The organism is Mammaliicoccus sp. C-M13 (assembly GCF_022386845.1).
GTDB lineage: Bacteria > Bacillota > Bacilli > Staphylococcales > Staphylococcaceae > Mammaliicoccus > Mammaliicoccus lentus.
In genome coordinates this window covers 57,672-173,014 of sequence record NZ_JAJNHQ010000005.1, presented here as the reverse complement: position 1 = coordinate 173,014, position 115,343 = coordinate 57,672, and the positions used below count along the sequence as shown (strand labels likewise).

Sequence of the window (115,343 nt, the reverse complement as noted above, 5' to 3'; positions counted from 1 at the left end):
TAACTATGAGTGACCGTTATATCTCAGACCGTTTCTTACCAGACAAAGCAATTGATTTAATTGATGAAGCAAGTTCAAAAGTAAGACTTAGAAATTATACAACACCACCAAGTCTAAAAGAACTTGAAGCGGAATTAGAAACAGTTAAAAAAGAAAAAGATGCAGCTGTACACTCTCAAGAATTTGAAAATGCAGCTAATTTAAGAGATAAACAAACAAAACTTGAAAAACAATTAGAAGAGACTAAAAATGAATGGAAAAAAGTCCAAGGCGAGAAAAACACTTGCGTAACAGCTGAAGATATTGCAGTTGTAGTAGCAAATTGGACAGGTGTTCCAATTACGAAATTAAATGAAACTGAATCAGAAAGATTACTAAACCTAGAATCTATTCTTCATAATCGTGTAATTGGTCAAAATGATGCAGTACAATCTATCTCTAAAGCAGTTAGACGTGCGAGAGCTGGATTGAAAGATCCGAAAAGACCAATTGGTAGCTTTATCTTCTTAGGACCTACTGGTGTAGGTAAAACGGAACTTGCACGTACATTAGCGGATGCAATGTTTGGTGAAGAAGACGCAATGATTAGAGTAGATATGAGTGAGTTTATGGAAAAACACTCTGTCAGTCGTTTAGTTGGTTCTCCTCCAGGCTATGTTGGCCATGATGATGGTGGACAATTAACTGAAAATGTAAGACGTAAACCATATTCAGTTATATTATTCGATGAAATTGAAAAAGCTCACCCAGATGTATTTAATATCTTGTTACAAGTATTAGATGATGGTCACTTAACAGATTCTAAAGGACGTAAAGTGGATTTCAGAAATACAGTTATCATAATGACATCAAACGTAGGTGCACAAGAACTTCAAAATGCTAAATTCGTTGGCTTTGGCGCTGCTAAAGATAGTGGTCCAGACTATGAAACGATTAGAAAAACAATGATGGACGAATTAAAACAACAATTTAGACCAGAGTTCTTAAACCGTGTAGATGACATCATTGTATTCCACAAACTAGAAAAACCACATCTTAAAGAAATTGTTTCTAAGATGGCTAGCGATTTAACTAAACGTTTATCAGAACAAGGTATTCATATTAGCTTAACTGACTCAGCTCAAGAGAAAATAGCAGACGAAGGATTTGACCCTGAATATGGTGCTAGACCATTAACACGTTCAATCCAAAAAAATGTTGAAGATAATCTAAGTGAATTAATCTTGTCTGGTCAAGATTTAGTTGGTAAAGACGTTGTAGTAGATTATCGCGATGACGAATTTAAATTTGATTTATCAGATCATAAAGAAGATGAATCAGAAGAAGAAACTTCAAAAGTATAAAATAGAAAATTTTAACTTAAATAATATAATGAGTCCGCAAACCATATATAATAAAGGTTTGCGGACTTTTATTGTTAGAAAAAAGTATATAAATTTGTTTTTCAAGTCTGCCAAGTTTAAAATATAACTATTCAATTAACACGGAGGTATCATGAATGGCGAAAAAGAAAGTAATATTTGAATGTTTAGCCTGTGGGTACCAATCGCCAAAATGGATGGGCAAATGTCCTAATTGTGGCGCATGGAATCAAATGGAAGAAACAATAGAACATAAAGAAACAAAAGGGCCTAAAAATACATTTAAATCAGATGTACCAGCACAAAAAATAGAAAAATTAAAAGACATTAAAGATGAAGACACACCTAGAATTTTAACGAAAATTAATGAATTTAACCGCGTATTAGGCGGCGGAGTAGTAGAAGGATCGCTTGTATTAATAGGTGGAGATCCGGGTATCGGTAAATCGACACTATTATTACAAATTTGTGCCGCTCTATCACAACAGAAAAACGTACTTTACGTCTCTGGTGAGGAATCGGTAAGACAAACTAAATTAAGAGCAGAAAGACTCGTTGAAGATTCAGGCGAACTAAATGTATACGCTGAAACAAACTTAGAAATTATTCATAGTATGGTTCAAAAAGAAAAGCCAGATGTATTAGTTATAGATTCAATACAAACTATATACCATCCAGAAGTTACGTCGGCTCCTGGTTCAGTATCTCAAGTGAGAGAATGTACACAGAATTTAATGCATATTGCTAAGCAAATGAATATAGCAACATTCATCGTTGGACATGTTACGAAAGATGGACAAATTGCAGGTCCTAGATTGCTAGAACACATGGTGGATACCGTATTATATTTTGAAGGGGACACACATCATGCTTATCGAATATTAAGAGCAGTTAAAAACCGTTTTGGTTCAACAAATGAAATGGGTATATTTGAAATGAAACAAACTGGCTTAAACGAAGTGAAAAATCCTTCAGAAATGTTCCTAGAAGAAAGAACAAAACATGTGGCTGGCTCGACTATTGTTGCGACTATGGAAGGAACGAGACCGATATTAGTTGAAGTACAGGCATTAGTAACACCAACAACTTTCCATAATCCAAGAAGGATGGCTACAGGTATAGACCATAATAGATTGAGTTTGTTGATGGCAGTACTTGAAAAGAAAGAAAATTTCTTACTACAGCAACAAGATGCATACATTAAAATCGCTGGTGGTGTTAAATTAAGTGAGCCAGCAGTTGACTTAAGTATTATAATAGCAATAGCATCTAGTTTTCAGGATAAACCAACAAAAGGAGACGATTGTTTTGTTGGTGAAGTCGGCTTAACTGGAGAAGTAAGAAGGGTTGCTAGAATTGACCAACGTGTTCAGGAAGCGGCTAAACTAGGTTTTAAACGCATCATCGTACCGAAAAATAATTTAAAAGGTTTAGAGTTCCCAGAAGGCACACAAGTTATTGGTGTTTCTACAACGAGAGAAGCATTGAAAATTGCCTTTAATGCATAGAAACCATTAGGAGGTTGACGTATGAAAATTTTAAAAGCCCTCATCATTCTATGTTATTTAGTTATAGGATCCTCGGTCGGTATTCTAGTTATTCCTGAGTTGATTAACGCTTTTAGTATACAACCTAAAGAGGTACTTACTAACCCATATATTGATGGTCTAATCGGGGCAGTCGTTATATTTCTGCTGTTTGGTTTTTTAATCGATAAAATTGTGTATATGGCTGATCAAGGTGAAAAATATTTGTTAAAGAGAAGTATTTTAGAAATATTTTTCGCAACTATTGGTGTTATGCTTGGTCTAATGATTGCTGTAATGGTTTCGTTTATATTGGAAATGATTGGCGCTCCCGTATTGAAACATATATTACCTATTATTATTGCTGCTTTTTTATGTTATTTAGGCTTTCAAATCGGGTTACAAAAGCGTGAAGAAATTCTTAGGTTATTCCCAGAGAATATTTCGAACTCATTGACAAGACAAACTACTGCGAGAAACGCTAAATTGTTAGACACTAGTGCCATTATTGATGGACGTATACTTGATGTCGTAAAATGCCAATTTTTAGACGGTGAAATATTAGTCCCTCAAGGCGTAATTGAAGAACTACAAGTTATTGCTGATGCAAAAGATAGTTTGAAAAGAGATAAAGGACAACGTGGTTTAGATATGTTAAATTCATTGAAGGATACTGATTTTCCTATTTCTATCATTGAACCTAATTCTACCCATAAAGATGTAGATGCATTATTGATTGTTTTAGCTAAAAAATATAACGCAAGTATTATTACGACAGATTATAATTTAAATAAAGTGTGTTCTGTACAAGGTATTAAAGTTTTAAATGTTAATGATTTGTCTGAAGCAATTAAACCAATTGTGCATCAAGGCGATCAGTTCGAATTACTTATTACTAAAATAGGAAAAGAAGATGGCCAAGGTGTTGGATATTTAGATGACGGTACAATGGTTGTTATTGAAAAAGGTAGAGAATATATCGGCAAAACAATAGTTGTAGAAGTAATGAGTCTATTACAAACGTCATCTGGAAGAATTATTTTTGCGAAGAAGGTGTCTTAGCGTGGGTTTTACAGTTATAATACCAGCTGCTGGTCAAGGGAAGAGAATGGGTAAGAATATTAACAAATTATTTTTAACAATCAAAGGTGAAACGATTATAAGAAGAACAGTTTCAGTTTTTGAAAATATGAAGTCATGTGAACAAATCTTTATTGCTGCCCACCCTGAAGAGGTCTATATAATGGAAAAACATTTAAAAGACTTTCAAAAAGTGGCTGGTATTATACCAGGAGGTAAAGAACGACAGCATAGTATTTATGAAGTGTTAAAAGTATTAGTAAATACTGAAGTTGTTATTGTACATGATGGAGCTAGACCTTTTGTAACAGAAGAAAAAGTAGAACAACTATACGAAGATACTTTAGAGCATGATGCTGTTATTTTAGCGGTTCAAGCTAAAGATACAATCAAAAAAGTGATAAATGGTATTGTAGAAGAAACTTATCAACGCGAAACGGTATGGCAAGTCCAAACACCTCAATCTTTTAAAAGAGAAATCATCTTAAAAGCATATCAATTAGCGGATTCGGAATCTTTTGTAGGTACAGATGACGCATCTTTAGTTGAAAGAGCTGGTTTTAAAGTCCACGTCCTCAGTGGAGATTACGATAATATTAAAATAACAACAACTGAAGACTTAGTGATAGCAGAATCAATAATAGAAAGACGAGGTATTCATGATGTTTAGAATAGGTTATGGATATGATGTACATGAATTCGATGAAAATAGACCGCTTATTATCGGTGGAATTGAAATAGAACATACTAAAGGACTCAAAGGGCATAGCGATGCAGATGTATTGTTACACGCTATTACAGATGCTATTTTAGGTGCTGCAAGTTTAGGTGACATTGGTAAGTTGTTTCCAGATACCGATCAAACATTTAAAGATGCAGACTCGAAAATATTATTAAAAGAGGCTTATCAACAAGTTTTAAAAAAGGGATACCAACTAGGAAATGTGGATGCTACAATAATTGCTGAGAAACCTAAATTTAGACCACATATTGATAACATGAGAGATAAGATTGCTACAATTTTCGAAGTATCAATAGAAGATGTTAATGTGAAAGCGACAACAAATGAAAAATTAGGATTTCTAGGAAGAGAAGAGGGCATACAAGCACAAGCTGTGGTATTATTAACAAATAAAGATTAAAAACAGGAGTGAGACGATGAGTAACAAAGTAAGAGTAAGATATGCGCCAAGTCCAACTGGTTACTTACACATCGGTAACGCAAGAACCGCATTATTTAATTATTTATTCGCTAAACATTATGATGGGGACTTTGTTATACGTATTGAAGATACAGATATAGCCAGAAACTTAGAGGACGGAGAGTCTTCACAATTTTCAAACCTTGAATGGTTAGGTTTAAATTGGGACGAATCTGTCAATAAAGACGGAGGATACGGCCCTTATCGTCAATCAGAACGTGGCCATATCTATAAACCGCTTATTGATAAATTACTAGCTGAAGATAAAGCTTATAAATGTTACATGACACAGGAAGAATTAGAAGCAGAACGTGAAGAACAAATTGCTAGAGGTGAAATGCCACGTTATGGTGGTAAACACGCACACTTAACTCTAGAAGAACAGAAAGCTTTCGAAGCGGAAGGTAGACAACCTAGTATTCGTTTTAGAGTACCTCAAAATAAAACATATACATTTAATGATATCGTTAAAGGTGAAGTATCATTTGATTCAAACGGTATAGGTGACTGGGTTATCGTTAAGAAAGACGGTATTCCAACATATAACTTTGCTGTTGCTATTGATGATCATTATATGGAAATTTCTCACGTAATCCGCGGGGACGACCACATTTCAAACACACCTAAACAACTTATGATTTTTGAGGCATTTGGATTTGAAACGCCAAAATTTGCTCATATGACATTGATTGTTAACGAAGAACGTAAAAAATTAAGTAAACGTGATGGACAAATTTTACAATTTATCGAACAATATAAAGATTTAGGTTACTTACCTGAAGCCTTATTCAATTTCATTGGATTGTTAGGTTGGTCTCCAGAAGGCGAAGAAGAAATTTTCTCTAAAGAAGAATTCATTAAAATCTTCGATGAAAAACGACTATCTAAATCTCCAGCATTCTTTGATAAGAAAAAATTAGAGTGGATCAATAACCAATACATGAAGGAAAAAGATTCTGAAACTGTATTTGAAATGACAATCCCTCACATGGTAAAAGCAGGATTATTACCAGAAAGTCCATCAGAAGCAGAATTGTCTTGGGCTAGAGACTTGGTTGCTTTATATCAAGAGCAAATGAGCTACGCAGGTGAAATTGTACCGCTATCTGAGTTGTTCTTCAGAGAACATTTAGATTTCTCTGATGAAGCTAAAGAAGTCTTAAACGGTGAACAAGTTCCTACTGTCATGACTGAGCTTATTAAACAATTTGAAAGTTTAGAGCCTTTTGATGAACCAGCTGAAATTAAGAAATCAATTAAAGCAGTTCAAAAAGAAACAGGTGTTAAAGGTAAACAGTTATTCATGCCTATTCGTGTAGCGGTAACTGGACAAACACATGGACCTGAATTACCTAATACAATAGCATTATTAGGTAGAGATAAAGTGTTAAGTAGATTAAAACGTATTATTTGATTTTTTGTAAATAAAAAACTATGATATTAAATACTTAAAGGCCAAGTAATTTAATAAATGTGAAATAAGAGAGCACATGGTTGGTGGAAATGTGCCACATTTATAAATGAATGCACCTTTATTGAATGAAATTTTATATATTTAAATGAGTGAGCATAGATATATGCTAAACAAGAGTGGAACCGTGCAAAAGGCACCTCTAGCAAAAATTGTTAGAGGTGCCTTTTTGATATCTGAGGGGGGAAAGAGATGTTTAAAAGAGTCAAAGATGATATTCAAATGGTGTTTGATCAGGACCCTGCTGCAAGATCTTCATTTGAAGTTGTTATGACTTACTCAGGGCTACATGCAATATGGAGTTATTTGATTGCTAATTGGTTTTTTAAGAAAAAAATGTATTTTATAGCTCGATCAATTTCACAAATTTCACGATTTTTTACTGGAGTGGAAATTCATCCTGGTGCTACGATAGGAAAGAGATTATTTATAGACCATGGAATGGGTATTGTGATTGGTGAAACATGTCGAATTGGTAACAATGTGACAATTTACCAAGGCGTTACCCTCGGAGGTACAGGTAAAGAGCGCGGAAAAAGACACCCAGATATAGGCGATAATGTATTGATTGCTGCTGGTGCTAAAGTACTGGGCAATATAGAAGTTGGCAGCAACGTAAACATTGGTGCCAATTCAGTTGTGTTAAAAGATGTTCCTGATTACTCAACAGTAGTAGGTATCCCAGGCAGGATTGTTAAGCAAGATGGTATGAAAGTTGGTAAAAACTTCAATCATACTAACTTACCAGATCCGATTTATGAACAATTAAAAGAATTAGAACGTCAACTTGAAAAGACGAAGAATGGAGAGATTGTTGATGATTACGTTATATAATACGCTAACAAGACAAAAGGAAGAATTTATACCAATTGAAGAGGGCAAAGTTAAGATGTATGTATGTGGCCCTACTGTTTACAATTATATTCATATTGGAAATGCAAGGTCGACAGTAGCCTTTGACGTTGTTAGACGCTATTTAGAATATAAAGGTTATGAAGTAGATTATGTATCTAACTTTACTGATGTTGATGATAAATTAATTAGAACAGCTAATGAATTGGGTCAAACAGTTCCAGAAATAGCAGATCGTTTTATTCAAGCATTTTACGAAGATACTGGGGCATTAAATTGTAAGAGAGGTACTTCAAATCCAAGAGTTATGGACCATATGGATGACATTATCGAATTTATAAAAGTATTAGTCGATAAAGGTTATGCATATGAAAGTGGTGGAGATGTTTATTATCGTACACGTCGTTTTGAAGGGTATGGCAAGTTGAGTCACCAATCTATTGATGACTTGAAAGTTGGAGCTAGAATTGAAACAGGTGAACAAAAAGAAGATGAATTAGATTTCACACTTTGGAAAAAAGCTAAACCTGGTGAAATTAAGTGGGACAGCCCTTGGGGACCAGGACGCCCTGGTTGGCATATAGAATGTTCTGTCATGGCTCATGTACATTTAGGTGATACAATTGATATACACGCAGGAGGAACAGACCTTCAGTTCCCTCACCATGAAAACGAAATTGCACAATCTGAAGCACATAGTGATACAACATTTGCTAACTACTGGATGCATAACGGATTTGTAAATATTAATAATGAAAAAATGAGTAAGTCTCTTGGTAACTTTATTTTAGTGCATGATATTATTAAGGAAATTGATCCAGATGTTTTACGATTCTTTATGGTTGGTGCACATTATAGAAGTCCAGTTAACTATGATTTGGATTTAGTACAGGCAGCTAAAAAAGGTTTAGAAAGAATTAGAAACAGTTACAAATCTTTAGTGGATAGAGAAGAACATGCTTTGCTTAAAGAAGACGAAACGAATCAATATATCGAAGGTATCGACCAAGCGTTGAAAGATTTTGAAATGTATATGGACGATGACTTTAATACAGCTAACGCGATGACGGCTTGGTATGATTTAAATAAACTTGCAAACAAGTATTTATTAGAGAATGCGACATCAGTTAGAACGATTGAATACTTTAAAGAAGTTTACCAAATATTTAGTGATGTTTTAGGTGTACCTTTATATGGTAAAGAACATGCTGAATTATTAGATGAAGAAATCGAACAACTAATTGAAGAACGAAACGAAGCTAGAAAATCTAAAAACTTCCAACGTGCTGATGAAATTCGAGATATGCTAAAAGAACAAAATATTATCCTTGAAGATACGCCTCAAGGTGTGAGGTTTAAACGTGGATAAGCAATCAATAAAAATGTTAAACCCCTTGTCATTAGCATATATGGGAGATTCTATACTAGATACTTATGTAAGAAAGTATATTATCCTGAAAATTAAAGGGAAGCCTAACCGTCTACATCAACTATCTAAACAATATGTATCCGCAAAAGGGCAAGCGTATGTTTTAAACGTTTTGCTAGAAGAAGATTTTTTCGATGAGGAAGAGCTAGCTATTATTAAACGTGGGCGTAATGCAAAAAGTTATACAAAAGCAAAGAATACGGATATACAAACATATCGTAAAAGTTCTGCGATAGAAGCGGTTATCGGTTATTTATATTTAAATGATGAGACAGAGCGTTTAGAATTGTTAATTAATAAAATGATAGAAATTACAGAAGAAAGGGTGAATACAAATGGATGATTCAATAATTGTCGGGAGACATGCTGTGAAAGAAGCGATTACTTCTGGCCATACAATTAACAAAGTGTTAATCCAAGAAGGTATCAATAAAAAACAAATTAACGATATTTTAAAGATTGCAAAATCAGAGAAAATCGTTGTTCAAACAGTACCGAAATCAAAAATAGACTACCTTACAGACGTCCCACACCAAGGTATAGCTGCACAAATAGCGCCTTATCCTTATAAAGAATTAGAAGATTTTATATCTGAAACAAAAGACATTGAACATCAACCCTGTCTGTTAATGTTGGATGGATTAGAAGATCCTCATAATTTAGGTTCAATTATGAGAACTGCTGATGCAATAGGTATCGATGGAATTATTATTCCTAAAAGAAGGTCCGTTCAATTAAATGCTACTGTAGCTAAGGCTTCAACAGGTGCTATTGAGCATGTACCTGTTATTCGTGTTACGAATCTACCGAGTACAATGGAGCGTTTACAAGAAGTTGGTTATTGGATAGCTGGTACTGATGCTAATCATGCAACGGATTATCGACAAATGGATGTTAATATGCCATTAGTTATTGTGATAGGTAGTGAGGGAGAAGGTATGAGTAGGTTAGTTAAAGATAAGTGTGACTTCTATATTAAATTGCCTATGGTTGGGCATGTTAATAGCCTTAATGCGTCCGTTGCAGCCAGTCTTCTTATGTATGAAGTATATAGAAAAAGGCACCCGATAGGACAAGAATAATGAAAGATATCTATTTGATTATTGATGGTTATAATTTGATAGGACAATCAAAAGAATTATCCGAGACTGCGAAAGTCTCATTAGAAGAAGCAAGGGACAAATTGTTAATCACACTTATTAACTATAATACACAACATGACGGAGAGATGATTGTTGTCTTTGATGCTTATGGTGTTGAAGGAACAGAAACAATAGAAATAAAACACGGTGTCAAAATAGTATATACAAAAGGGAAAGAAACGGCAGATAGTTATATTGAAAGATTAACTTATGATTTGTATAGAAAGCATATTACACATATTACAGTTGTAACGAGTGATATGAGTGAGCAACACGCTATTTTTGGGACAGGCGCTTATCGGATATCATCGAGAGAAATGTGGTCAACAATAGCGAGGCAAGAATCTGTGGTAACGAAACATTTATCAGATATAGAAACAAAGACACCTAGAAATAGATTACATTTACCTGATGAAGTACTACAACAATTCGAAAAATGGCGTAGAAACAATAAGTAATATTAAAAAATGCAGTTTGATTTAATAATAATTGAATCTGTAAAATGTGTTCAATACTTATGAACAAGGAATGAACAACATGCATGATACAATTAAAGAGAATCAAACTTTAAACTGGATTCAAACAATTCAAAGAGGCCAAGTCGATTGCTTTAATCAATTATTGGAAGTTTATGATCAAGATATAATGAAACGAATTAAAATGCTTAATATATCTAAAGAAGATTGTGAAGATATCGCACAGATAGTGAGATATAAATTGTATAAACAAGTGCTAACTTATGATATAGAACAACCACAACCTTTTTCTCATTGTGTTAACGTCATTATTAAAAATGCTAAAATAGATTTTATACGTAAAGCCACAAGTGAAAAGGAACAGTTTTATACAAAAATGCTCACAATTGATAGCTCAAATAAATACGAAGTAGATTATTTAATTGATAAAGTTGTAGATAATAAACATCACTCATTTGAAGATATGATAGTATTTAATCATTTTTGTTCGTCATTTATAAAAGAAATAGGGTTAAATGCTTTTGAATCTCGGATTGTAAACTGTACAATGCAAGGGAAAAGTAAAAAAGAAATATCGAAAGAGCTTAATGTACCTATCAAACACATATACAATGCACAATACCGGCTAAAAAAGAGGTTAAATAAGCAAGAAATCGTTTCTGTGTTGTTTGACAACTAGGTGTTTTGTTTTGTATATTAATCTAGGATTAGAATGAATAAGGTGAGAATATGAGAAAAGTCCCTTTAAATTGCGAAAAATGCGGAGCGAGAAATTATACAGTCCCTAAAAAAGAAACAGATAAACGATTAGAGCTAAAAAAGTTTTGTAAAACTTGTAATACGCATACATTGCATAAAGAATCCATATAAAGGAGGAAAATCAATGGCTAAAAAAGAAAACTTCTTTCAAGGCGTAAAATCAGAAATGCAAAAAACAAGTTGGCCGACTGGCAAAGAACTTGTTAAATATACAACAGTAGTAGTATGTACTGTAATCTTCTTCTTAATCTTTTTCTACGCATTAGATTTAGGAATTACAGAGTTAATTAATTTGATTAAATAGTAAGGAGTGGCAAAATGTCAGAAGATATAGGCGCTAAACGTTGGTACGCAGTGCACACTTATTCAGGTTACGAAAATAAAGTGAAAACAAACCTTGAGAAACGTGTCGAAACAATGAACATGGAAGAACAGATCTTTAGAGTTGTAATCCCTGAAGAAGAAGAAACATCAATTAAAGATGGTAAAGCTAAGACACAACTTAAGAAAACATTCCCTGGTTATGTATTAGTAGAATTAATTATGACCGACGAATCTTGGTATATTGTCAGAAATACGCCAGGTGTAACTGGCTTTGTTGGGTCAGCTGGCGCAGGTTCTAAGCCAAATCCTTTATTACCAGATGAAGCTAAATTCATTTTGAAACAGATGGGTATGTCTGAAAAAACCGTCGATGTAGAAGTAGAATTAGGAGAACAAGTTCGCGTTACAAGTGGACCATTTACGAACCAAATTGGTGAAATAAAAGAGATAGATGTTGAAAAGTATAAATTAACAGTACTTGTTGACATGTTCGGCAGAGAAACCCCTGTTGAAGTAGAATTTGACCAAATTGAAAAGTTGTAAAAAAACACTTGAAAATTAATTATTTCAATGTTATTATTTAAAGGTCGCGCTCGGACTATGCGCAACCATTTCATTAGGAAATGAAGAGTGGGAGGGTAAAATATCATTACCCCATGACCACATCACGATATCAAGGAGGTGCACATCGTGGCTAAAAAAGTAATCAAAGTAGTTAAATTGCAAATACCTGCAGGTAAAGCAAACCCAGCACCACCAGTTGGTCCTGCATTAGGTCAAGCCGGTGTGAATATTATGGGATTCTGTAAAGAATTCAACGCTCGTACACAAGAGCAAGCAGGTTTAATCATTCCAGTTGAAATTACAGTATTTGAAGATCGTTCATTTACTTTCATCACTAAGACACCACCTGCAGCAGTATTACTTAAAAAAGCAGCTAAAGTAGAAAAAGGTTCTGGTGAACCTAACAAATCTAAAGTTGCTACAGTAACTCAAGACCAAGTACGTGAAATTGCTAACACTAAAATGCCTGACTTAAACGCAGCATCTGAAGAAGCAGCAATCCGTATCGTTGAAGGTACTGCACGCAGCATGGGAATTGTCGTAGAATAATTGAGATTTTAAAGTTTAAGCAGGCGGCTAATTCGCTGTCTGCTATTGCATTGTCTAATAGACGATGCACGTGGGAGGTAACATTCCGCTAAAACCACTAAAGGAGGAAAACAAAATGGCTAAAAAAGGTAAAAAGTATCAAGAAGCAATTGCTAAAGTTGATCGTTCTTCATTATACTCAGTAGAAGAAGCTATGAAATTAGCAAAAGAAACAAGCACTGTAAACTTTGATGCTTCTGTAGAAGTTGCATTTCGTTTAGGCATTGATACTCGTAAAAACGACCAACAAATCCGTGGAGCAGTAGTATTACCACACGGAACTGGTAAAACACAACGAGTATTAGTATTCGCTAAAGGCGATAAAATCAAAGAAGCAGAAGAAGCTGGAGCAGACTATGTAGGTGAAGAATACATCAGCAAAATCAACGATGGTTGGTTTGAATTTGATGTTATTGTTGCAACACCTGACATGATGGGTGAAGTTGGTAAACTTGGTCGCGTATTAGGACCTAAAGGTTTAATGCCAAACCCTAAAACTGGTACAGTTACAATGGATATCAAAAAAGCAGTCGAAGAAATTAAAGCAGGTAAAGTAGAATACCGTGCTGAAAAATCTGGTATTGTTCATGCTTCTATTGGTAAAGTATCATTCGATGAGCAGAAGTTAGTTGATAACTTCAAAACTATCCAAGATACATTAACAAAAGCTAAACCATCATCTTCTAAAGGTACTTATTTCAAGTCTGTTGCTGTAACAACAACAATGGGCCCTGGTATCAAAGTAGATACTTCAAACTTTAAATTATAATAATAAAAATATATTGACTTCACATCAGAAACGCGTTATAGTTTTGAATGTGTAATATTTAACCTAAGACAGTAGGAGTTCGTTTTTGGAACTTAAAAGGCTATCCTACCGAGGCTTAAATTGACTTGAACGTATAAATTTCAAGCACTTTTTGCCGTGGGTAAAAAGTGCTTTTTTGTTGAGATACCTCATCATAAAAGCACGATATAAATACTATGGAGGTGTAGAGATGTCTAATTCAAAAATCGTTGAAATCAAACAACAAAAAGTTGATGCTATTGCTGAACAATTAAAAAACTCAGTTTCAACAATTATTGTAGATTACCGTGGTTTATCAGTTGCGCAAGTTACAGAATTACGTCAACAATTACGTGAAGCTGGTCTTGAATATAAAGTATACAAAAATACTTTAGTTCGTCGTGCTGCTGAAGCTGCTGGAATCGAAGGTTTAGAAGAATTCTTAACTGGTCCTAACGCAATTGCTTTCTCAAATGAAGAAGTTGTTGCACCAGCAAAAATTCTTGCTGACTTCGCTAAACAAAACGAAGCATTAGAAATCAAAGCAGGTGTTATTGAAGGAAGCGTAGTAAGTGCAGAACAAGTTAACACTATCGGTTCATTGCCATCAAAAGACGGTCTTGTATCTATGTTACTATCTGTATTACAAGCTCCAGTTCGTAACTTTGCTTACGCAGTTAAAGCTGTTGGAGAACAAAAAGAAGAAAGTGCTGAATAATATCAGTACAAAATAAAAATTAATTATTGGAGGAAATATATCATGTCTAATGAAAAAATTATCGAATCAATTAAAGAAATGTCAGTATTAGAATTAAACGACTTAGTTAAAGCTATTGAAGAAGAATTTGGTGTAACAGCAGCAGCTCCTGTAGCAGCAGCTGGCGCAGCTGGTGGAGAAGCAGAAGCTGAACAAACTGAATTCAACGTTGAATTAACTGCAGCTGGAGATTCAAAAATTAAAGTTGTTAAAGCAGTTAAAGAAGTAACTGGTTTAGGCTTAAAAGAAGCTAAAGAAATCGTAGATAACGCTCCTAAAGTTGTTAAAGAAGGATTATCTAAAGAAGACGCTGAAGCTCTAAAAGAAAAATTAGAAGAACTTGGCGCATCTGTAGAATTAAAATAATTTCTGTATTAAATCAAAAACCCGTTATTATCATGATAACGGGTTTTTCTTTACTCATTAAATGTATTAAAGAGGTGGCATAATGAGTCATTATTATGATAATGATCCAAATGTGAAATCGGAAAGAAAACCTTTCGATTATCGCTATCGTGACATCAAACTCTCTCTTCAGACAGATCATGGCGTTTTTTCAAAAGGAAAAATTGATTTTGGATCTGATTTATTGATTACTACATTTTTAAATTTAAATCCCCCAGGACCTAAAAAGAAAATATTAGACGTAGGCTGTGGATACGGACCTATTGGATTAACTTGTGCTAAAGTGCTACCACATAGTGAAGTAACGATGGTGGATGTAAATGAAAGAGCATTAGAATTGGCGAAAGATAATCGAAACTCAAATCAAATTAATAATGCCGAAATACAACAAAGCGATTGTATAGATGGTGTTTTAGATTTACAATTTGATTTCGTACTAACTAATCCGCCGATTAGAGCTGGTAAAAATGTTGTACATCGAATATTTGAACAAAGTGATCAAGTTTTAACGCACGGAGGAGAACTTTGGGTAGTCATTCAAAAGAAACAAGGTATGCCTTCTGCAAAAGAAAAAATGCAAAATATTTTTGGCAATGCAGAAATTATAGAAAAAAGCAAGGGTTATTACATTTTAAAAAGTGTAAAAGCTTGATTTTGCTATTTTGTTCTGATATAGTAATAGAATGTTAAAAATTATATTCAATAAGTGTGTACTTTTGCGTCGCCCTTAATTGAATGTTAGAAATAAGTCGTACGAAATAGAAAATGGAATCATTGACTTTCCGTTTTCTTTTTGTCTTATTATCTTTGTTTTGTAAGACGCAAAGTTATATTCACAATATTTGAGGGGTGAATCTGTTGACAGGTCAACTTATCCAGTATGGAAGACATCGTGTTCGTAGAAGTTATGCGAGAATTTCCGAATCTTTAGAATTACCTAATTTAATCGAGATTCAAACGAAATCATATGAATGGTTTCTTAAAGAAGGTTTACTTGAAATGTTTCGCGACATTTCGCCAATCGACGATTTTACAGGTAACTTATCTTTAGAATTCGTAGATTATCGTTTAGGTGAATCAAAGTATGATTTAGAAGAATCTAAAAACCGTGATGCGACTTATTCCGCGCCATTACGCGTTAAAGTTCGTTTAATTAATAAAGAAACAGGCGAAGTGAAAGATCAAGAAGTATTTATGGGTGATTTCCCATTAATGACTGACACTGGTACTTTCGTTATTAATGGTGCAGAACGTGTAATTGTATCACAACTTGTACGTTCACCATCCGTATACTTCAACGAAAAAGTTGATAAAAACGGTAAAATTAGTTATGGAACAACTGTGATTCCTAACCGTGGTGCATGGTTAGAATATGAAACAGACGCTAAAGACGTTCCTTACGTAAGAATTGATAGAACGCGTAAGTTGCCAATTACAGTATTAGTCCGCGCTTTAGGATTCTCAACGGACCAAGAAATTTTAGATTTACTTGGAGACAATGAATATCTTAGAAACGCTTTAGATAAGGATAATACTGAAACTACTGATCAAGCATTGCTTGAGATTTATGAGCGTTTGCGTCCGGGAGAACCACCAACAGTAGAAAACGCGAAGAGTTTAATTTACTCACGCTTCTTCGACCCAAAACGTTATGATCTAGCGAGTGTCGGTCGTTATAAAATGAACAAAAAGTTACATCTTAAACATCGTTTGTTCAATCAAACATTAGCTGAACCTATTGTTGATGTTGAAACAGGTGAAATTGCAGCAGAAGAAGGAACGGTTTTAGACCGTCGTAATTTAGATAAAATTATCGATGTATTAGAATCTAATGCTAACATTCAAGTTTATGAATTAAATAGTAGCGTATTAGATGAACCAGTTGAAATTCAATCTGTTAAGATTTATATCCCTGGTGATGAAGAAAACCGTACGACAACAGTGATTGGTAATGCATTTCCTGATGAAGCAGTTAAATGTATTACGCCAGCAGATATCGTTTCATCATTATCATATTTCTTCAACTTATTACATGGTGTAGGTTATACAGATGACATTGACCATTTAGGTAACCGTCGTCTACGTTCAGTAGGTGAATTGCTACAAAACCAATTTAGAATTGGTTTATCACGTATGGAACGTGTTGTACGTGAACGTATGTCAATTCAAGATACTGATTCAATCACACCACAACAACTTATAAATATACGTCCAGTTATTGCTTCAATTAAAGAATTCTTTGGTAGTTCACAATTGTCTCAATTCATGGACCAAGCTAACCCATTAGCTGAGTTAACGCATAAACGTCGTCTATCAGCGCTTGGACCCGGCGGTTTAACTCGTGAACGTGCTGGTATGGAAGTACGTGACGTTCACTATTCTCACTATGGTCGTATGTGTCCGATTGAGACACCAGAGGGACCAAACATTGGTTTAATCAACTCACTTTCAAGTTATGCTAGAGTTAACGAGTTTGGCTTTATTGAAACACCATATCGTAAAGTTAATATCGAAACTAACCAAGTAACAGACAGAATTGATTATCTAACTGCTGATGAAGAAGATAGTTATGTTGTTGCACAAGCAAACTCAGTATTAGATGAAACTGGTAGATTCGTCGACGATGAAGTTCTTTGTCGTTTCCGTGGTGACAACACTACTAAACCTAAAGAACGTATGGATTACATGGATGTATCTCCTAAACAAGTTGTTTCTGCAGCAACAGCATGTATTCCTTTCCTTGAAAACGATGACTCTAACCGTGCACTTATGGGTGCGAACATGCAACGTCAAGCAGTACCTTTAATGAACCCTGAAGCACCATTTGTTGGAACGGGTATGGAACATGTTACAGCACGTGACTCAGGAGCAGCTATTGTTGCTAAATATAAAGGTAGAGTTGAACATGTTGAATCGAAAGAAATTCTTGTTAGAAGAATTGTAGAAGAAAATGGTAAAGAAATCGAAACGGAATTAGACCGTTATCCTTTATCTAAATTTAAACGTAGTAACTCTGGAACATGTTATAACCAACGTCCAATCGTTGCATATGGTGACATTGTTTCTAAAGGTGAAATTTTAGCTGATGGACCTTCAATGGAACTTGGTGAAATGGCACTAGGTAGAAACTTAGTAGTTGGATTTATGACTTGGGATGGTTATAACTACGAGGATGCTGTTATCATGAGTGAACGTCTTGTTAAAGATGACGTATATACTTCTATTCATGTTGAAGAATATGAATCAGAGGCTCGTGACACTAAATTAGGACCTGAAGAAATCACACGTGATATTCCAAACGTTTCTGATAATGCACTTAAAAACTTAGACGATCGCGGTATTGTTTATGTTGGTGCTGAAGTTAAAGATGGTGACATTTTAGTAGGTAAAGTAACGCCTAAAGGTGTGACTGAACTAACAGCTGAAGAAAGATTATTACATGCGATATTTGGTGAGAAAGCACGTGAAGTACGTGATACATCATTACGCGTACCTCATGGTGCGGGAGGTATCGTATTAGACGTTAAAGTCTTTAATAGAGAAGAAGGCGATGATTCATTATCTCCAGGTGTTAACCAATTAGTTCGTGTTTATATCGTTCAAAAACGTAAAATACATGAAGGGGATAAAATGTGTGGTCGTCATGGTAACAAAGGTGTAATTTCACGTATTTTACCTGAAGAAGATATGCCTTACTTACCAGATGGAACACCAATTGACCTTATGTTAAACCCATTAGGTGTACCTTCTCGTATGAATATCGGACAAGTTTTAGAACTTCATCTAGGTATGGCAGCTAAGAATCTAGGTATTCATGTTGCTTCACCAGTATTTGATGGTGCTAACGATGATGATGTTTGGTCAACTATTGAAGAAGCAGGTATGGCTCGTGACGGTAAAACTGTCTTATACGATGGTCGTACTGGTGAACCATTTGATAACCGTGTATCTGTAGGTGTTATGTACATGCTTAAACTTGCACACATGGTCGATGATAAATTACACGCACGTTCTACTGGTCCATACTCACTTGTAACGCAACAACCATTGGGTGGTAAAGCTCAATTCGGTGGACAACGTTTCGGTGAAATGGAGGTATGGGCACTTGAAGCATATGGTGCTGCGTACACATTACAAGAGATTTTAACTTATAAATCTGATGATACTGTAGGTCGTGTAAAAACTTATGAAGCTATCGTAAAAGGCGACAATATCCCTAAACCGGGTGTCCCTGAATCATTCCGCGTATTAATGAAAGAATTACAGAGTTTAGGACTTGATGTTAAAGTCATGGACGAACATGATAATGAAATCGAAATGCGCGATTTAGAGGATGAAGATATGATGGATAAAAAAGTTGATTTAGGTGTTTCACAAGATGCAGCAGTAGAAGGACAACAAGTAACTGAGTAAAAGTTAATCAAGCGCATTTGGTAATGCATTTGCGCTTTCATTTGTTACACATTATCAATCAACCGGCACAACTAATTTAATTTGAAGGAGGTAGGCTCCTTGATTGATGTAAATAATTTCCATTACATGAAAATAGGACTTGCTTCACCTGAAAAGATTCGTTCTTGGTCATTTGGTGAAGTTAAAAAACCAGAAACAATTAACTACCGTACGCTAAAACCTGAAAGAGATGGTTTATTCTGTGAGAAAATTTTCGGTCCAACTAAGGACTGGGAATGTAGTTGTGGTAAATACAAACGAGTACGCTATAAAGGTATGGTCTGTGATAGATGTGGCGTTGAAGTCACTAAATCTAAAGTGCGTCGTGAAAGAATGGGGCACATTGAATTAGCAGCACCAGTATCACATATTTGGTACTTTAAAGGTATACCTAGTCGCATGGGACTATTATTAGATATGTCTCCACGTGCGCTAGAAGAAGTAATTTATTTTGCTTCTTACACAGTCATTGATCCAGGTCCAACTGGATTAGAAAAGAAACAATTATTAACTGAAGGTGAATACCGAGAATATTATGATAAATTCCCAGGTAAATTCAGTGCGAAAATGGGCGCGGAAGCAATCCGTGATCTATTAAGTGATATAGATTTAGAAAAAGAATTAAAACAACTTCGTGAAGAATTAGAATCAGCTACTGGCCAAAGATTGACAAGAGCAATTAAACGTCTAGAAGTAGTTGAATCATTCCGTCACTCTGGTAATGAACCTTCATGGATGATTTTAGATGTATTACCAATTATTCCACCTGAAATCCGTCCAATGGTTCAATTAGATGGTGGTCGCTTCGCAACAAGTGACTTAAATGATTTATACCGTCGTGTTATCAACCGTAATAATCGTTTGAAACGTTTATTAGACTTGGGTGCTCCTGGCATTATCGTTCAAAACGAAAAACGTATGCTACAAGAAGCTGTAGATGCGTTAATCGATAACGGTCGTCGTGGTCGTCCAGTAACTGGTCCAGGTAACCGTCCGTTAAAATCACTTTCACACATGTTAAAAGGTAAACAAGGTCGTTTCCGTCAAAACTTACTTGGTAAGCGTGTTGACTACTCAGGACGTTCAGTTATCGTTGTTGGTCCTAGTCTGAAAATGTACCAATGTGGTTTACCGAAAGAAATGGCTTTAGAATTATTTAAACCATTCATTATGAAAGAATTAGTAGAACGTGAAATTGCTACAAACATCAAAAATGCAAAAGGCAAAATTGAAAGAATGGAAGAAGAAGTATGGGATGTACTTGAAGATGTTATTAAAGAACACCCAGTACTATTAAACCGTGCACCTACATTACACAGACTAGGTATTCAAGCGTTTGAACCTACTCTAGTTGAAGGTCGTGCGATTAGACTTCACCCACTTGTTACAACAGCTTATAACGCTGACTTTGATGGTGACCAAATGGCGGTTCACGTACCATTATCTAAAGAAGCACAAGCAGAAGCACGTATGTTAATGCTTGCAGCTCAAAACATCTTGAACCCTAAAGATGGTAAACCAGTTGTTACGCCTTCACAAGATATGGTATTAGGTAACTATTACCTTACATTAGAAAGAAAAGGTGCAATCGGTGCTGGTGACATCTTCAATGAAACTGACGAAGTTATTAAAGCTTATGCAAATGGTCATGTACACTTACATTCACGTATAGCTTTACATGCAAGATCACTTAAGAACCCAACGTTTACAGCAGAACAAAATAAAAAATTATTAATTACTTCTGTTGGTAAAGTTATCTTTAATGAAATTATGCCTAATTCATTCCCATATATTAATGAACCGACTAATTTCAATTTAGAAAAATCAACTCCTGATAAATACTTTGTTTCACCTACAGATTTACCAGAAGGTGGACTAGTAGAATATCTTGAAGACGTTGAGCTTGTTAAACCATTTAACAAAGTATTCTTAGGTAAAATCATTGCTGAAATATTCAACAAATTCCATATAACTGATACTTCAATGATGCTAGATAAGATGAAAGATTTAGGATTTAAATATTCATCTCGTGCTGGTATCACTGTTGGTGTATCTGATATCGTGGTTCTTTCAGAGAAACAAGAAATCATCGATGAAGCAGAAGTTAAAGTTGAAAAAGTTCAAAAACAATTTAGCCGTGGTTTAATCACTGAAGGCGAACGTTATGCAGCAGTTATCGAAATTTGGACAAAAGCTAAAGATGATATTCAAGCTAAATTAATGATGTCATTAGATAATCTTAACCCAATATTCATGATGAGTGATTCAGGTGCTCGTGGTAACGCATCTAACTTTACTCAATTAGCTGGTATGCGTGGTCTGATGGCTAACCCATCTGGTAAAATCATTGAGTTACCGATTAAATCTTCATTCCGTGAAGGTTTAACAGTACTTGAATACTTCATATCAACTCACGGTGCTCGTAAAGGTCTAGCCGATACAGCGCTGAAAACTGCCGATTCAGGTTACTTAACTCGTCGTCTTGTTGACGTAGCACAAGATGTTATTGTCAGAGAAGAAGACTGTGGAACTGATAGAGGTTTATTAGTATCTGATATTAGAGAAGGATCAGAATTAATTGAGCCATTTATTGAGCGTATAGAAGGTCGTTATTCTAAAGAAACATTACGTCATCCAAAAACTGATGAAGTAATTATCAAAGTTAACGAACTAATAACGCCAGAAATTGCTAAACAAATACTAGATGCTGGTATTACTGAAATGCACATCCGTTCTGCATTTACATGTAACACTCGTCATGGTGTATGTGAAAAATGTTACGGTAAGAACTTAGCAACTGGTGAACAAGTTGAAGTTGGTGAAGCAGTTGGTACAATTGCTGCCCAATCAATCGGTGAACCAGGTACACAGCTTACAATGCGTACCTTCCATACTGGTGGTGTAGCCGGAGCAGATATCACACAAGGTTTACCACGTATTCAAGAGTTATTTGAAGCGCGTAACCCTAAAGGTCAAGCAGTTATTTCAGAAATTAACGGTGAAGTAACAGAGATTACTATCGTTAAAGATCGTCAACAAGAAATTAAAGTTAAAGGCGAAAATGAAATTAGAACTTACCTTGCTTCAGGTACTGCAAGACTTAAAGTTGAAGAAGGACAATACGTTGAACGTGGCGAAGTAATGACTGAAGGTTCAATTGAGCCTAAAGGATTACTAGCTGTAGCTGGATTAAATGCTACTCAAAAATACTTGCTTAAAGAAGTTCAAAAAGTTTACCGTATGCAAGGTGTTGAAATTTCAGATAAACACGTTGAAGTTATGGTTAGACAAATGCTACGTAAAGTAAGAATTATTGAAGCAGGAGATACGAAACTATTACCAGGTGCTTTAGTAGATATTCATACATTTACTGATGCAAACAGAGAAGTATTTGCTACGCGTAAGCGCCCAGCAACTGCTAAACCTGTATTACTTGGTATTACAAAAGCTTCTCTTGAAACTGAAAGCTTCTTATCAGCGGCGTCATTCCAAGAAACAACTAGAGTTCTTACAGATGCTGCAATCAAAGGTAAACGTGATAACTTACTTGGACTTAAAGAAAATGTTATCATCGGTAAATTAATCCCTGCTGGTACAGGTATGAGAAGATATACTGGTGTAGATTTCGAAAAAGTTGAAAAAGAAGTATCACCTGAAGAAACAGTAGTAACTGATTAACAGATATGAGCTGTTCTAGGGGTCTAGAACAGCTTATATTTTATTATAAAAACACTCCAAAAATTATTGACTTTATCAAAGTAGGATGTTATTATTGTTAAGGTTGATGCAAGCAGACGCTTTGGAGGATATCAAATGTCTAATGAAAAAGCCTTAAGCTTAAATCAAGACAATTATGTCATTGGTTTAAAACAAACCACTAAAGCATTGAAGAAGCATGATGTACGTAAAGTAATCATTGCTCAAGATGTAAATATTCATATTTTGTCTAAAGTGTTGAATTTAGCATTTGAGACAGGCGTTCCGATAGATTATAGTCCAACAAGACAAAAGTTAGGATCGCACTATGGAATAGAAGTAAATGCGACAGTAGTTGCATTGCTTAAATAAATGTGTAAGCTGTGCTTACTATTTTTATTTGCCTTAAAATGAACCACCTGGATGTGTGGAATTAAGAAAACTAGAGAGGAGGACATTAAAGATGCCTACTATTAACCAATTAGTACGTAAACCACGTACAAGTAAATCATCACACTCTACAGCACCTGCATTAAATAAAGGATACAATAGCATGAAGAAAAAAGTGACTACTGTATATTCTCCACAAAAACGCGGTGTTTGTACACGTGTAGGAACAATGACACCTAAAAAACCTAACTCAGCGTTACGTAAATATGCTCGTGTTCGTTTATCAAACAACATCGAAGTAAACGCGTATATCCCTGGTATAGGCCACAACTTACAAGAACACAGTGTTGTACTTATTCGTGGTGGACGTGTTAAAGACTTACCTGGTGTACGTTATCACGTAGTACGTGGTGCTTTAGACACTTCTGGTGTTGAAGGACGTATGCAAAGTCGTTCACTTTATGGTGCTAAAAAACCTAAAGCTGCTAAGAAATAATCTAATATTAAATTTCTGTGTTTAACAGATTTTTATGTGACGATAAACTAAATAAATTTTATAATTAAGGAAGGAGGATTTCGATTATGCCTCGTAAAGGTCCAGTTCCAAAAAGAGATGTATTACCAGATCCAATTCACAACTCAAAATTAGTAACAAAATTAATCAATAAAATCATGCTTGATGGTAAGCGTGGTACTGCTCAAAGAATTCTTTACTCAGCATTCGAACTTGTTCAAGAACGTTCAGGTAAAGATGCAATTGAAGTATTCGATGAAGCTATCAACAACATCATGCCTGTACTTGAAGTTAAAGCTCGCCGTGTAGGTGGTTCAAACTATCAAGTACCTGTAGAAGTACGTCCAGATCGTCGTACAACTTTAGGTTTACGTTGGTTAGTTAACTATGCTCGTCTTCGTGGTGAAAAAACTATGGAAGAGCGTTTAGCTAACGAAATCTTAGATGCTGCTAACAATACTGGTGGCGCAGTTAAGAAACGTGAAGACGTTCATAAAATGGCAGAAGCTAACAAAGCGTTTGCTCATTATCGTTGGTAAAATAGAACCTAGGACCCTAAGCGTTAAAATGATAAAGATTCCTTTTAATGGGTTATCTCTAGTTTTTTAAACACTTAGGGTATCTGCGTATCTATTGTAATAAAAAAACCAAATATCCAATATTTTGGAAGGAGTAAGAATACTATGGCAAGAGATTTCTCTTTGAAAAACACTCGTAATATCGGTATCATGGCTCACATCGATGCTGGTAAAACAACGACTACTGAACGTATTCTTTATTACACAGGCCGTATTCATAAAATTGGTGAAACACATGAAGGTGCTTCACAAATGGACTGGATGTCACAAGAGCAAGAACGTGGTATCACAATCACTTCTGCTGCTACAACTGCAGAATGGGAAGGCCACCGTGTAAATATCATCGATACACCTGGACACGTAGACTTCACAGTTGAAGTTGAACGTTCTTTACGTGTACTTGATGGTGCCGTTACAGTACTTGATGCTCAATCAGGGGTTGAACCTCAAACTGAAACAGTTTGGCGTCAAGCAACAACATACGGTGTTCCACGTATTGTATTCATTAATAAAATGGATAAAATGGGTGCGAACTTTGAATATTCAGTTGGTACATTACATGAGCGCTTACAAGCTAATGCTCACCCAATTCAATTACCAATCGGTGCGGAAGATGATTTCAGCGCTATTATTGATTTAGTAGAAATGAAATGTTTCCAATACAATAACGATTTAGGTACTGAAATTGAAGAAATTGAAATTCCTGAGTCTCACAAGCAAAAAGCTGAAGAAACTCGTGAATCTTTAATTGAAGCTGTTGCAGAATCAAATGACGAATTAATGGAAAAATACTTAGGTGGAGAAGAAATCACAATTGATGAGCTTAAAAAAGCTATTCGTCAAGCTACTTGTGATGTTGAATTCTACCCAGTATTATGTGGTACAGCATTCAAAAACAAAGGTGTTCAATTAATGTTGAACGCAGTTATTGACTACTTACCATCACCATTAGATGTTAAACCTATTGTCGGACATAGATTCGAAAGTGAAGAAGAAGTAATTGCTAAACCTGATGATTCAGCACCTTTCGCTGCATTAGCGTTTAAAGTAATGACTGACCCTTATGTAGGTAAATTAACATTCTTCCGTGTTTATTCTGGTACTATGGAATCAGGATCATACATTAAAAACTCAACTAAAGGGAAACGTGAACGTGTAGGTCGTATCCTACAAATGCACGCTAACTCTCGTCAAGAGATTTCTACTGTATATTCTGGTGACATTGCTGGTGCGGTAGGTCTTAAAGATACTGGTACAGGTGATACTCTATGTGACGAAAAAGATGACATCATCTTAGAAGCAATGGAATTCCCAGAGCCAGTTATTCACTTATCAGTTGAGCCTAAATCAAAAGCTGACCAAGATAAAATGACTAACGCATTAGTTAAATTACAAGAAGAAGACCCAACATTCCATGCACATACTGACCATGAAACTGGACAAGTTATCATCGGTGGTATGGGTGAATTACACCTTGATATTTTAGTAGACCGTATGAAACGTGAATTCAAAGTTGAGTGTGCTGTTGGTGCGCCAATGGTATCTTACCGTGAAACGTTCAAAACGCCTGCACAAGTACAAGGTAAATTTGCTCGTCAATCAGGTGGACGTGGACAATTTGGTGATGTTCACATTGAATTTACACCTAACGAACAAGGCGCAGGTTTCGAATTCGAAAACGCTATTGTTGGTGGGGTAGTTCCTCGTGAATATATTCCTTCAGTTGAAGCTGGTCTTAAAGACGCTATGGAAAACGGTGTATTAGCTGGTTATCCATTAGTTGATGTTAAAGCTAAATTATATGATGGTTCATACCATGATGTCGATTCATCTGAAATGGCCTTCAAAATTGCAGCTTCATTAGCACTTAAAGAAGCAGCTAAAAAATGTGATCCAGTAATCTTAGAGCCAATGATGAAAGTTGAAATCGTTATGCCTGAAGAGTACATGGGTGACATTATGGGTGACGTAACAAGTCGTCGTGGACGTGTTGAAGGTATGGAAGCACGCGGTAACGCTCAAGTTGTTCGTGCATTCGTTCCACTTTCAGAAATGTTCGGTTACGCTACAAACTTACGTTCTAACACTCAAGGTCGTGGTACTTATACTATGGTATTTGATCACTACGAAGAAGTACCAAAATCAATTTCTGAAGAAATTATCAAGAAAAATACAGGCGCTTAATCAAAACGCTTTAATAAATTGATTTTTTTCTCAAAATGATTTATAAATTAACTATAGGTTATCCTCATGATGGTGAGTAACCATCATGAGGCTTAATAAAAAAATATAATTTTTAATATGAATAGGAGAGATTTCATAATGGCTAAAGAAAAATTTGATCGCTCAAAAACACATGCCAATATTGGTACTATCGGTCACGTTGACCATGGTAAAACTACTTTAACAGCTGCTATTGCAACTGTATTAGCAAAACGTTCTGGTGACGGAGAAGCTCGTTCATACGCTCAAATCGACAACGCTCCAGAAGAAAAAGAACGTGGTATTACAATTAATACTTCACACATCGAATATGAAACAGCTACTCGTCACTATGCGCACGTTGACTGCCCAGGACACGCTGACTATGTTAAAAACATGATCACTGGTGCTGCTCAAATGGACGGCGGTATCTTAGTAGTATCTGCTGCTGACGGCCCAATGCCTCAAACTCGTGAGCACATTCTTTTATCACGTAACGTAGGTGTTCCTGCATTAGTAGTATTCTTAAACAAAGTTGACATGGTTGACGACGAAGAATTATTAGAATTAGTTGAAATGGAAGTTCGTGACTTATTAACAGAATATGACTTCCCTGGCGATGACACTCCAGTAATTGCTGGTTCAGCATTAAAAGCTTTAGAAGGCGACGAAGCTTACGAAGAAAAAATTGTTGAATTAATGGAAGCTGTAGATACTTTCATTCCAACTCCAGAACGTGATTCTGACAAACCATTCATGATGCCAGTTGAGGACGTATTCTCAATCACTGGTCGTGGTACTGTTGCTACAGGCCGTGTTGAACGTGGTCAAATCAAAGTTGGTGAAGAAATCGAAATTATCGGTTTAACTGAAGAATCATCTAAAACAACTGTAACTGGTGTTGAGATGTTCCGTAAATTATTAGACTTCGCTGAAGCTGGAGATAACATCGGTGCATTATTACGTGGTGTTGCTCGTGAAGACGTTAACCGTGGTCAAGTATTAGCTAAACCAGGTTCAATCACACCTCACACTAAATTCAAAGCTGAAGTTTATGTATTATCAAAAGATGAAGGTGGACGTCATACTCCATTCTTCACTAACTACCGCCCACAATTCTATTTCCGTACTACTGACGTAACTGGTGTTGTAAACTTACCAGAAGGTACTGAAATGGTTATGCCTGGCGACAACGTTGAAATGGACGTTGAATTAATTTCACCTATCGCTATTGAAGACGGTACTCGTTTCTCAATCCGTGAAGGTGGACGTACAGTTGGATCAGGTGTTGTTACTGTAATCGAAGCTTAATTCGATTTCGTACACACTTAACCAAACGTATAATATCTAGCATATTTTACTAGATTTAAATAGAGCAGGGGAAATTCTTATTAACTTAAGAATTTCCCCTGTTTTTTTATGTTCATTAATATATAGAATTTATTTTTCTAATTCTTCACTATGTTCAATAATAGATAGGAAGAGTTTAACGCTATTTTGTAATGATTGTTCATCTAAATCGAATTTAGGGTGATGATGAGGGTAAGTTGCTTTTAATGCTTCATTGCCTACACCTGTAAAGAAATAAGTTCCTGGTACATGCTGTAAGAAGTAACCAACATCTTCTCCACCGAGTGAAGGCGGAAAATCAAAAGCTTCTTCGATAGTATCAATATTACTTGCTAGATTTTTAGCCCATTTTGTTTCCTTTTCATGGTTTACTACTGGTGGATATCCGTCTGTATAGTCTAAGTGACATTTCACACCATAACTTGACTCTATACCGTTTAAAATCCCATTTAAACGATCTTTGATTTGTTCTTTAACGCTAGGTAAATAACTTCTTATTGTTCCTGTTAATTTTACTTTGTCCGCTATAACATTAAAGGCGTTACCACCTTTAAATGTTCCAAATGTGACAACTGCTGATTCAAGTGGGTCAATAGTTCTTGATACAATACTTTGCGCCTGAACAATTAATGATGAAGCTGCGACAATTGGGTCTTTTGCGAATTGAGGCATTGCGCCATGCCCACCAAGCCCTTGGATTTCAATTTCAAATGAATCTGCAGCTGCATAAGCAGGTCCAGCACAAAATCCGACTTTATTTGCGTCTATATGGCTCGCTGTATGGGTACCGAATACATAATCAACACCATCTAATGCACCAGCTTCTATCATAGCTCTAGCGCCACCTGGAAGGACTTCTTCAGCATGTTGATGAATAAGTACGACATTACCATGGATAGCATCTGAATGTTCTTTTAATATTTTAGCTGTTATTAATAAGCTTGCTGTATGAGCGTCATGTCCACAAGCATGCATAACGCCCTCTACTGTAGACTTATAAGGCACTTCCTTTTCATCGTTGATAGGCAAAGCATCAAAGTCTGCTCTTAAAGCAATAGTAGGACCTTCTTTCCCGCCTTTAATATAGCCTAAAAGTCCGTTACCTCCGACATCTTTTTTTACTTCAATACCTAAATTTTCAAGATAATCTGCGATATACTTTTTAGTATTTTCTTCTTGAAAAGATAATTCAGGATGTTGATGTAAATGCCTTCTAATTTCGATTAATTCATCCATATGCTTTTCAACTTCATGCGTTAAGGTCATTTTTATAATCTCCTTCCATAAACTTAAATGTTGTTAATAAAAAGATGCGTACAGCATTGATTAACCCTTTTTCATCGATATCGAATTTTGGATGATGATGGGGAAAATCTGCTTTAAAATGCTCATTTCTAGTTCCAGTATAGAAGAAAGCACCGGGCACTCTTTGTTGGTAATAAGAGAAGTCTTCACCACTTAAACTTGCTTCTAATTCTACCAGTTCATAAACGCTATCAACTTCTTGAGTGGCTTCAAGAATGAGGTCAGTCTCACGTTCTGTATTAATGACAGGAGGATAGCCTTTACTATATTTTAAATCGTAAGTAACATCTGTTGAAGTTGTTAAGCCTTCAAGTACTTTTTTGAAACCTTCTACAACGCTTGCTTGAGTCTCTGAATCAAATGTTCTTATCGTCCCGCCAATTTTACATGTATCTGGTATAACGTTATTTGTTTCACCAGCATTAAACATTGTGATAGAAAGAACGGCAGGTGATAAAGCACTTGTTTTACGTGAAACAATATATTGTAAGTCATTACATAGTTGAATTCCGGCTGCTAATGGATCTATTAATTGGTCGGGATGAGCAGCGTGACCACCTCTACCTTTTAACGTAATCCAGAAGTCATCTGGAATGCCTGTTGTTGTTCCGTATTTATAACCGACTTTACCAACATCTATAGTACTTGATACATGTTGGCCAATGATAGCGTCCACACCTGTTAGGCATCCGTCTGCAATCATTTGTATCGCACCTCCAGGGTCTACTTCTTCAGCATGTTGGTGAATAAAAACAACACGACCATTAATATCATCACGATGTTCAGATAAAATTTTTGCAGTCATGAGTAAGACAGCAGTATGCGCATCATGTCCACAAGCATGCATGACTCCATCTACAGTAGATTTATAAGGTACTTCTTTTTCGTCTTGTATAGGTAATGCATCAAAATCAGCTCTAATTGCTAAGGTAGGGCCTGGTTTATCTTTGTTTAATGTTCCAACTACACCTCTGCCACCAACACCTTCTCTAACATCTATGTCTAGATTACGAAGGTAATTTGCAATATAGGCTGGAGTTTGTACTTCTTCAAATGAAAGTTCAGGATTCATATGTAAATGCCTTCTGATTTCTATCATCTCATCATAATAATCTTCAACTTTTTGAAATAAAATATCTTTCATTTATTATATTACTCCTTCAACTTCAAGAATTTTTAAAAACATTTCTGTTGTCGTTTTCATTGCATCTTCATCTAAATCAAACATTGGGTGATGGTGAGGGGCTGTTGAAGATTTTTCTTCATTACCACTACCAGTTAGGAAGAAGCATCCTGGACGTTCTAAAAGATAGTAAGAAAAGTCTTCGCCAATCATCATTGGTTCGATATCTTCATAAGTAAGGTCTAAATCTGTAGCTGCTTCTTTAACAACATTGTATTGTTCATCATGATTAATGACGGTAGGATAGCCTCTTCTATAATCGAAATCGTAACTTGCGTTATTTGCGATACAGATACCCTTTAAAAGACGTTCTAGTTCTTCTTCGATTAAATCCTTCACTTTGGGATTAAACGTTCTGACAGTGCCTTCAATAGTCGCTGTGTCGCTAATAACATTAAAGGTGTTACCTGCGTCAATTTTTCCTACAGTAATAACACCTTGGTCGATAGGATCTAAATTTCTTGAAATGATTTTTTGTAAACTAGAAATATACTCTGAAACAATGACGATAGGATCAATGGAAGTGTGTGGTTTAGCACCATGACCACCTTTACCTTGAATTGTGATTTTAAAATAATCAGGAGAAGCCATCATTGCACTACTCTTAGTTTTAATTTCTGATGTTGAATGTCCACTCCAAAAGTGATTGCCATATATTTTATCTACTCCATCTAAAGCACCATCATCAACCATTGGTTTAGCGCCACCTGGACTTAATTCTTCCGCGTATTGGAATATAAAAACGACATTACCTTTCAATTGTGATTGATGTTCATGTAGTAATTCACATAAAGTGAGTAGTGTAGCTGTATGCCCGTCGTGTCCACAAGCATGCATCACACCATCTACAGTAGATTTGTATGGAACGTCTTTTTCATCTTGAATAGGCAATGCATCAAAATCAGCACGAAATGCAATAGTCTGACCTGGCTCATTTCCTTTAAGTTTTGCTACTATACCATTTTGACCAACACGTTCTCTTATTTGTAACTTATCTAACTTTTTGAGTTCAGATAAAATAAAATCATGAGTTTTATCCTCATGATATGATAATTCTGGATTCATATGCATATATCGTCTTATTTCTACGAGACGATCAAATTTTTCTTCGATTTCTTTTTTCCAATTGACCATTGCTAAACCTTCTTTCAATTCTTTCGAAATATAATACGACTATTGTAGCAAAATTTATAGAAAATTTAAACAATTCAATTTACTGTGATAACGCTTAATTCTTTGATTTTAGTATGTTATGATAAATAAAAAGTGCTAAAGGAGAAAGTGCAAATGGTACAAACATTAGAAACATTTTTAACAACAAATTTAAATGAATTGAAGGATAATGGTTTGTATAATGAAATTGATATTGTTGAAGGCGCAAATGGTGCTGAAATTAATATTGGTGGAAAATCATATATCAATTTATCTTCAAACAATTACCTTGGATTAGCAACAGACGAAGATTTGAAAAAAGCTGCTAAAGACGCAATCGATACTCATGGTGTTGGCGCTGGTGCAGTACGTACTATTAATGGGACACTAGATTTGCATAGAGAATTAGAAGAGACTTTAGCTCAATTTAAAGGGACTGAAAGTGCAATTGCTTATCAATCTGGATTCAACTGTAACATGGCAGCAATTTCAGCAGTTATGAATAAGAATGATGCAATTCTTTCTGATGAATTAAACCATGCTTCTATTATAGATGGGTGTCGTTTATCTAAAGCGAAAATCATTCGAGTGAATCATTCTGATATGGAAGATTTAAGAGCAAAAGCAAAAGAAGCAGTAGAGTCAGGTCAATATAACAAAGTAATGTATATTACTGACGGCGTGTTCTCTATGGATGGTGATGTAGCTAAATTACCAGAAATCGTAGAAATCGCTGAAGAATTTGGCTTAATCACTTATGTTGATGACGCTCACGGCTCAGGTGTTATGGGTAAAGGAGCAGGCACAGTAAAACATTTCGGTTTACAAGATAAAATTGATTTCCAAATTGGAACGTTATCTAAAGCAATAGGTGTAGTAGGTGGATACGTAGCAGGTACGAAAGATTTAATAGATTGGTTAAAAGTTGCTTCAAGACCTTTCTTATTCTCAACTTCTTTAGCGCCTGGAGATACTAAAGCAATTACTGAATCAGTTAAAAAATTAATGGCTTCTACTGAATTACACGATAAATTATGGGATAATGCGAACTACTTAAAAGAAGGCTTAAAAGCTAAAGGGTTCGATATTGGACATTCAGAAACACCAATTACACCAGTAATTATTGGTGAAGAGAAAAAGGCTCAAACATTTAGTAAACGACTAATGGACGAAGGTGTATATGCAAAAGCTATAGTATTCCCGACTGTGCCTAGAGGTACAGGTCGTGTAAGAAATATGCCAACTGCAGCACATACGAAAGAACAATTAGATCAAGCAATTGAAACTTACGAAAAAATTGGTAAAGAACTTGGATTGCTGTAAATAATGTGAAGTGACAGGCTGAGACATAAATAAATGTCTCAGCCTTATTTATGATATACTCCCTGTTTTTATGTAATAAGTGCCCTTTTTATTATAGAAATGTGTTTCTCAAGTATACAAATCGGCTTAAATAAGTTAAAATAACTATAAAGAAAGCGTTTTTGTACGTTCTAAAAAGACAATTGAACATTTCAATAGTACAGGAGGATTTTTATTATGAAAAAAGTCATCATAACTGGTGCACTAGGTCAAATCGGGACAGAATTAGTAATAAAATTAAGAGAAAAATTTGGTAACGATCAAGTTCTAGCTACAGATATAAAAAGACCAGAAAGTGACAGCGTTATATTAAATGGACCATTCGAAATACTAGATGTAACGGATAAAGACAGATTGTTTGAGCTAGTTGAAACATTTAAAGCAGATACAATTATGCATATGGCTGCTTTATTATCTGCAACTGCTGAAAAAAATCCTTTATTTGCATGGAATTTAAATATGGGTGGGCTTGTAAATGCTTTAGAAGCGGCAAGAGAACACAACATGCAATTCTTTACACCAAGTTCTATAGGCGCTTTCGGGCCTAATACACCAAAAGATATGACGCCACAAGAAACGATACAAAGACCGACTTCAATGTATGGCGTGAATAAAGTAGCAGGAGAATTATTATGTGACTACTATTATACGAAATTTGGTGTAGATACAAGAAGTGTACGTTTCCCTGGGTTAATTTCTTATGTAAAAGAACCAGGCGGAGGCACAACAGATTACGCTGTGGAAATATACTTTAAAGCGATACGAGAAGGTAAATACAATAGTTATATCGCTAAAGGGACATATATGGATATGATGTTTATGGATGATGCTATTAATGCGATTATTCAATTGATGGAAGCAGACGGGGAAAGATTGGTTCATCGTAACGCATATAACGTAAGTGCTATGAGCGTAGAACCAGAAACAGTTAAAGCTTCAATACAAAAAATATTGCCTGAATTTGAGCTTGGTTATGATGTTGATCCTGACCGTCAAGCAATTGCAGATACTTGGCCAAATTCAATCGATACAAGTTGTGCTAAGGAAGAATGGGGATTCAATCCACAATATGATTTAGATAGCATGACAAAACTAATGTTAAAAGCAATTAAAGAAAAAGACCAATTAGCAAAAAGTTAAATATATTATGAGTATTTTTTAAATTTTCTAAAAACTTATTGAATAACCCCTCTATGACTGATATACTTGATAACATTAATTATTAATTAGCCTAGGAGGAATCATTATGTCAGAAACATTTTACGTAGAACAGCGTGAGCAGCTGAAAGAAAAACCGGATTTCCAAAAGTTAGCGTTCGGCGAAATCTTTACAGATTATATGCTATCTATGTCTTATAAACAAGGTGAAGGCTGGTCAGAGCCTAAAATTATTCCATATGGGCCAATTACTTTATCGCCAAGTGCACAAGGGCTTCATTATGGTCAAACAGTATTTGAAGGCATGAAAGCATATAAAGACGGAGATGAAGTAACGTTATTCAGACCTGACCAAAATTTCAAAAGAATCAATTTATCGTTAAAACGTTTGGAAATGCCACAAATCGACGAAGACAAAGTATTAGAAGGTTTATTACAGCTAATTGATATAGAACGTGATTGGGTGCCTAATGGTGAAGGCCAATCTTTATATGTGAGACCATTTGTATATGCAACTGAACCATACTTAGGTGTACGTTCGTCAACAGATTATGAATTTCTAGTGATTCTTTCTCCTGTAGGTGCATATTATGGTGATGAACAATTAAAACCAACAAGTATATATGTCGAAGATGAGTTTGTTCGTGCTGTTAGAGGTGGAGTAGGTTTTGCTAAATGTGGTGGAAACTATGCTGCTAGTTTAATTGCACAAACACGTGCTAATGAATTGGGCTTTGATCAAGTTCTTTGGTTAGACGGTGTAGAACAAAAATATATCGAAGAAGTAGGTAGTATGAATATCTTCTTTGTAATCGATGGTAAAGTAGTAACACCTGAATTAAATGGTAGTATTTTACCAGGTATTACAAGAAAAACTGTGCTCGAGTTAGCCCAAGAATTGGGTTATGAAACTGAAGAAAAACGAATTTCAATCGATGAAGTAGTCAATGCACATCATGATGGTCGTTTAACAGAAATATTCGGCACAGGAACTGCAGCTGTTATTTCACCAGTTGGCTTCTTAAAATATGATGAAGTTGAAATTACAATTAATGATAATAAGACGGGTCCTATCACAAATCATTTATTTGATGAGTACACAGCAATCCAAACAGGTAAGAAAGAAGATAAACATGGTTGGAGAGTAGTAGTAGGACAAGAAAGCCGTATTGAGACAGTATAAAGATATTTAAAATAAATCAGGCTGAGACATCTATTTGTCCCAGCCTGATTTTTTAAAGGAGAATACATATATGATTAATTGGCTATTATTTGATAAAGACGGAACATTACTAAAGTTTGATGAAACATGGTCTGAAATCTCTCTTGTGATAATCAATAAATTTATAGAACAATATCAAGTTGAAGAAGAACAATCATTACAAGAAGAATTAGGATATGTAGACGGGAAATTTTTAGCAAGTGGTATTTTAGCTTCAGGAACATTATCTGATATCGTAAAAAAATTTCAAAAATACGCTAATCATGAAAATAATAAAGAAGTAGAAGACTGGACAATACAATTAAGCAAAGATTTAATTGCAGAATATAATCCAGAAACGGTCGTAATAGACGACATGCAAAATACATTAAAACATTTCAAAGATAAAGGATATCAAATAGCGATTATAACGAGCGACGATCAAGACGGAACAAAACGCTTTATCAAAGATGCAGGTGTCAGTCATTTAATAGACGATACAATTACCGCTACTATTAACGGTTATCAAAAGCCAGACCCTAAAATGGTAGAAGACTTTTATGCAAAATGGAACGTTGTACCAGAAGAAATAGCAATAATAGGGGACACCCCAACAGATATACAAATGGGACGAAATTCACATTTCGGTGTAGTAGTCGGTGTACTAAGCGGTACTGGCGAAAAATCAGACTTGGAAGAAGCGGATTATATATACAAAGACATAAATGAATTTTATGAAAAAGAAACAGAATGGAATGGTAGATGATTGGAGCCTTGCCTCAGTCAAGTATACATTTTCAAATTCAAAGACAACAAAAAAATCCCAACCTGAAAGATAATTCTAACGGGTTGGGATGTTTATTTTAGGAAAAGATTTATCCTACCTATATAGTTCCTACTTCACTCTTGTATCGATAGCGCGATGTGTTTCAATGACGTGTGCTACTTTGTCGATGACTTTGTTGATTGATTCTGGGTCTTCGTATAAGTCATAATCATTTATATTTACACGAACAACTGGACACTCTGTAAAGTTGTTAATCCAATTATCATAGCGTGCGAAAAGTTTTTTCCAATATTGTTCGTCTGTTTCGATTTCCATTTGTCGTCCTCTATTTTTGATGCGTTGTATAACATCTTCATAGTCGCATTCTAAATAAATTAATGCATCTGGTTTAGGGAAGTATGGGGTCATAACCATTGCTTCAAATAGTTCTCTATAAGTTGCGTAGTCTTCTTGTGTCATTGTTCCTTGTTCTTCATGCATTTTTGCGAAAATATCAACGTCTTCGTAAATGGAACGGTCTTGTATAAATCCACCGCCATATTCGAACATTCTTTTTTGTTCTTTAAAGCGTTCTGCTAAAAAGTATATTTGAAGGTGGAAGCTCCAACGTTCAAAGTCGTGATAGAATTTTTCTAAATATGGGTTGTTATCTACTTTTTCAAAAGATGTTTTAAAGTTTAAACGCTCACTTAGAGCTGTTGTTAATGATGACTTTCCTACCCCAACAGTACCAGCAATCGTTATAATCGCATTACTGGGAATGACTTTATTGGTCATGTTTAATCTCTCCAATCAATGGTTGTAATAAATGTAAAACATGTTGATAATCTGAGGTGTTATGAACGAAATCTAAATTTGAAGTATCTATTTGTATTGCATCGATTTCATTTTTTACTTCTTTATAAAACTGATTATAGTCGTGTTTTAATTGTGCTAAGTAATCGTCTTCTATTTGAGCCTCATAGGATCTATTCCTATTGGCAATGCGTTCTTGAAGAACATCTAAGGAAGCATCGAGGAAGATTATTTGATCTGGCATGCGAATATCTTCAGTTAAGATATCGTAGATTCTACTGAATTTATCATATTCAAAATCGTTTAAAGTGTTTTTAGCGAAAATTTTATTTTTAAATATGTGATAATCACTTACGATGCCTTGCACATTTTGTAAATCTGTTAATTGTTTATAGCGATGACATAAGAAGAACATTTCAGTTTGAAAACTCCATTTTGAAATGTCATCATAAAAATCACTTAGAAATGGATTTTCATCTACAATTTCAAATTCTTCTTTATAATTCAAAGCTTTAGCAAGCTTTTTAGTTAAAGAACTTTTCCCGACTCCTATAGGTCCTTCAATTGCAATAAAGGTTTTTTTCATATTTATCTCTCCAGGTGTTAAAATAGACATACCTATTCTATCACAAATTAAACGGAGTGAAATAAAACGTGCATGAAAATTATATGAAACTTGCTATTGAAGAAGCGAAAAAAGCATGGAAAATGGACGAAGTACCAATTGGTGCAATTGTTGTGTATAAAGGAGAAGTAATTGGACGAGGGCATAATTTAAGAGAAAATGAACAAAGTCCTTCTGCACATGCTGAGATGCTGGCAATACAAGAAGCATCTGAATATTTAAATTCATGGCGTTTAGAAGATACTACTTTATATGTAACGTTAGAACCTTGTGTTATGTGCTCGGGCGCTATAGTAATGAGTAGAATACCTCATGTTGTATACGGCGCAAGTGATCCTAAAGGTGGATGTAGTGGTAGTTTAATGAATTTAATAGAAGATACAAGGTTTAATCATCGTTCTACAGTAGAAAGAGGAATATTAGCAGAAGAGTGCGGAGAGATGCTTCGTACGTTTTTTAAAGAAAAAAGAGCGAAAAAGAAGCAAAACAAAGAGAAGAGTTCAGATTCATAGAGTTTATACAGATAATTTGTTAGAATTTATGTTGAATATAAAGAAAAGAGGTCTCTCTAATGATAAAGTTAATCGCAACAGATATGGATGGTACTTTACTAAATGCAGCACACGAAATTTCTAATGAGAACTATGAAGCAATAAAATATGCCCAATCTAAGGGTATTACGGTAGTTATTGCTACGGGAAGAGCTTTTTATGAAGCGAATGGTCCAATTGCACCAACAGATTTGACTTTACCTTATATTTGTTTAAACGGGGCTGAATTAAGGGATGAAGAATTTAACATTATTCATACATCTAAATTAACACGTCCATTAATTGATAAAATTACAGGTGTCTTAAATAGTGAAGATATTTATTACCAAGTGTATACGAACTTTGGTATTTATACAGAAGACCCAGAGAAAGACTTAGAAATCTATGTGGATATAGCAGAAAAAGCTGGCCAAAAAGCGGATGTTAAGAAAATTAGAGCTAATATACAAAATCGTATAGATAATGGGACTTTGAAACAAGTTGATAGCTATGACGAAATTAGTAAACGTCCAGGCGAAATTATTTTGAAAATCTTAGCATTTGCGAGTGATTTAGAAAAAATCGATAGAGCTAAAGCAGAAATTTCTGAGTCTCAAAGTTTAGCTGTATCTTCTTCTTCAAGAGGGAATATAGAAATTACACATTCTGATGCACAAAAGGGAATCGCATTAGAAGCAATCGCTGAACAACTCAAAATACCAATGTCAGATGTTATGGCGATAGGTGATAATTTAAATGACATTTCTATGTTAGAAAAAGCAGGATACGCAGTTGCAATGGAAAATGGTGCACCTGAAGTTAAAGAAATGGCGGATTATATAACAGATACAAACGAAAATAGTGGTGTTGGTAAAGCCATCATACAAGCTTTGAAAAGCGAAGAGTAATGGTTAATAGTCCATTAGACTGATTTTTAACTGAGTATAAACTCTTAGTTATTCAGTATGTTATACTGTGAGGTATAATAAATATCATAGATTTTGAGGTGACAACAGTGAAAGTATTACTTATTGTAGGTAGCGCTAAACAATACTCTCATACACATGCACTGGCGCAATTTGTTCGCGGTAACTTAGAAGAACAAGAAGCAGAGGTAACATTGTTTGATTTATATGATAAGCCAGTTCCGTTCTTAGATGTATCTGGCCGACACTTAAATGATGAACGTATTAAAGCAAATGTTAATGAATTACGAGAACTAGCTGAAGAAGCAGATGCTATTATAATTGGTACACCAAATTATCACGGTTCATATTCAGGCGTAGTAAAAAATGCATTAGACCATTTAACGATGGACGAATTCAAAATGAAACCAGTTGGATTAATTTGCAATAGTGGTGGCATGCGTAGTACGGAACCATTATCACACTTAAGAATTATCATGAGAAACTTGTTAGGAATTGCTGTACCTGTCCAAATCTCTACACAAGATGCAGATTACGGAAAAACAGAAGACGGCACTTACTATGTGGATGTAGATGATATTAAATTACGCGTTAAACTATTTACAGAGCAAATCATTAAATTAATTCAGAATAATCCATGGGTTGAAACTGAAGAAGAAGAAGTGAATTTGTAATTAAGGAAAGTAACGAGTGGTTACTAGGGTTAAATAAAAATGAAAAACAGCCAAAATTCTTTTTTAAATAAGAATTTTGGCTGTTTTTTTAGTTATATATGATTATTTTGAGTATTTTAATCTTGCGAATGCATCATGTTGATGTATTGATTCTTCATTACGGCATTCTATTTCGAAACCATTAATCCATTCTAATTCGACTAAATCTGCCGCTACTAATCTAATTAAGTCCTCTACGAAGCGAGGATTTTCATATGCACGCTCTGTAACTGCTTTTTCATCTGTACGTTTTAGTATTGGATAAAGCATAGAGCTCGCATTTGCTTCCATACCGTCTAAAATCAATTCTTTATAATTATCTGGTAAATCAGTCTCAGTGTCTAAATCAATTAGGACTGTAATAATACCGCGCTGGTTATGAGCAGAGTATTCACTAATTTCTTTAGAACAAGGACATAGTGTTGTAACCGGTACTTCGATACCTAATGATTTTTTAGTAAGTTTGTCGTCTGATACTGATAAAATGTAACGTATATCAGCGTTTCCAACAGCTTTTTGTTGAGTAATTGGACTGTATCGGTTAAAGAACCATTTAGCTGATACGTCTACAGAAGCTGTATTTTGGAACATTGCACTTTCAAGTGTATTGAGTAATGATTTTAAAGAATCAAAACTTAAAGGCACACCGTTATCGTAATGTTTTTCAACACTTTCGATGATACGGCTCATATTAATACCTTTTTCATCTTGATTTAAACTTGTTGAAAACTCAAAATTACCAATTGATTGAAAACCATCTATTTTAACAGGATAAACTAAATTTTTAATACCAACATGCTCAATTTCGAATAGAAAATCTTTTTTAGAACTTTGTAAATCAGGCATTTTTTCTTTTTCAGTAGGTTTCGTTCCTTTGATTGGATCTACTGAACCAAAATATTTCCATCGCGCTTCACGTGTTGATAAATCGATTTGTTTCATTAACATTGCCTCCAACTATCTATTCAATATGATATGTCCAGAAATGTTCTGACTTCAACCACATATCTTTAGCCGCTTCACTCTCTTGTGTATTTGAAGCGAGGTTTTGTAACATTGGTCCGGTTTGAGATGCATGAGCTTGAAGTACTTTCATTTTACGTTCCTCATAACCAGTTATATCTATATTTACATCGGGCTCTCCGAGATCGCTATACGTGTCATTACTAAATGCTACTAAATGTAATTTAGGACGTTCTGATTTTTCCATACGGCTTACTGTTCTTATTACTGCTTCTGCAGTTGCTTCATGGTCTGGATGTACAGAATAGCCTGGATAGAATGATATTATTAGTGATGGATTTAATTCATCTATTAAAGATTTTACCATATTATCTATTTCATCTTTTGGTTCAAATTCAACAGTTTTATCTCTATAACCCATTTTACGTAAATCAGTAATACCAATTGCTTCAGCAGCTGCTTCTAATTCACGTTCTCTAATAAACGGTAAAGACTCTCTTGTTGCAAAAGGAGGGTTGCCGAGATTACGACCCATTTGACCTAAAGTTAAGCATGCATAAGTAACTGGGACACCGTTATCTATAAATTTGCTTAATGTACCCGAAGTTCCAAACGCTTCATCATCTGGATGTGGGAATATAACCAATACTTGTCTTTCTTTATCCATTGTCGTCACCTCTTATTCCTTAAACGGTTTACTACTAATTTCTAAACTAGCAGCAAGTTGCCCTTCATGATTTAATCCCGCTAATAATAATTCTTTATTTTCCGTTACTTCATAATGTGTCAAACCTTGTACATAAACCCAGCCATTATTGTCTAATTTAAGGCCCACACGGAAAGGCTCTTTAACGCCACCTGTTAAATGAGCATGGGTAAATGTAACTTGAATATTTCTTAAAAATGTACCAGCGTTGAACACTTTTTGATCAAAGTGATTCGCATACGCACCATTTGTTGTCTCTACATGAAGATAAACTGGCTTATTTTCATATTCTGATATTAAGGTTTGAACTTGATCTATTTGAATTAATTCCATGCCTTTCACTCCTCATAGTATATACTTTACTATTCTACTAAATTCTCGAGTAAATTTATATACATTCTGCTCACAACTCAGGAATTATTATCCTTTAAAATAACTTCTTTAGTATGGTCGTATTGTGTTAAATGACTTTCGTGTGATAAAAGCATGTAACTGACAACATCTATTAGAAAATGAGCTGAAATTTGAGTGTTAATAAATTGATGATCATTTATTCTAGTTTGATCTATCGTCATAATCGTTATGTCTGAGAGAGTGGAAAGAGGGCTACCAGCATAGTTAGTAATCGCAATAATTGTGGCACCATGATCTTTAGCGATTTTAACAGCGTTAACCAATTCTTTTGTTTCTCCACTATTAGACAAGGCAATAAATGTATCTCGCTCAGTGAGCAAAGAAGCACCAATTTTTATTTGATGCACATCTGTCGCTGAATTTCCTTTAATACCCATGCGCATTGTTCTGTAATAGAACTCAGTGGCTGTTAAACCTGAGCTACCTAATCCTGCAAATAACGCATGTTCACTTTCTATTAATACTTCGATCAATTGATTTATTTTTTTATTAGAAATAAATTCACCTGATTGTTGAATGATAGATTGATGATATTCATATATCCGTTGTATGAGAGGTACATTTTGAATATCTGTTCCATTATAAGATTGTTGAATATTAAATTTCATATCTTGGAAATGCTGATAATTAAGTTTATGACTGAAACGAGAAATACTAGAAGGTGAAACACTAATAGCATAAGCTAATGCAGTAATTGTTGAAAAATGGTCGCCTTTCGGATGAGTAGTAATATACTGTGCAATTTTTTCGTCCGTTTTTGTGAAAAGATATGAAAATTGTTGAATACGATTTTCAAAATTCATGGTTAACACTCCTGTTTTCTATAATATGTGTATTATATTTGAAAAAGTTTTTCAAAACAACGAATGTTATTGACTAATCTTTTCATGGTGTTATATTTAGTTTCAATAGGAGGTGTGTCCATGAGTAAAATTTTTGATAAGGCACAACAATTCGGGAAATCATTTATGTTACCCATCGCTATATTACCAGCAGCAGGTTTGCTTCTGGGTATTGGAGGTGCGTTGAGTAATCCAAATACAATAAAAGCTTATCCAATCTTAGATGTGGATTTATTACAATATATCTTTATATTAATGTCTTCAGCAGGAGATATTGTTTTTGCTAATTTACCAGTAATATTTGCTATAGGTGTAGCGATTGGATTAGCGAGAAGTGATAAAGGTACAGCTGGTCTAGCAGCGATGTTAGGCTTTCTAATTATGAATGCAACTATGAACGCGTTATTGACGATTACTGACAATATTGCATCTCAAGATTCACTTGCTAAAGCAGGGCAAGGGATGATGCTAGGAATCCAAACAGTTGAAACAGGTGTATTTGGTGGTATTATCGTTGGTATTTTGACGTCATTTTTACATAATAAATATAACAAGATTACATTGCCACCATTTTTAGGGTTCTTTGGTGGTTCTAGATTCGTACCTATTATAACCTCTGTAGCTTCTATAGTATTAGGTGTTGTATTGTACTTTGTATGGCCGACCATCCAAGGTTGGATATTTGGTGCAGGTGGACTTGTGAATAAGACAGGTGTTATAGGAACTTTCATTTATGGATTTGTATTACGTATGCTTGGACCATTTGGACTGCATCATATATTCTATTTACCATTCTGGCAAACAGCTTTAGGTGGTACAATGGAAATCAACGGTAAAATTGTTCAAGGAACACAAAATATATTTTTCGCTCAGTTAGGCGATGCTAATTTAACACATTATTATTCGGGCATCTCGCGTTATATGTCTGGTCGATTTATAACAATGATGTTTGGCTTGTTAGGTGCTGCATTAGCTATCTACCACACTGCAAAGCCTGAAAAGAAAAAGGTCGTAGGTGGTTTAATGCTTTCAGCGGGACTTACGTCATTCTTAACAGGTATAACAGAGCCTTTAGAATTCAGTTTCTTATTTATTGCGCCAGTTTTATATGTTATCCATGCTATATTTGATGGATTAGCCTTTATGATGGCTGATATATTTAATATTACAGTTGGACAAACTTTTAGTGGTGGTTTTATTGATTATATACTGTTCGGTGTGTTACAAGGTAATAGTAAGACAAATTATTTACTAGTGATTCCAATTGGTATAGTCTGGTTCTTACTGTATTACGTTACATTTAGATTTTTAATTACTAAATTTAACTTTAAGACGCCTGGCCGTGAAGATGAAGCGGCGGTTGAAACTGTTAAAGCAAGTGAACGCGCGCAAACAATTATTAAAGGTTTGGGTGGCAAGGAAAACATTGATGCTGTAGATTGTTGTGCAACAAGATTGAGAGTGACCGTTAAAGATGGTGAACAGATTGATGAAGATTTGATTAAATCAACTGAATCACGAGGTATTGTTCAAAAAGGTACAGGTGTACAAATTATATATGGTCCTCATGTAACAACAATTAAAAATGAAGTTGAAGAAGCATTAGAAGAAAAATAAGGAGTGCATTTTAAATGTTACCGCAAGGATTAATTGTTTCATGTCAAGCATTACCAGAAGAGCCATTACATTCTTCATTTATTATGAGTAAAATGGCATTAGCCGCTTATCAAGGTGGCGCTAAAGGAATTAGAGCAAATACGAAAGAAGACATTATTGCAATAAAAAAAGAAGTCGACTTACCAGTCATCGGTATTGTAAAAAGAGATTACGAAGGTTCCAACGTATTTATCACAGCTACTACGAAAGAAGTCGATGAGTTGATTGAAAGTGGATGTGAGGTAATTGCTCTAGATGCGACTAAACAAGAAAGACCAAAAGAATCACTTGAAGAAATTGTTCAGTATATTAGAGATAACGCACCAAATGTAGAAATTATGGCTGATATATCAGATTTAGACGAAGCAATCAATGCTGATAAGCTTGGGTTTGACTATGTTGGTACAACATTAAGAGGTTATACATCATATACTAAAGGTCATGTATTATACGAAAATGACTTTCAATTTTTAAAAGATGTATTAAATAAAGTCGAAGCTAAAGTGATAGCAGAAGGAAACGTTGTAACACCTGAAATGTTGAAGCGTGTAACGGATTTAGGTGTTCATTGCACAGTTGTTGGAGGCGCAATTACAAGACCTTTAGAAATTACAAAACGATTTATTAAAGAAATAGAGGGATAATCATGAAATTTATAAATTTAGGTACTGAAAAAGAAGCTTGTCATTATGTTGCAAATGAGTTATTAAAGCAAATCATAACTGACAATAAGAGTGTGTTAGGTTTAGCTACTGGTGGTACAATGGTCGGCGTATATGAACAATTAGTTAATTTAATTAAAATAAATAAATTGGATTTAAGTAATATTACAACCTTTAATTTAGATGAGTATATAGGAATCGACTCTGATCATCCAGAAAGTTATTACACATATATGCACGATATATTATTTAACCATTTATCTAGTTGGAATGAAGAAAAAATACATTTACCACATGGATCAGCAAATGATTTAAATAGCGAAGTAGAACGCTATGAGAATCTAATAGATAAAGAAGGTCCAATGGACATACAAATATTAGGAATTGGTGAAAATGGTCATATCGGTTTTAATGAGCCAGGAACATCATTTGATAGTTTAACAAGTGTAGTTGATTTAACAGAATCAACAATAGAAGCTAACAGTAGATATTTTGAAACGAAAGAAGAAGTACCTAAACAAGCAATTTCAATGGGTATTCAATCTATTTTAAAAGCTAAACGCATCATATTATTAGCTTTTGGACCAAAAAAAGCAGAAGCGATTCAAAAGTTGTTGTCAGGTGAAATTACGACTGATCTTCCAGCTTCAGCATTGTACAATCACCCGAATGTAGAAATTATTGTAGATAATAGTGCTTATAGTAATAAAGAATCTTAAAGTACATATGTAAATATTAACTTGATAGATGATATCGTTTAAAGTACAATTACTACTACAAAGAATGAGCCTTAAGAAACGGCGGGTGAAAGTAGTGGAAAGAAAGCGTATTTCATTTAATGATGAAGCGGTTTTAGATTATTGTAATATCATGGGATATCAGTATTATGAAGAAGTACCAGTTCAATATTTACTAAGTGTTCTTCGTGAATTTGATAGTTTTAAGCCTTATATGGGCAGTAACGTAAAACTAAAACAAATCAAAACCGAATTTGAACAAACTGAACGTATTATGACTTTAGAAAATTATGAAGCTGAAATCGTGTGTCTTAATGAAAGTAAATTAGATAATATGACGCTTTATGAATATGAAATGAAACTATTTAAAAAACAAAAAGTGATTGCCAAAATAAAAGCAGAATTTGGCATTGGACAATAATGAAAAGGCTACACGTAAAAAAGCCTACAAAGTGAGATACTCTGTAGACTTTTTAAACGTGTAGTTTTTATTTATACTTCTTCAGTATAAACTTCGATTTTTTCAATACGGTTTGCTGCACCATGATCAACTGGACCGACGAATTCATTCATTCTCCAGCCATTTTTTATTGCAGATGCAACAAATGCTTTAGCGTGTTTTACAGCATCTTCTGGAGACTCACCGTTAGCTAAATTAGCAGTAGTTGCAGCAGCAAATGTACAGCCGGCACCATGATTATAACTAGATTGGAATTTATCAGTAGAAAGTAATACATGTTTTTTACCATCATAGAATAAGTCAAAGGCTTTGTCTGATTCTAGCGCTTTACCACCTTTAATGATGACATATTGTGAACCAAGCTCATGTATTTTTTCAGCAGCTTTTTTCATATCTTCGATAGATGTTAATTTACCTAAACCAGAAAGTTGTCCCGCTTCAAATAAATTTGGTGTTACAATTGTTGCTTTAGGTAATAATTCTTTAATCATTGCTTCAGTATTTCCCGGGTTAAGTACTTCATCTTCGCCTTTACAAACCATAACTGGGTCAACAACAAAGATTTCAGAACCTGACTCGTCATATGCTTGGCGAGCACGTTTAATAACTTCTTCAGAACCTAACATACCAGTTTTAATTGCATCTGGACCGATAGAAATAGCTGTATTTAACTGCTTATCCAGTAAATCAAGAGGTAATGGCGTCACATCATGTGCCCAAGTTTTTGGGTCCATTGTAACAACAGCTGCTAATGCAACCATTCCATAAGTATTGTGTTCTTGAAATGTTTTTAAATCAGCTTGCATTCCAGCACCAGCACTTGTATCTGATCCTGCTATAGTTAAGACTTTTTTTAATGCCATCGGTAATTCCTCCCAATATATTCATATAAGATATCATATCATGTTTTTTAATTGTAAAAAATAGTTATGACCATTTCATGAAGGCTATGTTATCATTTTTAAAGAGGTGAAAAAAATGGATTGGCAAGAAATCTTTCACAATATAAAAGAGCAACATGATTTTTCAGAAATGGAAGCTTTTTTAGAAGAAGCTTATCAAAATACAACGGTGTATCCAGCTAGAGAAAATGTTTATCAAGCATTTGATTTAACACCGTTAGACAATGTTAAAGTCGTCATTTTAGGTCAAGATCCGTATCATGGGCCAAATCAAGCACACGGTTTAGCTTTTTCAGTACAACCTGATGCTAAGTTTCCACCTTCCTTAAGAAACATCTACAAGGAATTGGAGTCGGATATTGGTTGTAAGCGTACTAGTCCACATTTACAAGATTGGGCAAAAGAAGGTGTGTTATTATTGAACACAGTATTAACTGTGGAAGCACATAAAGCACATTCTCATAAAAATATCGGCTGGGAAATTTTCACGAATGAAATCATTAAAAGTATTTCACGTGAACTTGAAGATGTCGTCTTTATTTTATGGGGTAAACCAGCACAAGAGAAAATTAAACTCATTGATACAGAAAGACATCATATTATTAAATCGGTTCATCCAAGCCCATTGTCAGCTCATAGAGGATTCTTTGGATCAAAACCATTTAGTGAAACAAATCAGTTTTTAAAATCAAAAGGTAAAGAACCGATCAATTGGTGTGGAGGTGAGGTAAATGATTAGCAGAGATCAATTAATATCAGCGATTGAAGATGAATTGGTACATGCAGATAACGCGACAAATAATGAAACATTTAATAAACATATGCATGCAATTCACACTTTAAGTGGATTAATTGATGCAGAAGAGGGAAATAACCAAGGTATAGAAGTGAAACAACCTTATATGAAAACTTCTTCAACGCCAATTAAAAAAGAAAATCCTCAAATATCTAATGAAGAAATTAGAAAAATGGGTGGAAAAGTACCTGATAAATCAACGGTAAAACAAAATGAAAATACTTTAACGACTGATGATGGTATAGGAAATGGAGATTCAATTTTTGATTTTTAATAAAAGAAAGGAAGTAAGAAAATGAAATTATTTATCATTATTGGGGCAATAAATGCAATGATTGCTGTTGCAGCAGGTGCTTTTGGAGCTCACGGTTTAGAAAACAAATTATCAGCTAAATATTTAGATATTTGGGAAAAAGCAACAACTTATCAAATGTATCACGCACTAGGCTTAATACTTATTGGTATTGTTTCTGGCACAACAACTGCAAATTTAAATATTGCAGGTTGGTTGATGACATTCGGAATTGTATTCTTTAGTGGTTCTTTATATATATTAGCTTTAACACAAATTAAAGTATTAGGTGCTATTACGCCGATAGGTGGCGTGTTATTCATAGTTAGTTGGTTGTTACTTGTAATCGCGGTTTGGAAATTATAAGGTATAAAAGTTAGTCGCGTTTCACGAAAAATAAAAATAAGGGTGGAACATTAATGGCAAGACGAAAGAAAGATTTATCAAGAGGGAATTTAGAACAGAACTTATCTGAGAAATTTGTTTGGGCCATAGCTTATGGCTCAAGCATAGGTTGGGGCGCATTTATACTTCCAGGAGATTGGATAGGCCAAGCAGGTCCAATAGGTGCTTCAATAGGTATATTTTTAGGTGCACTATTAATGATTGTTATAGCTATAAGTTATGGCGCATTAGTAGAGAAGTTCCCTGTATCAGGTGGAGCTTTTGCATTTGGTTACTTAGGATTCGGGAAATATGTGTCCTTCTTTTCATCATGGTTTTTAACCTTTGGGTACATATGTATTGTTGCTTTAAACGCGTCAGCATTCAGTTTGTTATTTAAATTTGTAATGCCTGGGTTTTTAGAACAAGGTAAGCTATACACTATCGCAGGATGGGACGTTTATATCACTGAAATTATATTATCTTCATTAATTTTATTAATATTTGCTTGGATAAGTATTAAAGGTTCAAGTTTTTCAGGAAATTTACAGTATATATTCTGTGTTATATTAGCAGTTGTTGTCGTTCTACTATTTGCAGGTTCATTTTTCACACAAGACTTTTCATTTTCAAATTTACAACCTGCAATAAGTGAGAAAGAAGGTTGGCTAGGCTCGATACTATTGATATTAGCTGTAGCACCTTGGGCTTACGTAGGCTTTGACAACATTCCACAAACAGCCGAAGAATTTAACTTTGCACCAAGTAAGACGTTCAAACTCATCGTATTTAGTTTATTAGCATCAGCAATAACTTATGTAATGATGATACTTCTAACAAGTTGGTTATTCAAAGATCCTTCTTCAATTGGAGGGAATTTATGGGTAACAGGTTCAGTTGTAAAAGAAGGGTTCTCATTTGTAGGTTTAGCAGTGTTAATCGTTTCTATTATGATGGGGATATTCACTGGATTAAATGGCTTTTTTATGAGCTCTAGTAGATTGTTATTCTCAATGGGTAGAGCAGCAGTTATGCCAAGCGTGTTCAAAAAATTACATCCTAAATACAATACGCCATATATTAGTATTATATTTATACTCGTTTTAGCATTAGTAGCGCCTTGGTTAGGTAGAACAGCATTAACATGGATTGTAGACATGTCTTCAACGGGTGTTTCAATCGCATACTTTATCACATGTTTATCAGCATTTAAGTTGTTCTCATATGATAAGAGAAGTATGATGTATCATCCGAAATATAAAACATTTGCTTTAATAGGTGCGATTATTGCGTTAATATTCTTAGGACTATTACTGATTCCAGGATCACCAGCGAGTCTTTCATTACCTTCATATATTGCACTATTTGTTTGGTTAATCTTAGGCTTAGTATTCTTTATGGTTAGATATCCTTCACTTAAGAAAATGACAAATGATGAATTAAATTATCTAGTATTAGATAAATCAAAAGAAGAAATGATTGAGCTTGAAGCAAAAACAGAAGTGAAAAATTAAATAATTCGTGATCGAAAAAAAGCTCCTAATCCGTTAGAAACTTAACGGATTAGGAGCTTTTTATTTAATAAATTTAGTTATCTATTTTATGAGCGACGTTGTTTATTTTTATTTAAATACATATAAACTGGTACACCAATAGCTAAAATGATTAATGAATATAATGAACCCATAAAATCAGATATTAAAGTGTTAATGATAATGAATGCGCCACCGAAAAGAGCTAGTAAAGGTACAAATGGATATAGCGGTACCGAATAATCTCTTTTAGTTCCTTTATTTTGTTTTCTAAGTATAAATAGTCCTACAAATGCCATCATATAGAATAAATATATGATGAAAATCGTAACTTCAGATAAATAATCAGCGTTAACTGTGTTCGGGAATAAAATCGTTAATATAATTAATATTACAGATATTCCAAATACAGTCATTAAAGCGCCTAATGGTGATTTTAACTTAGGACTAATATAACCGACATATTTATGTAATGGTAATAACCCATCTTCAGCCATCGCAAATGGTATGCGTGGGAATGTAATGATTTTTCCGTTTAAACAACCGAAAATTGAAATAATGACACCAATATTCACGATTTTTGAACCGATATCTCCGAATAGTGCTTTTGCTGCTTCGGCACTTGCAGTATTACCTAAGCCAACTAGTTTTTCAGCTGGGATAACGTGAAATACTGAAATGTTAATTAATACGTATGCCAAGGTTACGACAGATAAACCAATTAACATAGCTAGAGGTAGGTTTTTCTGAGGTTTTTTCATTTCCCCGGTCATGTTCGTTAACATAATCCAGCCATCATATGCGAATAATGTAGCGAGTACAGCCCTACCAAAATTGATTTCGCCGTCTGTTTTGATAAGAGATGTAACATCTTTACCGAATATACCTTCGTCTCCCCATAAAAGACCAAATACAATAATAGCAATTACAGGAATTAATTTTGCAATTGTCGTGATATTTTGCATAAGTCCGCCAAATTTAGTACCTAATATATTTACAAGTGTTAAAAATATTAGTGCTATAAATCCAATCCAAACACTTAAATCGTTACTAATATTAAAAAAGTTTGTAACTAAAATACCAAAAAATAGCACGAGCGAAACAATAATTGCAGGACCATAAATGATCGTTTGAACCCATCCTGTTAAAAAGCCCCAAAATGGACCATAAATGTCACGTATGTATGCGTATAAACCGCCTGTTTTTGGAATTTGAGCACCTACTTCAGCAATTGTAAGTCCTGCTGCTAATGTAAGCACGCCTCCTACTACCCAAGCCAAAATGGCAAGATTACTTGTACCTGCATGTGTTAATACAACAGCAGGTTTTACAAATACGCCTGACCCGATAATTGTACCGATTACAATAGTAATTGCGGTCATTAGACCAATAGATTTTTGTAGTGATTGTTCTTGATTATTTTTCATAAATACTCCTTGAAAATAGATTTTGTAAGTAATATTTATCTATTACTTAATATACACGATAAACGAGGAATGTGAATGGATTTTTTAAACCATTAATGAATTTTTAGAGAAAATAGCTAAGTAATGAAACAATATAAACAGTGAACTTTTAAAAAGATTGCTGATAGCTAATTATATTGATAAAGATACTTATCCAATAACTACAGTAACAAAAATGTAAGTAATTGTTAATATCAGTATGATAAGGGCTACGAGAAGCATTAAATATAATAATAAAGAATAAACAATAATGCATATAAACGAATATGCAACTAATGACGAAATGAGTTATATTACACTATTAAATATTTGCTAGATTTATTTAAATAAAGTATGTATAATGTTCAACGTGGCTTTGTAAGCACTTACTTAAAAATAAAAATAAATGACATTTAGCATGAAAACAATCAGGATTGTCGTTTGAGGAGGAATGTAAAATGTTAGAGCTCGATGCTATTACAACGTTGGCGCTAGCATGTGTCTTGCTTTTATTAGGGCAGGCAATTGTAAATAATGTTTCTATATTAATGAAATTATGTATACCTGCTCCAGTAATAGGTGGGTTAATTTTTGCAATTTTAGCAGCAATTTTACAATCAACAAACGTGGTTACAATAAAATTAGAATCTGAATTTATTCAAGATTTCTTTATGTTAGCATTCTTTACTACAATAGGTTTAGGAGCATCTTTAAAATTATTACGACTCGGCGGTAAAGTATTAATAGTATACTTTATTTTCTGTGGTATTTTGGCTACATGTCAAAACATTATTGGTGTTTCACTTTCAAAGGTGTTAAATATACCTCCGTTACTAGGTTTAACAGCAGGTTCTATGTCAATGGAAGGTGGACATGGGAACGCTGCAGCATATGGTAAAACTTTAGAAACTTTAGGCGTAGATTCAGCTGTTACTGCTGCGCTTGCTGCCGCTACGTTAGGATTAGTTGCAGGCGGATTAATAGGTGGTCCAGTTGTTAGATTCTTAATTAAAAAATTCGATTTAAAACCAGAGCAAGCAGAAGCTTCAGCTCTAGATTATAGTGATGTTGATTATAATAAAGAATTACATAGTAGAATGAATCCAACTACAGTATTTATCGTTCAATTTACAATTATCACTGTTAGTATGGCGATTGGTACATATTTAGCTGATACATTTACAGACTACACGGGTATTAATGTTCCTATTTATGTGGGCGCTATGTTTATAGCTGTTATTATCAGAAATATTTCGGACTATGGAAAATTAAACATTGTAGATATGAAAATTACAAACCGAGTTAGTGATGTATCATTGAGCTTGTTCTTATCAATTGCTTTAATGAGTATTAACTTAACAGAAATATATAATTTAGCGTTACCATTAACAATTATAGTATTAGTACAAATAGTATTTATTGTACTGTTCTCAGTATTTGTAGTGTTCCGCGCATTAGGGAAAAACTACGATGCAGCTGTTATGATCGGTGGATTTATTGGTCACGGGTTAGGCGCAACACCAAACGCAATGGCAAACTTAGACGTTATTACAAAGAAATTTGGTGCCTCTCCAAAAGCTTATCTAGTTGTACCAGTCGTAGGTGCATTCTTAATAGACTTACTTGGCGTACCAATCGTAACGTTCTTTATTAATGTATTTAGTTAATAATAGTACATCGAAATAATTCTCCTAATCCACTCGATTAGGAGAATTTATTTATATATGGGCTTTATAAAATAATGTTTAAAATGCGGTTCGATAAATAAAAATTATCGAACTGCAAATGCGAAATACAGGTCGATAAATAAAAAATATCGAACCGCAAACATGAAATACGGTCCGATAAAATAAAATATCGAACCGCAAATTAAAATGAGGCTGAAACACCAATAGATGTTTCAGCCTCTATATTTATCTTGAAATCTTAGTTTAGTTTAAAGAAGTCATTTAATTCGTCAATATTTAAAATGTTACCTACGTAGAATGCTCCGAAGTCACCATATCTTGCTGATACTTCATCGAAACGCATTTCATAGATTAATTTTTTGAATTGTAGCATATCGTCGCTGAATAAAGTTACGCCCCACTCGTAGTCGTCCAATCCTACTGAACCGGTAATGAATTGTTTAACTTTACCAGCGTAACTGCGTCCGATTAAACCGTGTGAACGCATTAAGCTACGTCTATGTTCCATATCTAACATGTACCAGTTATCTTCACCGTCACGTCTTTTATCCATTGGATAGAAACAAACATATTCTGAACGTGGTACTTCAGGATATAATCTAGCTTTTACATATGGGTTTTCATATGGATCTTCATCTGAATCACCAGCTAGATAGTTAGATAATTCCACTATTGAAACATAAGAATATGTTGGAATTAAGAAATCACTAATATCTAATTTGTTTAATTCATTTTCTAAAGCATTTAATTGCTTAACATCAGGACGTAAGAACCATAACATTAAGTCTGCTTTTTGACCTGTTATGTTATAAAAAGCATGAGAGCCTTCTTTATTATTATGAACAGTTTCTAATCCTTCAAGGAATTTTTTAAACTCTTCAACTATCGTATTTCTATCATCTTCTGGCACAGTTTTTAGGCTTGTCCAATCTATTGCATAGAATAAATGTAAGCTGTACCAACCATCTAATGTTTTTGCTGCTTCGTTCATTATGATTTCGCTCCTTTTAGATTAATTCTTTTCTCTATCTAAGTTTATCATACTAGAAAAGAAATAGAGGACTCAACTTTTACAGTGTTGTGAAGAAAAGTACTTCGGACATGACGCACTGACTTATATTTAATTGTATTTTTAATGTTGTTGATTATCTTTTTTGTTTGGTGGATAATAATTAAATAAATATTATAAAAATATTTTAAATTAGATGCCTGAAAATTTTATTATATAGGAGTGTAAAAAGTGTATAAATTAGAGAGTGTATCGAAAAAGTATAGAGGGAAGTTTGCTGTTGAAAATCTTTCCTTTTCAGTAGCATCTGGTTCTATTACTGGTATTGTTGGTAAAAGTGGTTCTGGCAAAACAACGTTATTAAAGTTACTTAATTTTATAGAAAAGCCAACTGAAGGTAAAATTATTTTTGATGAACAAGAAATTAATAAGTTATCAAAAAAAGTGATTAGAAAGTATAAGGAAAGAATAGGTATGGTCTTTCAACATTATAATTTATTGAATAACTTAAATGTGTATCAAAATATAGCTTTGCCTTTGAAAATCATAAATGCAGAGAATGAGGATAGAGTGAAAGAACTTATTCAATTTGTTGGATTAGAAGATAAAATGAACGATTATCCTTCTAAATTATCAGGAGGCGAGAAACAACGTGTAGCATTAGCGAGATCTTTAGTTAGAAACCCAGATATATTGCTATGTGATGAAGCGACTAGCAGTTTAGATGAGAATAATACTGAAGAAATCATAAAAATGCTTAAGAAAATTAACAAAGAATATAGTATTACCATTATTTTTGTTACACATGAATTGAGTGTTGTTAAACAATTGTGTGAAGAAGTGTTTGTGATGGAGGACGGACAGTTGCTAGATATTATTGAAAATAAAAACAAAAGCATAGAAAAAAATACAGGTACTTATTTAGAAAATGTTAAACGGAGTATTGAAGGATGACTTTCTTTGAAAAAATAAATTATTACTTACCAGAATTACTTCAATCTTTGCAGGAAACTTGTATCATGCTAGGATTTTCCATGATTATTACTTTACTAATTGGTTTACCTTTAGGTATAGCTTTGTTTTTATCCAATCCAGGTATTAAAGAATTAAATAGAAATTATTATTGGTCTTTTAATTTTTTAATTACTTTTATTCGTTCATTTCCATATTTATTATTTGTCATCAGTTTAATTCCCTTAACTCGTTTAATTTTAGGGAGCGCTTTTGGTCCATACCCATCGATAATACCTTTAAGTATTGTAGGTATTGCTATTTTTTCAAGACTAGTAGAACAAGTTTTATTAGATATACCGATAGAAATAAAAGTTTTAGCTGAGTCGCTAGGTGCAACAAAATTAAAATATATATGGAATTTTCTTTTAGTTGAATCACGTAGCGGTATTATATTAGCTTATACGACAACGATAGTAAGCATGGTCTCATATTCAACAGTGATGGGCATTGTTGGTGGTGGAGGTATTGGAGATTTTGCTATTCGCTATGGTTATCAAAGTTATGAAACGGAAATAATGTATTTCGCAATTATCATCATTATTATTGCTGTATTTATCATTCAAATGTTAGGAAATAATATCTCTAGAAAATTAGATAAAAGAAAGTAGTGTAGACATGAAAAAAGTTTGGTTTATTTTTATATTGTTGTTTAGTGTCATTATCTCCGGTTGTGGAGCAAAAAAAGATAACGAAGATAAAGTGATTAAAGTTGCTTCACAAGCACCACCTATGACAGATGTTGTAAAAGTTGCAGCAAAAGAAGCGAAAAAAGAGGGTTGGGAAATCAAGCTTGTACAAGTAAATGATAACGTTGCTTATAATGATATGGTAAGTAGTAAAGAAGCAGACGCGAGCTTTGCACAGCATAAACCCTTTATGGAAAAATATAATAAAGAAAGAAAAGCGAATTTAGTTGATCTACAGCCTATATATGACGCAAAAGTAGGTTTTTATTCTAAAAAATATAAAGAAGTGAAAGATATCCCTAATGGAACGAAAGTCGCTATACCTAACGATATTTCAAATGAAGGTCGAGCTTTAGCGATATTAGAAGAACAAGGATTAATTAAATTAAAAGACGGAGTGGGCGTTAACGGTACAACTAAAGATGTTGTAGAGAATCCAAAAGATTTCCAATGGTTAAAAGTAGATTTATTAAATTTATCAGAAGCTTATAGCGAGTCAAAAGTATCTTTAGTTTATAATTATCCTACATATATTTCGAAAATCGGTTTAAAACCTTCTGATGCTTTATTTTTAGAAAAAAATATTGATTCTCGATTTTCTATTCAATTAGTAGCGCGTGAAGATAATAAAGATTCCGAAAAAATTAAAGAATTAAAGAAAGTTATGAAAAGTAAAGCAGTTAGTAAATATTTAAAAGAAGAACATAAAGATACATTGATTCCATCATTTTAAGATTCTCGATATATCCTATAGCCTACGATACATTTACAGTTCGAAAACGTGAAAATTTATGAAAAAATGTTATAATAATTAGTGGAAAAATAATAGTGAGAATATATAGGAGGCAATTATGTCTAAATTACTTAATGTCTTAAGCGACAAATTATCAGGTAAGAATGTACGTATCGTTTTACCAGAGGGTGACGATGCTCGTGTTTTAACAGCAGCAGTTAAATTACAAACTACAGATTTGGTTTCTCCAATCGTACTTGGTAATGAAGATAAAATTAAAGAAACAGCTGACGGTGCTAATTTATCAATAGAAGGTTTAACAATTATCAACCCAGAAACAAGCGAATTAAAAGCTGATTTAGTTGAGAAATTCGTTGAACGTCGTAAAGGTAAAGCGACTCAAGAACAAGCTGAAGAATTATTAAATAATGTAAACTACTTCGGTACAATGTTAGTTTATACAGATCAAGCTGATGGTTTAGTAAGTGGTGCTGCGCATTCTACTGCAGATACTGTGCGTCCAGCATTACAAATTATTAAAACTAAACCAGGTGTTACAAAAACATCAGGTGTATTCTTCATGACAAAAGGTGAAGAACAATATGTATTCGGTGATTGTGCCATTAACCCTGAATTAAACGCACAAGATTTAGCTGAAATCGCAATCGAAAGTGCTAAAACTGCACAAGCGTTCGGCATGTCTCCAAAAGTAGCGATGTTAAGTTTCTCTACTAAAGGTTCAGCAAAATCTCCAGATACTGAGAAAGTATCAGAAGCTGTACAAATAGCTCAAAATAATTTACAAGAAACAGACTTAAAAGATGTTGTATTAGACGGAGAATTCCAATTTGATGCAGCAATCGTTCCAGAAGTGGCAGCTAAAAAAGCGCCAAATTCTGATATACAAGGTGATGCAAATGTATTTATTTTCCCAAGCTTAGAAGCGGGTAACATTGGATACAAAATTGCACAACGTTTAGGTGGATACGATGCAGTTGGTCCTGTATTACAAGGCCTAAACGCACCAGTTAACGATTTATCACGTGGTTGTTCAGCAGAAGACGTATACAGTCTTTCAATCATTACAGCTGCTCAATCTCTATAATTATGGAAAACTTGCAAGATTATTTTACACAAGAATGGCGATACATTGACCACACTTCAGGACTGCAACCTATGCAGTCCTTTAGTTTCGATGATACATTTTGTGAACAAGTAGGTAACGACAATAGTCCAAGTGTTGTGCGCACATGGATACACAATCATGTTGTTATTTTAGGCATACATGATTCTAGACTTCCATATTTAAAAGACGGAATAGCATTCTTGAATGACGTTAAAGGATATAGCGCAATTGTAAGAAATTCGGGTGGTCTAGGAGTTGTGTTGGATAAAGGTGTTCTGAATATATCTTTAATATTTAAAGGTAGACATGATGTATCAATTGATACAGGCTATGAAGTGATGTTACGTCTTATACGTGAAATGTTCAAAGATGAAACAGATAAAATTGTAAATAAAGAAATCGCAGCATCATATTGCCCAGGAAGTTATGACTTAAGTATTGATAACAAAAAATTTGCAGGCATATCACAAAGAAGAGTACGCGGTGGCATAGCAGTGCAAATATATTTGTGTGTTGAAGGATCAGGTTCAGAAAGAGCTGAAATGATGAAGGAATTCTACCAACATGCTCTGAAAAATGAAAAAACAAAATTTATTTATCCTACAATTATTCCTGATTGCATGGCTTCTATAAATGAACTATTGAATACAGAATACACGACAAATGATATATTATTTAAATTATTAGGAAGCCTTAAAACATTAGGTGCAACTTTAAATATGGACCCAGTTTCCACAGAAGAATGGGCGTTATACGATAAATATTTCGAACGCATGATAGAGCGTAATAATAAAATGATACGCAATATGCAAAAATAATAAAATGACATTCTCAAAAATCTGTGAAGGTGGTATAATAATTTATTGCTAAAACAGAAAATATGAAAGGTGGGGAAACAAGTGCGAAATAAATTTCAATTATGCGATGACTGCCAAGCTGTCAATCTTCCATCATTAATGAAGAAAATTAAAAAATTAGATCCAGATGCGGAAATTGAAGTAGCATGTCAATCATATTGTGGTCCAGGTCGCAGAAAGACATTCGCATTCGTTAATAACCGCCCGTGTGCCGCTTTAACAGAAGATGAACTAATGGAAAAAATCCATAAACAACTTCAGAAAAAACGTAATCCAGAAGAAGAAGAGAGGTTACGACTTAGAAACGAAGAACGAAAACGTCGACAAAAAGAATTAGACGAAAAGCTTAATAAAAAATTGAAAAAGTAAAAAGAAAACCTACGAGCTAAAATTAGTTCGTAGGTTTTTAAATTTTAAATATTTTATTCGAATGTTATTAATATGTGTTAACATTCTTAACAAATAATACCTTTCCACAGGCTTTTCGGTTATAATTAAGTATTCTGAATATTATAGTTTTTTGTATATAAATGATATAATTATAAATAAAGATAGGATTTTAAAGTAATTTAATAATTGTCATTCGTTTAATAAAGTAAAGGCCAGTGAATGGCGTGGATGGTAGATAGAGGAGAGGTATTTATGACAAAGGTAAGGAAAGCAACAGTAGGGGATTATTCTGGAATTAAAAATGTAGCGTCTAAAGCTTGGTATGACACATATACGAATATTTATACAGCAAGTACTGTAACAGCATTTTTAAACGCTTCTTATTCTAAAGAGATGATAGAAAAGCGCATTAATGATTCTGATTTCTATGTTGCTGAAGAGGATGGAAAGATTATTGGCTTTGCTAATTTCATTAAAGGTACTGAGCTATATTTATCATCCCACTACGTACTGCCAGAAGCTCAACGAGATGGTTATGGTAAAGCCTTGTTGTATAAAGGTTTGAATAGTTATAAAGGTGAATATCATGAAGTATATTTAGAAGTAGATGGCAAAAATGATATCGGCATTGCTTTCTATAAGAAAGAAGGATTCGAAGTAGTGCGTGAATATGAAGAGTTACTTTTCGGAGAAACGATGCATACAACGCTCATGAAAAAAACTTTCTAGGAGGTAGAGGATAATGGAACAATCACTTAATAAATGGGTAGCACAATTTTATGAAGCATATGAGAATAAGACGATTATTCCTAATGGTGTTTTACCTTCGAATATCACAGAGAACGCTGCTTATGATGTTCAAGAAGGTGTTCTTCAGCGTAAAGAAGAAACTGAGTTGCATAAAGGATATAAAATTAGTTTAACAAGCCAAGAAACACGAGATATATTTTCTTCTACAACCCCTTTATATGGTGCGATGGGAGATACAACGATTTTCGGTAAACGTGTTCAGTTAAACGACTTAAATGAACCACTTATTGAAATGGAACTTGTATTTCTCGTTCAAGAAGAGTTAAACGAACAAAACAGTCTAGAAGATATTATGAATAAGTGCTTAATCGCACCAGGCATAGAGATACCAGATTCAAGATTTAGTAATTGGTTCCCTAACTTGAGTGTCACTGAAATTATAGCTGACAGTGCAGTGAGTGGTGGTGTTGTATATGGTGAGCCTAAACAATTATCATATGAAGATATTAATAATATTAAAGGGACTTTATATTTAGATGGTAAAGAAATTGCTTCTGGTGATAGTACAGAAGTTGAAGGCCATCCAGCAAAAGCAGTAAAATGGCTGATTTCTGAAATTAAAAAATATAACCGTTCATTGAAACCAGGTATGTTTGTTTCTAGCGGCACATTTATACTGCCTAAACCTTTAACTCAAGGGGTTTATAAAGCAGAATATGAAAATGTTGGTAACATTGAGTTTACAGTTGAGTAATAATTTCGAAAGGAGGAAACTAAGTGACTTATGAAGATTATGGGACGAAAAAATTAACAGAAGAAAAAGTTTTTAAAGATCCTGTGCATCGTTATATACATGTGAGCGATCAATTAATTTGGGATTTAATTAAAACTAAAGAATTTCAACGCTTAAGAAGAATCAAACAACTTGGAACATTATATTTATCTTTCCATACAGCTGAACATAGTCGCTTTGGTCACTCCTTAGGTGTTTATGAAATCGTAAGAAGAATGATAGATGAAGTATTTGTTGGAAGAGCGCAGTGGGACAATAAAGATAGACCACTTGCTTTGTGTGCAGCTTTACTACATGACTTAGGACATGGTCCTTTTTCTCATTGTTTTGAGAAAATATTTTTAACAGACCATGAACAATTTACGCAAGATATTATTAAAGGTGATACTGAAGTAAATGAAGTGCTGAGCAGAGTATCTCCAGATTTTCCAACTGAAGTTGCGGATGTAATTAATAAGACCCATAAAAATAAACTTGTTATTTCTATGATTTCTTCACAAATAGATGCCGATAGAATGGATTATTTACAACGAGACGCTTATTTCACGGGTGTGAGCTACGGTCAATTTGATATGGAACGCGTATTACGTTTGATGCGCCCTTCTAAAGATGAAGTGCTGATTAAAGAAAGCGGTATGCATGCAGTTGAAAATTTCTTGATGAGCCGATATCAAATGTATTGGCAAATTTATTTTCATCCAGTTAGCCGTGGTGGAGAAGTATTATTAAATAGATGTTTTAAACGTGCAAAAGTGCTTTATGATAATGGATACTCATTTAAAGAAGCACCGAAATATTTAATACCGTTTTTCGAAGGTGATGTAACAATTAAAGATTATATTCGTTTAGATGAATCAGTTGTTATGTACTATTTAGAAGAATGGACTGAAGAAGACGATGATATATTAAGTGATTTAAGTAAACGATTCGTCAATCGTGACTTATTTAAATATTTACCTTTCGATGGATCTATTATTACAATAGGTGAATTAACTGAGTTATTCGAAAAAGGTGGCATCGATCCGGAATATTACTTTGTTTGTGATTCATTTTCCGATTTGCCATACGACTATGATCGTCCTGGTTCAAATCGCCAACCAATACATTTATTACAAAAGACAGGTCATATTAAAGAGATAAGCAGCCAGTCAGTAATTATTCATAGTATTACTGGAATTAAACGTCTAGATTATAAATTATATTACCCGAAAGAACTCATTTTAGAAATGGAAGATGAAGATATTAAGGGAGATATCATCAATTTATTAAACGAATTGGTATAATTTACAAACTTGAATATTAATCTTAAACTCTAGTATGATATACACAAGAATTAAATGAGGTGAAATAATGGCTGAAAAGAAAGGCTTTCAATTTAACATTATTAAAAATGACCCACTAGATGGACATAAAGGTACGAATATAGGATCAATTAGCTTAGATAATGTAGCCCCTGTATTTGTTGATGTAACTGAACAAACAGCTTTTATAGATGTAGGTGCAATGCATGCAAGAGCTGAAGTTGAAAAGCGAGTTAAGTGGGTTAAAGATACGGAAGAAGTCAAAGGCGAAGACGCGAGAGAATATTGGCTTTGTTGGGTTACGACTGAACGTGGAGAACAAGGTCCATATTATGCAGGTTTAACGGGATGTTACTTATTAGTAAATAAACCGAAGAAACGTGGATTTAAGAGTATGCCTGAACATGTTAATATGATGGATAAATCCATGAAACACCAAATTAAAATTGACCAAATTGGTGATGAAAATCGTAAAGTACTCAAAAAATTCCTTCAAGAACATAACATGGAAATGTGGAATAATAGTAGCGATGAATTAAAGGCATCATTAGAGACAGACTAATTGTGACTATTTTGTGACTTAATTGTGAATTATAGCAATAAAAGTAAATTGCTATTGTCTTTTCTGAATTTCATCAGTAAAATAGTTGATAGCTACTATAGCTAGGACACTAAAGAAAGCAGGCGCTTTTAGCCCTGCTTTTTTTAATTTTATTTGTCATATATGCTATAATTATAACGGTTCTAAAACGGTGAGGTGAGATATGATGAAAGAAAATATCAGCGTTAATGTCAGACAAGTAGTTAAACAAAATGGCGATAAATCAACATTTCAAACTAATACTACAGGTACATATCACAAAAGGAATAGTGATATTATTAGGTATGAAGAAACAATAGATGACCAAGTTGTTAAGAACATGCTTAAAATAGACAAAACTGGCGTTAAAATTCACCGTACGGGTACAGTTAATACAACTTTTCATTTTGTAGAAGGTAAGGATACGGTTAGCTATTATGAAACTGAAGCGGGTCGTATGACTTTGAACGTCAAAACATTGTCAATCAAACACTTTATAGATGAAGAAAAAGGTAAATTAAAAATACACTATCAATTAAGTGATCCATCAGGCTTACTCGGAACATATCAATTTCAAATAAATTACAAGGAGATAAATGTATGAATATAATTGATCAAGTCAAAGAAACATTAATAGAAGAAATTAAAGGGAGTATATTAAAAGCTCAACTTGTAGATGAAGTACCCGAGATTAAAATTGAAACACCTAAAGATTCAACAAACGGAGATTATTCAACAAACATTGCAATGGTATTAACAAAAATAGCGCGTAAAAATCCACGTGAAATTGCTACACAAATTGTAGAAAATTTAGATACTACAAAAGCAAATGTAAAAAAAGTAGATATCGCTGGGCCTGGATTTATTAATTTTTACTTAGATCAACAATATTTAACAACTGTAATTGAAACAGCTTTAAATAAAGGAGAAACTTTTGGTCAAGCGGATGAATCTAAGAACGAAAGTATTATAGTAGAATATGTATCTGCAAATCCAACTGGTGATTTACACATCGGTCATGCTCGTAATGCTGCAGTTGGTGATACGCTATCTAATATTTTAAGTGCAGCAGGCTATGATGTAACTAGAGAATACTATATAAATGATGCAGGTAAACAAATTGAAAACTTAGCACAATCTATAGAAGCACGTTACGATCAAGCAATGGGTGTCGACACTGAATTACCCGAAGATGGTTATTACGGCAAAGATATCATCTCAATAGGGAAAGATTTAGCTGAGAAACATCCAGAAATTAAAGACCAACCAGAGGAAGAAAGAATTAAGACTTTCCGTAAACTTGGTTTAGATTATGAAATGGCTAAATTAAAAAATGATTTAAATGATTTTAATATACATTTTGATAGTTGGTTTAGTGAAACATCTTTATATGAAGCAAATGAAATTACAGCTGTACTTGATAAAATGACTGAACTTGGTTATACATTTGAGAAAGACGGCGCAACATGGTTAAGAACTACTGAATTTGGTGACGATAAAGATCGTGTACTTGTTAAACAAGACGGTACGTACACTTACTTCTTACCAGATATCGCATATCATTATGATAAAGTAGAACGTAAATTTGATAAATTAATCAATTTATTCGGTGCTGATCATCACGGTTATATAAACCGTCTTAAAGCATCTTTAGAAACATTTGGCGTTGACTCAAACCGTCTTGAAATCCAAATTATGCAAATGGTAAGATTATTACAAGATGGTGTAGAAGTTAAAATGAGTAAACGTACGGGTAATGCTATTACTTTACGAGATATTATGGATGAAGTTGGCGTTGATGCAGCGCGTTATTTCTTAACTATGCGTAGTCCTGATACTCATTTCGATTTTGATATGGAACTTGCGAAGAAAGAATCTCAAGATAATCCAGTTTATTATGCACAATATGCTCATGCGAGAATATCATCTATTATTCGCCAAGCAGAAGAAAAAGGCATTAAGCTAGATAAAGATGTTGATTTATCTTTAATTACGCATGATAAAGCTTTTGAATTATTGAAGAAAATTGCTGAATTTGAACCAACGATTGTATCAGCTGCAGAATCACGTAGTCCACATCGTATGACGAATTATATTCAAGATTTAGCTGCACAATTCCATAAATTCTATAACGCTGAAAAAGTATTAACAGATGATATAGAAAAGACAAAAGCACATTTAGCTTTAATCGAAGCAGCACGTATTACTTTACGTAACGCTTTAAAACTAATTGGTGTTTCTGCCCCAGAATCAATGTAATTTAATATATTGTTTTAATTGAGGTGCAGCTCAAGCTTATTTGAGTTGCGCCTTTTTGTGTATCATTTTTTAAGTAAAGATAGGAGAGAGATAAAATGAAATTATTTAGAGTTGTGTATTTATTATTTGCAGCAATAATTGTACTTTCAGGCTGTCAAAGTAATACAGACAATGAAAAAAATGAAGCCAAACAAGAATCAAAGGAGAAAGTAGAATACAAACGAATTATTTCGTTAATTCCAAGTAATACAGAAATATTATATGAACTGGGTCTTGGTGATAAAGTTGTAGGGGTTTCTACAGTGGATGATTATCCTAAAGATGTGAAAGATAAAAAACAATTTGATGCATTTAAATTAGATACAGAAGCATTAATGAAAGCTAAACCAGATTTAATATTGGCACATGAATCTAATAAATCTACACAAGAAAAAGATTTGAAAAAATTAACTGATGCTGGCGTTAAAGTCGTATACATAGATGATGCTAATTCCATCAATGAAATGTACCAAACATTTAAACAAGTCGGTAAAGTTACAGGTAAAGAAAAAGAAGCTAATAAGCTTGTAGATAAAGTGAAAAACGATATCGAAAAGGTGAAAAAAGATATACCTGAAGATAAACAAGGCAAACAAGTATTTATGGAAATTTCATCACAACCAGATATTTATACATCAGGTAAAAACACATTTTATGATGATATGTTAACTTCAATTAAAGCTAAAAATGTATTTCATGATGAAGAAGGCTGGATTAAAACAGATAAAGAAAGTATTTTGAAACGCAATCCAGACGTTATGATAACAACGAGCGGGCAAAGCGAAGAAGAATATAAAAAATTGAATAACAATAGAGACGGGTTTGATCAAGTAAATGCAGTTAAAAACGACAGCGTTTACGCATTAAACGCAGATAAAATATCAAGACCAGGTCCAAGACTAGCTGAAGGATTAGAAGAGCTTGCAGACAAAATATACGACTAATCAATCTAGTCATTTTAAGTATATTTTGATTTGGTTTCTCGTTCTATTGTTATCTGTTGCAGTGTCTTTGTTTATAGGTTCTACAGGTATAACATGGAAATTTGATAATCAACTAGAATGGACGATTTTTTATAAATTAAGAGTTCCGAGAACATTACTGGCTTTAATTGCTGGTATGGGACTAGTAATGAGTGGTCATATTTATCAAACAATATTAAATAACCCATTAGCAGATAGTTTTACATTAGGTCTTGCTAGTGGCGCAACATTTGGAAGTGCACTTGCAGTATTTCTTGGTGTATCCATTTGGTTTGTGCCGTTGTTTTCAATATTTTTTAGCATGTTAACGTTAATAATCATCGTATTAGTTACGGAAACAATGGTAAAAACTTTTCATGTAGCTACGATGATTTTATCGGGTATATTTATTGGCGCATTTTTTAGTGCAGCATTATATATACTACTATTAATAAAGCCAGACAAAGTTAATAACATGGTTTCATATATGTTTGGAAGTGTTGCTTCAGCTGAGAGAATAACCGTCGAAATAACTGGAGTCGTAACTATTATATGTATTGTCTTATTATTAGGTATGAGCCATGTAATCAAGCTTATACAACTAGGTGAAGATAAAGTTATTACGCTTGGTGTTAATGTTAGATTTATATCATGGTTCTGCTTATTAATAGCTGCAGTTATGACGGCCGTTATAATAAGTTTCACAGGCATTATTGGCTTTATAGGTATGATTGTACCCCAAGTAGTAAGGAGAGTATATAGAGTGCCTATGTTCATTAAAATGATACTTAATATTTTAATAGGTGGATCGTTGTTATTAATAGCAGATACCATAGGCCGTGTCATTATAAGTCCGATACAAATTCCAGTAGGTATTGTATTGTCGATTATCGCTATACCCGTTATGATGTATCTAATGATAACGGAACAACGCAAAAAAGAAAAAGGCAACCTTTAATGTTGTAATATTTCATATAGTAAACACCAATTTGTTAGTAGTTTATCTAACAAATTGGTGTTTTTAGCTATAAAATTGTTGTTGCTTTCTGAATAGAATAGTTTAAAATATTTCTATGAAAGGGATGATGACATGGATTCATGTGACATTCAAGCAATTATCTTTGATTTAGAAGATACGCTTGTAGATCGTGAAAAGTCACGATTAAAATTTTTGGAAGAACAATTTGAAAGATTTCATGAATTGATGGTTACAGTCCAAAGACGTGATTTTGAAAAGGTATATTTAACGTTAAATCCCTACGGTTTAGAGGATATAGAATGGGTTTATCAAGAACTCGTTAAGAGATTAAACATTGAAAAAATTACTTGGAAGATGTTTTATAATGACTATAAAATGCATTATTATAGATACCACTTTCCGTTTTACGATACATTGTTTACTTTAGATAAATTGGAAAGTATGGGATATAAACTAGGTGTTATTGCAAATGGTGAAAGCGAGAAAGTTACACATGTAATAAACGCTATTGGTATAGACCCATACATCGACTATATTTCAATTTCAGAAGATGTAGGTGCGATGAAACCAGATCCTATTATTTTCGAAGATAATATGAAACATTTAGGTGTTAAGCCAGAACAAGTATTATATGTTGGTGATTGTCCAATCAATGATATTGCTCCCGCTTATGCGATGGGGATGAAAAATGCTTGGGTTGCTAATTCGGTATTAGGAACACCTGAAGAAAATGAATTAGATTATACAATTGAAAATTTAAGTGATTTAATAGAGATATGTAAACAAATTCAAAGAGGTGAATAATCATGAATTTATTCTTAACTAAAGAGAATGTAGCAATACATTATGAAACAAAAGGAAAAGGTTTCCCGATAATCTTATTGCACGGTGTTTTTCAAGATATGGAAGTATTTGCACCTCTTATCAAAAATTTGAGTAAACAGTATCAAGTGATATCTATAGATATGAGAGGGCATGGTTTAAGCGATGCACCATTTGATAGTAGAGTTGATGATTACGTTTCAGATATCCAGCAATTACTAAATGGATTATTTATTAATCGAGCTTTTGTTATTGGTTTAGAACTAGGTTCAACTGTAGCACTAGGGCTTGCTTATAAAAGTCCAAATTTAGTAGAAGGTTTAATATTGATTAATCCTACAGATAATCATAAAACTTTCCCAGAAAACCGTATTTACGATAGACATGCAGATGAAATAAGAACAATGAATGATGAAGAAAAAGAAAAATATTTAATGAAATTTAGATATAAAAACATTAAAAAAGCTAAAAAGTTTGTAAAATCGCATATACCTTCTCATGCATTACAAACAATGGAAGAAGAAATCACAATAAAACGTTCATTCAAAGATTTTGATATTCTTGCTTTATTACATGAAATTAAAGTGAAAACACTTGTCATTTCAGGAAAGTATGATGGAAAAATCTTATATAGTGAAGGTCAAAAAATAAGCGATCTGCTACCAAATAGTGAATTTTTATTATTTGAGCAGTCTGGAGAACTACCATTTGTTGAAGAAAAAGAGAAATTTATTAGTGAAATGAATGAATTTTTAAGTGGAATTCCTCAAAATTAATCGTTTTGTTACATGATTGTAATAAAAGTAGTTAAATTGTAATGATTATGTTATAATAATCGCAGGTTGGATGCATAATCAAAAAGACAGATAAATGGAGGAGAACCTCATATGAAAAAATGTCTCTTAACTATTGCGATGTTACTTATGGTTTTACCATTTTCACCGTTTACTGAGGCACAAGCAGCAAATGATACCCACTTAGATATAAATGAGAAGAATATAGAATCATATAAAGAGGGTACTCAAGCCATTGAGAATATTAAAATTGGAGATAAAGTTTCAAAAATTAAAAACAAGTATCCTAATTTAATGTACTCATACTCTGATGACAGTAATGAAAAAGAAAACTATTATGAATTTGACACAAAAAATGGTCATATGATTATTACAGGAACAGGCAAAGGTCAGAATGAATCAGTTAAACGTATTACAATGATTTATGATCAACAGACTAATGTAGATTTAAATCAGTTAGTAGACCTTTTAGGTAAAGATACTACTAAACGTGTACAAGATAATAAATATACTGGCGGTTATGCTTACGTGAATAATGATAAAGCGCATTTCCAACTATCGAAAGCTACACCAGACAGTAAAGATTATAAAGTGTATCGTATTGATTTAGGCCAATATTAAATAGCTTGATAGCTCAATAGCTTAAACGAATCCCCCATTATTGTAATATACATATTGCATAATGGGGGATTAATTTATACAATATGAGAATAAGGTGGTGTGTTAATGCGTCCTAACAATACAGTATTACTTGAAAATGTGAATGATTATTTACAACATGTAGGTGTATTGCCTGAGCGAATAGACAAAGTTCAGCATTCATTAAAGAAAGATATGAAAAAATCAGACGAAAAAGAAGTTGATTATGCTGAATACAGACATAAATCACACGCTGAAATTCTTCAAATTATACAACGAAATTTAGCAATTGTTAGCTATAACCCTATTCTTTTTTATACATTAAATTTCTTATTATTTGCATATTTACTTGATAAGAAATTGGTTTTATTTAGTGCTGTGACAGGATTATATGTATTATATGTAATTTTTATATTAACAACATCACTAGGTGTATATTTAACAATAAAACGGAACAGTTATTTGTATCCCAATAGAAAATTGATGATTACCAATATTACTGTTTTTGGTATAGGCCTTATCCTTTGTGTATTAAAAATCTTTAATTTGAACTTAGGCATTTATGTTTTGCCGTTAGTCATTTTCCAAGCGATATTCGTAATAGGCCTTATGTTGTTAATTCTCGCGATTTTCCTACGTAAATTAGAAGTTGCTGCAATGGGATTTATTGTTTTACAAAAAACAATCTCATCTGTGACAACTAATGAAACGATAATTATGAGCGTGACTATTGCTAGTTGGGCAATTATATTGATGATTATTTTATTCTTCGTAATGAGATATTCGACAAGAAGATACGTTTAACTAAATAATATTAAAATCAGGCTGAGACATTTATTTTATGTCTCAGCCTGATTCATTTTCATTTTATTAAATTAAATATATAAAAGTGTGAAATTGTGTTAATCGGGTATATTATTACTGTAAAGTTGGGAGGATTACTTATGGGTAAACTAATAACAAGGGATGGTACTCAAATCGCTTTTGAGAAAAATGGAAACGGGACTCCATTAATTATGTTGCATGCATTGAGTATGAATTTAGCAGCATTTCATTCTACAGTCGAACAGTTAAAAAACGATTTTAAAATATATTCAATTGATTCCAGAGGACATGGAAAATCAGATAAACCAACAGAAATTTCAATACAAGAACATATCAATGACATCATTGATTTAATGGATGCTGAAGGCATTGAATCAGCATATATTGTAGGTCACGATATGGGTGGTGTAATCGCTCAAGAATTGACGATACAACAACCCAAACGTGTTAAGAAACTTATCTTAATATCATCTATTTCTAATAAAGGAAAACAGCCTCTCATTAAATTAATTGCAAAACATAGAGATAAAGTTGCCGGCTTTAGTAAAGAAGAAGCGATGTTAATTTTGTTTAATGAAATTTTTTATAACACTGATACAACGTTCAAATGGTACCAAGAAGTGAAAAAATATTATCGAATGACAGAAGAACAAGATGCTATATCAGTGCGAACAATTAATGGTATTAATATTGAGTCAGATGATATTAAAGTCCCAACACTTATAATAAAAGGGAAACATGATCCATTCTTAGATGAAGATGAAACAAATCATATTAAAAATGCACATACAGAACTCTTTGAAAATTCAGGACATGCACCTTTTATCGAAGAAAGTGAAAAATTTAAAAAAGTAGTTACTAAATTTTTAAAACAATGCACTTCTATGAAACAATCAATATCATAAGTATTATGTCTTAATAAATTTATACAATAAAAAGGTACACCAAATAATTTTGGTGTACCTTTTTATTTGTATCAAGAATATTTAATGCTTGATGCAAAATTAATCATTTATATCAGTATTAGCTATTTCTTTATCGATTTTTGCGATGACGTCAGCTATAGATTTGCGTTGTTTTTTATTAACTAAAATTAATACAGTACGTTCGTCATATTCATTTCTTCTCTTAGTGAAATAGTCTTGTTGTGATAAGTTTTTTACAGCTTTAACAATTTGCGGTTGTTTATAGTTGAGTTTATTAATGATTTTCTTTAAATGATATTCTTCTTCATCCGTGTCATTAATGTAAGTAAGTACAGCAAACTCTTCGAAGCTTAGTGAAAAATCTTTTTTAATGATTGACTTTAATTTGTCCACATACGTTACAAGCGATAATAAATCCGAACAATTTTCTATTTTAGAAATTGCCATTTTGAATCCCCCTAGATAATGGTTTTTTAAATTTTGAAGAAACACAAAGTAATACAACCCCTTGTATCATTCAATAAAAAGCTTTTTGTATTTCAAAACTATGATTTTAGTTAATCAATTATTTTCTTATTTTAGCTCAAATATAGCTATATGTAAACTAATAAGAGTAGGATTTAATTAAATATTAATACAAATAATATAAATGTCACAAACGAAAGTCACACATAATATAATGTTAAGAAATTTAAGTGTGCAAAAAATATTAATTCTTCTAATAAAATAAATAAAACATAACGAAATGATGAGATATTAATTGTATTATTTATAGAATGAAAAGAAAAAGCCGTATATTTATACGGCTTTTCAAAAACTACTTTTCAATTTCTGTGTATTGTATGATGACTTCTTCAATTGTTTCAGCATCTAACTCTGCATATTTTTGTAAGAATTCTGCCACACTATGTTCTTTGATATAAGTGTCTTTTTCGACAGTTTCTTTGTCATTTACATCTTTGTATTCTAGTAAATAACAAACAGCTTTAACAAGTTCAGAATGCTTTTTATTTCTTTTTGCTAATTCGATTAAAGGTTTAACGATTCGATCATTTGGTCCAACTTTACGTAGTACACCTCTACCAACTCTTGTAACATCATCTGATAGGTAAGGGTTATTAAAGCGACCAATTATTTTTTCAACATAATAAGCTTGATCTTCTTTAGTGAATTCATCAAATGTTGATATGAGGTACTCACTTGTTTCGTTAAGTACTTCATGTAAACCGGCTTTAATTTCTTTATCTTGAATGGCTTCAAGAATTGTATTGTAACCTTTGTATTGTCCATAATACGCTAAGTAAGCATGACCAGTGTTTACTGTCATTAATTTTCTTTCGATATATGGCGTTAAATCATCAACGTAATGTACATCTTCTAATTGTGTTCCTTGCCATTTTGACGCTTCGACAACCCATTCAAAGAATGGTTCCACTAATACGTCTAATGAACCTTCTTTTTGACCTTGAGGAACAATACGGTCGACTGCTGAATTTGGGAATGAAATATCTTCTGATAGTGGACCAGTTATATTTAATATTGCTTCTTTCAACTGATCTGTAGCCATGATTGCATTCTCACAAGCAACGATATTAAGTTTTTTACCAGGTTCGCGTTCTGTTAAAAAGTTTGCAAAAGATTTAGCAATGATAGGTAAAATATTTACACCTACAGCTGTTGTAATAACATCTGCTTCAAGGATTGCTGCTTTTAAATCTTCTGTATTTGAAATGCTATTAATACCTTTGACGCCTGAAACAGGTTCTTTAGTATTTTCTTCATTAGCTATAATGACGTTATAAGCTTGTTCTTCGTTAATTTGATTGATAACATCCGCGTTTACGTCTACGAAAGTAACTTCGTAACCATTATCACTTAAAACTTTGCCAATGAAACCACGGCCGATATTACCGGCTCCAAAATGAATGGCTTTCATTAAAGCTCAACCTCCTCAAAGACTGCAAGAATTTCTTCTTTTGTTTGAGCATTTATAACTTTTTCAACGTTTTCTTCTTCACTAAATGTAATTGCGATTTGTGAAAGGATGTCTAAATGTTCGCCATCTTTACCAGCAATGCCTACAATAACTTTAGCTTCGTTACCGTCCCAATCAACGCCTTCTGGGATGTGTAGTAAAACTAACCCTGATTTTAATACTTCGTTTTTAGCTTCGTCTGTGCCATGTGGAATAGCTAAGAAATTACCCATATAAGTTGTTACAATTTGTTCACGTTCTTTCATAGCAGTGATGTATTTCTCTGTTACTGCTCCATCTTCTACTAATACTTGTCCTGCTTTTTCGATTGCTTCTTCTTGTGAATTTACTGATAAGTTCATAATAATGTTTTCTGGATTAAATAATTGTGTCATGATAAGTCACTCCGTTTTCGTTAATTTTTGTTTTAGTTTATTTAAGAAAAATGATTTAAGTGTATTTTCTATTAATACACGATCGTTTAATAGATGATTAATGTCATCTAAATGTTCTGTAATTAAAGATGATACTTCGCTCATTAGTTGTCCTTGTTCTGAATTAGCCGGTATAAACATTGAAACTAACCAATTAACCTCTTGCTCTTTATTTTCTATCGTCTTTAAGCTTAATGGTTTTATTAATTCTGTAATAATGAGCTGAGGTTTCTTTATTGATTCGTCTGATAGGTGAGGTATTGCTACTGGATAGCCTGTAAGTGCAAATCCTTGCAACGCTGTTCTTTGTTCAAACTTTTCAATAAAATCATTACTATTTTCAAGGACGTGATGTTTTGTCAGTGTTTGTACTAGATATCGAGTAAGGTTGGTTACTTTTCTTTGTTCGAAAATCATGTTTTGAATCAAAGTTAAACTATCTTCTATAAAGTTGACTGTTTGATCATAATCTTTATGTGATAGCTGAGACTTTTCACCTACATCATCTTTTAATGCGTAATGTATATTTTGTTGTAAATCTAGGAAGTATTTAACACTTTCGGCATCTTGTTCAGGTAATAATGGATTAACTGTAATATGTGGATATTTCGTATCTAAAGAAACTGTTGAAATCATACCGTCATATTTAGAGTAATCAATAGATTTTAAATCACTTACTGAAACTTCTGTTGTCTCTGCTATTTCAGAAAAATGTTGTTTCAATCGATTAGATAAGATTCTACTTGTACCTATACCACTACTACAGACGACTAACACATGAAGTGAAGGACTTTGTTTTTCATTGAGCATGCCACCAAAGTGTAATGCAATATAAGCAATTTCACTTTTAGGAAAATGATAATCACTGAGTACAATCTTTAAACCTGACGAAACAGCTTCAAAAAGTTCTTTATCATAAGTTTCGATCATTTCGGTAAGCGGATTGTAGGTTTCAATGTTTGCTTCAAGTCTATTAATAGCTGGTTCTAAATGTAAATTTAAACCATTGAATAAAGACGTTTCATCTTTGAAAGAGAAACCACGTGATTTAACAAAATCAATTAATCTAGTTACACGTTGTTCGTGAATCTCGCTATTTTCATAAGTTGTTTCATGACGTCTTCTTGCGCCTCTTAAATGCATCGTAATAAAAGCAATTTCTGAATTGTTAAAAGTCACATCGTAAATGTCACTTAATACATTAGTTAAGCGAGTTGAAACTTTGAACTCTTCAGTTGAAATCAATTCGTTTAAAATATCGTTTTCAATTTCAACATGACCATCTTGTTTAATGCGTTCTATAGATAAAACGATATGGATAGTTAATGTTAAATAACTAGCTTCCGTTAACGTATAGGGTAGAACACCGAGTTCGTCCATTAGGAGTCTCTCAACGTTAAACAATCTATCTATATCTACGATGCCTTGTAAATGCGTTTCGTTTAAAGAGTGATAGACGAAGTGGTCTTCAACAACAGAATATACACTATCACTATCTAATTTTTCTAACATGATACGAGCTAATAGTTGTCGCTTGTTAACTTCTTCACCAATTAACAATAAACCTTCGCCACGTTTTCTTTCTATAGATAAATCAAAAAGTGTTAATTCAGGTTCTAACTGTTCTAAAATTTTATTTAAAGTTCGTGTGGATGTACCAATTTCATTAGCCAAACTATAAAGTTTAACTGGATCTTTAGACTGTATTAAATTGTATAGAATAATTACTTTTCTTTCTTCATCTGACAAATCGATTGTATCTTGCTCATTTAGTGCTTGCATAAATTGATCTATATCATCGGGATCGCCCTCAATGCGTAAACCTAATTTAGGCACTCTAGATAAAGATAAATGATAATTTTCTAAAGACTTTTCTACTCTTTTCATTTCTCTATGAACAGTTCTTGAAGAAATACCTAGAGTTTGGGCAATGTCATGAATCGTTAAAAAAGAGTGAAGGCGTTCAGATAGTAACTTGAGAACACTTTTTTCCCGATTACTTATCATCATTAACCCTCACTCCTTTTTTTAAAAATTATTTTTTTAATTCATTGATAAGTTCTTCATATCTTGGAGAATTCAAGAAATTATCTACTGAAATATGAATTGCTTTAGGATTTTTCTTAATCGCTCTATCTGTTAACGTTTTTTGAGTAATAACAACATCTGCGTCGTCAGGTAATTGGTTGATTGCAGTATTTGTAACTTCAATATCTGATAGGTCAGCTTTTTTGAATTTATTTCTTAACATACCTGCACCCATTGCACTTGAGCCCATACCAGCATCACAAGCGAATATCACTTTTTGAACGTTAGAGAAATCGTGAGCATCTATGTTTTCAGTATCGTATTTATCTAATAATTCTTCAGATTCATCTTTTTCTTCTTCATTTTCAGAAGTTGCTTCAGCTTCTGTTCCTGTGTTATCAGCTGTTAAAGCACTGCTTACTGAAGATTTTTTTCCTTTGCGAGCTTCCATATCTGCAGTTGCTGATTCTAAGTCGCCTTCAGGGTCTTTAGTGAATTTCAAGATAATCGATGCGACGATAAATGAAACGAGTGTAGCAAGAAATATGCCTAGTAACATGACTAAATAACTGCCTTTAGGTGTGATTGCGAAGTATGCAATTATAGAACCTGGAGAGGCAGGTCCTGTCGTACCAAAGCCGAACATACTAAATGTTGCAACACCTGTCATACCACCAAGTACAGCAGCTACTAATAATAAAGGACGCATTAATACGTATGGGAAGTAAATTTCGTGAATACCACCTAAGAAGTGGATAATACCAGCACCATATGAAGTTGCTTTAGCTGTTCCTTTACCGAATACCATGTAAGCAAGTAATATACCAAAACCTGGACCAGGGTTAGATTCTAAAGTATACAAAATAGATTTACCAGCTGCTGAAACTTGTTCAGAAGCTAACGGTGTTAACACACCATGGTTAATCGCATTATTTAAGAATACTGTCTTGGCAGGTTCGATGATGATACTTACTAAAGGTAGTAAGTGATGAGATACTAAGAAATCAACGCCCATACCAAGTAATTTCATTAAACCTTCAACTAATGGCGCTAATCCTTTGAAACCGACAATTGCCATTAAGAATGCTAGAATACCAGCTGAGAAGTTGTTAAATAACATTTCAAAGCCTTGAGGTGTTCTTGGTACTAAGAAATCATCAACTTTCTTCATTAACCAACCAAGAAGCGGTCCCATAATCATTGCACCAATTAACATTGGTGTGTCTGGGAATGCAGCAATAACACCCATTGTAGCAGTGGCACCAACGACACCACCACGTAAACCGTGTACTAAACGACCACCACTAAATGCTATAAGTAATGGTATTAAATATTTGATCATTGGATCTACCATAGTTGCAAGTTCTTCGTTAGGTAACCAACCATCTTCAATAAATAGTGCAGTTATAAGCCCCCAAGCAATAAAAGCACCAATATTAGGCATAATCATACTACTTAAAAATGAACCAAAGGCTTGGACTTTCGGACCTATACCCTTTTTCTTTTCAGTTTGTTCTGCCATGTAAAACACACCTTCCTTTACGTAAAAGTATTTGTACCTTTATCTTACGGAGAAGCGAGTCTATATACAATGAATACTAAATGTAACTTTGTCACATCAACTTTGCCATGTATGACAAAGCAGAGCAAAATAAAAGTACAGATGTGAAAATAAAACTTTTGTATAATTATACCCTTATATAGGTGTGATTACTAATAAAAGCCTTGGAGATGAATTTACGGTTCGATAAAAAGGAATTATCGAACCGCAAATTCGAAATACAGGTCGATAAAAATAAATTATCGAACCGCAAAAGCAAAATACAGGTCGATAAAATAAATTATCGAACCACAAAATAGGAAATATATGCCAAAATGATGTTTGAACAATTCTTCAGTGGGAATACTAATAATATAATATAGAAATGGAGGCTTTATTCATGACAGTAGTAAAAACTTATAATAATGACGAAGCGTTACAGAACGACATTAACAAACTAAAAGATGTGAATATTGATCCGTCAAATGTTTTTGTATTATCACACGATGATGATCGTACGGCACGTATTGTAGAACACACAGATTATTCTGGTATTGACTACAATAACAAAGACTTAGGTCAAAAATTCGACAAGCAAGGTGACGAATTAAGAGCTAAATTACAAGAGCTTGGATTATCAAAAGAACAAGCGGAAGAAAACGAAGAAAAAATGGACGAAGGTAAAGTATTTCTAATTGTCAAAGATGACAAAGCAAAAGAAGTATTAGGATAATTAGCAAAACCTCTCATATAGCAAAAGCCTATCTCAAATTTGAGATAGGCTTTTTTAAATTATAAATGTCAAAAGTATTTGACATATATCTCTGAAATGTTAGCATAAAAATGTAAAATACTTTTGACATTAAGGAGTAGTAATTTATGATTGTACTGAAGTGGATAGCTTTTATTATTATCACATTTGTGATGTGGCAATTTTATTTTAAATTTATTACGATTGATACTAAAGAATTTAGTAGAGAAAAAAGATTAGACGAACGAGCACTAAGAATGAGATTAGAAGTATTATCAAGAACATTTGGATTCATGTTTCTTATCATTATGTCCTACATTGCCTTAAAAATATCAGGGCTTAAAGGTGATGCTAATAATGTATTTACGGAAAATCTTGAAATAGTATTTTTAGTTGTATTACTTGTTAACTATTGTATAAATGTAATAATGGTAAATAAAAAGTACAATTGAAAGCGGGAAAATAATGAAAAATAGAATTAGGGAATATCGTAAAAAATTAGGGATTTCACAGGATACATTAAGTAAAAATGTAAAAGTAACAAGACAAACAATAAATGCGATAGAAAACGATAAATACGATCCTACATTAGCTTTGGCATTCAAATTGGCTAAAGAATTTAATGTAACAGTAGATGAATTGTTTTCATAAATAACTTTAGGAGGAATCAAATTGAAAAAGCAAGACGAAATGGAGAAACAGCATTTTTATATCGCTTCAAAATGGACAACAGCATATTTTTTAATTGTGCTAGTGATATACAATTTATATACAAAATTCACAACAGGGGAATTTGATGTCGTGTGGCTAATTCTATTAATAGGGCTTATTTTATTCACAAGTATTCTAACTTTTTATAAATATAAAACGAAGATATAATATAGCACCTTTAGTGTATTATGTGTATAATGTATAAAAACTTAAAGTGGTGATTTTTCTTGAAGAAAAACTTCTTATTCATAATTTTATTTACTTTTTTCAGTATTATAGGAAGTAAATTATTTACTTTCGCTTTATCTTTTCACGTCTTAAATATTACTGGAAGTGTTCAAAGTTTCTCGAATATCATCATTATTTATTCTGTTGTTTTTATATTGGGTAGTACACTTATGGGTTATTACATAGATAAAATTAATAAAAAACTTTTTATTATATCAATGCAGTGTATTTCAGTAATCTCAATTATTGGAATATATATAATTCCTAATAGTCTTAATCAACTTATATACATATATATCATTGTTACCATACTTACAATCACAGATATAGCGGTAACTTTGGCTTTTAATAGTGGACTTCTAACTTTAGTAAGTGAAGAATATTTAGATAAGACCGTTTCGTATAGAAATGTCATACAAAATATTATACAAATTGGCGCACCAGTATTAGGCGGTATTATTTATGCATATTTTGATATAAAAACTTTTACGATTATTATGCTGATAACTGAATTAATTTCTTTATTGTTCGTATTATTTATTAGCTTTAATAAACTAAATGTTGAAAATGAAATAGAAGAAATGAAAGATACATTTTTTAATAGTTATAAGACAGTTTTTAATTTTTTAAAGATGAAAAAAGATTTATTTATAATTATTTTATCAGGGGCTATTATTAATTTTATGTTTGGGTTTATAACAGTTGGCATACCCGGGAGTTTTGTTACTTTATTTAATATGAATTCTAAACAACTAGGGTTAATTGAGACTGCTATGCCAATAGCAGGAATTATATTTGGAGTTGTGTATCCTCGAATTAAAAATAAAGGATCATTAATATTTAATATGCAATGCGCAATGATAATACTAGCTTTAGGTCTTCTTATATTATGTACGCCTTTAACAATAGGTTTAACTAGCCAGCTTGTAGTCATTATTTATTTTGTAAGCATGTTTATTATGGGTATAGGAATCATATTGAGTAATATCCCAATCAATATTTATGTTCAAAAAAATGTACCCGAAAATATTAAAGGAAAATATCTTGCTTTGCATCAAACAATGTCTCAAATTATGATGCCTGCAGGAATTTTAATATCGGGTATATTATTTGATATTCATAATTATTTCTATTTAATATCATTCTTGCTTACGACGTTATTAAGCATAGCAATAGCTTTTTCATACCAATATTTAAAAAGATATGATGGTGCAGTTTAGAACACTAAAAACTTATGTTTTATCCTACTACTTGTTCTATGCGATAACGTAGTTCATTGAAGTCTAAAATACGTGCTTGTCTATGAACTTCTTTTTCGTTATAAAAAAGCATAACAACAGGAGACGTGAATAAATTCAATTGTCCTACTGCTTCTGGTACGTCATTTGCCACAATTTCATAAGCGGGTATATTATATTCATTTACTATATCTTGAACGATAGGGTGGTCTGCTTTACATACAGAGCAGTTTTCACTTGATACATAAATTAATACAAAATCATTCGAATGAATGATAGTGTTGAATTCATCGAAATTTTGAATGATTTCCATATTATCACCTTCTGATTTGATTATAATAACAAGTATTGTAACATGATATATGATAAGGAGTGGAAAATATGTTTGGTAAAACAAATAATCCCAAAAAGGATAAAAGATTTTACATAAAATCTAATGAAAATTTAGGTACGTTAGGTAAAGTAATTGTGTTAGTTGACAGTGAAACAGGCGTGAATTATTTACAGTTTGCTAACGCAGGAAACTCAATTACACCATTGTTAGATGAAAACGGAAAAGTGATCGTTGATAAAGTTTAAAATATATCATAAATTGGCACCTTTATATTGGCTATATTGAAACTATAACAGGTCTCATATATGAAGAAAGGAGATCAAATATGTTTATAGCATTTATAATATTAATTATTTTGACCTTATTGATGCTTCTATATTCCTTAGCGATTCTTATGGGAAAAGATAGCGATGTGTACTCGATGTTATCTAAAGAAGAGAAAAATCTTTCTGAAAAAAAGAAGATGATTATTTATTTTGTTAGTGTCGCATTGTTATTTGGATGCTTGTTATATTTCTTTTATTTTTTCACTTAAATAATTGAGTGATGATTGTTTTAAAGGTTCCAAAAATTGAATGAATATAAAAAAAGAGCGACTTAATGGTGACTATTAAAAAGTGGTTAATTCTATAATAATAGGCAGATTAGGAATGTTATTACATGATTCGGAAGTGATATGTTTGAATAATAATCTTTTAATTAATACTAAATATGGCAAGGTACAAGGATTTCAAGAAAATAATATAAATAAATGGTATGGTATTCCTTTCGCTAAACCACCGATTCACGAATTGAGATTTAAAAGAGCTCAACCCCCTGAACCTTGGCAAGGAACTAAAGAGTGTACAAAGATGGGTAATCGTCCATATCAATTTACTGATGAAAAAATTTTGAAAAAGATGGGTCTAGCCAATGAAAATATTCGTTCAAGTGAAGATTGTTTAAATTTAAATATATGGGCGCCTAAAAGTACTAAAAAAGCGCCAGTTTTTGTATGGATTTATGGTGGAGGTAATCATATTGGAGAAGCATCTTCACCAGCTTATTCATTAGAAAGTTTTGCTGAACAAGGTGTTATTGGTGTTTCATTTAACTATCGTCTTGGGCCTCTAGGATTTTACAATTTTTCGAAATTAGATAGTAGTTTTGATTCAAACTGTGCGGTGTCGGATATGATATTGGCGATGCAGTGGATTAAAAACAACATTGAAAACTTTGGTGGAGATTCTAATAATATAACTATTGCAGGTGAGTCTGCCGGAGGTACAGCTGTTTATTCATTACTAGCAGCACCTAAAGCTAAAGGAACTTTTCAGAAAGCTATAGCAATGAGCGGACTATCTGGTAATATTACAACTCAAAAAACGCATGATTTAAATAATGAAATATTCTTTGATAAATTAGGATTAGATTCGCAAGATATTTATAAATTAAAGGAAATGCCAGTTGAAAATATGATTAATCCATCCAAAGCTGTGTTTGAAGAAAGTTGCTCTGTAAATCCAGGTATTTTTGTGACAGGTCCAGTCATAGATGATTTAATACCTAAAAAACCATGGGATGCTTTGAATGAAGGTATAAATAAAGATGTTAAATGTATGTTTGGTACATGTCGTGATGAGGGGACACTTTTTTATTCTATGCACGCAATCCCTAAAAGTTGGAGCGAAGTAAGTACGATGTTATCTAGGAATAATCGATTAGATAAATATCCATATTTTAAAGAATTGTATGGGAATCAATCTGAGAAAAAAGCTATGTTTGAAATAGGAAGGGATCGCTTGTTTTGGGCGAACACAATTAAATGTGCTATAGCTCAAAGTAAATATAATGATGTTTATGCGTATCGTTTTGATTATTCAAATCCTCTAAAAAAAATGATTGGTCTAGGTGCACATCACGGCGCAGATGTAAGTCCAGCTTTAAATACGCAAATTAGTAATAAAAATCGTATTCTTAATACTGTTAAGAACAGAGGTTTAAAAAAAGTTAGAAATGTATTACATGGTTCATTTGTTAACTTTGCAATTAGTGGTAACCCTAATGGAGGATTACCTTTAAAATGGCCGAAATATACAAATGATACTCAATCGACGTATATTATTAACACAAAATGTTCAGTATTAAATAATCCTAATTCTAATTATTTTGCAATTTGGGATGATTTAAAACTATATGAGTAATTATTGGCAATATAAAAAGGGGGCGGGACAGAAATCTCATTTTATTAAAAAGATTTCGTAGTCCCACCCTGGCAAGGATGACTAGGTATGAAAAAAGCTTGTTATAAGGGCATTTTCACACCAGTCAGCTACTGCCATTATAATAAAAGAGGCTGAGACATGTATTTATATCCCAGCCTCTTTTTGTGTTTAATTTTCATTCTTTTTATGTTCTATAATCTGTGTTCCACGGTTAGATGTGATGTTTCTTGCTCGTTTCAGTGCATCTTCTTTTTTATCAAAGGAGTCACTGGCTTGCTTAGCGCCGTCTGTTTTAATCTTCCATTTATCATCTTCATAATAAACGTGGACATCTCGATCATTTAATTCAGGGTTTGATGACTCGTCTTCTTCGTGCTTAGTAATTTTTTTGTCTTTGAGTTCATCGAGCTCTTTTTTAGATGCATCTTTATACCATGATTCCGCTTGTTCAGTTGCGATAGGGATTGTATCTTCTTCTTTATAACCATCTTTAAGCATAGCGTTACCGATATCAATTGCTTTTTTTCGTTTTAATTTTTCGAAGTTTTTCCAACTTTGCGGATAATCGTCCATTGTCCAAGGCATATACAATTCATCCTTTCATAATATCTATACATATCAATACCACTTTATAGAAAAATGAAACAATGATTACTTTCATATAGAATTTAATTACTTGGAGACTTTGGAGAGGACGTAATCTTCGCCTTGTTCATAGATGTCTAATAGTTTTTTAATAACATTTAGTTGAGGGATAATCCAATAACAGAGTGCAGCGCCTATTATACCTAATATTGCTCCGACTAATATATCTGCAGGATAATGAACGCCTACCCAGACGCGTGAAATACTCACTAGAATAGCTATTGCTAACCATACGTATCTTAAATTCTTTTTGAAAAGTAAAAAGGTAATACATATCGAGAAAAATTCTATTGCATGGTCACTCGGGAATGAGTTGTCAATCGCGTGACCAATAAGTTGATTAACATTGCTTAACTCAGCAAATGGCTGATTGTTGGAATGAATCGCTCCCGCTATAGCTCCAAATACTTCCGCGACCACAAAAGCAAACATACTGCTAATAATCATAATCCTATTTTCCCGTTTTCTAGTAAACCAATACATGACAATCCCGAAAAGTAAAAAGTATTTCATATACTTAGCAAAAAAGATCATGATTGGATTTAAAAACATAACTTCTTTCCCTAAATCATTAAACATTCTAAATAGTTCAATGTTTATTTCCGATAAATTCATAAAACCATTCCTTCAATACTATAATTTTAATTTTAAAGTTTAATATACTTAATCTCTGACTATACCAAAGTGAAGCAACAAGATAAACCTCAAAATAAAAAATAGTACTAGGTATCAATATCCATTTTGAAAAAACTCCCAATTCGTTAGACTTTGAATGTCGGAATCGGGAGTTTTATTTATATAATTGATTTTAAAAGTGCATGATTGCTCATCACAATATTTATGTTAAATAACTCATAAATGAAGTTGCTAGGCTAAAGTAGATTAACATGCTGACAATATCGTTTATTGTAGTAATAAATGGACCGCTTGCTACTGCTGGATCAATGCCTATTTTGTTCATAAACAATGGGATAAGTGATCCGATTGTTGTACCAACTGTCATAGCTGTCGTTAAGCTTATCCCAACGATAGTTGCTAATAATGGTTGGCCATATAGTATTACAATGATAGAAAACAGTATAAGACTACATACTAAACCAGAAATAAAACCACTCGCGGACTCGTGTAATGCGTGTCTGACTTTATTTTCTTTTTCCATATCACCAGTAGAAATGCTTCGTACGGAAACGGCTAATGATTGTGTTCCTGTATTACCTGACATACCACTAATAATAGGGATAAATGCTGCAAGTAGGGCGACTTGTTCAAGTGTGTCTTCAAATGAACCTAATATTGTAGCAGTTATCATACCTAAGAATGTAAGTAAGATAAGCCACGGTAAACGTTTTTTTGCAGTTTGTAAAACAGATTCTTTTGTCTCTTTTACATCATTAATACCAGCTAATTTTGAGTAGTCTTCGCTAGCTTCTTCTTCCATTACGTCTAAGATATCATCAACTGTAATGATACCTAGTAAATGATGTTGATAATCTACAACTGGAATGGCGATGATGTCATAGTCTTGAATTGTTTGAGCAACAATTTCTTGGTCTTCTGCAACGTCTGTGCTCACAAAGTTTTTGTTCATTACGTTTTTAACATGGTCGTCCATATCGGCGTTAATTAAATCACGTAATGACATAACGGCTATTAATTTTTTTTGATCATTAACAACGTAAAGTGCATAAATTGTTTGAGCTGAAGATGATTTCTCTTTAACGTGCATAAGTGCTTCTCTTACACTCATTTCAGGCGTTAACGAAACATATTCAGTAGTCATGATACCGCCGGCAGTATCTTCCTCGTAATTAAGTAATGATTTTAATGATTCAGATTTATGTTTATCCATAATCGTTAACAAGCTAACGCGCTGCGTTTTACTTAATAGATTAAGTACGTCAACAGCATCGTCATCTGACATGTTTTGAAGAACTTCACTTGCATAGTTTGCATTCATTTCATCGAACATTGATTTTTCTTCTTTTTGACTTAATTCTAAGTAACTCCAGAAGTTTGCTACTTCATCAGGAGATAGAAGTTCGAAAACCTTTTTCTGTTCTTCTGTAGAAAGCGAATCGAAGTACTCACTTTGCTCATAGGCGTGCAAGTGTAAAAATCCTTCTCTAAAATCACTGACTTCGTTGCGCTCTAGTAATTGAGTTAGGCGCTCGTTAATATATTCGTCCAATGCCATTCCTCCTTAATCCATTAAAATAAGTACATAACCAATTTTAGATTATATTGTTAAATTAGCAATGATAAAAATATTAATTAAAAATTTTAAAAATTATACTTCATCATTTCAATTATTTTAAAGGATTCCATCCAGAGTGTTTAACCCAAGCATCAAAATCAAGAAGCTGAGGGTTTATCTCACGTAATTTAGAGATGTTGGCTTCATAACCTCCGAATTCAAACCATTCAAACATCTTCATCATTTTTTGGAACTTTTCTCGTGAATCTACAATTTCGCAAGGAGCATCAAATGTTTTACTTATTTTTTCAGATATCTCAGTTAATGTTTTTTCTTCGCCAGCTATTTCGATAGATTCTCCTATAAGCTGTTCTGGGTTTTTAAAAGCGATATTAGCAAAAGCACCGATATCTTGTACAGCTATCATTTGTAATTTGATTTCAGGATCCATAAACCCTTGGATGACGATCTTTCCATCTTGTCCTTTTGCAAATCCTTCAAAATTATCCATGAAAAATGTTGGTCTTAAAATTGTAGAAGGTAAATCTAAAGAACGGATGTGCTCTTCTATTTGCCATTTTGTTGCAAAGTTTTGAGCTCCATCATATCTTTCTGCACCTGCTGCTGAACTATATACAAAATGAGAAACGCTAGCTTTTTTAGCTAAGTCTGCAACTCTTTTTCCTTGTCGTATTTCTTTTTCAGGATCATTATTATCGAATGATTGTACACTATACACACCGTAAACACCTTTCATTACATCTGAAAGTGATTGTTCATCATCCATATCCGCTTTAACCACAGTAGCGCCTTTTTCTTTAAGTGCTTGTATAGAGGGTTGTTCCGGATTACGTGTCATAGCACGTACTGCCCAACCATCAGACAGTAAATTTGTAGCTACTGCATTACCTTGGTTTCCTGATGCGCCGATTACTAAAATTGTTTTAATATTATTCATGATAAAACCTCCGATTTATTAATAGAATTTTGTATAAAAATTAAATATTATATAAATAAATATATTAAGTTTTATTGAGGCATCGCTTCAGTTTTCGAACACTTTTATTAAAAATCCTCAGTCATATTAAATAAGTTCTGTAAAAATTGTTTTAACTGTTCATTGTTTAATCCTCTCTTATCCACTTGATATTGATAAGATTTAGTGGACAAAGCATTCAATAACATATCAGTTTTAAATGTCTTCCATTCAGGACTTTCTTCATTATCGAAAGTGTTCCAAAATTTCTTGGATAATTTCTGAAATGTTGGCGTATCTCTAAAGTCGCCATGAAACTCTTTTTTCTCTACACAATTTAAAGTGTCTAAATGTTTCGATTTAAAATCAATAAAGAGTTCTAAGTAAATTCCAAATTTTTCATAATTCGTTATTTGGTTATTTTGTTCTGCATAATCCATCTCTTTAAAAAGTCTATCAAAATCATTTTCGATTAATTTATAACAAAGAGCACTTTTATCTTCAAAATGACGGTATAAGGTGCCCATTCCAATACCTAGCTCTTTAGATATACGATTCATGCTCGTATTTTCAACGCCATATATTTCAAATAATTCTTTAGCTGTATTTTCAATTCTTAATCGATTTTCTATTGCATCTTTCCTCAATTGTTTCACCTCTGAAGGGACTTTAAATTTAATAAACGGATACCTCTCCGTTTATTGTAAGGGAACATATAATAAATTACAAATAAAGAGAAACGAGTACTTATATATCTAAATAAAAAACTCCGAGAATCAAGATTTCGCCTGATTCCCGAAGTTTTTATTATGAGTTAGAAACGCTATTTAGTTCTTATTTACAACGAATAAGTGTTCTGAAAATACTAATATAGTCTTACTCTCGATGCTGATTGATAAAATCACGTGTTTTTCCTGTTATTAATGGGCCGCCTGTATATATGTCTCGTGTGGATTGATGCTTTGTATTAATTTCAGGACTAATACCGTGAGCATGCAAACCAACCACGTGATTGTGTTCATTTAATACTGGAGATCCTGAAAACCCAGTTGTTCTGTGTAAATGTCCGATATATTCAATGTAATCTTTAGTTGATTTAAGGTAATATCCATTTGATTGATACATGAATTGTCCGTTATATGGTTTTTTATTTGGATAACCTAACATATAAAGCGGTTCTTTAGGTTTCAAATCCTTTATTTCTTGTTCTGATGCAATTTTTAATGGCTTAATCTTTGTCGACAAACGTTGTTGAGTGATGAGTACAGCTACATCTCTTTCAGATGACTTATGAAAATTTTTAACTTTGAATTTAATAGGTACACGTTGATCTGCTTTTGAAGGATAGAAATAAAATTGCTTTGTTTCTTTATTACCAACTTTATCACTTGCTACATGTGAAGCGGTAATAATTGTATAATCATCTATAACAAAGGCAGTTGCTCCGTTACCTGATTTACCAGTTTCATCTGATGATATTTTACCTACTGCTTCAATGTGGTTTTTACTATGTGTGTTGTATAGTTTAAGCGTTAATAAATCGTTCGGTATTTGTGAACCTATTTTAAAAGCATCACTATAATCTGAATGTGTTGCTTTATTGAATGTATCTTTATAAGTTATAGGCTCGTCATGAGAGATAAAGATATAATTAAACAATGACATGAGAAGCACTAAATATAATTTAAGGTATAACATAGTTTAATCACAATCTTTCTCGAAATTAAATGATATCTTTGTTATACCCATTAATCATCTTATAAAATCGTAGCGACAAAAAATACAATAACTGAAAGTACTACTGAAGTTATTGCCATTGCAACCATTGGCTTAAATGCTTTTGTTTTTAAGTCATTAAATGAAACATTTAATCCTAATCCTACCATTGCCATAATAAGTATGACGTTAGTAATTGTACTGATTACACTTAATACGCCTTCTGGAATAGCTACAAATGTGTTTACCGCACTCATAATTAAAAATCCAAGTAAAAAGTATGGAAAATCAATTTTTTGAGAAACTTTATTTGTTCTTTTTCTATTAACGATTATTAAGAAAATAATACTTAAAGGAATTAATAGAAATACTCTGCCTAATTTAGCTAATAAACCAATAGCTAGAGATTCACTACCACCTGCATCTGCCGCTAATACAACATGTGCTATTTCATGTAAACTAGCACCAGACCATATACCATAAAGTTCAGGATCCATAGGGAATAAAGCATATAGAAGTGTATATGTTAATGAGAATATCGTTCCCATTATTGCTACTAATCCAACACTTATGCCAACGTCACTTTCTTTAGATTTCAAAATAGGAGAAATAGCTGCTATCGCTGCAGCGCCACATACCCCTGTACCAACGCCTAATAATAGAATTAAGTTTTTATCTCCTTTAATAATTTTATTTAAGAAAATAATAAAGAATATTGAAAAAGCAACTACACCGACATCTAGTAATAATAATGTCCCGCCTTCATTAATAATTGTAGACAAGTTCAATTTTAACCCGTACAAAATTATAGCTAAACGTAGTAGTTTTTTAGAAGAAAATTCGATACCTGTTACGTATCTTGTTGGATATCCTAGGAAATGTCTGTACAAAATCGCAGTGATGATAGCTATCGCAAGTGCACCAACTTTATTTAAAATTGGTAAATTTGATAATAATATGCTGGCAACTGCAACAACTAGCGTAAAACCGACACCTAGGAAAAATGCTTTATTTAATTTAATACTCACTGTCTTCACCTCACATACATTCTATGATGAGAACGATTATTTGTGAAATGCCATTTTTAAATATATAATATAACAAAAATGTTATGGAGGTGCTTTTGTGGAAGATAAACTCAATATATTAAAAGCAATCGTAGAAGAAGACGGATTTACTAATGCAGCAAATAAATTATACAAATCACAACCATCCATAAGTCGAGATATTAAAAATTTAGAACAAAAATACCAAATAAAAATTTTTGAAAATACACGAAAAGAAATCATATTGACAGAAGAGGGGCAAGAACTATATAACTATGCCTGTCAATTGGCGTTATTAGATGAACAATTACACACGAGAATAAACGCAAATAAAGAAGAAGTAAAAGGTAAATTTGTTATAGGTACAAGCCATACATTCGGACAATCTAAACTATTAGATCTTACGCTATACTTACAAACGAAATATCCAAATCTGAACATACATATTTATATTTACAACTCTGCAGATATTATTACGCATTTGAAAGATTATACGATTGACTTAGGAATAATAGAAAAACCTGTAATCGACGATAAAATTAACAGTGAAGTATTAACAGAAGATAGATTATTAATCATAAAAAATAAGCAAAATAAAAAACCTTTAAATGAATTAAGATGTTATGTAAGAGAAACAGGATCAGGAATTAGATATTACCAAGACAAACTATTACAACAACTGAATTTGCCGTCACGCAAAGTCGTCATTAATGACAATCAACTCATACTGGAATTAGTAAAACAAAATATGGGCTATACAATACTCTCTAATTTCTCTATCAAATCAACCGATAGAAAATATATAGAAACAAGCGAAGTAGACTTATATAGAAACTTCTTTATAGTATCAAATAACTCAAGATATAAAACGAATAAATATAATACTATTGTCGATGAGATAAAAAAATATGGTTTTAAATAATAAAGCCCCAAATCAAAAACAGGCTATGACATAAATAAATGTCTCAGCCTGTTTCAATCTATTCTTTATAATTTTTCAAGTAATATGCGCCTGCTAGGAGACCTACTGGTATACCTAAAAGTGGTGTGAAAATTGCGCTTAATACGAGTACACATACTATTAGCACTGCAGCATTGTACCAGTTAAGCTCAAGGTCTAGTAAATCATTGAAACTTTTCTTTAAAACATCTTTAATTTTCATGAAATCACTCCTATAAAACTCAATGTTTTAATATTTATAATCTATGTATATAATAACATAAAATGTAAAAGTTAAAGAGTAATTGTATATTTAAAATGTGTATAATAGCTATTTATAATTATAATATTTGTTATGTTATAATTTATATAATTGAAATAACTTAGTTACAAGGAATGGAGATAGTTTATGGCTGAACCTAAATATAAATTAATTGCTTTCCAATTAAAAGATAAAATTATAAATAATGAATATGAGTATGGTAAAACGATCCCTTCTGAGAAAAAGCTTCAAGAACAATACAATGTTAGTCGCTATACAATAAGACAAGCTATAGATTTATTAGTACAAGATGGTTATATCATAAAGAAAAAAGGTCTAGGCTCAATTGTTAGTGATAACTATTTGAAAAAAACAAATCATGATACTTCTACCAAAAAAATCGGTGTAATCGTTACATATCTTTCTGATTATATTTTCCCAAGTATAATTAGAGGAATCGAAAAAATATTAGGTGCTAATGGTTATTCTCTTATATTAGCGAGTACGAATAATACACATGCTGGTGAGCGACGTTGCCTTGAGATGATGATAGAACAAGGTGTTCAAGGTTTGATTGTTGAACCGACGAAGAGTAATGTGTTTAACCCTAATTTATCTTTTTATTCGTTATTAAAAAGTAAAGAAATACCGGTATTAATGATCAATGCTTGCTATGAAGAGTTAAACATTCCTTATATAAGTATTGATGACACAAAATCTGGATTTCTTGCGACTTCTTATTTATTAGATGAAGGTCATGATGACATTGTTCTAATAACTAAAATAGATGATATGCAAGGTAAGTTTCGTATGAAAGGGTATATAGAAGCTTTTGAGGATAAAGGTGCGATATTTAAAGGTGAAAATATCTTTACTTATACAACTGAGACAAAAGATAAAGTTCTAGATTTAATCATAAAAGAGTTATTAAATCATGAAATCAATCCGAGTGCCTTTGTTTGTTATAACGATGATATTGCTTATTCATTTATAAAGCGTTTAAAAGAAAATGGAAAATGTGTACCTGATGATTACTCCGTAGTTGGGGAAGACAACTCTATTTTAAGTCAACTCGAAGATATATCACTTACAACTACTTCTCACCCTCAAGAAAATCTTGGAGTAGAAGCAGCACGATGGATGATAAAGGCTATAAATTCCGGTCAAATTGGAGAAACGACTATTATGGATACAGAAATTATAATAAGAAATAGTGTTAAAAAGAGAAATGCTTAAGTTTTGTACTTAAGTATTTTTTTTGCGTTTATTACATATATGGACAAATAAAAATTATATTTGACATGTACGGTCAAGTGATGGTATATTTCTTTTTGAAAACGATTGCAAGAGGGAGGCGGTATTTTGAATCAAGGTAAAATTCATTCAGAAATATCGAACGGTGAGATATCTATCGGTATCGAATTGGGTTCAACTAGGATTAAGACAGTGGCCATCGATACTAACTTTGAAACGATAGGATCTGGATATTTTGAATGGGAAAATGAATTCAAAGATGGGTATTGGACTTATTCAATTAATGATGTCTGGATAGGTTTACAAAAAAGTTATAAATCAATGACAGATGACATTGAATCAAAATATAATGTGACGATTAAAAAAGTGAAATCTCTAGGGATAAGCGGAATGATGCATGGATATTTAGCATTTGATAAAAACGATGACCTGCTTGTGCCTTTTAGAACTTGGAGAAATTCATATACTGAAGAAGCAGCAAATAAATTAAGAGATTATTTTCAATTTAATATACCTGAACGTTGGAGTATAGCGCATTTATACCAAGCTATTTTAAATGAGGAACAACACGTCAAAGACATTCAATTTATAACAACTTTAGCTGGATACATTCACTGGTATTTAACAGAACAGAAAGTATTGGGTGTAGGCGATGCTTCAGGTATGTTTCCAATTGATCAAAATACTAAAAAATATGACCAAGAAAAATTGAATCAGTTTGATGAACTTATCAAAGATAAACAATTTGAATGGGATATTGAATCAGTCTTACCAAAAGTTCTAACAGCAGGTACAAATGCAGGTTGTTTAACAGAACAAGGCGCTAAGTTATTAGACCCTACAAATAATTTAGAACCAGGTGTGCCGCTTTGCCCTCCTGAAGGTGACGCAGGTACTGGTATGGTCGCTACTAATAGTGTTGAAAAGAAAAAAGGCAATATATCGGCTGGTACGAGTGCATTTGCAATGCTTGTATTAGACCAACCTTTAAGTAAAGTACATCCAGAAATAGATATTGTGACAACACCATCTGGGGATTTAGTCGCAATGGTTCATACAAACAATTGTACTTCAGACATTAATGCTTGGGTGAATTTGTTTGAAGAGACTTTTGAAGTAATGGGTGTGGAAGTCGATAAAAACCAACTTTATGAACGACTATTTAATCATACGCAACATGCAGATGAGCAAAATGGGAACTTATTATCTTATGGATATATATCAGGTGAAAACATTACAAAAATAAACAAAGGCATACCTATTTTCTTGAGACCAACAGATAGCCAATTCAATTTAGCAAACTTTATGAAGACGCATATTATGTCAGCGTTTAGCACATTGAAAATCGGCGTAGATATTCTTAAAGAAGAAGAGAAAGTACTGATCGATTCATTTGTTGTTCATGGAGGCATTTTTAAGACGGAAGAAATTGCACAACGTATATTAGGCGCAGCTTTAAATAGTTCAGTTGAAGTGTTAAAGACGGCTAATGACGGTGGCGCATGGGGGATGGCTATACTTGCAAGATATATGGTCAACAACGATAGCCAATTACCATTAAATCAATATTTAGAAGAGAACATATTCGGACAACAAGAAGGTAGTGTTATTCAACCATCTGAAAAAGATGTAGAAGAATATGAACAATTTATAACTGAATATAAAAAAGGTTTAGAAATAGAAAGAAAAGCATCTCAATTTATTCGTTAGGAGTGTAAACATGTTAGAAAAATTAAAAAAAGAAGTGTTTGAAGCAAACCTCGAATTACCAAGAAGAGAACTCATTAAATATACATGGGGTAATGTCAGTGCAATCGACAGAGAAAGTAATTTATTCGTCATTAAACCAAGTGGCGTCGATTACGATGTAATGACTGCAGATGACATGGTCGTTTGTAATTTAGATGGCGAAGTAATCGAAGGTGAATTAAATCCCTCTTCAGACATGCCTACACACGCAGTGTTATATAAATCATTCAAAGATATTGGCAGCATAGTTCATACACATTCTACTTGGGCAACGATTTGGTCACAAGCCGGATTAGATGTACCTGTTTATGGAACGACACATGCTGATACATTCTTTGGACCAGTTCCATGTGCAAGGCATTTAACAGAAGAAGAGATTAATAAAAATTATGAACATGAAACAGGGAACGTCATTGTTGAAACTTTTGAAGAAAGAAATATAAATCCAAATGAAGTGCCAGGAGTACTCTTACATGGTCACGCACCATTTGTTTGGGCAGAAAATGCAGAGAAAGCTGTAATGAATGCGGTAGTACTAGAAGAAGTATGTAAGATGAATTTATTTACACTTCAATTAAATCAAGAAAGCGAACACTTACCAAATAGAATCTTGAATAAACATTATGAAAGAAAACATGGAGAAAATTCATATTACGGACAATAATCTAAAGGAGGAAAATAAAAATGAGTAATCAAAAAGAATTTTGGTTTTTTGTAGGATCACAAGAGTTATATGGGGACGAAGCATTAAATCAAGTGAAAGCCAATGCTCAAACAATTGTAGACACTTTAAATAAAGAAGGAAACTTACCTTATCCAATTAAATTAAAAGAAGAGTTAGCAATATCACAAGATGTAATTAAATCAGTTATGAAAGAAGCTAACTACAAAGATGAAGTACAAGGTGTTATCACATGGATGCATACATTCTCTCCAGCAAAAATGTGGATTAGAGGTACACGAATTTTACAAAAACCGCTTCTACACTTTGTTACTCAATTTAATAATCATATTCCATGGGACACAATTGATATGGATTACATGAACTTACACCAATCAGCACATGGTGATAGAGAATATGGTTACATAAATGAAAGATTAAAGAAAAATAATGAAGTAATCGTTGGTCATTGGCAAGAAGCTGAAGTACAAGAACAAATTAGTCGTTGGATGAATGTAGCATATGCATACAACGAAAGCTTCAATATCAAAGTTGCGAGATTCGGAGACAATATGAGAAATGTTGCTGTGACAGAAGGCGATAAGATAGAAGCTCAAATTCAATTAGGTTGGACAGTAGATTATTTCGGAATTGGTGACTTAACATCAATTGTTAATGAAGTTTCTGAACAAGAAGTAAATAACTTATTCGATGAATATAAAACGTTATACGACTTTGATTATGGTGACTATGAAGTGAGCGAATGGGAAAGTTCAGTTAAAGAACAAATCAAATATGAAATTGCCATTAAACGATTTTTAGATACAGGTGGTTATACAGCATTTACTACTAACTTTGAAGATTTATATGGCATGGAACAATTACCAGGCTTAGCAGTTCAAAGATTGAATGAACAGGGATATGGCTTTGCTGGAGAAGGAGATTGGAAAACTGCAGCTTTAGATAGGTTATTAAAAGTGATGTCTCACAATACGCAAACAGGTTTCATGGAAGATTACACATATGAAATGAGATCAGGACGTGAAGCAATACTTGGTTCACATATGTTAGAAGTAGATCCTACTTTAGCAAAAACAAAACCAAAAATTGTTGTAAACCCACTTGGTATTGGAGGCAAAAATGACCCAGCTAGATTAGTATTTGACGGAGAAGCTGGAGAGGGCGTAATTGTATCTATTTCAGATATGGGAACTCATTTTAGAATGTTAATCAATGAAGTAGAAGCTTTTGTTCCAGAAGAAGCGGCTCCTCATTTACCAGTTGCACGTGTGATTTGGAAAGTAAAACCAGGTTTTCATGAAGGTATAAAAGAATGGATCACTCAAGGTGGCGGTCACCATACAGTCATATCTTTAAGCTTAACAAAAGAACAAATCGTAACTTTAGCAACATTGTTTAACCTGGAATATAAGTTAATTAACTAGGCAAATTCGATAATTTAATTCAAATCTCAATAACAAAGGGGAATGAAAATGGGAGATAAAAAGCCAAAGACAGGTTTAATATATGCATTTGGTGCTTTCGGAGGATTTTTATTTGGATATGATATCGGTATTATAAACGGAGCTTTACCAGGAATTAAAGAAACATGGGAAATCAGTCCATTACTAGAAGGAACAATTACTTCAATACTATTTTTAGGTGCAATGATTGGTGCAGTTTCAATGGCGCCATTAGCTGATAAATGGGGCAGAAAAATGATGATTCTAATTACAGCAATTATCTTCGCTGTTGGATCATTAGCTTGTGGTTTTTCAGGGAATCCAGAAATATTAATTGTTTCTAGATTTATACTAGGTATTTCAGTTGGTTCGGCTTCGGCTCTCGTACCAATGTACATGGGAGAAATATCTCCACCAGTCATTAGAGGTAAAATATCTGGTTTGAACCAATTGATGATAACAATCGGTATGCTTATATCTTATGGTGTGAACTATGCATTTATAGGTGTTTTTGAAGGTTGGAGATGGATGCTAGGAGGCGCAGTTGTACCAGCAATTGTACTCTTCATAGGCGCATTTATTTTACCAGAATCACCTAGATATCTAATTAAAAAAGGACTAACAGATTTAGCATTAAGTAATTTGAAGAAAATTAGAACAGAACGTGAAGCGGAAAGAGAATATAGAGAAATATTACAAATTAATGAAGCAATCAGTAAAGAACAGAAGAAATTCAAACTTACAAAAGCTGTTACATTTTCAGTATTTGTCGGTTGTTGTGTAACATTTTTACAACAAATACAAGGTGCAAATACAATTTTCTACTACTCATCACAAATACTTGGGGATGTGTTTGGATCAACAATCAGTGGTGTAATTTCAACAGTGGGTGTCGGTGTTGTCTTCGTGCTAGCAACAATTGTGACATTGATATTTGTAGATAAGTTTAATAGAAAAACATTATTTATGTCCGGATCAATAGGAATGGGACTGTGCTTATTATTAGTAGGTATTATTTATCCATATACAAATGACGGACATATGTGGGCAATATCCCTCGTATTTATTTTCATATGCGTATATGTCATATTTTATGCATATTCTTGGGCAGCAGTTACTTGGATTGTAGTAGGGGAACTGTTCCCAAGTGAAGCAAGAGGGATGGCGACAGGAATAGCGTCAATGGTTAACTGGTTAGGAAATATCGTAGTCGCATTATTCTTCCCTGTACTTATGCAAAGCATTGGATTAAGTAATATATTCTTTATGTTTGCAGGTATATGTGTGATAGGTTTCTTATTCTCTAAATATGTATTATATGAAACAAAAGGAAAAACACTAGAAGAAATCGAATTATACTTAGATGACCGTATGAATGAACCAGCGGAATCAAATGTATAGAATAGATAATGAATAAAATGAGAGCTCTCTTCAATGTAGACACTGAAAAGTGGAAACAATGAAGAGAGTTTTTTGGTGGTGGAAGATTTGGGAGCGGATGTTGCAAGACAAGTGCCGCGTGCAATATAAAGGGTTAGGATGTTGCAAGACAAGTACCACGTGCAATATAGAGTGTTAGAATATTGCAAGACAAGTACCACATGCAACATAGAGGGTTGAAATGTTGCAAGACAGACCCCACGTGCAACATAGAGTGTTAGAATATTGCAAGACAAGTACCACGTGCAACATAGAGGGTTGAAATGTTGCAAGACAGACCCCACGTGCAACATTGTGATATCGTAAACCACTTTAAAGCCCTTTTATTATGTGCTTTGTCTTTTAGAAACAACAATATTAAAAATTAACCATATTAATTGTAGTAAAAATGGGAAAAGGAACGCTAGAAATAATATACCGATATTAACCCATTTTAATTCTATGGTTTGAGTGACACCTCCAGCATCTTGATCTCTAAACCATCACATTCTATCCCCTATATTTGTTTACTTAATTCTTTTCAAGGGAATTATTTAATAAAAAGGGAGGTCATTTTGTGAATAAGTTATTTATTAATGGTCAGTTTGTTGAAAGTAAATCTACTGAAGATTTAGATGTTATTAACCCTGCGACTGAAGAGGTTATCGATACAGTGACTTTAGCGAATGAGGATGATGCTGAGAAGGCTATTAAAGGTGCTAATGTTGCTCAGTTGGAATGGGAAAAGGTTAATATTATTAAACGTGCAAAAATAGTTGAGGCATTGGCTGAAAAACTTGAGAAAAACAAAGATGAACTTGCTAAAATTTATGTAGAAGAGCAAGGTAAAATATATAGTTCTGCTATTGGAGAAATTGATAAGTCTATTGAATATATTAAATATATGTGTAGCTTAGCTAGAAAGAATAACGGTGAGGTTCTTCAAAGTGAGGTTGAAAATGAAACTGTTATCCTTACTAAAAAACCTGTAGGGACAACTGTCGGTATTATTCCATGGAACGCACCAATATTTGTATTAATGAGAAAGCTTATTCCGGCTCTTGTTACAGGTTGTTCTATTGTTGTAAAACCAAGTGAAGAAACACCTTTCGGAACTTTCAAAATAGCTGAATATATCCAAGAAACAGATATACCAGATGGCCTTGTTCAAATTTTAACGGGTACTGGCTCAGATGTCGGCAATTATCTATCTCAAAGTAAAAATGTAGATTTTATTTCTATTACGGGCAGTATCGGTGCTGGAAAATCTGTTATGGAGAATGCAGCTAGTAATGTTAAAGGTGTAAACTTAGAACTTGGTGGTAAAGCACCAGCGATTGTAACGAAAAATGCAGATTTAGAAAAAGCTGCTGAATACATTGTACAAGCAAGAATTAATAATAGTGGTCAAGTATGTACATGTCCTGAGCGTATATATGTTGAAACAGACGTATTCAATGACTTTTTAGAAATCGTTAAACGTAAAATGAAAGACGTTCGCCCTGGAGATCCTAATGATAAAGAAACAACGATGGGATCAATGATTAACCAAAAACAATTATCAGCAGTAGATGACAAGGTACAAACTGCTATTAAGGAAGGTGCGAAAGTAGAATTAGGTGGTAATATAATAGATCGTAAAGGATTCTTCTATGAACCAACAGTGTTAACGAATTTATCTAAAGATTCTGTAGCGATGAAAGAAGAAATCTTTGGACCAGTATTACCGATTGTTAGTTATGACGCTTTCGACGAAGCCATAGATGAAGCGAACAATACTGAATATGGTCTTTCTTCTTATATATTTACTGAAAACCTAAAAGAAGCAATGTTAGCAAGTGAAAGATTAAAATTCGGAGAAGTATATGTTAATTGTGAAGCAGAAGAAGCAATTGTAGGTTACCATGCAGGATGGCGTCAATCAGGATTAGGTGGCGCAGATGGTATTAACGGATTTGAAGAATATTTAAATACGACAGTAACTTATATACGTTATGAATAAAATGAGTTAGGTATGAGAAATTGTTCTTAAAATAATCAGGCTGAGACATTAATAAATGTCTCAGCCTAATTTATTTGTAACGCTGATAATAAATTTTGTTCATGAAAGAAATTACCGATAACACTTGAAAGAGAAATTAATAATGAAGTTAATAATACATACCATATAAGGTGAAGAAGACTAAAATTTTTAGACATGAAAATTTTCTCCCTTAAGAATATATTGATTTTGCATTGAGTAATTAAATTATTTTTTCTTTATTAAGAAGTATAACTTAAACCAGATTTGTTTTATATGTTATGTTAAAATTTATAGTAAGTAAACGTTATCATATAAAGAATAGGGGTAAGGTAATGGCTTTTAATATTGAAACTTTAGATAAAGATAAAAATATTGATTTAATAACAATTTATGATGATTATTCAGAAATAAAATTCACGAACTTTGGTATGAGAATAGTCGATTGGAAAGTTAATGGCAAATCTATTGTATTAGGGCCGAATGCACAAGATGACTTAATTCAATATTATGAAGAAAATCCATATTTCTTTGGTGCTACAATCGGTCGATACGGTGGCAGGATTGATGGTGGAAAGTTTGAGTTAAACGGTCAAATGTATGAATTAGAACAAAATGACTCGGAGCATAATTTACACGGTGGTTCTAACGGATTACATACTCAAATTTGTGATTATGAAATTATAAATGAAGATGAAGCGGTCACTATCATATATAATGCTGAACTGTTATCAAAAAATGATCATTTCCCAGGTGATATTCAAATTAAAGTCTTCCATCGTTACGATTTATCAAAAATGGAGTGGACGATTAATTACGAAGCTACTAGTACAGAGGATACATTATTTAATCCAATGAATCATGTATACTTTAATTTAAATAACGTTGAACAAAGAATTGATAATCACGAAATTAAAAATGAAAATCTTCAAATGTACACATTGAATGACAAACAAATTGTTGAAAATGAAAAAACAGTAAATCTTAATGAAACGATTGATAAAAAATATTTATCTTTTAAAGATATATTTGAAAGTGGCATGGACCAAATAAAGAAATATAATGGAATAGACCATCCAATCAAAATAAATGATGATACATTCACAGTAACAAATGGAGAAATGGAAGTTAGTATGACGACAGATAATGACGTTGTTGTTCTATTTACATTAAACGAAGTAGACTGGAATGACAGTAAAAATAGTATAGTCGAACACGGAGGCTTTACATTAGAAGCCCAATCCATTCCTGATGACATCCATTTATATGGTGAAAAAGCACCATCTATATTAAGAAAAGGAAAAACGTATAAAAGCGAGACAAGTTATAAGGTGAATGTAATCTAGTAAATTTAAATAACATACCAACATAAAAAAACTGACCTCATATTCAAATTGAGGTCAGTTTTTTTATGTTCTAATTATGCTCTAACATCTTTTACAATTTTACCGTCTATAGCTACGACTTTAATCTTGTTTGGATCTCTTAATACTGCGATATTCTCTAATGGGTTTTGTTCTAGTAAAATAAAGTCGGCTTTTTTACCTTCTTCGATTGTACCGAGTTCATCATCGTATCCTAAACATTCTGCAGCAACTTTAGTAGATGATACGATTGCTTCCATTTCAGTCATACCGTGCTCAACCATAAGCTCTAATTCTCTAAGGTTTGTACCATGTTTGAATACACCTGCATCTGTGCCCATCGCGATTTTAACGCCTGCTTGATGTGCTTTTTTGAAACTGTCGATATGATCTTGCATGACTTGTTTTGATTTATTGATTGAGTTTTCACTCATACCTAATTCAGTTGCGAATTCAATAACTGAAAGTGGAGCGAGTAGTGTTGGAACAAGATACATATCTTTTTCTTTCATGAGTTTAACAGCTTCATCGTCTAAATAAATTCCATGTTCAATTGAATGGATACCCGCTTCAATACATTGTTTAACGCCTTCTAAACCTTGAGCGTGCGCCATTACTTTACGATTATTTCTAAATTGTGCTTCTTCTACAATAACTTTTAATTCTTCTAATGAAAATTGTGTGTAGTCTGGATGGTCGGTAGCACTTGTTACACCACCTGTTGCATGTACTTTAAGCACATCTGCTCCAGCTCTTAACATTTCACGAGCTTTTTTACGTACTTCCTGTACACCGTCACAAATTCCATTTGGCATACCTGGATATCCATCTTGTAAAATTGGTAGTTGGATACCAGATTTAGTATAGCTATCACCATGACCTCCTGTAATAGTTAATGCGTTCACACTAATTTGTAAGCGAGGTCCTAACACTAACCCGTCATTGACAGCTTCTTTTACGCCTAAATCCGCACCTAATGCATCTCGAACTGTTGTTACACCAGCATCAACTGTGCGTTTTAAATGATCCATTGCTTTATAGAAATTATATGAAAATGGAGTAGATAAACGGTTTTCAAGTGGTTCCATTTCTAGCATCACATGTACGTGGCTATCTATCATACCAGGCAATAAATATTGTCCTTTACCATCTAAAGTATCTTCACCACTTAAATTTTGACCAATTTTAGTGATTACACCATTTCCGACTTTGATATCAACATTTTGTTGAACTTCATTCCCTGTACCATCAATTAAATTTATATTTTTTACAATCATGTTTTTTCCTCCTATGTTGTTAAATAAAGTTCATAAGAATAGATGTCAGAATAACAGAGGCTACTGTTACCGTCGTGAATCCGCCGATAATCATTGGACTCAGTAACTCGTTAAATACATCTTCACGATCATCCTTATCGTCTGTAACTGAGCGACTTACTTCTTCACATAAAATAAAATCTCCCGGGAAACCATAAAGTGCTGTTAAAGCAACAGGTAACGCTTTAGTCGGTCTCCAACCGATTAATTTCGCTCCTACATAACCCCCGATTAAAATACCGATTGTACCGATGATAAGAATAGAAAGGATAGCAGGTAGGTACGCCCAAAGATCTTGAGGTTTGATACCACCCATTGAACCGATAACAATTAAAATAATTGTAACCATCATAATAGTGAACGATTGGTTATGTTGCATTTCTTTTTCTTCGAACAAGCCAACTTTTAAACCTATAACCCCGAATAGTAGGCTAAGAAGTGTATAGTGGATACCTGTAACACTACCAATAATGAAAGCAAGACTTGCTAAGAAGAACATAATAAATAATCTAATGACGTTATTTTGTAACAAAGGATTTTTGTTAAAAATATTTTCTTTTTTAGTTTTATCTTTATCAGAAATTGTTGCGACATTTTTATCATGTTCACGATTCTTAAGATAATAACGTGAATAACGTTTCATTAATATAGCACTTAGAGGCATACCAATTACGCCTTGTAATGCCTGAACAATTGCAGGTAATACAATTAAATTAGCTAAACCTAAGTCTTGTAACTTTTCAACTGTAATAAGTAGAGCTACAATACCGCCTGCAATAGGTCCTACACCAGAAGCTGCAGTACGAAAATCGAACATTAACGTTACAAAAACAAGAATTAATGTTGTAGAACCGATAATACCGAATACAGAAATAACAACAGCTTTCCATTGTGATTTTAGAATGTGTAACGGCATCATTGTCCCCATATGCATAATAACTGGTCCAATAACAAGCGCACCAAGCGAAGGTAATATGGCGTTATCTAAAATTTTCTCAGGTAATACTCCGGCCCATGTTAATAACAAATAACTGACCATTGCTGTTAATAACATTGGAACACGCGCTTTAGTTAAATAAGAGATGATTTCTCCTAAAACAATTAATGCAAATAAAATAGTTGCTGAAATCAGTGGTTCACTCACCATAACCTTCACTTCCTTTTCTTTATAATGAAATCGATTTTAGCACATAAGAATACATTAGTTAATAGTATATTCTAAATATTTAGAATATATAGATAAATATTACACTTATAATTTGATTTCATATTTATAAAGAATAGAAATAGTAATATTATGAATGAGAATAGAGCGTGTGAGGATGCTTAGTCAGAAAAATTTGTAGATGAAGATGCCCTTATTGTCAATTCTTCACAAACGTGTCAACAAGGGTACTCTTATTGTCAATTCTTCATAAACGTGTCAACAAGGGTGCACTTATTGTCAATTCTTCACAAAGGTGTCAACAAAACCTTTTATACATACAAAAACAGGCGAACCCTATAACATGAAGGGCTCACCTGTTTATTCTATAAACTATTAATGTTTAGCAGTTTTTCTGTTTTTATTAATGTAATATACGCTTACTAATAAGATAATCCATAATGGTGAATACATCAAAGCTGTTCTTGTATCTTCTGCTAAGAATAAAACGACGAGTACAAATGCGAAGAAGATTAATGACAAGTATGATCCGATAACACCGAATGGGTTCTTGAATTTTGATTTTTTGTGTAATGCTGCATCTTCTCTTCTATATTTTATATAACAAATTAAAATTACTGACCAAATAAAGATGAAGAATATTGTTGCAAGTGTTGTGACGAGTGTAAATACATCGTCTGGAATAAAGTAATTTAATATTGCAGCGAAGAATAATACTACGCCTGAGAAAATCAGAGCAGGATATGGCACACCGCGTTTGTTTGTTTTACTTAATCCTTCTGGTGCATGTCCTGTTTGACCAAGTCCATAGACCATACGGCTATTACTAAATAATCCGCTGTTTGCTGCACTTGCTGCTGATGTTAATACAACAAAGTTTACAATACCTGCAGCTGCTGGTATACCTGCTAATACGAATAAATTAACGAACGGACTTTCTGTTGCAGAAACTTTATTCCAAGGTGTAATACTCATAATAATGAGCAAACTTAATACGTAGAAAATTAATATACGGATACCTATTGAATTCACAGCTTTAGGTAAATTCTTTTCAGGATCTTTCGTTTCTCTAGCTGTTACACCTACAAGTTCAATACCTACAAAGCTGAACACCGCCATTTGAAAGGCGAGTAAGAATCCCATCGGACCATTCGGGAAGAAACCACCGTGTGTGTATAAGTTATGGAACCCAGATTGAATACCAGTAGTTGATTTGAAACCAGTAAATATTAACCAGAATCCAATCACTATTAATAACACAATAGCGATTACTTTAATTAATGCGAACCAAAATTCGATTTCGCCAAATAATTTAACTGTTAATAAGTTTAAACCTAATAAGATGACTACAGTTGCGATAGCAGAAACGTAAGAGGGTATACTTGGATACCAAAATTGTATGTATTTTGCTACTGCGGTAATATCTGCAATACCTGTTGCTACCCAACAGAACCAATAAGTCCAACCAGTTAAAAATCCAAATAAATGTCCTAAATAATGTTCGGCTATATCTGTGAACGAATTATATTCACTGTTAGATAATAGTAACTCTCCTAATGCTCTCATCATTACAAATAGGAAAAATCCTATAATAATATATACTAATAAAATTGATGGACCGGCTAATGAAATACTTTTACCAGCTCCAAGAAACAGGCCAGTACCAATTGCGCCACCAATTGCAATCAACTGAATATGTCGACTGGACATACTCCGTTGTAACTCATGATTATCCATTTATTTCAGCTCTCCTTAATCTTAAAAAAACACATGTGAAAATTTGTATAACAAATTTCAATATAAAAAGCATTATACTACGAAATTTAGAAAAAAACAGAAGAAATTATATTTATACATTGTTTACAATATTTTTAAGGATAAGGAATATGTCAATGTAAGCGTTTAACATATTATTTTTTAATAATTTGTGATAGGTAACGTATAAATAACATTAAAGGTACATAAATATTACTAGGATAATCATGAAAACACTTATATTAATATAGGAAAATCAGTGACATAAAACCAATATTTAAAAAATCTTGCTTCTACATCGATACTATACAAAAATGAAATACAGGTCGATAAAATAAAAATATCGAACCGCAAACGCAAAATACAGTCCGATAAAATAAATTATCGAACCGCAAACGCAAAATACAGTCCGATAAATAAAAATATCGAACCGCAAATAAAAAAGCTGAGGCATAAAATGTATGCCTCAGCTTAACCAGTATATTATTTTCTGTCCCAATATCTTGCGCGATCAAATGCTTTTACGATTGTTTCTGGTTCGTCAGATACAAATACGCCAGGAGCATCAATTTTTAATTTTGCATTTCCTAATCCTTGGGATGCTGCTTTGTTTACAATCAATGGTTTATTGTGTTTGTAAGTGAGCTCAACGAATTCTTCTACTTGAGGCTTAATGTCACTGCCGTCTGATAATACGATTGTACTATCGAATAATGTTGAATGTGCAGTGTCAAATGTCTCAGTAATACCAAAGTCTTCGCTTAAGTTCTCAGGATATTGACCTACAAATGCATAGTTTAAGTCGTTTTCAGCAAATGTTTTCGCGTAAGATTTTAATGTGTCTACATCGATATTTCCATTTACTAATACTGCAACTGAATGTGCTGCAATTGAAATATCATATTTTTCCATTGTTAATTGGCTATCTTTCGCATCAGATTGAACTTCTTCATTTTCTTCAGGAACTTCAACGCCAACGTTTTTCGCAACTCGTTCTGCTAATGTGCGATCGACTTTATTTAATTGGTTTACAGCGTTTTGTTTAACCATTATAGAATTACACATACCAATTTCGAATGAGAAACCATCAACAGTATGGTCATATTCTGCTTGGCTTAAACTGTTTAAATAAAGTTTTGCTTGGCTATAATAATCTTTAAAGCTTTCGCTTCGTTTTCGTATTTTATGACCTTCAACTTTTTCTTGATAGTGTTCATAACCGCCTTCTTCTTTCGGTGTAGGATGTGGGTCGTTATTGTTTAATGCATTTTTATGATAAGCAACTTGTCCAGAGTTGATATTCATTTGATGCATCGCATCTCTTTGGTTGTTATGAACTTCATTTACAGGTCTATTAATTGGTATTTGATTAAAGTTTGGTCCACCTAATCTTGAAATTTGAGTATCTGTGTATGAGAATAAACGACCTTGTAATAATGGGTCATTTGAAAAGTCGATACCTGGAACAATATGACCTGGATGGAATGCTGCTTGTTCTGTTTCATCGAATACGTTTGAAACGTTACTATTAAGCGTCATTTTACCTACAACTTCAATTGGTACTTGATCTTCTGGCCAAATTTTTGTAGGGTCTAAAATATCAAAGTCAAAGTCGAATTCTTGCTCTGGTTTAATAACTTGTAGCGCTAATTCCCATTCAGGATAGTCACCTTTTTCAATAGATTCATAAAGATCTTTACGGTGGAAGTCTACGTCTTTACCGTGAAGGATTTGTGCTTCGTCCCAAACTAATGATTCTAATCCGTGTAATGGTTTCCAATGGAATTTCACGAAGTAAGATTGTCCTTCACTGTTAACAAGGCGGAACGTGTGTATACCAAAACCTTCGATTTGTCTAAAGTTTTTAGGAATACCACGGTCACTCATAGCCCAAACTGTAGTATGCGTACTTTCTGGATTTTGCGCAAAGAAGTCCCAAAATGTGTCATGTGCAGTACCACCTTGTGGCATCTCATTATGAGGTTCAGGTTTAACTGCATGAATTAAGTCAGGGAATTTTATAGCATCTTGAATAAAGAATACAGGAATATCGTTACCTACTAAATCGAAAATACCTTCATCAGTATAGAATTTTGTCGCAAATCCGCGCACGTCTCTTACAGTGTCTGGTGAACCTTTAGAACCTTGAACTGTTGAAAATCTTACAAATACGGGTGTCGTTTTCTCAGGATGAGTTAGAAAGTCGGCTGAAGTATATTGTGACAAGTCTTTATAAACTTGGAATTCACCGTGGGCACCGAAACCCCTAGCATGTACAATACGTTCTGGAATACGTTCATGGTCAAAGTGCATGATTTTTTCTCTAAAATGAAAGTCCTCTAGTAAACTAGGACCACGTTCACCAACTGTTAACGTGTTTTCATCTTCACTCACTTTAACGCCATTATTTGTCGTCATTGCCTTACCGTCATTGCTTTTAGTTACTTCATCAATTTGTTCTTTCTTTTTGTTACTCAACTCTAAGCCCCCCTAAATATATGATATTAATGTTATTCCCGTTAAAAATTTTAAGAAACATTTATATAGGAAAGAATAAGGAATTTTCAAAATATAACGACGCTTCCTCTATTAGTGGAAAATAGTTGTATCGATATGAGAGCGTATACAATATACAATTGAATTACAAATCAAAGGGGGAAGAAAAAATGAAAAATATTTTATTAGCATGTTCAGCAGGAATGTCTACAAGTCTTTTAGTAACTAAGATGGAAGAAGCGGCTGAAAAGCAAGATATAAATGTAAATATAAAAGCGATGTCTAGTGACAATGCTTTCCACTCACTTGAAGATTATGATGTGTTATTAATAGGTCCACAAATGAGATTTATGAGAAAGAAATTTTTAAAAGCAGCTGAAGACAAAGGTCTTAATTTACCAATTGAAGCAATTGATTCCGTTAGTTATGGAAGAATAGATGGTGAAGGCGTATTAAAACAAGCTTTATCATTACTGGAAGAGTAGGTGATAAATATGCAAAATACATTTATGGAGAAATTGGAAGATGTCTTATTGCCAATAGCAGACAAATTAAACAACAATAAATACTTAGCATCATTAAGAGATGGCTTTATGGTAGCACTGCCATTGATTATATTCGGGTCTATATTTATTGTAATAGCAAACTTTCCATTTTTAGATAAAATACTTTCAGAAAGCCAGTTTACAGCTTGGCAAAATGCTATAAGTCCAGCTTCGGACGCGACGCTCTCGATTATGGGATTATTCGTGATTATAGGAATAGGTTATAAATTAACCCAGCGGAATGAGTTAGAAGGTATTTATGGAGCAGTAACAGCTTTAAGTGCTGTTTTAATACTAACACCACAAGTTGTAGGTAAAACAGAAGGAGTTATACCTACAGAAATACTAGGAGCTAAAGGTATGTTCCTAGGTATAATTGTTTCGATTATTAGTGCCGAACTGTATAGTTACTTCACTAAAAAAGATATAACAATAAAAATGCCGAACGGTGTGCCGGATCAAGTAGCGAAATCGTTTAGTGCATTATTACCTGTTGCCTTTACTTTAACGATATTTGTAGTACTTAAAATTGTAGTAGCTTTAACACCGTTCGAAACGTTACAAAATTTAATTTATACAATAGTGCAAGAACCATTAACTGCTTTAGGAAGAGGCTTACCAGCAACAATTGTAGCAGTACTATTCATTCAAGTATTCTGGTTCTTCGGTTTACATGGACAAATTATTGTAAATACAGTTTTCGATCCAATTTGGTATTCATTAAATAATGAGAACCTTGCAGCATTTAAACAAGGTGTAGAACTACCGAACATCATTACTAAACAGTTTATTGATACATTTTTAGTAGGCATGGGAGGTACTGGTGGAACTTTAGCAGTCGTACTTGGTATTTATCTACTTTGTAGAAGTAAACAAAATAAAGAAATTGCTAAATTAGGTACGCCAGCTTCTATATTTAACGTAAATGAACCGATTTTATTTGGTTTACCTATCATTATGAATCCTTTAGTTATTTTACCTTGGATTTTATCACCAGTTATCATAACGATTGTAAGTTATACATCAATGTACTTAGGACTAGTACCGAAACCATCCGGTGTAATCGTACCATGGACTACACCAATATTTATTAGTGGTTATTTAGCTACAGGTAACTCGTGGCAAGGTGCGATGTTACAGCTAGTGAATTTAGTCATAACATTTGTTATCTGGTGGCCATTCTTAAAATTATTAGATAAAAACTATTTAAGACAAGAAAAAGAAAATTAAAATATGGAGGAAAATTTATGACAGTTTCAATTAACGAAAAGGCATTTCAAATAATATTATATGGTGGGAATGGTCGCTCAAGTGCAATGGAAGCTATCCAATGTGCTAAAGAAAGAAACTTTAAAGAAGCAGAAATGCTTATTTCAGAGGCTGAAAAAGAAATAAATAAAGCTCATAAATTTCAAACAGAATTATTACAAGATGAAGCTAATGGTGAAAGTAGTGAGTTGAATTTATTGCTTATCCATTCTCAAGATCACTTAATGAACGCTATAACAGTAAAAGATTTAGCAAATGAAATGGTAGATTTATATAAGGAGATGAAATCATGACAAAATATATATTTCCAAATGATTTTTGGTGGGGTAGTGCAGCAAGCGCAACGCAAACAGAAGGAACAGATTCAATTAAGGATAAAACAATTTGGGATAAGTGGTATGAAGAAGAACCAAATCGCTTTTTTAACAATGTAGGTCCTAATACAACTTCAGACTTTTATAACAGATATAAAGAAGATATTAAGTTAATGAAAGAAACGGGACATAATTCATTTAGACTTTCAATTTCATGGACTAGATTAATCAACCAAGATACGAACGAAGTAAATGATGATGCTGTTCAATTCTATAATGATGTGATTAATGAATTGAAAGCTAATAATATCGAACCATTTGTTAACTTATATCATTTTGATATGCCTTATAAAAAGCAAGAACAAGGTGGATTTGAATCATTAAGTGTCGTTAATGATTACGTGAATTACGCTGTGAAATGTTTTGAATTGTTTGGTGATCGCGTTAAATATTGGTTCACATTCAATGAACCAATCGTTCCAGTAGAAGGGGGGTATTTATACGATTTCCATTATCCTAATATTGTAGATGCCAAACGAGGTTTCCAAGTAGCATTTAATACGGTTCTAGCTAATGCTAAAGTAATAAAAGCTTTCAAAGAAAATGATTTTCAAGGTAAAATCGGCATTATTTTAAACTTAACGCCTTCTTATCCAAGAAGTCAAAATGAAGCGGATTTAAAAGCAGCTAAAATTGCTGATTTATTCTTTAATAAGAGTTTCTTAGATCCTGTAACAAAAGGGAAATACCCAGCCGAATTAGTCGATATATTAAAGGAACATGATTTAGTTCCTCATTATCAACAAGAAGACTTAGCATTAATAGAGCAGTATACAATCGACTTGTTAGGCGTTAACTATTATCAACCTAGAAGAGTAAAAGCTAGAGATACAATGCCTAATCCTGAAGCACCATTTCTACCAGAATATTATTTCGATAATTATGAAATGCCTGGCCGAAAAATGAACCCTTACAGAGGATGGGAGATTTACCCTAAAGGTATATACGATATTATGGTTAACCTTAAAGAAAACTATAACAATATTGAAAGCTTTATATCTGAAAATGGCATGGGTGTTGAGAATGAAAAACGCTTCATCGAAAATGGTGAAATCAATGATGTATATAGAATCGACTTTGTAAAATCACATTTGATATGGTTAAATAAAGCAATACAAGAGGGTGCAAATTGTACGGGATATCACATGTGGACATTCATGGACAATTGGTCTTGGATGAATGCCTATAAAAATAGATATGGCTTTGTATCAGTAAATATAGAAAATGGTGAAAGAACAATCAAACAAAGTGGGAAATGGTTTAAGGAATTAGCTTCAAGTAATGAAATAATTGACTAATATGAGGTAAAAATAGAGTATATTAGGAGAGAATATGATGCAAATCAGACATCTCAACATCGTGAAAATATTGTATCAGCATCAAAAGGAATATATTACGAGCAATGCAATCGCTAAATTATTAGGTTTGTCATCAAAAACAATTAGAACCCAAATAAAAGAAATAAATGAAGAAAGTGAAGCTTTTGGATTTCTTATTCAAACTAAGAAGTCCAAAGGCTATAATCTTTTTATTATAGATGAGGGTTTATTTAATTATTTCTTAAATGAAAGATATTTAAAAGATGAAAACTTAAATTTTAACAATCAAGATAGTAGAATACGATTTATTATGAGAAAACTATTGCTCTCTAATGATTATACAAAAATAGAATCTTTAAGTGAAAATATGTTTGTAAGTACGGGAACACTTAAAAATGATATGAATGAAATTAGGCAAATATTAAACAAATATGAAATTGAAATTGTCAGCCGTCCAAACTATGGTATGAAAATTATAGGCAAAGAATTTCAAATAAGGTATGCAATAGCAGAATTTCTATTAAATAATCAGCAAAGTGATATTGGTTTTTCAGAACAAGATACATCTAGTGTCAAAAACCAGCTTGTTAAACTATTAAAAATTTATAACATAGAAATTCCTGAAGTAAAATTAGATAATTTAGTGACACATATTAATATTGCAGTCGTGAGAATGAGAAATAATTCAATGATCGAACAGAAATTTCAAATAGAAGAACAACCTTTATCTACTGAATTAAAACATTTCTTTGATGATATGGTTCATTTTATTGAAGAACGTTTTAATTTAATACTACCCAAAAAAGAAATAGAGTATTTATATATTCATTTTGTTTCTACTGGAATAATGAATGAAGTTTCGAATATTCCAAGAAATGAAGAAGTAGATAAAATGATTCAACACATGCTTGATAATGTACAACGTGTTTTCTATTTAGATTTGCAATCAGATGAAGCTTTAAAAGAAAATATATACCTCCACCTATTAACATCTATAAACAGATATAAATATAAGATGAATATAAGAAATCCTATGTTAGAAGAAATTAAACAAAATTATCCTTTTGCATTTGATATTGGAGTTGTAGCAAGTAAAATGATTGAAAAAGATTTGAAAGTCCAAGTTTCTGAAAGTGAGATAGGTTACTTAGCATTACATTTTGAAATGGCTTTAAATAGAAATAACATAGACGAGAAGAAATTAAATATCATACTTGTATGTAATTCTGGGTTAACGAGTTCACAACTCATTAAATATAAATTGATACAGAATTTTGGTAATCAGATTCAAATCACTGAAATCATTGAATTATATAATATCGAAAAGGCTAATATTAATAAAGCTGATATCATTATTTCAACTGTGCCTATCAACCATGATATTAATATACCGATTTTGTATGTTAGCCCCATTCTTTCACAAAATAATATCAATATGATTCAACGTTACATTGATTTAAAACCTTTAGATAATAAAGAACAATTAATAAAAATGCTAGAATTAAATAAAGATTTCAATAACAAAGAAGACGTTTTGAATTATTTGAATGAGTATTTAACAGATAAAAATTTAATAGAAGAAGGGTTTTTACAAAGTATTATTGAAAGAGAAAAATATGCTTCTACTGCTTATGGAAATTTAGTAGCAATTCCTCATCCAGTAATGCCATTAGCTAAACAATCATTTGTATTTATGATGACAATGAAAAAGCCAATAGCATGGGATGATAAAGAAGTACAAATTATATTTTGCCTAGGATTAAAAAAGAATACGACTATTAATTTGGAGAAGGTCTACCAAAACTTAACAGATATTATCAATGATTATAGTAGTGTGCTTAAATTGCTTGAATCCAATAATGACAAAGAATTTTGGAAGTACTTTTCTTTTTAATGTATTAATTAAAGGATTATAAGAATTATTTTTGGAGTGGGACAGAAATCTTGTTTTGTTAAAAGGTTTCATAGTCTTGCTCTCTTTTTTTACTTAAAATTTGACCACTCTGGTCGAAAGTTGTATGATGTAGTCGACCGAAGTGGTCTAATGAAATTGAGAAGGTGTTTATATGAGTGATACTTTTTATAATTTAGATAAAGCAAAAAGGCAGAAAATCATAAATGCTAGCCTTTTAGAGTTTGCTAGTCATGGTTTTAGTCGTAGTTCAACAAATCGTATTGTTCAAGAAGCGGGCATTGGTAAAGGTATGCTCTTTTATTATTTTGAGAATAAGGCTGGATTATTTAAGTTTTTAGTCGATTATTGTTTAGAGTTTATTGAGCGTTATTATTTTGAACAAATAGATATGGATGAGAAGGATATATTTAAACGCTTAGTACACCAAACGAGGATAAAGTCGGATTTATTTACAATGCATCCTAGCATGTCTCAATTTTTATCAAAAGTAGTTATTGATAAAGATAATTTTCAACACATCACGGAAGGACAAAAAGAGTATATCGTAAATTTACAGAACAAGGTTCAGTCTCAATTATTTGATGATATAGATACATCATTATTTAGAGATGACTTGGATGTTAATCAATCTGTTAAAATAATTCAATTTTCAATTGCAGGTTTATCTGAATCTATTATGGCTAGGGTAACGGATGAAATGATTAATTCGAATGACTACAGTATTTTTTACGAAGAATTTGATGCGTATATAAATGAAATGAGAAAAATATTCTATAAAGGATCGTGAATAGTTATGACTTTGTTAAAGATAAATAATATTACAAAATCATTTGGTAAGTTTCAAGCATTAAAAGGCGTTGATTTTACAGTTGAAGAAGGAGAAATATTTGGTTTTATCGGTCCAAATGGTTCAGGGAAATCTACGACGATTAAAGCCATTTTAGGTATGCTAAAGACAAACTCCGGTTCTATAGAGGTATTTGGTAAGGACGCTTGGAAAGATGCCGTAACGATTCATAGTGATATCGCTTATGTACCTGGTGACGTGAACTTATGGCCTAATTTAACAGGTGGTGAAGTCATAGATTTATTTTTAAAATTGAGTGGCACATATGATGTGAAGAAAAGGGATGAATTGATTAAAAAATTTGATTTAGACCCTACGAAAAAATGCGGTTCTTATTCTAAAGGTAATCGTCAAAAAGTCGCGCTTATTTCAGCTTTTACTACAGATGCTAAATTACTTATTTTAGATGAACCAACTTCAGGGCTAGATCCACTTATGGAACAAGTCTTTCAAGAATGTGTATTAGAAAAGAAAAAAGAAGGTAAAAGTGTGTTACTTTCCAGTCATATATTGAGTGAAGTAGAACAATTATGTGATCGCGTAGGTATCATTAGAAAAGGCGAAATTGTAGAAATGGGCACATTAGACGATTTAAGACATTTAACAAGAATGCACTTTGTTGTTCAATCTAAAGAGCGATTGGATGGATTGAAAGAACAAAGAGGTATTCACGATGTAGTGATTGAAGATGGTGTATACCATTTTCAAGTTGACTCAGAATGTGTTTCTGAAGTAATTAAATATTTAAGCCAATTTGAATTGTTGAAATTAGAAAGCATGCCTCCAACATTAGAAGATTTATTTATGAGACATTATGGCGAAGATATTGAAAGAGGTGAGTAATCATGCATAATCTCTTTAATGGTTTAGGGAAATTAACAGCATTTTATTTAAAGACAAATAAATGGAAAATGTTATTTTGGGTGATTGGTATAGTTGCATTAACGCTTATTATACCTCCGACTTTTGAAAGTATGTATCCTAATAAATCTGATATGCAACCAATTGTAGAAACTTCTCAAAACCCTGCGATGGAAGCTATGTTAGGTCCAGGTAAGTTTGAACATGTATCAGTAGGTGTGTTGTTTACGCATGAAATGCTTTTATTTACAGGCATACTTGTAGCGATTATGAGTATATTACTTGTCGCAAAAGATACAAGAGGAGATGAATCTACTGGTAGGATTGAAATGATTAGAGCACTTCCAATAGGTAAGATGTCACCTTTAATTAGCTCAATGATGAACATGATTATTGTGAACTTAGCGATAGGCATTTTAATAACGATAACACTACCGCTATTAAATATTGAAAGTATCGATGTGAAAAGTTCATTGTTGTACGGTTTATCGCTAAGTATGATTGGTATACTTTTTGGTTTGATAGCAACATTATTTGCTCAACTTGTTGAAACAACTAGCAATGTAACAGGACTAAGCATCTCAGTATTACTATTAAGTTATTTAATACGTGCAATAGGAGATGTATTAAACGATAGTATTTCGATGATCTCGCCTTTAGGATGGCTAACGCGTACATTTGCCTTTTCAGAAAACAATTGGTGGCCGTTAGTGCTCATGTTTATTGTCGGTATAATATTAATTATGATTACAATGTATCTATACCTTAATAGAGATTTAGAATCTGGATTGTTGCCATCTAAACCAGGTAATAAATATGCTAAAAAATATTGGTTATCGCCAATTGGCATGCAAATCAAATTATATAAAGTCGGAATTATTTCCTGGGCAATTGGTATGTTTATATTTGGTGCCTCATACGGCTCAGTCTTTGGTGAAATGGACGACTTTATTAGTGATAATGAAATGCTTAAGAAAATGCTAGCGGGTAGTGGAGATAACTATATTGAGTCATTTTTACCTACATTAATGGTTATTATGGCAATTGTCGCTACAATACCGGCTATTATGAGCCTTTATAAAATTAAAAACGAGATCAATATGCAAAGAATTGAAAATATATTTGCAAAACCTGTTTCAAGAACGTATTATTTTTCGGGTTTTATAGTTATAAGCTTAATAAATGCTGTTATGATGATTTTCTTGGCATCATTAGGTATGTATATTGCTCAAGCATCTGTCTTAGATAATCCATTTACTTTTTGGACAATGATTAAGTCAGGCATTGTTTATATACCTGCAATTATCACATTTGTAGGTATAGGTGTACTTCTAATAGGATGGTTAAATAAAGGACATTTCATTGTTTATTTATATTTAGGTTATACATTCTTTGTAGTATATCTTGGACAATTATTAGATGTTAAAGAATGGTTGAAAAATTTAACACCATTTCAACATATACCAGAAATTCCTGTAGATAAAATGGATTATACGGGTATAAGTATATTAATAGTTATTTCTATCATTATGATTATTGTCGGTTTGATTGGCTTTAGAAGAAAAGATATTTCTTAAAGGGGATGTTAACTATGACAACTTTACCTCAAATAGGTAAGCCTGCCTCAAGAGCATTGAATGAGATTAATATTTCAACGTTGGAACAAGTTTCAAAATTAGATGAACTAAATTTATCAAAACTTCATGGTGTTGGACCTAAGGCAA

At 33.0% G+C, this 115,343-nt stretch carries 117 protein-coding genes, 1 pseudogene and 1 other annotated feature (2 of these 119 cut by a window edge); of the genes and pseudogenes, 86 read left to right on the top strand and 32 right to left on the bottom strand.

Annotated elements, in window-relative coordinates; all coding sequences use genetic code 11:
* The 27 genes from LQ615_RS05825 to tuf all read left to right on the top strand — a co-directional run.
* On the top strand, positions 1-1,343 hold the 3' portion of the coding sequence (locus LQ615_RS05825; RefSeq protein WP_016999402.1) for an ATP-dependent Clp protease ATP-binding subunit. 1,123 nt of this gene lie to the left of the window's left edge; 1,343 of the gene's 2,466 nt are visible here — the last part of the coding sequence; its start codon lies beyond the left edge, outside the window; it ends in the stop codon at positions 1,341-1,343.
* A gap of 155 nt (positions 1,344-1,498) precedes the next feature.
* Positions 1,499-2,869, top strand: coding sequence for a DNA repair protein RadA (gene radA, locus LQ615_RS05820; RefSeq protein ID WP_016999403.1), 1,371 nt, complete (start codon positions 1,499-1,501; stop codon positions 2,867-2,869).
* Positions 2,870-2,890: 21 nt separating this feature from the next.
* On the top strand, positions 2,891-3,949 hold the full coding sequence (locus tag LQ615_RS05815) for a PIN/TRAM domain-containing protein (RefSeq protein WP_064204251.1): 1,059 nt from the start codon (positions 2,891-2,893) through the stop codon (positions 3,947-3,949).
* A gap of 1 nt (position 3,950) precedes the next feature.
* Positions 3,951-4,637 carry a 2-C-methyl-D-erythritol 4-phosphate cytidylyltransferase gene (ispD, locus tag LQ615_RS05810; protein ID WP_064204250.1) on the top strand — a complete coding sequence of 229 codons (687 nt, stop codon included), beginning with the start codon at positions 3,951-3,953 and terminating at the stop codon, positions 4,635-4,637.
* Positions 4,630-5,109, top strand: a complete 480-nt coding sequence (gene ispF, locus LQ615_RS05805) for a 2-C-methyl-D-erythritol 2,4-cyclodiphosphate synthase (protein WP_016999406.1) — start codon at positions 4,630-4,632, stop codon at positions 5,107-5,109. Before ispD ends, ispF begins: the two co-directional genes overlap by 8 nt.
* A 16-nt stretch (positions 5,110-5,125) precedes the next feature.
* Positions 5,126-6,583, top strand: a complete 1,458-nt coding sequence (gene gltX / locus LQ615_RS05800; protein ID WP_064204248.1) for a glutamate--tRNA ligase — start codon at positions 5,126-5,128, stop codon at positions 6,581-6,583.
* A gap of 249 nt (positions 6,584-6,832) precedes the next feature.
* Positions 6,833-7,474, top strand: coding sequence for a serine O-acetyltransferase (cysE, locus tag LQ615_RS05795; RefSeq protein ID WP_016999408.1), 642 nt, complete (start codon positions 6,833-6,835; stop codon positions 7,472-7,474).
* Complete coding sequence (cysS, locus tag LQ615_RS05790) at positions 7,458-8,861, top strand: cysteine--tRNA ligase (RefSeq protein ID WP_064204247.1); 1,404 nt, start codon at positions 7,458-7,460, stop codon at positions 8,859-8,861. The genes cysE and cysS overlap by 17 nt, the downstream gene beginning before the upstream one ends.
* Before the next feature lie 13 nt (positions 8,862-8,874).
* Positions 8,875-9,264, top strand: coding sequence for a Mini-ribonuclease 3 (locus tag LQ615_RS05785; RefSeq protein ID WP_037539268.1), 390 nt, complete (start codon positions 8,875-8,877; stop codon positions 9,262-9,264).
* A complete protein-coding gene (gene rlmB / locus LQ615_RS05780) occupies positions 9,257-10,003 on the top strand; it encodes a 23S rRNA (guanosine(2251)-2'-O)-methyltransferase RlmB (RefSeq protein ID WP_064204246.1) in 747 nt (248 codons plus the stop codon). Before LQ615_RS05785 ends, rlmB begins: the two co-directional genes overlap by 8 nt.
* Entirely contained in the window at positions 10,003-10,521 is a 519-nt protein-coding gene (locus LQ615_RS05775) for an NYN domain-containing protein (RefSeq protein ID WP_016999412.1), read from the top strand. Before rlmB ends, LQ615_RS05775 begins: the two co-directional genes overlap by 1 nt.
* Positions 10,522-10,600: 79 nt before the next feature.
* Entirely contained in the window at positions 10,601-11,218 is a 618-nt protein-coding gene (locus LQ615_RS05770; RefSeq protein ID WP_064204245.1) for a sigma-70 family RNA polymerase sigma factor, read from the top strand.
* Positions 11,219-11,268: 50 nt separating this feature from the next.
* Positions 11,269-11,409 carry a 50S ribosomal protein L33 gene (gene rpmG, locus LQ615_RS05765; protein ID WP_081501334.1) on the top strand — a complete coding sequence of 47 codons (141 nt, stop codon included), beginning with the start codon at positions 11,269-11,271 and terminating at the stop codon, positions 11,407-11,409.
* A gap of 13 nt (positions 11,410-11,422) precedes the next feature.
* Positions 11,423-11,602, top strand: coding sequence for a preprotein translocase subunit SecE (gene secE / locus LQ615_RS05760; RefSeq protein ID WP_016999414.1), 180 nt, complete (start codon positions 11,423-11,425; stop codon positions 11,600-11,602).
* Positions 11,603-11,616: 14 nt separating this feature from the next.
* Entirely contained in the window at positions 11,617-12,165 is a 549-nt protein-coding gene (gene nusG, locus LQ615_RS05755; protein WP_016999415.1) for a transcription termination/antitermination protein NusG, read from the top strand.
* 147 nt (positions 12,166-12,312) lie between these two features.
* A complete protein-coding gene (gene rplK, locus LQ615_RS05750) occupies positions 12,313-12,735 on the top strand; it encodes a 50S ribosomal protein L11 (RefSeq protein ID WP_016999416.1) in 423 nt (140 codons plus the stop codon).
* Between the two features lie 115 nt (positions 12,736-12,850).
* Positions 12,851-13,543 (top strand): 50S ribosomal protein L1, encoded by a 693-nt coding sequence (gene rplA, locus LQ615_RS05745; RefSeq protein WP_016999417.1) that lies wholly within the window; start codon positions 12,851-12,853, stop codon positions 13,541-13,543.
* A gap of 44 nt (positions 13,544-13,587) precedes the next feature.
* Positions 13,588-13,729: a sequence feature (ribosomal protein L10 leader region), on the top strand.
* Between the two features lie 43 nt (positions 13,730-13,772).
* Entirely contained in the window at positions 13,773-14,279 is a 507-nt protein-coding gene (gene rplJ / locus LQ615_RS05740; RefSeq protein ID WP_016999418.1) for a 50S ribosomal protein L10, read from the top strand.
* A 42-nt stretch (positions 14,280-14,321) separates the two neighbouring features.
* Complete coding sequence (gene rplL / locus LQ615_RS05735; RefSeq protein WP_016999419.1) at positions 14,322-14,684, top strand: 50S ribosomal protein L7/L12; 363 nt, start codon at positions 14,322-14,324, stop codon at positions 14,682-14,684.
* An 82-nt stretch (positions 14,685-14,766) separates the two neighbouring features.
* The gene (locus LQ615_RS05730) at positions 14,767-15,375 is read left to right on the top strand and encodes a class I SAM-dependent methyltransferase (RefSeq protein WP_016999420.1); all 609 of its coding nucleotides are present in this window, start codon (positions 14,767-14,769) and stop codon (positions 15,373-15,375) included.
* A 206-nt stretch (positions 15,376-15,581) separates the two neighbouring features.
* Entirely contained in the window at positions 15,582-19,136 is a 3,555-nt protein-coding gene (rpoB, locus tag LQ615_RS05725) for a DNA-directed RNA polymerase subunit beta (protein WP_016999421.1), read from the top strand.
* A 99-nt stretch (positions 19,137-19,235) separates the two neighbouring features.
* Complete coding sequence (rpoC, locus tag LQ615_RS05720) at positions 19,236-22,853, top strand: DNA-directed RNA polymerase subunit beta' (protein ID WP_016999422.1); 3,618 nt, start codon at positions 19,236-19,238, stop codon at positions 22,851-22,853.
* Positions 22,854-22,988: 135 nt separating this feature from the next.
* Positions 22,989-23,243 carry a ribosomal L7Ae/L30e/S12e/Gadd45 family protein gene (locus tag LQ615_RS05715; protein ID WP_064204243.1) on the top strand — a complete coding sequence of 85 codons (255 nt, stop codon included), beginning with the start codon at positions 22,989-22,991 and terminating at the stop codon, positions 23,241-23,243.
* A 91-nt stretch (positions 23,244-23,334) separates the two neighbouring features.
* Positions 23,335-23,757 carry a 30S ribosomal protein S12 gene (gene rpsL, locus LQ615_RS05710; RefSeq protein ID WP_016999424.1) on the top strand — a complete coding sequence of 141 codons (423 nt, stop codon included), beginning with the start codon at positions 23,335-23,337 and terminating at the stop codon, positions 23,755-23,757.
* Positions 23,758-23,843: 86 nt separating this feature from the next.
* Positions 23,844-24,314, top strand: coding sequence for a 30S ribosomal protein S7 (gene rpsG, locus LQ615_RS05705; RefSeq protein ID WP_016999425.1), 471 nt, complete (start codon positions 23,844-23,846; stop codon positions 24,312-24,314).
* Positions 24,315-24,458: 144 nt separating this feature from the next.
* The gene (gene fusA / locus LQ615_RS05700; protein ID WP_016999426.1) at positions 24,459-26,537 is read left to right on the top strand and encodes an elongation factor G; all 2,079 of its coding nucleotides are present in this window, start codon (positions 24,459-24,461) and stop codon (positions 26,535-26,537) included.
* Positions 26,538-26,675: 138 nt separating this feature from the next.
* On the top strand, positions 26,676-27,866 hold the full coding sequence (tuf, locus tag LQ615_RS05695; RefSeq protein ID WP_016999427.1) for an elongation factor Tu: 1,191 nt from the start codon (positions 26,676-26,678) through the stop codon (positions 27,864-27,866).
* Between the two features lie 129 nt (positions 27,867-27,995).
* On the opposite strand, the gene LQ615_RS05690 is transcribed toward tuf, so the two are convergent.
* From LQ615_RS05690 to LQ615_RS05680, 3 genes are read right to left on the bottom strand one after another with little or no spacing between them, the layout of a single operon-like run.
* Positions 27,996-29,171 carry a M20 metallopeptidase family protein gene (locus LQ615_RS05690; protein WP_064204242.1) on the bottom strand — a complete coding sequence of 392 codons (1,176 nt, stop codon included), beginning with the start codon at positions 29,169-29,171 and terminating at the stop codon, positions 27,996-27,998.
* The gene (locus LQ615_RS05685; RefSeq protein ID WP_016999429.1) at positions 29,155-30,354 is read right to left on the bottom strand and encodes an amidohydrolase; all 1,200 of its coding nucleotides are present in this window, start codon (positions 30,352-30,354) and stop codon (positions 29,155-29,157) included. The genes LQ615_RS05690 and LQ615_RS05685 overlap by 17 nt, the downstream gene beginning before the upstream one ends.
* A gap of 3 nt (positions 30,355-30,357) precedes the next feature.
* Positions 30,358-31,527, bottom strand: a complete 1,170-nt coding sequence (locus LQ615_RS05680; RefSeq protein ID WP_064204241.1) for an amidohydrolase — start codon at positions 31,525-31,527, stop codon at positions 30,358-30,360.
* Positions 31,528-31,680: 153 nt separating this feature from the next.
* Between LQ615_RS05680 and LQ615_RS05675 the strand changes: the two genes are divergently transcribed.
* The 4 genes from LQ615_RS05675 to LQ615_RS05660 all read left to right on the top strand — a co-directional run bounded on the left by LQ615_RS05675 (position 31,681) and on the right by LQ615_RS05660 (position 36,032).
* Complete coding sequence (locus LQ615_RS05675; protein ID WP_016999431.1) at positions 31,681-32,868, top strand: glycine C-acetyltransferase; 1,188 nt, start codon at positions 31,681-31,683, stop codon at positions 32,866-32,868.
* Between the two features lie 216 nt (positions 32,869-33,084).
* Positions 33,085-34,047: an L-threonine 3-dehydrogenase gene (locus LQ615_RS05670; protein ID WP_064204240.1), complete on the top strand. Its 963-nt coding sequence runs from the start codon at positions 33,085-33,087 to the stop codon at positions 34,045-34,047.
* A gap of 106 nt (positions 34,048-34,153) precedes the next feature.
* Positions 34,154-35,248, top strand: a complete 1,095-nt coding sequence (locus LQ615_RS05665; protein ID WP_016999433.1) for a branched-chain amino acid aminotransferase — start codon at positions 34,154-34,156, stop codon at positions 35,246-35,248.
* Positions 35,249-35,318: 70 nt separating this feature from the next.
* The gene (locus LQ615_RS05660) at positions 35,319-36,032 is read left to right on the top strand and encodes an HAD family hydrolase (RefSeq protein ID WP_064204239.1); all 714 of its coding nucleotides are present in this window, start codon (positions 35,319-35,321) and stop codon (positions 36,030-36,032) included.
* 129 nt (positions 36,033-36,161) lie between these two features.
* On the opposite strand, the gene LQ615_RS05655 is transcribed toward LQ615_RS05660, so the two are convergent.
* Together LQ615_RS05655 and LQ615_RS05650 are read right to left on the bottom strand one after the other, a co-directional pair.
* Entirely contained in the window at positions 36,162-36,830 is a 669-nt protein-coding gene (locus tag LQ615_RS05655) for a deoxynucleoside kinase (protein ID WP_016999435.1), read from the bottom strand.
* The gene (locus LQ615_RS05650) at positions 36,820-37,434 is read right to left on the bottom strand and encodes a deoxynucleoside kinase (RefSeq protein ID WP_064204238.1); all 615 of its coding nucleotides are present in this window, start codon (positions 37,432-37,434) and stop codon (positions 36,820-36,822) included. Before LQ615_RS05650 ends, LQ615_RS05655 begins: the two co-directional genes overlap by 11 nt.
* 83 nt (positions 37,435-37,517) lie before the next feature.
* On the opposite strand from LQ615_RS05650, the gene tadA reads away from it, so the two are divergent.
* The 3 genes from tadA (at position 37,518) to LQ615_RS05635 (ending at position 39,603) form a co-directional block, all read left to right on the top strand.
* Positions 37,518-37,985: a tRNA adenosine(34) deaminase TadA gene (tadA, locus tag LQ615_RS05645; RefSeq protein ID WP_037539269.1), complete on the top strand. Its 468-nt coding sequence runs from the start codon at positions 37,518-37,520 to the stop codon at positions 37,983-37,985.
* A gap of 59 nt (positions 37,986-38,044) precedes the next feature.
* On the top strand, positions 38,045-38,911 hold the full coding sequence (locus LQ615_RS05640) for a Cof-type HAD-IIB family hydrolase (RefSeq protein WP_016999438.1): 867 nt from the start codon (positions 38,045-38,047) through the stop codon (positions 38,909-38,911).
* A gap of 107 nt (positions 38,912-39,018) precedes the next feature.
* On the top strand, positions 39,019-39,603 hold the full coding sequence (locus LQ615_RS05635; protein WP_064204237.1) for an NADPH-dependent FMN reductase: 585 nt from the start codon (positions 39,019-39,021) through the stop codon (positions 39,601-39,603).
* Between the two features lie 102 nt (positions 39,604-39,705).
* Here the strand turns inward: LQ615_RS05635 and folE2 are convergent, their stop codons facing one another.
* The 4 genes from folE2 to LQ615_RS05615 all read right to left on the bottom strand — a co-directional run bounded on the left by folE2 (position 39,706) and on the right by LQ615_RS05615 (position 42,528).
* A complete protein-coding gene (folE2, locus tag LQ615_RS05630) occupies positions 39,706-40,584 on the bottom strand; it encodes a GTP cyclohydrolase FolE2 (RefSeq protein ID WP_016999440.1) in 879 nt (292 codons plus the stop codon).
* A gap of 19 nt (positions 40,585-40,603) precedes the next feature.
* The gene (gene bshB2 / locus LQ615_RS05625; protein WP_064204236.1) at positions 40,604-41,272 is read right to left on the bottom strand and encodes a bacillithiol biosynthesis deacetylase BshB2; all 669 of its coding nucleotides are present in this window, start codon (positions 41,270-41,272) and stop codon (positions 40,604-40,606) included.
* A 12-nt stretch (positions 41,273-41,284) separates the two neighbouring features.
* Positions 41,285-41,644, bottom strand: coding sequence for a YojF family protein (locus LQ615_RS05620; protein ID WP_016999441.1), 360 nt, complete (start codon positions 41,642-41,644; stop codon positions 41,285-41,287).
* A 77-nt stretch (positions 41,645-41,721) separates the two neighbouring features.
* Positions 41,722-42,528 (bottom strand): MurR/RpiR family transcriptional regulator, encoded by an 807-nt coding sequence (locus LQ615_RS05615; RefSeq protein WP_016999442.1) that lies wholly within the window; start codon positions 42,526-42,528, stop codon positions 41,722-41,724.
* A 120-nt stretch (positions 42,529-42,648) separates the two neighbouring features.
* On the opposite strand from LQ615_RS05615, the gene LQ615_RS05610 reads away from it, so the two are divergent.
* The 4 genes from LQ615_RS05610 (at position 42,649) to LQ615_RS05595 (ending at position 46,043) form a co-directional block, all read left to right on the top strand.
* Positions 42,649-44,184 (top strand): PTS transporter subunit EIIC, encoded by a 1,536-nt coding sequence (locus LQ615_RS05610; RefSeq protein ID WP_016999443.1) that lies wholly within the window; start codon positions 42,649-42,651, stop codon positions 44,182-44,184.
* Positions 44,185-44,198: 14 nt separating this feature from the next.
* On the top strand, positions 44,199-44,867 hold the full coding sequence (locus LQ615_RS05605) for an N-acetylmannosamine-6-phosphate 2-epimerase (RefSeq protein ID WP_064204235.1): 669 nt from the start codon (positions 44,199-44,201) through the stop codon (positions 44,865-44,867).
* Between the two features lie 2 nt (positions 44,868-44,869).
* A complete protein-coding gene (gene nagB, locus LQ615_RS05600) occupies positions 44,870-45,604 on the top strand; it encodes a glucosamine-6-phosphate deaminase (RefSeq protein WP_016999445.1) in 735 nt (244 codons plus the stop codon).
* A gap of 94 nt (positions 45,605-45,698) precedes the next feature.
* Entirely contained in the window at positions 45,699-46,043 is a 345-nt protein-coding gene (locus LQ615_RS05595) for a hypothetical protein (protein ID WP_016999446.1), read from the top strand.
* A gap of 71 nt (positions 46,044-46,114) precedes the next feature.
* Here the strand turns inward: LQ615_RS05595 and thiD are convergent, their stop codons facing one another.
* Positions 46,115-46,945 (bottom strand): bifunctional hydroxymethylpyrimidine kinase/phosphomethylpyrimidine kinase, encoded by an 831-nt coding sequence (gene thiD, locus LQ615_RS05590; RefSeq protein ID WP_064204233.1) that lies wholly within the window; start codon positions 46,943-46,945, stop codon positions 46,115-46,117.
* Between the two features lie 106 nt (positions 46,946-47,051).
* Here thiD and LQ615_RS05585 point away from each other — a divergent pair, with 106 nt between their 5' ends.
* The 4 genes from LQ615_RS05585 to LQ615_RS05570 are packed head-to-tail and all read left to right on the top strand — an operon-like array spanning position 47,052 to position 49,970.
* On the top strand, positions 47,052-47,723 hold the full coding sequence (locus tag LQ615_RS05585) for a uracil-DNA glycosylase (protein ID WP_257504544.1): 672 nt from the start codon (positions 47,052-47,054) through the stop codon (positions 47,721-47,723).
* Positions 47,716-48,054, top strand: a complete 339-nt coding sequence (locus tag LQ615_RS05580; protein ID WP_064204232.1) for a DUF5327 family protein — start codon at positions 47,716-47,718, stop codon at positions 48,052-48,054. The genes LQ615_RS05585 and LQ615_RS05580 overlap by 8 nt, the downstream gene beginning before the upstream one ends.
* A gap of 21 nt (positions 48,055-48,075) precedes the next feature.
* Positions 48,076-48,438 carry a DUF423 domain-containing protein gene (locus tag LQ615_RS05575; protein WP_016999450.1) on the top strand — a complete coding sequence of 121 codons (363 nt, stop codon included), beginning with the start codon at positions 48,076-48,078 and terminating at the stop codon, positions 48,436-48,438.
* Between the two features lie 53 nt (positions 48,439-48,491).
* Positions 48,492-49,970 (top strand): APC family permease, encoded by a 1,479-nt coding sequence (locus LQ615_RS05570; protein ID WP_064204231.1) that lies wholly within the window; start codon positions 48,492-48,494, stop codon positions 49,968-49,970.
* An 86-nt stretch (positions 49,971-50,056) separates the two neighbouring features.
* Here the strand turns inward: LQ615_RS05570 and LQ615_RS05565 are convergent, their stop codons facing one another.
* Positions 50,057-51,415 (bottom strand): APC family permease, encoded by a 1,359-nt coding sequence (locus LQ615_RS05565; protein ID WP_064204230.1) that lies wholly within the window; start codon positions 51,413-51,415, stop codon positions 50,057-50,059.
* 476 nt (positions 51,416-51,891) lie between these two features.
* Between LQ615_RS05565 and gltS the strand changes: the two genes are divergently transcribed.
* Positions 51,892-53,100, top strand: a complete 1,209-nt coding sequence (gene gltS, locus LQ615_RS05560; protein ID WP_064204229.1) for a sodium/glutamate symporter — start codon at positions 51,892-51,894, stop codon at positions 53,098-53,100.
* A 259-nt stretch (positions 53,101-53,359) separates the two neighbouring features.
* Here gltS and hemQ read toward each other — a convergent pair whose 3' ends face one another.
* Positions 53,360-54,112 (bottom strand): hydrogen peroxide-dependent heme synthase, encoded by a 753-nt coding sequence (hemQ, locus tag LQ615_RS05555; protein WP_016999454.1) that lies wholly within the window; start codon positions 54,110-54,112, stop codon positions 53,360-53,362.
* 249 nt (positions 54,113-54,361) lie between these two features.
* Here hemQ and LQ615_RS05550 point away from each other — a divergent pair, with 249 nt between their 5' ends.
* From LQ615_RS05550 to LQ615_RS05460, 19 genes are all read left to right on the top strand, one after another.
* Positions 54,362-55,084 carry a methionine ABC transporter ATP-binding protein gene (locus LQ615_RS05550; RefSeq protein ID WP_064204228.1) on the top strand — a complete coding sequence of 241 codons (723 nt, stop codon included), beginning with the start codon at positions 54,362-54,364 and terminating at the stop codon, positions 55,082-55,084.
* The gene (gene emtB / locus LQ615_RS05545; RefSeq protein ID WP_064204227.1) at positions 55,081-55,752 is read left to right on the top strand and encodes a metal ABC transporter permease EmtB; all 672 of its coding nucleotides are present in this window, start codon (positions 55,081-55,083) and stop codon (positions 55,750-55,752) included. The genes LQ615_RS05550 and emtB overlap by 4 nt, the downstream gene beginning before the upstream one ends.
* Positions 55,753-55,759: 7 nt before the next feature.
* The gene (locus LQ615_RS05540) at positions 55,760-56,563 is read left to right on the top strand and encodes a MetQ/NlpA family ABC transporter substrate-binding protein (protein WP_016999457.1); all 804 of its coding nucleotides are present in this window, start codon (positions 55,760-55,762) and stop codon (positions 56,561-56,563) included.
* A gap of 118 nt (positions 56,564-56,681) precedes the next feature.
* On the top strand, positions 56,682-57,668 hold the full coding sequence (gene pta, locus LQ615_RS05535) for a phosphate acetyltransferase (protein ID WP_016999458.1): 987 nt from the start codon (positions 56,682-56,684) through the stop codon (positions 57,666-57,668).
* A 2-nt stretch (positions 57,669-57,670) separates the two neighbouring features.
* Complete coding sequence (locus LQ615_RS05530) at positions 57,671-58,507, top strand: lipoate--protein ligase family protein (protein ID WP_026023639.1); 837 nt, start codon at positions 57,671-57,673, stop codon at positions 58,505-58,507.
* Positions 58,508-58,588: 81 nt separating this feature from the next.
* Positions 58,589-58,915: a YuzB family protein gene (locus tag LQ615_RS05525; RefSeq protein ID WP_016999460.1), complete on the top strand. Its 327-nt coding sequence runs from the start codon at positions 58,589-58,591 to the stop codon at positions 58,913-58,915.
* Between the two features lie 273 nt (positions 58,916-59,188).
* Positions 59,189-59,665 (top strand): GNAT family N-acetyltransferase, encoded by a 477-nt coding sequence (locus LQ615_RS05520; protein ID WP_016999461.1) that lies wholly within the window; start codon positions 59,189-59,191, stop codon positions 59,663-59,665.
* A 13-nt stretch (positions 59,666-59,678) separates the two neighbouring features.
* On the top strand, positions 59,679-60,440 hold the full coding sequence (locus LQ615_RS05515; RefSeq protein WP_064204226.1) for a 2-keto-4-pentenoate hydratase: 762 nt from the start codon (positions 59,679-59,681) through the stop codon (positions 60,438-60,440).
* Positions 60,441-60,463: 23 nt separating this feature from the next.
* Entirely contained in the window at positions 60,464-61,762 is a 1,299-nt protein-coding gene (locus tag LQ615_RS05510; protein WP_016999463.1) for an HD domain-containing protein, read from the top strand.
* 67 nt (positions 61,763-61,829) lie between these two features.
* The gene (locus LQ615_RS05505) at positions 61,830-62,342 is read left to right on the top strand and encodes a YwhD family protein (RefSeq protein ID WP_064204224.1); all 513 of its coding nucleotides are present in this window, start codon (positions 61,830-61,832) and stop codon (positions 62,340-62,342) included.
* A gap of 202 nt (positions 62,343-62,544) precedes the next feature.
* Positions 62,545-62,964 carry a YwiB family protein gene (locus LQ615_RS05500; RefSeq protein WP_231055916.1) on the top strand — a complete coding sequence of 140 codons (420 nt, stop codon included), beginning with the start codon at positions 62,545-62,547 and terminating at the stop codon, positions 62,962-62,964.
* Positions 62,961-64,619, top strand: coding sequence for an arginine--tRNA ligase (argS, locus tag LQ615_RS05495; RefSeq protein ID WP_070044973.1), 1,659 nt, complete (start codon positions 62,961-62,963; stop codon positions 64,617-64,619). Before LQ615_RS05500 ends, argS begins: the two co-directional genes overlap by 4 nt.
* Before the next feature lie 95 nt (positions 64,620-64,714).
* Positions 64,715-65,602 (top strand): ABC transporter substrate-binding protein, encoded by an 888-nt coding sequence (locus LQ615_RS05490; protein ID WP_070044972.1) that lies wholly within the window; start codon positions 64,715-64,717, stop codon positions 65,600-65,602.
* On the top strand, positions 65,580-66,578 hold the full coding sequence (locus tag LQ615_RS05485; RefSeq protein WP_016999468.1) for a FecCD family ABC transporter permease: 999 nt from the start codon (positions 65,580-65,582) through the stop codon (positions 66,576-66,578). Before LQ615_RS05490 ends, LQ615_RS05485 begins: the two co-directional genes overlap by 23 nt.
* A 132-nt stretch (positions 66,579-66,710) precedes the next feature.
* Positions 66,711-67,403: an HAD family hydrolase gene (locus tag LQ615_RS05480; RefSeq protein ID WP_016999469.1), complete on the top strand. Its 693-nt coding sequence runs from the start codon at positions 66,711-66,713 to the stop codon at positions 67,401-67,403.
* 2 nt (positions 67,404-67,405) lie between these two features.
* Positions 67,406-68,197: an alpha/beta fold hydrolase gene (locus LQ615_RS05475; RefSeq protein ID WP_064204220.1), complete on the top strand. Its 792-nt coding sequence runs from the start codon at positions 67,406-67,408 to the stop codon at positions 68,195-68,197.
* 111 nt (positions 68,198-68,308) lie between these two features.
* Positions 68,309-68,836: an SA0570 family protein gene (locus LQ615_RS05470; protein ID WP_064204219.1), complete on the top strand. Its 528-nt coding sequence runs from the start codon at positions 68,309-68,311 to the stop codon at positions 68,834-68,836.
* Positions 68,837-68,941: 105 nt separating this feature from the next.
* Positions 68,942-69,658 carry an MFS transporter gene (locus LQ615_RS05465; protein WP_016999472.1) on the top strand — a complete coding sequence of 239 codons (717 nt, stop codon included), beginning with the start codon at positions 68,942-68,944 and terminating at the stop codon, positions 69,656-69,658.
* A 140-nt stretch (positions 69,659-69,798) separates the two neighbouring features.
* Positions 69,799-70,584 carry an alpha/beta fold hydrolase gene (locus LQ615_RS05460; protein WP_064204218.1) on the top strand — a complete coding sequence of 262 codons (786 nt, stop codon included), beginning with the start codon at positions 69,799-69,801 and terminating at the stop codon, positions 70,582-70,584.
* Positions 70,585-70,683: 99 nt separating this feature from the next.
* Here LQ615_RS05460 and sarA read toward each other — a convergent pair whose 3' ends face one another.
* The 5 genes from sarA to LQ615_RS05435 all read right to left on the bottom strand — a co-directional run bounded on the left by sarA (position 70,684) and on the right by LQ615_RS05435 (position 76,564).
* Positions 70,684-71,052 (bottom strand): global transcriptional regulator SarA, encoded by a 369-nt coding sequence (gene sarA, locus LQ615_RS05455; protein ID WP_016999474.1) that lies wholly within the window; start codon positions 71,050-71,052, stop codon positions 70,684-70,686.
* Positions 71,053-71,422: 370 nt separating this feature from the next.
* A complete protein-coding gene (locus LQ615_RS05450) occupies positions 71,423-72,541 on the bottom strand; it encodes a mannitol-1-phosphate 5-dehydrogenase (RefSeq protein ID WP_016999475.1) in 1,119 nt (372 codons plus the stop codon).
* Positions 72,541-72,975, bottom strand: a complete 435-nt coding sequence (locus tag LQ615_RS05445; RefSeq protein WP_016999476.1) for a PTS mannitol transporter subunit IIA — start codon at positions 72,973-72,975, stop codon at positions 72,541-72,543. The genes LQ615_RS05450 and LQ615_RS05445 overlap by 1 nt, the downstream gene beginning before the upstream one ends.
* 6 nt (positions 72,976-72,981) lie before the next feature.
* Positions 72,982-75,024, bottom strand: a complete 2,043-nt coding sequence (locus tag LQ615_RS05440) for a BglG family transcription antiterminator (RefSeq protein ID WP_064204217.1) — start codon at positions 75,022-75,024, stop codon at positions 72,982-72,984.
* A 25-nt stretch (positions 75,025-75,049) separates the two neighbouring features.
* Positions 75,050-76,564 carry a PTS mannitol transporter subunit IIBC gene (locus LQ615_RS05435; RefSeq protein WP_016999478.1) on the bottom strand — a complete coding sequence of 505 codons (1,515 nt, stop codon included), beginning with the start codon at positions 76,562-76,564 and terminating at the stop codon, positions 75,050-75,052.
* Between the two features lie 418 nt (positions 76,565-76,982).
* Here LQ615_RS05435 and LQ615_RS05430 point away from each other — a divergent pair, with 418 nt between their 5' ends.
* From LQ615_RS05430 to LQ615_RS05410, 5 genes are all read left to right on the top strand, one after another.
* Complete coding sequence (locus LQ615_RS05430) at positions 76,983-77,315, top strand: YflT domain-containing protein (protein ID WP_016999485.1); 333 nt, start codon at positions 76,983-76,985, stop codon at positions 77,313-77,315.
* Between the two features lie 146 nt (positions 77,316-77,461).
* Entirely contained in the window at positions 77,462-77,785 is a 324-nt protein-coding gene (locus tag LQ615_RS05425; protein WP_016999486.1) for a hypothetical protein, read from the top strand.
* A 13-nt stretch (positions 77,786-77,798) separates the two neighbouring features.
* Positions 77,799-77,984, top strand: coding sequence for a helix-turn-helix transcriptional regulator (locus LQ615_RS05420; protein ID WP_016999487.1), 186 nt, complete (start codon positions 77,799-77,801; stop codon positions 77,982-77,984).
* A gap of 21 nt (positions 77,985-78,005) precedes the next feature.
* The gene (locus LQ615_RS05415) at positions 78,006-78,212 is read left to right on the top strand and encodes a hypothetical protein (protein WP_016999488.1); all 207 of its coding nucleotides are present in this window, start codon (positions 78,006-78,008) and stop codon (positions 78,210-78,212) included.
* Positions 78,213-78,271: 59 nt separating this feature from the next.
* A complete protein-coding gene (locus LQ615_RS05410) occupies positions 78,272-79,492 on the top strand; it encodes an MFS transporter (RefSeq protein WP_064204215.1) in 1,221 nt (406 codons plus the stop codon).
* A 19-nt stretch (positions 79,493-79,511) separates the two neighbouring features.
* Here LQ615_RS05410 and LQ615_RS05405 read toward each other — a convergent pair whose 3' ends face one another.
* The gene (locus tag LQ615_RS05405) at positions 79,512-79,823 is read right to left on the bottom strand and encodes a thioredoxin family protein (RefSeq protein WP_016999490.1); all 312 of its coding nucleotides are present in this window, start codon (positions 79,821-79,823) and stop codon (positions 79,512-79,514) included.
* Positions 79,824-79,891: 68 nt separating this feature from the next.
* On the opposite strand from LQ615_RS05405, the gene LQ615_RS05400 reads away from it, so the two are divergent.
* Both LQ615_RS05400 and LQ615_RS05395 read left to right on the top strand, forming a co-directional pair.
* Entirely contained in the window at positions 79,892-80,089 is a 198-nt protein-coding gene (locus LQ615_RS05400) for a DUF6440 family protein (protein WP_064204214.1), read from the top strand.
* A 435-nt stretch (positions 80,090-80,524) separates the two neighbouring features.
* On the top strand, positions 80,525-82,027 hold the full coding sequence (locus LQ615_RS05395) for a carboxylesterase/lipase family protein (protein ID WP_182093686.1): 1,503 nt from the start codon (positions 80,525-80,527) through the stop codon (positions 82,025-82,027).
* A gap of 189 nt (positions 82,028-82,216) precedes the next feature.
* Here LQ615_RS05395 and LQ615_RS05390 read toward each other — a convergent pair whose 3' ends face one another.
* The 7 genes from LQ615_RS05390 to LQ615_RS05360 all read right to left on the bottom strand — a co-directional run bounded on the left by LQ615_RS05390 (position 82,217) and on the right by LQ615_RS05360 (position 88,607).
* Positions 82,217-82,633 (bottom strand): DUF2188 domain-containing protein, encoded by a 417-nt coding sequence (locus tag LQ615_RS05390; protein ID WP_064204212.1) that lies wholly within the window; start codon positions 82,631-82,633, stop codon positions 82,217-82,219.
* Positions 82,634-82,720: 87 nt separating this feature from the next.
* The gene (locus LQ615_RS05385; RefSeq protein ID WP_064204211.1) at positions 82,721-83,308 is read right to left on the bottom strand and encodes an undecaprenyl-diphosphatase; all 588 of its coding nucleotides are present in this window, start codon (positions 83,306-83,308) and stop codon (positions 82,721-82,723) included.
* A gap of 223 nt (positions 83,309-83,531) precedes the next feature.
* Complete coding sequence (gene mgtE, locus LQ615_RS05380) at positions 83,532-84,887, bottom strand: magnesium transporter (protein WP_026023643.1); 1,356 nt, start codon at positions 84,885-84,887, stop codon at positions 83,532-83,534.
* A gap of 112 nt (positions 84,888-84,999) precedes the next feature.
* Positions 85,000-85,845 (bottom strand): NmrA/HSCARG family protein, encoded by an 846-nt coding sequence (locus tag LQ615_RS05375; protein ID WP_064204210.1) that lies wholly within the window; start codon positions 85,843-85,845, stop codon positions 85,000-85,002.
* A gap of 107 nt (positions 85,846-85,952) precedes the next feature.
* Complete coding sequence (locus LQ615_RS05370) at positions 85,953-86,510, bottom strand: TetR/AcrR family transcriptional regulator (RefSeq protein ID WP_016999497.1); 558 nt, start codon at positions 86,508-86,510, stop codon at positions 85,953-85,955.
* Positions 86,511-86,739: 229 nt separating this feature from the next.
* Positions 86,740-87,528, bottom strand: coding sequence for a trypsin-like serine peptidase (locus LQ615_RS05365; RefSeq protein ID WP_064204209.1), 789 nt, complete (start codon positions 87,526-87,528; stop codon positions 86,740-86,742).
* Positions 87,529-87,620: 92 nt separating this feature from the next.
* Positions 87,621-88,607, bottom strand: coding sequence for a YeiH family protein (locus LQ615_RS05360; RefSeq protein WP_016999499.1), 987 nt, complete (start codon positions 88,605-88,607; stop codon positions 87,621-87,623).
* A gap of 97 nt (positions 88,608-88,704) precedes the next feature.
* Between LQ615_RS05360 and LQ615_RS05355 the strand changes: the two genes are divergently transcribed.
* Positions 88,705-89,547 (top strand): LysR family transcriptional regulator, encoded by an 843-nt coding sequence (locus tag LQ615_RS05355; RefSeq protein ID WP_016999500.1) that lies wholly within the window; start codon positions 88,705-88,707, stop codon positions 89,545-89,547.
* A gap of 58 nt (positions 89,548-89,605) precedes the next feature.
* On the opposite strand, the gene LQ615_RS05350 is transcribed toward LQ615_RS05355, so the two are convergent.
* Positions 89,606-89,788, bottom strand: coding sequence for a VraH family peptide resistance protein (locus LQ615_RS05350; RefSeq protein ID WP_016999327.1), 183 nt, complete (start codon positions 89,786-89,788; stop codon positions 89,606-89,608).
* A gap of 186 nt (positions 89,789-89,974) precedes the next feature.
* On the opposite strand from LQ615_RS05350, the gene LQ615_RS05345 reads away from it, so the two are divergent.
* The 5 genes from LQ615_RS05345 to LQ615_RS05325 all read left to right on the top strand — a co-directional run bounded on the left by LQ615_RS05345 (position 89,975) and on the right by LQ615_RS05325 (position 96,355).
* A complete protein-coding gene (locus LQ615_RS05345) occupies positions 89,975-91,063 on the top strand; it encodes a GntR family transcriptional regulator (protein ID WP_064204208.1) in 1,089 nt (362 codons plus the stop codon).
* Between the two features lie 126 nt (positions 91,064-91,189).
* Positions 91,190-92,791 carry a xylulokinase gene (locus LQ615_RS05340; RefSeq protein WP_064204207.1) on the top strand — a complete coding sequence of 534 codons (1,602 nt, stop codon included), beginning with the start codon at positions 91,190-91,192 and terminating at the stop codon, positions 92,789-92,791.
* A gap of 10 nt (positions 92,792-92,801) precedes the next feature.
* On the top strand, positions 92,802-93,494 hold the full coding sequence (locus LQ615_RS05335; protein WP_016999330.1) for an L-ribulose-5-phosphate 4-epimerase: 693 nt from the start codon (positions 92,802-92,804) through the stop codon (positions 93,492-93,494).
* A 20-nt stretch (positions 93,495-93,514) separates the two neighbouring features.
* The gene (araA, locus tag LQ615_RS05330; protein WP_064204206.1) at positions 93,515-94,936 is read left to right on the top strand and encodes an L-arabinose isomerase; all 1,422 of its coding nucleotides are present in this window, start codon (positions 93,515-93,517) and stop codon (positions 94,934-94,936) included.
* Positions 94,937-94,984: 48 nt separating this feature from the next.
* Positions 94,985-96,355, top strand: coding sequence for a sugar porter family MFS transporter (locus tag LQ615_RS05325; protein WP_016999332.1), 1,371 nt, complete (start codon positions 94,985-94,987; stop codon positions 96,353-96,355).
* A 365-nt stretch (positions 96,356-96,720) separates the two neighbouring features.
* Here the strand turns inward: LQ615_RS05325 and LQ615_RS05320 are convergent.
* A pseudogene (locus LQ615_RS05320) lies at positions 96,721-96,864 on the bottom strand (DUF3923 family protein); the annotation flags it as partial.
* Between the two features lie 86 nt (positions 96,865-96,950).
* Between LQ615_RS05320 and aldA the strand changes: the two are divergent.
* Positions 96,951-98,375: an aldehyde dehydrogenase gene (gene aldA, locus LQ615_RS05315; protein WP_064204205.1), complete on the top strand. Its 1,425-nt coding sequence runs from the start codon at positions 96,951-96,953 to the stop codon at positions 98,373-98,375.
* Positions 98,376-98,440: 65 nt separating this feature from the next.
* On the opposite strand, the gene LQ615_RS13455 is transcribed toward aldA, so the two are convergent.
* The gene (locus LQ615_RS13455) at positions 98,441-98,572 is read right to left on the bottom strand and encodes a hypothetical protein (protein WP_264300974.1); all 132 of its coding nucleotides are present in this window, start codon (positions 98,570-98,572) and stop codon (positions 98,441-98,443) included.
* Positions 98,573-98,728: 156 nt separating this feature from the next.
* Here LQ615_RS13455 and LQ615_RS05310 point away from each other — a divergent pair, with 156 nt between their 5' ends.
* Positions 98,729-99,739 carry an aldose epimerase family protein gene (locus tag LQ615_RS05310; RefSeq protein ID WP_064204204.1) on the top strand — a complete coding sequence of 337 codons (1,011 nt, stop codon included), beginning with the start codon at positions 98,729-98,731 and terminating at the stop codon, positions 99,737-99,739.
* Between the two features lie 74 nt (positions 99,740-99,813).
* On the opposite strand, the gene LQ615_RS05305 is transcribed toward LQ615_RS05310, so the two are convergent.
* The 4 genes from LQ615_RS05305 to LQ615_RS05290 all read right to left on the bottom strand — a co-directional run bounded on the left by LQ615_RS05305 (position 99,814) and on the right by LQ615_RS05290 (position 106,471).
* Positions 99,814-101,034 (bottom strand): metal-dependent hydrolase family protein, encoded by a 1,221-nt coding sequence (locus LQ615_RS05305; protein WP_182093687.1) that lies wholly within the window; start codon positions 101,032-101,034, stop codon positions 99,814-99,816.
* A gap of 19 nt (positions 101,035-101,053) precedes the next feature.
* Positions 101,054-102,220 (bottom strand): hypothetical protein, encoded by a 1,167-nt coding sequence (locus LQ615_RS05300; RefSeq protein WP_182093688.1) that lies wholly within the window; start codon positions 102,218-102,220, stop codon positions 101,054-101,056.
* A gap of 393 nt (positions 102,221-102,613) precedes the next feature.
* Entirely contained in the window at positions 102,614-103,975 is a 1,362-nt protein-coding gene (locus tag LQ615_RS05295) for an amino acid permease (protein ID WP_016999340.1), read from the bottom strand.
* Positions 103,976-104,476: 501 nt separating this feature from the next.
* Positions 104,477-106,471, bottom strand: a complete 1,995-nt coding sequence (locus tag LQ615_RS05290) for a catalase (RefSeq protein ID WP_182093689.1) — start codon at positions 106,469-106,471, stop codon at positions 104,477-104,479.
* 188 nt (positions 106,472-106,659) lie between these two features.
* On the opposite strand from LQ615_RS05290, the gene LQ615_RS05285 reads away from it, so the two are divergent.
* The 9 genes from LQ615_RS05285 to LQ615_RS05245 all read left to right on the top strand — a co-directional run.
* On the top strand, positions 106,660-106,974 hold the full coding sequence (locus LQ615_RS05285; protein ID WP_016999342.1) for a PTS sugar transporter subunit IIB: 315 nt from the start codon (positions 106,660-106,662) through the stop codon (positions 106,972-106,974).
* 9 nt (positions 106,975-106,983) lie between these two features.
* Positions 106,984-108,264, top strand: coding sequence for a PTS cellobiose transporter subunit IIC (gene celB, locus LQ615_RS05280; RefSeq protein WP_064211230.1), 1,281 nt, complete (start codon positions 106,984-106,986; stop codon positions 108,262-108,264).
* A gap of 17 nt (positions 108,265-108,281) precedes the next feature.
* Positions 108,282-108,596: a PTS sugar transporter subunit IIA gene (locus LQ615_RS05275; RefSeq protein ID WP_016999344.1), complete on the top strand. Its 315-nt coding sequence runs from the start codon at positions 108,282-108,284 to the stop codon at positions 108,594-108,596.
* Entirely contained in the window at positions 108,593-109,975 is a 1,383-nt protein-coding gene (locus LQ615_RS05270) for a glycoside hydrolase family 1 protein (protein WP_016999345.1), read from the top strand. Before LQ615_RS05275 ends, LQ615_RS05270 begins: the two co-directional genes overlap by 4 nt.
* Positions 109,976-110,009: 34 nt before the next feature.
* The gene (locus tag LQ615_RS05265) at positions 110,010-111,890 is read left to right on the top strand and encodes a BglG family transcription antiterminator (RefSeq protein ID WP_239704025.1); all 1,881 of its coding nucleotides are present in this window, start codon (positions 110,010-110,012) and stop codon (positions 111,888-111,890) included.
* Positions 111,891-112,062: 172 nt separating this feature from the next.
* On the top strand, positions 112,063-112,698 hold the full coding sequence (locus tag LQ615_RS05260) for a TetR/AcrR family transcriptional regulator (protein WP_016999347.1): 636 nt from the start codon (positions 112,063-112,065) through the stop codon (positions 112,696-112,698).
* Positions 112,699-112,704: 6 nt separating this feature from the next.
* Positions 112,705-113,601, top strand: a complete 897-nt coding sequence (locus LQ615_RS05255) for an ABC transporter ATP-binding protein (protein ID WP_016999348.1) — start codon at positions 112,705-112,707, stop codon at positions 113,599-113,601.
* Between the two features lie 2 nt (positions 113,602-113,603).
* Positions 113,604-115,196 (top strand): ABC transporter permease, encoded by a 1,593-nt coding sequence (locus LQ615_RS05250; RefSeq protein ID WP_064204198.1) that lies wholly within the window; start codon positions 113,604-113,606, stop codon positions 115,194-115,196.
* Positions 115,197-115,210: 14 nt separating this feature from the next.
* On the top strand, positions 115,211-115,343 hold the 5' end (the start) of the coding sequence (locus LQ615_RS05245) for a hypothetical protein (protein WP_016999350.1). Its footprint extends 455 nt past the window's final position; the window shows 133 of its 588 coding nt (coding positions 1-133); the start codon lies at positions 115,211-115,213; its stop codon lies off the right edge, out of view.

Excerpts from the sequence above, each read along its gene's own strand:
- radA (WP_016999403.1), top strand. The coding sequence starts at position 1,499 with ATGGCGAAAAAGAAAGTAATATTTGAATGTTTAGCCTGTGGGTACCAA.
- LQ615_RS05815 (WP_064204251.1), top strand. The coding sequence starts at position 2,891 with ATGAAAATTTTAAAAGCCCTCATCATTCTATGTTATTTAGTTATAGGA.
- ispF (WP_016999406.1), top strand. The coding sequence starts at position 4,630 with ATGTTTAGAATAGGTTATGGATATGATGTACATGAATTCGATGAAAAT.
- gltX (WP_064204248.1), top strand. The coding sequence starts at position 5,126 with ATGAGTAACAAAGTAAGAGTAAGATATGCGCCAAGTCCAACTGGTTAC.
- cysE (WP_016999408.1), top strand. The coding sequence starts at position 6,833 with ATGTTTAAAAGAGTCAAAGATGATATTCAAATGGTGTTTGATCAGGAC.
- cysS (WP_064204247.1), top strand. The coding sequence starts at position 7,458 with ATGATTACGTTATATAATACGCTAACAAGACAAAAGGAAGAATTTATA.
- LQ615_RS05785 (WP_037539268.1), top strand. The coding sequence starts at position 8,875 with ATGTTAAACCCCTTGTCATTAGCATATATGGGAGATTCTATACTAGAT.
- rlmB (WP_064204246.1), top strand. The coding sequence starts at position 9,257 with ATGGATGATTCAATAATTGTCGGGAGACATGCTGTGAAAGAAGCGATT.
- LQ615_RS05775 (WP_016999412.1), top strand. The coding sequence starts at position 10,003 with ATGAAAGATATCTATTTGATTATTGATGGTTATAATTTGATAGGACAA.
- LQ615_RS05770 (WP_064204245.1), top strand. The coding sequence starts at position 10,601 with ATGCATGATACAATTAAAGAGAATCAAACTTTAAACTGGATTCAAACA.
- rpmG (WP_081501334.1), top strand. The coding sequence starts at position 11,269 with ATGAGAAAAGTCCCTTTAAATTGCGAAAAATGCGGAGCGAGAAATTAT.
- secE (WP_016999414.1), top strand. The coding sequence starts at position 11,423 with ATGGCTAAAAAAGAAAACTTCTTTCAAGGCGTAAAATCAGAAATGCAA.
- nusG (WP_016999415.1), top strand. The coding sequence starts at position 11,617 with ATGTCAGAAGATATAGGCGCTAAACGTTGGTACGCAGTGCACACTTAT.
- rplA (WP_016999417.1), top strand. The coding sequence starts at position 12,851 with ATGGCTAAAAAAGGTAAAAAGTATCAAGAAGCAATTGCTAAAGTTGAT.
- rplJ (WP_016999418.1), top strand. The coding sequence starts at position 13,773 with ATGTCTAATTCAAAAATCGTTGAAATCAAACAACAAAAAGTTGATGCT.
- rplL (WP_016999419.1), top strand. The coding sequence starts at position 14,322 with ATGTCTAATGAAAAAATTATCGAATCAATTAAAGAAATGTCAGTATTA.
- LQ615_RS05730 (WP_016999420.1), top strand. The coding sequence starts at position 14,767 with ATGAGTCATTATTATGATAATGATCCAAATGTGAAATCGGAAAGAAAA.
- LQ615_RS05715 (WP_064204243.1), top strand. The coding sequence starts at position 22,989 with ATGTCTAATGAAAAAGCCTTAAGCTTAAATCAAGACAATTATGTCATT.
- rpsL (WP_016999424.1), top strand. The coding sequence starts at position 23,335 with ATGCCTACTATTAACCAATTAGTACGTAAACCACGTACAAGTAAATCA.
- rpsG (WP_016999425.1), top strand. The coding sequence starts at position 23,844 with ATGCCTCGTAAAGGTCCAGTTCCAAAAAGAGATGTATTACCAGATCCA.
- fusA (WP_016999426.1), top strand. The coding sequence starts at position 24,459 with ATGGCAAGAGATTTCTCTTTGAAAAACACTCGTAATATCGGTATCATG.
- tuf (WP_016999427.1), top strand. The coding sequence starts at position 26,676 with ATGGCTAAAGAAAAATTTGATCGCTCAAAAACACATGCCAATATTGGT.
- LQ615_RS05690 (WP_064204242.1), bottom strand. The coding sequence starts at position 29,171 with ATGACCTTAACGCATGAAGTTGAAAAGCATATGGATGAATTAATCGAA.
- LQ615_RS05685 (WP_016999429.1), bottom strand. The coding sequence starts at position 30,354 with ATGAAAGATATTTTATTTCAAAAAGTTGAAGATTATTATGATGAGATG.
- LQ615_RS05680 (WP_064204241.1), bottom strand. The coding sequence starts at position 31,527 with ATGGTCAATTGGAAAAAAGAAATCGAAGAAAAATTTGATCGTCTCGTA.
- LQ615_RS05675 (WP_016999431.1), top strand. The coding sequence starts at position 31,681 with ATGGTACAAACATTAGAAACATTTTTAACAACAAATTTAAATGAATTG.
- LQ615_RS05670 (WP_064204240.1), top strand. The coding sequence starts at position 33,085 with ATGAAAAAAGTCATCATAACTGGTGCACTAGGTCAAATCGGGACAGAA.
- LQ615_RS05665 (WP_016999433.1), top strand. The coding sequence starts at position 34,154 with ATGTCAGAAACATTTTACGTAGAACAGCGTGAGCAGCTGAAAGAAAAA.
- LQ615_RS05660 (WP_064204239.1), top strand. The coding sequence starts at position 35,319 with ATGATTAATTGGCTATTATTTGATAAAGACGGAACATTACTAAAGTTT.
- LQ615_RS05655 (WP_016999435.1), bottom strand. The coding sequence starts at position 36,830 with ATGACCAATAAAGTCATTCCCAGTAATGCGATTATAACGATTGCTGGT.
- LQ615_RS05650 (WP_064204238.1), bottom strand. The coding sequence starts at position 37,434 with ATGAAAAAAACCTTTATTGCAATTGAAGGACCTATAGGAGTCGGGAAA.
- tadA (WP_037539269.1), top strand. The coding sequence starts at position 37,518 with ATGAAACTTGCTATTGAAGAAGCGAAAAAAGCATGGAAAATGGACGAA.
- LQ615_RS05640 (WP_016999438.1), top strand. The coding sequence starts at position 38,045 with ATGATAAAGTTAATCGCAACAGATATGGATGGTACTTTACTAAATGCA.
- folE2 (WP_016999440.1), bottom strand. The coding sequence starts at position 40,584 with ATGAAACAAATCGATTTATCAACACGTGAAGCGCGATGGAAATATTTT.
- bshB2 (WP_064204236.1), bottom strand. The coding sequence starts at position 41,272 with ATGGATAAAGAAAGACAAGTATTGGTTATATTCCCACATCCAGATGAT.
- LQ615_RS05620 (WP_016999441.1), bottom strand. The coding sequence starts at position 41,644 with ATGGAATTAATTCAAATAGATCAAGTTCAAACCTTAATATCAGAATAT.
- LQ615_RS05615 (WP_016999442.1), bottom strand. The coding sequence starts at position 42,528 with ATGAATTTTGAAAATCGTATTCAACAATTTTCATATCTTTTCACAAAA.
- LQ615_RS05610 (WP_016999443.1), top strand. The coding sequence starts at position 42,649 with ATGAGTAAAATTTTTGATAAGGCACAACAATTCGGGAAATCATTTATG.
- LQ615_RS05605 (WP_064204235.1), top strand. The coding sequence starts at position 44,199 with ATGTTACCGCAAGGATTAATTGTTTCATGTCAAGCATTACCAGAAGAG.
- nagB (WP_016999445.1), top strand. The coding sequence starts at position 44,870 with ATGAAATTTATAAATTTAGGTACTGAAAAAGAAGCTTGTCATTATGTT.
- thiD (WP_064204233.1), bottom strand. The coding sequence starts at position 46,945 with ATGGCATTAAAAAAAGTCTTAACTATAGCAGGATCAGATACAAGTGCT.
- LQ615_RS05580 (WP_064204232.1), top strand. The coding sequence starts at position 47,716 with ATGATTAGCAGAGATCAATTAATATCAGCGATTGAAGATGAATTGGTA.
- LQ615_RS05575 (WP_016999450.1), top strand. The coding sequence starts at position 48,076 with ATGAAATTATTTATCATTATTGGGGCAATAAATGCAATGATTGCTGTT.
- LQ615_RS05570 (WP_064204231.1), top strand. The coding sequence starts at position 48,492 with ATGGCAAGACGAAAGAAAGATTTATCAAGAGGGAATTTAGAACAGAAC.
- LQ615_RS05565 (WP_064204230.1), bottom strand. The coding sequence starts at position 51,415 with ATGAAAAATAATCAAGAACAATCACTACAAAAATCTATTGGTCTAATG.
- gltS (WP_064204229.1), top strand. The coding sequence starts at position 51,892 with ATGTTAGAGCTCGATGCTATTACAACGTTGGCGCTAGCATGTGTCTTG.
- hemQ (WP_016999454.1), bottom strand. The coding sequence starts at position 54,112 with ATGAACGAAGCAGCAAAAACATTAGATGGTTGGTACAGCTTACATTTA.
- emtB (WP_064204227.1), top strand. The coding sequence starts at position 55,081 with ATGACTTTCTTTGAAAAAATAAATTATTACTTACCAGAATTACTTCAA.
- LQ615_RS05540 (WP_016999457.1), top strand. The coding sequence starts at position 55,760 with ATGAAAAAAGTTTGGTTTATTTTTATATTGTTGTTTAGTGTCATTATC.
- pta (WP_016999458.1), top strand. The coding sequence starts at position 56,682 with ATGTCTAAATTACTTAATGTCTTAAGCGACAAATTATCAGGTAAGAAT.
- LQ615_RS05530 (WP_026023639.1), top strand. The coding sequence starts at position 57,671 with ATGGAAAACTTGCAAGATTATTTTACACAAGAATGGCGATACATTGAC.
- LQ615_RS05520 (WP_016999461.1), top strand. The coding sequence starts at position 59,189 with ATGACAAAGGTAAGGAAAGCAACAGTAGGGGATTATTCTGGAATTAAA.
- LQ615_RS05515 (WP_064204226.1), top strand. The coding sequence starts at position 59,679 with ATGGAACAATCACTTAATAAATGGGTAGCACAATTTTATGAAGCATAT.
- LQ615_RS05505 (WP_064204224.1), top strand. The coding sequence starts at position 61,830 with ATGGCTGAAAAGAAAGGCTTTCAATTTAACATTATTAAAAATGACCCA.
- LQ615_RS05500 (WP_231055916.1), top strand. The coding sequence starts at position 62,545 with ATGATGAAAGAAAATATCAGCGTTAATGTCAGACAAGTAGTTAAACAA.
- argS (WP_070044973.1), top strand. The coding sequence starts at position 62,961 with ATGAATATAATTGATCAAGTCAAAGAAACATTAATAGAAGAAATTAAA.
- LQ615_RS05490 (WP_070044972.1), top strand. The coding sequence starts at position 64,715 with ATGAAATTATTTAGAGTTGTGTATTTATTATTTGCAGCAATAATTGTA.
- LQ615_RS05480 (WP_016999469.1), top strand. The coding sequence starts at position 66,711 with ATGGATTCATGTGACATTCAAGCAATTATCTTTGATTTAGAAGATACG.
- LQ615_RS05475 (WP_064204220.1), top strand. The coding sequence starts at position 67,406 with ATGAATTTATTCTTAACTAAAGAGAATGTAGCAATACATTATGAAACA.
- LQ615_RS05470 (WP_064204219.1), top strand. The coding sequence starts at position 68,309 with ATGAAAAAATGTCTCTTAACTATTGCGATGTTACTTATGGTTTTACCA.
- LQ615_RS05465 (WP_016999472.1), top strand. The coding sequence starts at position 68,942 with ATGCGTCCTAACAATACAGTATTACTTGAAAATGTGAATGATTATTTA.
- LQ615_RS05460 (WP_064204218.1), top strand. The coding sequence starts at position 69,799 with ATGGGTAAACTAATAACAAGGGATGGTACTCAAATCGCTTTTGAGAAA.
- sarA (WP_016999474.1), bottom strand. The coding sequence starts at position 71,052 with ATGGCAATTTCTAAAATAGAAAATTGTTCGGATTTATTATCGCTTGTA.
- LQ615_RS05450 (WP_016999475.1), bottom strand. The coding sequence starts at position 72,541 with ATGAAAGCCATTCATTTTGGAGCCGGTAATATCGGCCGTGGTTTCATT.
- LQ615_RS05445 (WP_016999476.1), bottom strand. The coding sequence starts at position 72,975 with ATGACACAATTATTTAATCCAGAAAACATTATTATGAACTTATCAGTA.
- LQ615_RS05440 (WP_064204217.1), bottom strand. The coding sequence starts at position 75,024 with ATGATGATAAGTAATCGGGAAAAAAGTGTTCTCAAGTTACTATCTGAA.
- LQ615_RS05435 (WP_016999478.1), bottom strand. The coding sequence starts at position 76,564 with ATGGCAGAACAAACTGAAAAGAAAAAGGGTATAGGTCCGAAAGTCCAA.
- LQ615_RS05430 (WP_016999485.1), top strand. The coding sequence starts at position 76,983 with ATGACAGTAGTAAAAACTTATAATAATGACGAAGCGTTACAGAACGAC.
- LQ615_RS05425 (WP_016999486.1), top strand. The coding sequence starts at position 77,462 with ATGATTGTACTGAAGTGGATAGCTTTTATTATTATCACATTTGTGATG.
- LQ615_RS05420 (WP_016999487.1), top strand. The coding sequence starts at position 77,799 with ATGAAAAATAGAATTAGGGAATATCGTAAAAAATTAGGGATTTCACAG.
- LQ615_RS05405 (WP_016999490.1), bottom strand. The coding sequence starts at position 79,823 with ATGGAAATCATTCAAAATTTCGATGAATTCAACACTATCATTCATTCG.
- LQ615_RS05400 (WP_064204214.1), top strand. The coding sequence starts at position 79,892 with ATGTTTGGTAAAACAAATAATCCCAAAAAGGATAAAAGATTTTACATA.
- LQ615_RS05390 (WP_064204212.1), bottom strand. The coding sequence starts at position 82,633 with ATGCCTTGGACAATGGACGATTATCCGCAAAGTTGGAAAAACTTCGAA.
- LQ615_RS05385 (WP_064204211.1), bottom strand. The coding sequence starts at position 83,308 with ATGAATTTATCGGAAATAAACATTGAACTATTTAGAATGTTTAATGAT.
- mgtE (WP_026023643.1), bottom strand. The coding sequence starts at position 84,887 with ATGGCATTGGACGAATATATTAACGAGCGCCTAACTCAATTACTAGAG.
- LQ615_RS05375 (WP_064204210.1), bottom strand. The coding sequence starts at position 85,845 with ATGAATAATATTAAAACAATTTTAGTAATCGGCGCATCAGGAAACCAA.
- LQ615_RS05365 (WP_064204209.1), bottom strand. The coding sequence starts at position 87,528 with ATGTCATTGTTTAATTATATCTTTATCTCTCATGACGAGCCTATAACT.
- LQ615_RS05350 (WP_016999327.1), bottom strand. The coding sequence starts at position 89,788 with ATGAAAATTAAAGATGTTTTAAAGAAAAGTTTCAATGATTTACTAGAC.
- LQ615_RS05345 (WP_064204208.1), top strand. The coding sequence starts at position 89,975 with ATGGCTGAACCTAAATATAAATTAATTGCTTTCCAATTAAAAGATAAA.
- LQ615_RS05335 (WP_016999330.1), top strand. The coding sequence starts at position 92,802 with ATGTTAGAAAAATTAAAAAAAGAAGTGTTTGAAGCAAACCTCGAATTA.
- araA (WP_064204206.1), top strand. The coding sequence starts at position 93,515 with ATGAGTAATCAAAAAGAATTTTGGTTTTTTGTAGGATCACAAGAGTTA.
- LQ615_RS05325 (WP_016999332.1), top strand. The coding sequence starts at position 94,985 with ATGGGAGATAAAAAGCCAAAGACAGGTTTAATATATGCATTTGGTGCT.
- LQ615_RS13455 (WP_264300974.1), bottom strand. The coding sequence starts at position 98,572 with ATGTCTAAAAATTTTAGTCTTCTTCACCTTATATGGTATGTATTATTA.
- LQ615_RS05310 (WP_064204204.1), top strand. The coding sequence starts at position 98,729 with ATGGCTTTTAATATTGAAACTTTAGATAAAGATAAAAATATTGATTTA.
- LQ615_RS05305 (WP_182093687.1), bottom strand. The coding sequence starts at position 101,034 with ATGATTGTAAAAAATATAAATTTAATTGATGGTACAGGGAATGAAGTT.
- LQ615_RS05300 (WP_182093688.1), bottom strand. The coding sequence starts at position 102,220 with ATGGTGAGTGAACCACTGATTTCAGCAACTATTTTATTTGCATTAATT.
- LQ615_RS05295 (WP_016999340.1), bottom strand. The coding sequence starts at position 103,975 with ATGGATAATCATGAGTTACAACGGAGTATGTCCAGTCGACATATTCAG.
- LQ615_RS05285 (WP_016999342.1), top strand. The coding sequence starts at position 106,660 with ATGAAAAATATTTTATTAGCATGTTCAGCAGGAATGTCTACAAGTCTT.
- celB (WP_064211230.1), top strand. The coding sequence starts at position 106,984 with ATGCAAAATACATTTATGGAGAAATTGGAAGATGTCTTATTGCCAATA.
- LQ615_RS05275 (WP_016999344.1), top strand. The coding sequence starts at position 108,282 with ATGACAGTTTCAATTAACGAAAAGGCATTTCAAATAATATTATATGGT.
- LQ615_RS05270 (WP_016999345.1), top strand. The coding sequence starts at position 108,593 with ATGACAAAATATATATTTCCAAATGATTTTTGGTGGGGTAGTGCAGCA.
- LQ615_RS05265 (WP_239704025.1), top strand. The coding sequence starts at position 110,010 with ATGATGCAAATCAGACATCTCAACATCGTGAAAATATTGTATCAGCAT.
- LQ615_RS05260 (WP_016999347.1), top strand. The coding sequence starts at position 112,063 with ATGAGTGATACTTTTTATAATTTAGATAAAGCAAAAAGGCAGAAAATC.
- LQ615_RS05255 (WP_016999348.1), top strand. The coding sequence starts at position 112,705 with ATGACTTTGTTAAAGATAAATAATATTACAAAATCATTTGGTAAGTTT.
- LQ615_RS05250 (WP_064204198.1), top strand. The coding sequence starts at position 113,604 with ATGCATAATCTCTTTAATGGTTTAGGGAAATTAACAGCATTTTATTTA.